The following is a 115343-nucleotide window of genomic DNA, read 5'->3' as shown; positions in this document are numbered from 1 at the left end:
ATTTATCAGCTAATTCTGTTAATATATCAACAGGTTTATACTGATTCTTTAAGTATGTAGCAAATTCTTCTCCATAATGACACTTTGACCACTCTATAAAATCAAGCTCTGCATAATATGCTGCATCATTTTCACATCTCTTAATCTCAAGACCTAATCCCTCATAGAATAACTTTTGTCTCTTATGACATATTCTATTTGTTAGCCTTCTATACTCACCTTTACTATCTAATAATGATAATAAACTAAAGAACGCCATTTGAACTTGTTGGGGAGTTGAAAGTCCTGCTGTATGATTTAAAGCAACTTGTCTACTATCAGCAACAATTCTATCTAAGAACGATACTTTTTCAATATTAGGTGTCATTTGAGCATATCTTCTTGCTATATCTTCTTTCTTCTCTTTTGGTAATTCTCTTAAAAGCTTGTCAAATATATTATTATCATGTAATGCTATAGTTCCTAATCTCCAACCTGTAACTCCAAAGTATTTTGAATAAGAATATACTCCTAAAGTATTAAAAGGTAGTTCAGACATCAATGACTTATAATCATCAACAAAAGTTCCATATACATCATCTGATATTACCATAAGGTCTTTATTATGGTTTTCAATGACTTCTATAATTTTATTAATACCTTCTTTATCTATGGCCATAGAACTTGGATTTCCTGGATTAACCATAAATAAAGCCTTTATATCATTATCTTTTAATTTTTCTAATTCACTATCTGGATATTGCCATAAACTATAACCATTAATAGAAGCTTCCTTAGCCTTTATTGGTACTATTTCAAAATCATAATTTGGAAGTAAAGGTATTTCTAAATAAGGTGTAAATACTGGAACCATAATAGCTATTTTATCTTTTTTCTCTAAAAGATGATTAGCTACTAAAGAATCAAAGACATAACACATTGCTGCTGTAGCACCCTCAACAGCAAAGACATTAAAATTTCCACCCTTCTCCTTATTATATTGTAATTCTTTCATTAAATATTGACGTACTATATCCTCAACATACACAAGCATTCTATCTGGTGATGGATAATTATCTCCAATTATTCCTTCAACTAATTCATAGATAAATTCATCGCCATCATAACCCATTACTTTAATACCGTAATTTATCATTTCTTCTAATAAATCAATGGATTTTAAGTTTTTATTATCTTCTAAGAATTTTTCAAATCTCTTATGTATTCCCTTTTTAATGGCCATTCCACCTAAATAAGAATCACTCCAAACTCTTCTTGATTCTTCCATTGCAAAATATCCAAAAGTGAAAAATGCCTCTCTTGGTGTAACTGATACCCAGTTAGGATTTCCTCTACCAGCATCTAGTATTTCATCAGATTCTTTTGAGTTTTCCTTTGCTAATTCCATAAGTATATCTTTAAATTCAAAAGGACTTACTTCTTCATATATTTTATCTATGTCTTTTTCCTTTAAGTTCATTTTTTATACCTTCCTCCTACACTACCAAAGCTCACTACTTATTCACTTCATAAGTAATCTATATATTTTTTAAATTCACGTAATGAATAATTAATTTTTTTTAAATTTATTGTTAATAAATATATATTATATACCCTTTTATCAAAAAATCCTTTTTATCCTTTTGATGAAATAATAATAAAACCTTGATTATTTAGATACTTAAATAAATAATCAAGGCTCAAAAATCTATTTTCCCATATATTAAACTGTATAAATATTATTTTTATATTTTAATTAAATTTATGCATTTTTTTTATAAAATGAAATATTAATTTCATTATTAATTAAATAGTTCTAATATTTCTTCCTCTGTCAGAGAACTTAACAATGTTCCATTCTCATAATTACTTCCCATTATGTTATCTATTATTTCCTTTTTACTTTCTTGTAACTTTAATATTTTTTCTTCTATAGTTCCCTTACCTATTAATTTAATAACCTCAACAGAATTTTTTTGCCCCATTCTATGTGCTCTATCTGTTGCTTGGTCTTCTATAGCTGGATTCCACCAGGGGTCAAAGTGCACAACTGTTGAAGCTCCTGTTAAATTCAAACCTGTTCCTCCAGCCTTTAAAGAAATTAAAAATATATTTTTTTCTTCATCTTCATTAAATTTATTAACCATTTCTATTCTAGAACTAGCCTTTGTTCCACCATCTAAATAATAATAACCTATTTCTTCTTCATCAAGCTTTCTCTTAATCACATCTAAAACTGATGTAAATTGTGAAAATAATAATATCTTTTTATTATTCTCTATTCTATCTAGTATTATCTCCATAGCAACATCTAACTTGCTATTTTCCCCATCATAATCTTCCATAACTAAAGATGGATCTAAACATATTTGTCTAAGCTTTGTTAAATAAGAAAGTATAGTTATTTTATTGTTATCTTCTTCTCCACTTGAAAGTTTATTTTTAACATCCTCTGCAAAGGCTTTATAAACCTTCTTTTGTCCTTCACTCATTTCAATAAAGAACTTTTTCTCAACTTTTTCTGGCAATTCTAACATTACATCTTTTTTCAATCTTCTTAAAATAAATGGTTTTATCATTGCTCTAAGCTTATTTATATCTCCATCTTTCCCCATAAATTTATCTTGAAACTTACTTTTATTATATAAGTATGTAGGCATTACGTAATCAAATATTGACCAAAGTTCCATTAAATTATTTTCTATAGGTGTACCAGTTAAAGCAAACTTTACTTTTGCATTTATTGCTTTTACAGCTTCACTACTTAAAGAACTGTAATTTTTTATATTTTGCCCTTCATCTATAATTGAAAAATCAAAGCTTTTATCTTTATAAAATTCAAAATCATTTTTCAAAGTACCATAAGTAGTTAAAATTACATCATAATCTTCAAAGACCTTCATTCCTTCTTCTCTTTCACTTTTATTTCCATGTAAAAGTAATACTTTCATAGAAGGTGCAAATTTTTCAAATTCATCCTTCCAATTATAAATAAGTGAAGTAGGGGTTACTATTATAGTTTTTTTATTTGGTTCTGATAATAAAAATACTATAGTTTGAATAGTCTTCCCAAGTCCCATTTCATCAGCTAATATTCCTCCAAAGGAATAGGTACTTAGATTTTTAAACCACTTAAATCCTTCTCTTTGGTAATCTCTAAGAGTTCCATTAAGTAAATCTGGTATACTATAATCTATTTCTTTGTTTTCTATTATGTCTTTAGCTAAATCTCCTAATATTTTTCTTCCTTCTATTACTGAACTATCTGTTAATTCTTTATTTAAGTATAACACTCTATTTTTATGGATTTTCATATTCCTTTTAAAAGAATTATTATCAATAGTTAAATCATCTAAAATATTCAAGAAATCAGTGACAATCCTATCCTCTAAATTTATAAAACTTCCACTTTTAAGCTTATAAAATTTCTTATTTACCTTTAAAGCTTTTAATATATTTTTTATCTCTTCATCCTTCATGTCACCTATATTAAAATTAAATTCTAAATATCCTAGATTACTTTCCTTTATTTCTGCCTTAATGGATGAACCCTTATAAAGCTTTTGACTAGCAAAACTTTCTGAATAATACACTTCACCTAAAGACTCTAATTCTTCTATACCATCCTTTAGGAAATAATATAAATCCTCATCACTTCCCTTAAAAACAAATTTATCACCTTCAATGAAGAATTTATATTCTTCTAAAAGCTCTTTTCCCTCTTCTTCTCTTAATAAATCTCTTATTATTAAGTTTTCTTTATTATATCCCTTTATATAATCAAAGCTTTCATCTCCATAAATAACCTTCATAGATAACCAAATACTGCTTCTACTTTTATCTAAATAAAACTCTAATTTTAAATCTTCCCTTACCATATTTTTTGTTATATTTGAATCTATTTTTATATTTTTTGCTCCATCCTCTATTTTAGGTACAACATATGTAAATAAATCTCCTATAGCTTCCTTTTTAAAGGCTATGCTATCTTTACTTAAAAGTTCCTTATGAAGCTTACCATAAACTGTTTTTTGTTCTCTATTTATAAGATAGATATTTCCTTCATATAAATAAACTTCTCCATAAGAATCTAATATTTTAGGTGTAGACTCCATTATATTTTTTATTTCAATATTATTTTCATTTTCTACTATCTCTAACTCTAAAGGTATATTTTCTTCTTTTATGTAATAAAGTTTTTCCTCACCATCATAATTTATATTAATTCCTCTATGAGAAATTATTTTTAGAAATCTTCTCATAGAACTAGGTAATAGTTTTAAAGTTTTTCCCTTAATTAAATCGCTACCATATCTTCTATAGCTACTACTAAACATATTATCTAAATCAATTTGTTCTCTTATAAAATTAATTAATCTTTCATCTTTTTCAGAAAAATGATGAATTTTTCCATTGAAAGAAAAGTTCTTCCCATAATCCAAGTTAAGTCCTTTATCCATTGCATTTATAAAAGCTTCTATATCTTTTAAAACATAAAGCTTATCTAAACCTACTCTAAAGCCTACTTCATAAAACTTAATACCATCATAAATATCATCAGTACTTAAAGTCATATAAGTTTCTATATTCAATATTGTCTTATTATCCTCTTTTAATTTAAGGTCTTTTAAGAATCTTTCTCCAAAATCTTCCCCATCATCAATATTCACCTTTTTAGTTAAGCCATTATTGTAATTATTAGCATCATAAATTTTATCCTTCCAAATAGAGAACTTCTCTTCATTTAGCTTTTTATTCATTTTCTCTAAATAAGCTAATCCTGTTGCAGCTAAATGCTTACAAAAATATAAAGAATGAAGATCACTATTTTTCTCAAAATCCATACAATCACAACTAGTATAAACTAAACTGTTATTATTCAAATCTATGGAAATATTAGTTGAATATTCACTAAGACTACTTTCAGAACTAACCTTACCGTATATATCTAAAGCATTAAACTCTTTATCTTCATTAACATTAATACTTTTAACAAGTCTCGAATTAAAACATCTTTTTCCCTTTTTATAATTACTAGAGCTCATATTCTTAGCTAGAATAATTTTATACTCCTCTATATTCAACTATCTCACTCCTTTAAAATATACTAAATCTTATTATATCATAAAGGTAGACTTAATTCAGATAGAGTTTTTACTCTATCTGATTGCTTAGTCTACCTTATCTAGAAGGGTTAGGCTGCTTCTCCTCTACTAGGAGTATTACAACCTCTAGCCATGATTCAATTTATAACTAAAAAGAAGCTCAGCACTAAATGTGCTGAGTGACTTCCACTTATCAAATCATAGGTTTTCCTTGTCAGCTAAGCTTATTCTTTATTTAGTTCTACCTCAAAACCACTTTTTTCCCCCTTCTTTACTTTAATAGTGTAATTCTTTAGTATAGCTACTATAGAAACGACTCCTAAAGTTATTATTAAAGTTATGGCTACAACAACCGGTACCCCTAGGGAACTCATTGTAGCTACAGCTCTAACTTTACTAAGATTTTCACATAATTCATCACATTTTTCTGCTTTTTTAAATTTCTCTAGCTTACTTACTTTTCTTGCAAGCTTTCCTCTAATAAGTATAGTTTTTTCTTTATTTTTTAAAGCATCTCTAAGCTCTTGTTTTTTATTAACTATAACCAAATTAACATCTCCAAAATATCTCTTTAATTATAATATACTTATCATAAGTTAAATTTTACATCTATTTTATTAAACTTTTATCTTGTAATTAATATCTGTAATGTTCTAATTTTCTATAATCCTAAGGTAAATATAAGTTCCTAGCTAAAATTTTTAAACTTCAAAGGAAATTTTACTTCTATGAATTAAGTCTACCTTTATCAACATCAAGATTTTATTCTCTCATCTACATTAACAATATTAAATCCTTCTGAAATCACATTATTAATATCTAAATCTTTATCTAAATGCATAGAAAAAACCTTATTTCTAAGTTCTCTAGGTACTATTTCCTTAAGCTTTTTAAAGGATAAATGAGCACTTCCCTCAAAGTCCTTACTAAAAGTATCTTGATATATAGCTTCTATTTCATTATTCTGAAGCATATGTACTATTTCCTTTTTTAATTCTTTACTATCTCCACTATAATATACCTTTCTTCCATCATATTCTATAAAAATTCCAAAGCTATTGATTTTTTTAACATGTAAAGTTTTCTTGAAATCTATTTTTAAACTTCCTAAATATTTATCTTCTATTACTTCTGAAATATCATTATGAAATTTATAAAGCTTCTTTTCAACACCTGCTATTTCAAGAAATTTTTCTATAACATTTTTATCTGGGAAAAATATACTCACCTTTCCTTTTAAGATATGATGGCAATAAAGTATTAAGTCACCTAAGCTTCCAATATGATCTAAATGAGTATGAGTTATAGCTATATAAATATTTTCAACATCTTTTAATAATCCACTCTTTTCAAGTCTACTAAATACAGTTCCACCACAATCAATAATAAATAAAGACTTCCCTTTTTTAATAAAGGCACTATTATTTCCTAATTCCCCATTAAAAGCGCCACCAATTCCACTAAAGCATAACATACAAAAAAACCTCCTATTTCATAAAAACTTTGCCTAATAATTAGTATTTGTAATAATCTATTATTCTATAAACTGAAGATAAACAATTTCAGTCCCCTCCATAACTCCCTTAAAATTTAGATAAAACCTTAATCCTATCTCAATTAATCCTCAATCTATAAAAAAAGCTACCTAGAATCTACTTCGTAAACTCTAGATAGCTCTTTAAAAATTTAAGGTTTTACAAATAATAAATGAATTCCCATAAATATAATAAACCATACTCCAAGCCATTTATGACTTTTAATTGCTTTATTAAATATTCTTCTTGTTGATGATAAAACAAGAAGAATTAAAAGTACTAAAGCAATATATCCAGCTATATATCCAACAGTAAATTTAATATTCATAGTAAATGCAATATAAACATGAATTGATATACATATAGTTCCTAATAATGCAAAAATAACATGAAGATTTTGAACTATTTTCCCTATAATTACCATTAATATTCTTAAAGCTTTAATTAAATCTCCCTCTAAAAAACTCTCATTAAAACTTTGAGATACCTTTAAATTTATTTTTCTTGCAAAACTTTCAAATCCCTTTACTGTAGTGTATTTTAAAAATACTCTAACACAAAATAAAAGACCAGAACCTGCAAATAATATAGCTCAAGCTACAGCAAAGTTCTTTCTTAACTGCCATAATTCCCTCTCAGAAAATTTATTTAAATAACCTGTATCTATTCCATATAATATAAAGCCTAAGGTTATTAATAACATTATTCCAAATATTATAGAAAAAATTCTATGCCTTCTCATTATTGGGCTTACTTTTTTCATAAATCTACTAATCCGTCCATTTCCTCTTTATTTTCCTTTTTATCTTATCCTATTTATACATTTTTTATTTTAAATTTAGTAACATTTTATTAATATTTTTTAATGTTTTTTTCTCATTTCTAAACTTAAATACATATTTTAATCCTATTATAGGCAGTAGCCTAGACTATTAGCACCTTCATCTCAAAAATTAAAATTAAAATAATTTTAATTTTTATCTAATAACTAGCGTTTGCAATATTGTAATATTTTATAAGTCTAAAATAAACAGATATAAGTTACTAAATAATTAAGACTTAACTCAGTTAGAGTAAAACTCTATCCGAATTAAGTCTTATGCAATCATTTCTTATACTGTTTTTGAAACTCCTAAGTTATACACTAACTCTTCACAATTATTTTTACATACTATCATTTCATATACATCCATATATATTAGCTTTTCACTTGTCTTTTTAACAGAACTAATATATTTATTTAATATATTATCTAAATTTTTTTTTATCTTTTTCATTATCAATTTCTTTTCTCATTTCAGCTATAATATTCATTCTTTCATAGCCATTTCTTCTTAAGTCGCTATCTAGATATTCTACTCTATTTAATACATTATGTATATCATTTAAAAGGTTTCTAGATTCATTTCTGAATTCCCTTATCATATTACTATCTAGTGCTGTATTATTTAATAAAATTTTATTTTCTATACCTTGAGCTGTAATTATTAAGTTTCTTATTTCTTCCCTTATGCCATCTTCCTTATATAATAATAAAGTTTTATCTAAAATTTCATTACAACAATTATAATACTTATTTATTAAAATCCTTGTTTCTTTTTCTAAACTATAAGGGAATATAAATTTATTTCCTAAAAGAACTACTACTATTCCTAAAGCTACAAAAAGCACTCTACTTTCTGCAAAGGCTAATATATTAGGTACATTTATAGTTACAACCCCTAAAAATAATATTGTTAACATAGATATGCTATAAGCATATTTTTTAAATGAAATCATGAAGTATACAGCTATAGCTATTATGATTATTCTAGAATGAACTGATGTAAACATATAAGATAATGGAAGATAAATTAAAACTCCCGCTACAGTCCCATATAATCTTCCCTTAGCTCTTCCTTCAACAGTATCATTATAAGGTTGTGACACAGATGTTATAGTAAATAGCATCCATTTTCCTAACTCTATATGAAAATACTGAATTACAAAATATGACAATGACACTAAAAGAGCTGTCCTAAATGCAAAAATAAATCTTACAGAGTTTCTATTGAAATCAGAAATCAATAAATTTTTTGTCTCTATAATTTCTTTCTTTCCAAATTTAATCTCTATATAATCTTTCTTTTTTACTTCTAAAAGCTTGTCCACTAATCTTTCAATTACATTTAAAGCTTCTACTCCTTCATAAACTTTTATATCTTCTATTTTTAATAATTCATATTTACTATTAATTTCATTTATTAATATTCCAAAATTATTTTCCTTTAGACCTTTTTCCAAAGAGTCTTTTAAATATCCTAAAGTTTTCTCTAAATCTGTTAGGAAATCACTATATGTATCCTTATTCTCTTCAGCCATTCTTTGAGATACTCTACTTAATTTTTCAATGGCTGCAATTAAATTTAGCTCTATGTTCTCAACATCTCTTAAATAAAAACTATTATTTCTTTTTTCTAGTATATCTCTACTCCAATAAGTGATTCTTTCTTTTAAAGCTTCCTTATTGTTTGAATTTAAATTTTCTAATTTAAAATCATCAATAGTTTTAATAAGTAAATCTATTATCTCTATTAAATCCTTGTTTTTATTAGTATTTTTAGATATTATTTTAGAAAAAATTATTTGAAATATAACAGCTATTATTCCAATAGAAACCATTCCTAATATTCTTAAATCTAAGTTCTTTCCTGAAACATTAGTTGTTAAAAGTAATGTATAACCAAATAAAAAAGGAAAGTATATGGTTTTATTTAAAGTATACACAACTAAATATATCATTATAAATACAACTAAAAAGTTTATAATCAATCCAGAATATATATTTAAATTTACTAGGTAGGGTGCAAGTGCTATAAAAGCTGTTAAAAATGATATTTTAGTTATTGCTCTTATAGGATTCCTTGAAAAGTCCTTATTTACAATAGCTATTAATAAAAACATCCCTGTAATTCCAACCATTAAATTATTACTTCCTAAATGTTCTATTGACATATAAACAAATGCTAAAGAAATAATAAATATAAGGTTATTAGCCATAAAGGCTTTTTTATTCATTTTTGTCATCTCCCTTAGGTCAAATAAATATACTTATATTATATTGTATTGTATTAATTTATCTTTAAAAACATAATGCTGCAATACTCCATCTTAATCTGGAACATTGCAGCTACTAGTCATTAGGTAAATATTTTATTATGTTATATTGTTGCCATTAAATGATCTTTAATTCTAGCACATTTATATTTTGCCACAATCATTTCATAAACATCTATATATATTAATTTTTCTGTAGTATTGTGTGCTAAATTACAATATCTATTTAATATATTTTCAGTATCTAAATTATTTACCTCAAGTTCTTTTTCAATTTCATCTCTCATAGAGTTAAGATTCTTTAATTTACCTTCCATTGATTCTTTTAAATTAATTTCACAATATTCAACTCTATTTAAAATGGTATTTACGTTATTAAGAAGTATTCTTTGGTTATTTCTAAATTCTCTTAATAAATCATTATCTAAAGCCACGTTATTTAGTAATATTTTATTTTCAAAGCCCTGTGCTTCTAATATAAGATTTATTATATCATCTTTAACATTCTTTTTCTTATATAAAAGCATTGTTTTTTCTATAATTTCATTACCTGTATTGTAGTATTTTTCAACTAAAGCTTTTGTTTCTTTCCTTAAACTATAAGGGAATATAAATCTATTAGCTAATAATACTATTATTACACCTAAAGCAACGAAGAATAATCTATCTTCAACATATGCCATTATATTTTGAACATCAATAGTAATAACACCTAAAAATAGTACTGTTAGCATTGCTGTACTGTAAGAATACTCTTTAAATAAAATCATAAGATAAGCAGCTATTCCTATTATTACTAACCTTTCATCTACTGTAGTAAACACTGATGCTAATGGTAAGTAAATAACTACCCCTATTAAAGTCCCTATGATTCTTCCTTTTGCTCTACTTCTTATAGTATCATTATATGGTTGTGATACTGATGTTATTGTGAATATCACCCATTTAGCTAATTGTATGTGGAAATACTCCATAGCAAAATATGATAAAGATACTATAAGAGCTGTTCTAAATGCAAAAATAAACCTTACAGAGTTTCTATTGAAATCAGAAACAAGTAAATTTTTAGTTTCAACAATTTCTTTCCATCCAAATTTATATCCAACATATTTTTTCGAATTAACTACTAAAAGTGCATCTGTTAATTTATCAATTACAGCTAATGCTTCTATAGCCTCATAAATGATAATATCATTTAACTTTTCATGCTTATAGGCTAAATTCATTTTATCTATAGATTTATTAAGTTCTTTTATGTCTATTTTTTTATTAATAAAATTCTTTAATGAATTTAACAAATCTTCCATATGACTCAATAGTTCTTCATATTTGTCTTCCCCAGTATTAAGTTTAACTCCTATTTTCTGAGAAAGCCTATCTAACCTTTCAATAGTAGCAATTAAGTTTAATTCTATGTTTTCATCTTCATTAAGATAGAAACTATTATTTCTCTTTTCTAGGATATCTCTGCTCCAATATGTACTTAATTCTTTTATCCTCTCTCTGGATTTTAGATTACTCTTACCTATTTTTATATCATTTATACTACTTACTAAAGCTTCTATCATTTCAGTTAAAATTTTATTTTCATTAGATTTTTCAGAAGTATATTTAGTATAAAGTATTTGAAATATAACTGCTATTATACCAACGATAATTAAGCCAATAATTCTTAAAGCTAAATTTCTTCCAGATACATCAGTAGTTAAAAATAGGGTATATCCAAAAACAAAGGGAAAATATATGGTTTTGTTTAAAGTATATACTACAATATATAAAATAAAGAATATAGCTAAAAAATTTATCACAAGTCCAGTATAAATATTTAAATTAGCTAAATATGGAACAAAGGCTATTAATCCCATTAAAAATGATATTTTTATAATACCCCTCAATGGTGTTCTTGAAAAATCTTTATTTAATATAGCTATAAATAAAAACAGCCCTGTTATTCCAACCATCAAATTATTGTTGCCTAAACATTTAATAGATATAATAATTATTATTGCCGACAGAATAAATATTAAAGTATCCCTTAGAAAGGACTTCTTATTCATTTGTTCATCTCCTATTTTCCTCATTAGTTCTAAATGTTTATATAGTCATCAAAGGTATTATATAGCCTACTTGGATTAAAGTCGATATTGTCTTTTGGTCTTTTTTCAGTGATTTTTCAATTTAATTCACTTTATATCTTATTTAATCCTTACTTTGAAATTTTTCTCACTTTTCTAAAACTTTAATACTATATATATTTTCCTAGAAACTTCCACTAAAATAATAAAATTTAAAATTATTTTAAATTCTAAAAAACTCTTTATCCATTACACTGCATAACTCTTTAAAATTGTCACATTTCCTTGCACCTTATATTGTCCTATATTAGCAGGAATTAGATAACTATCCCCTTTTTTCAGAATTTCTTTATAGTCTTCTCCAACTATAACTCCTTCCCCCTCAACTGCTGTTATTATAGCAAATCTTTCATTTTCTTCTAAGTTCACCTCATCATTTACTTTGTACTTAATTATACCGAAATATTCATTTTCACAAAGCAAAATACCCTTTGTAACATCCCCTAAATTTTCTTTTCCTCTTAAATTTTCAGCCTTTAAATTTAAATCTATAACATCTAAAGCCTTTTTAACATGAATCTCTCTTGGTCTTCCATAATCATAAACCCTATATGTTACATCACTATTTTGTTGTATTTCAGCAATAATTACACCTTCACAAATTGCATGAACTAAACCACTATTTATTAAGAAACAATCACCTCTTTTTACTTCTATTTTATTTAAATATTTTTCAACTTCATTATTTTTAATAGCATTTTTAAATTCTTCTTTTGTACAGTCATTTGTACCAACAATTAAAGTTGCACCTTCTTTTGCATCAATAACATACCAAGCTTCTGTTTTTCCACTATCCCCTTCATTAATTTCTGCATATTTATCTCCAGGGTGAACTTGAACCGATAACTTTTCCCTTGAATTTATTAATTTAACTAACAAAGGAAATTTCTCTCCCTTATTATAATTCCCCATTATTTCATCTCCATGTTTCTCAAGAAGCTCTTTAAAGGACATCCCTTTAAATTCTCCATTTTCAACAATTCCAGTCCCATTATTATGACAAGCAATATCCCAACTTTCCCCTATATTTCCTTCTGGAATATCACTTCTAAAATTCTCTAAATCACGACCTCCCCAAACTTTATCATAATATAAACTTTTAAATTTAATTGGATACATAATACTTCCCCTTTTCTATAATTACTCTAATTCTTATTCCCTTACTAGTATCTATGGTATTTCATATTATTCTATTGTTTAACATTTATATTGTACCTTTTCCTGTTAATTATATTTTATATTTGTTATTAACTATCATCAAGTATTATCTATACACCTATTTTGAAGAAAAATTTCAACAAATAAAAATCATTTCTATATTAATTTATTTTTAATTTCATTTAAATATTATTAACTTTATTAACAAAAAGTTAATAATATTTATCCTTTTGTTTTACTTTATAATAAATCATTATAAATCCCTAAATATTAAAAAATTTATAGCATTAGACAAAGATTTTTTTATATTTTATACTTAATATATAAAATAAGTAAGTAAATAAAAACATACGCTAGGAGGTTTATACTATGAAAAAATTAATTTTTGGATCACTTGTTATTGCTACAGCTATAACTACTCTTTGTGTGGCTAAAAAGAAAGGTACAGTTACAAACAAATAAAATGGTAGAAGAACAAATAAAGGGACTGTATGGAAAGAAGATAAATAAAACTATCTATTTTCCATACAGTCCCTTTTTAAATCATTAATATAAAATTAAATAATTGCTGTATAATAATTTTTAATTACTTGCAAATTGCAAAGCTTTTTCTCTTTCTTTTAATAATTCTAAGAAAAATCCACTTTTATTTATTTTATATGCCATAGTATCCTCACTAACAACTTCATCTTTAGCTTTTGGCATAACTTCCTTGAATGTATTAACAGTTTTATCATTTAAACTTTCACATTGCAAAAAATTTGCTATTACTTGCTCATCTGATAACTTAAAATAATATTTTTTCTTTTCTTTTAAATCATTATTGTTTTTTCCTATACTTTCCATCAAAATCTCGCCTCTTTTTAAATGCAATATTCAAATAATAATTTTAAAAAACCTTAGTTTAAAATACTGTTTAACCATTGTAATTATACAATATTTTTCACCCATTCTCTCGTATATAACAATAATTTATCCTTTTGTTAATAAAACTCTAATTTAATTATCATTCTATTATCATTTTATATAACACAGTAACAAGATAATAACTAAATTAGATTTGTTTTACTAAAATATTAATAATTTTCATTTGAAAATTATTATCTTTTTATATTTTAATTTTTCTTTAATTATAATTTAAATTTTCTCTCAATTATTAACAATTAAATTAAATTAAAGTAAAAATATTTCTAATCTTCTTTAAATTTATTTATATATTCATTTATTACTGCTTCAAATCCTTCCCTCACATATTTTCCAGTTATTCCAAGTTCTCTATTTCTAAACTTTTCTTCTAATATTACAGCTAAACTATGTGGGTTCATATCTAATATATCAACTTCCATTTTTATGGCTTTTAAAGCTTCTAATTTCCCCAAAATAAGATTTCTATCATAAGCTTCACTAACAGATACTTTTATAGCTTCAAGCATCTCTATTCTTTCGTTTATTTCATCTAAAATTTTCTTTTTATCCATTGTAAGTCACTTCCTTAAACTCTAAGTAATTTAGTTATTATTTTACATCATCTAGAAAATAATTTCTACTTTATTCTATTGTATTGTTTTAATAATCTAAGAATCTTCTGAGCTTTGCCAAAATTCTATCTCTCTTTTTTCTTAGAATTCCATAAGGTATATTGTCTCGTCTTGATAATTTTGATAAATTTCCACTTTTTTTAGAATAAATAAAATATATTATTTCTTTTTCTTCCTCGTTTAATAAATCAATAGCTTTTTTTAACCTTTCTAATTTTTCTTTCCTCTCATAATATGCAACTATATCAAAATTGTCCACTAAAGTATCTTCTAATGATAAAGTTCCACCATTATTATCATTAATACTTTTCTCATAATTTTCTTTTGCCATTTTTCTTATTAAAGCCTTCATATTATTATTTAATGCTCTCATTACATATGAACTGAAGTCCCCTTTCTTTTCTAAATCATATTTTTTCAATGATTCTAAAAACCACATTGATCCTACTTGAATTAAATCCTCATTCTCATAACCTTTTATATAATAATTAAAAGCAACCTTTTTTATTAAAGGTTTGTATTTTTCTAATAATATTTCTGTACTTAATCTATTTCCATTTTTACTTTCTCTTATTAAATTTTCTAAATCTCCCCTCATTTCACCCTCCAAAAAATCGAACATATGTTCTTATTTTTTAATTAAATTATAGTTATTTTTTCCTATTTTTTCAACCATTTTAACATTACATAATTTATATATTCACTTTTGGACAGTTTTTTATTTTTTAATCATATTTTAATATTTAAAATTATTAATATTTAAAGTTTATTAAATACACAAAGTTCTTATCTTTCTATACCTTTTCCTGAATCATCTAAATTTAATAATTCATAAGGATAAGGTTCTAATAAACTCTGATTTAACATATATTTATTGTTAAATCTTATAGCATAAGCCTCTATTAAAGTCATAATAACTCTGTGTGGTATTTTTCCTCTTCTAAACTCTTCTACTTTTCTTAGAAAAAAGTTTTTTTCTTCCTTAGATAATTCTTTTGAAAAGTATCCTAATATTTTATAGAATACATTTATGTATCCTCTATAACTCACACCTTTAGATAAGAGTTCATTTAAGAAAAAACTATATTTATCAAAAATATTATTCTTATCTCTATATCTTCCATTACTAACTAGTTGTCCCATTTCCTTGGTTAACTTTTGTGAGAAAACCATAAACAATAATTTATTATTTCCATGAAAATTTACTAATTCACCAAAGTTTTTACTTTCATAAACTTTTTTAAAAGCAACTAAAGTAAATATTTTAATATAAAAATTTTCTCTTATTTTAAAACTTTTTAATCTTCCATCATCTTCTATAGGCAAATAATTAAAAACATCATAAATTTTCTCTCCAAAAATCCCTTTCCCTTTCACTGATGCAGAACCCTTCTCTAAGCTTCTATAGATTTTAACATCATTTATTCCACAAGATGGAGACTTAGTTCTTAAAATAAACCCCTGTGGCTTCAAATATTCAATATCAATACATATCTCCCTTGCAAATTCACTCATAGTTTTTGTATAGTCCTTAAGAGTTTTTGGATCTATTAAAAAATGTTCTTTTTCATTTCCAACAAGCCTTATAGCATTTCTAGGAGTTCCAAGACCTATAGCTTCCTCTGGACAAATATCTATAAGCTCTGCAAATTCCTTTAGTTCTTCTAAAGCTTTACAAGTACATCCTTCGCCATTATATCTGCAATTACAATTATCTAAGCACTTACTAACAACAATTAAAGGTTTTTCCCATTTTTTCATAGACGATCCCTCTTTTCCTTTATAATAATTAGATCTCATTTTATTTTGTTTAATTAAAGACTATTTATTCAAAATAAAAAACATTAAAATTACAGGTATGATTTTCACTTTTTGCTAGATACTTAACTTTATCATTTTAAACTTTCATCTACACAAAAAAAGCTCTTCATTTCTAATAATAAGTTATTTAAAATAACTTTTATTAGAAATGAAGAGCTCTAATTACTATATTTATATATCAGATAAAAACTATCTATTTTAAGAATCCCATCCAGACTGGATTAATTCTATCTACAGGTGGCATTTTACTATCTTCATCCACAAAAGAATACATGCCTTTTATACTACTCATATTTACTGATACTTCATTAAAATTATCAATTGAACAAATATTAGTTAAAGCTATCTCAAACTTTTCTAAAACTAATTGTCCAGAATGAACATGAGTTTTTAATAACTCTCTTATACTATTTTCCTTGACATAAACATAATTTTCATCTTCTGTTAAAACTATTTTTATCATTATTATATCTTTGCTACTCAAAGTATGGACAAATACATCCTCATTTATTTTTCCTATAATCACTTCTAGCTTTTGTTAATCTATAAACTGAACTTAATTCAAATAGAATTAAAGCTTCTTCAGCACTTTAACTATTAATTTCAGATATTTTGTCAAGTAGCTTCTCCCTTCATCATTTGATTTTAATTTTTTGAAAGTTTTTATTCTTTTTTTAATTATATAATCAATTGTATGTTTTTTCAAGATAACCTTTACATTTTTTATCCTTCATGTATATGAGTTATTTTTTCTAGATTTTCTGGTAATTTAGATAATTTTTCTTTCAAAAATTTAGGATATAATTCTATATTCTTTATTTCATCAATTTTAAACCATTTATAAGTAAGTATTTTTTCTCCATCTTGCCCCTTATATTCTATATACTTTTCCTTTATTTTATCATCTACATTAACTAAATAATAAGTTCCTATTTCATGATAATTTTCACCGTTATATTTATAAAACTCCTCTACATACCAAAGTTGTCTTAAAACTTTTCCTTCTACATTAACCTCTTCCTTGAGCTCTCTAATAACGGTATCCTCTGTTTTTTCTCCAAATTCAACTCGCCCTCCTGGCAATGACCAAAAATCATCCTTATTACTTTTGTGTAATAGAATAAATCCTTCATCAATAACTATAGCAACAGACCTAAAATTAAATATAATTCCTTCCTCACCTTTAAAATTTATCATACTTTTTTTCTCCTTTATGCACAAAATACAAGCTATTTCCTCATATAATTATTTATATTTTTTATTCTTTAATTATACAAGTATATTTTTCATTAAATATGATGAATCTATTTCTGCTTCCTTAAAAGTAGCCATGTTATTCATCATAGCACAAGCAAAACCTACCACAGAAAAAGCTATGGGACATCCACTTCCTTCTCCTAGTGCCATGTCTAAATTTAACATAGGCTTTAAATTTAATTTTTCTATAGCTATCTTATAACCTCTTTCTCTTGAGCAATGTGAAGCTATAAGAAAATCCCTAATATTCTCATTTAACATAGATGCTCCTAAAGCTGCTACTACAGAAATAAAACCATCTATAATTATTGGAATTCTATAATATGCAGCCCCAATATAAGCACCAATCATAGCCCCTATATCAAAACCTCCAACCTTTGAAACAATATCTATAATATCTTCCTTATTAGGAGCATTAATCTTTAAAGCTTCATTTATAACTTTCTTTTTTCTTTGAAAACCTTCCATAGATAAGCCTGCTCCCATTCCAACAGCCTCTTCTGCTGAAACTCCTGTAATAGCCATTAAAACAGCACTACTTGTAGTAGTATTTCCTATTCCCATTTCTCCTACACCAATTATACTAAATCCTTCATTATAACAAGTTCTAACTGATTCAAATCCAATTTCTATGGCCTTTAAACATTCTTTCCTACACATAGCTTGTCCAAACCTTATATTATTTGTACCTTTTCTTATCTTTTTATCTATAACTCCATCTATCTTATAATCACTATTTATTCCAACATCAATAACCTTTAAAACTGTATTATTTTCCTTAGCTAAAGCTGCTACACCAGTTTTTCCCTTCACAAAATTAATAGTTTGGGATAAGGTTACATATTGTGGAGTTGATGCAATGCCCTCTTCTACAACTCCATTATCAGCTGAAAAAATTATAACAGCTTTTTTATCTATACTATTATTTACTTTACCAGTTATACCAGCTAACTTAACAGCTATATTTTCTAATTCTCCTAAACTTTTAGGTGGCTTTGCTAAGTCATTAACTCTATTCATTGCAGCTTTAAGTGAATTTTCATAAGCTGGTTCTATTAAATTTAAAATTTTATCTAAATCCATATATAAACTCCTTATTAAATCAATACTTAATTCTATGTATCTATAATACAAAAAATCCTAAAAAAACACTATTATCATTAACCCATGTAAATTCTATGAATATTATATATTAATAATTATTGTGAGGTGTATTGGCTTTAAGCCTTTTTATTTATGAAAAATATTAATAGAAATAAAGATAACAAAATAATCTATAATAATTATACCACTAAAAAAAACTTAATTTTTGGTCGTTCTGGTCCTTTAATTGCTATTTTTCCAGTTGTTTTATCTGACTTTACCACAACTGTAAAATGTGAATTACCTTTTAAATCTCCCATACTATCTATTAATCATATGAATAACAAGATATCTTTAAAGGCCTTTGAATTACTTCCAAATAATAATGACCTATTAATTTCAGGAGAAATTTCAAAAACAGCACTTGTTATAACTAATAAAGAAAAAATAAAAACAACCTTTATTTTACCTTTTAAATCAATCATTAAAGTAAAATATTCAACTTATCCTCAATATAATTCTAAAGAAAATAGTTTATATGAATTTAATGATTTATATAAAATTCAATGTTATATAAACTCCATAAATATAAAAGACGAGATTATAGATTTGGATTCTGAAAATAATAAAGTACTTTTAACCTCCTTAGTCTTTCATATTACCATTACACAACATCAACAAGTTTTTATCCCTGACACCTATGATGATGTAGATATAGTTGAGGAAAAGGGAAATGGAAGTAGAAACAATCCTAGAATTGTTGATATCGCTGTTGATTCTAATAAAAAATTATTAGGAAAAATATTAAAATAAGAAAATTCATATTTTTTTATTTTGTATCGTTTTTGCACCATTTAACATATTATATATTAAAAATACTTGTAGATAATATGGAGGTACACAAATGAATTGTAAATACCCAGATAATAACTTTGGTCAAGAATCTATGAACTCAAGAAGATGTGATGATGATAGTAGAAGATTTGACGATGATAGTAGAAGATTTTGTTCAGATGATAGTAGAAGGTTTGATCCAGACTGCGTTAATTGTGGTGAGTCTAGAAAATTTTGCAGAACAAATCGTAGACGTTCTTTAAGTCCTGTCCCACATCCAGTATTATTTGATGTTGCTAAAAATGATGGACCTGTTATGATAGATAGATCTTGTTTTAGACCTACAACTCTAGTAACATTAAGAAGATTTGATGTTTGCTGTTTAAAATTTCCTTTTGTAAAGCTTGATTTCAATTCATTATTACACTTTAAACTTAGAGGTTCAGATTATGAGTCTAAAACTTCTAAATTTACTATAACTTTTGATATAGTTAAAGTTTGCAATAATGTTTTCAATAATGATAGTGAAGTTATAGATACTTTTTCTGTTACCCAAGCAGCTAGATTAGACAAAGATGATTTTATTGAACTAGATATTCCAGTAACTCATACAACAATAGATATAAATACAAATAATTCTTTTGATTGCTGTAGAGCTTCTTACAGAGTTGTAGTTTCTAAAATTTCTCATCAAGGAGATGTTTGTGATATTACTTTAAGAAATAGTTCTTTAGCAGCTTTAGCAAAATCTAATTGCTAATATTATTTTATAAATATGAGGATGTATCAAATTACAGATACATCCTCTCTGCATTTTACCTAGCTATATAGGTTCATCATTTGTGACCACTCACTTACGTAAAGAAGCTCTAATATTTTTTCTACGAAACTATTGATCAAAAATAAAGAGCTTCTAGTACTAGTTCAATGGTCACAGCATTTTGTACCTATATAGCTATCTCAGCAGATGAAAAAATACATTTATAAAAGTAATATAAAATAAGGTGCTGATTTAATACAGCTCCTTATTTTCCTCCCTCTTTATGATATAATTATAATAGAAACTTAGCTTTTATAAGTTTTTATTAAATGCTATGCGTATCTTATAAAAAAGAGCATTAGCTTATAAAATAATTAAAACTAGGAGGAAACATAATGAAAGTGCAAATGTTACACACTTGTATTAGAGTTAAAGATCTTGAAGCATCATTAAAATTCTATAAAGAAGCTTTAGGTCTTATAGAAACAAGAAGAAAAGATTTTCCAGAATATAAATTTACATTAGTTTATCTTTCAAATCAAGAAGGTGGCTACGAAATTGAACTTACTTACAACTATGATCAAGAAAAACCTTATGAAATAGGAAATGGATTTAGCCATACAGCAATCGGAGTTGAAGATATTGAAGCACTAAGAGAAAAACATATAGAAATGGGTTATAAAGTAACTCCACTAAAAGGACTTCCAGGAGAACCACCAAGATACTACTTCGTAGTAGATCCAGATGGCTATCAAGTAGAAGTAATAAGAACTTTATAATTATTAAAATATATAAAAAAGGTGATGTCTCAAAGTAAATTTTGAAACATCACCTTTTATTAAGATTTTCTATTTAATTAACTTGTTCTGCAATTACTAATATATGTTTTCCTGAACCATTTGAAAGACATGTATTTAAAAGTAATACATTATTTCCATTATAATTTTCTTTAGGATACATTGATTGAGATAAAAGTCTATTTACCTCTGCTGTTCTTTCTTCTGGTGATAAATTACCTAAAGATAAATCTATGGTTGGTTCACAATAAATTGCTCCTATAGCTTTGAATTTCTCTAATTTCTTATTTAATCCATCATATATGTATATATCATGATTTCCATCAAAGAAATCCTTATTTTCAAAATTAGTTAATTGACTAAACATTATTCCATTTAACATGTTATGTCCATTTATTAATGATACATTATTAAATCCACTATTTGCATGATCTAAAAATATACTTCCGTTCCAATAAGGTTCACCTTTCCAGTTATGTGTTAAGTAATATTGATCCTCTTCCCCATGCATTATAGGATAGTTTATATTTGTACCATCTATGAAAATCCATCCTACTACTTGACTATTAATTGCATGGGCCTTATCATATTCTTCTTCTAAATTTCCCATTTTATAAATAGCTTTTGTCCAGTCTCCGCCTGTTATCATTGTGCTTAATTCACTGATAGCTCCTTGCCCTGTACTAAATGCCATTCCAGAATTCAAATATGTACCATAAGTAAAGTTTAAATATTTATAAATCGAAAATAATACTCCTATTATTATGATTATCAGTAGAACCCCTACTGCCGGTTTTTTCCTTTTCAATTGTAACACCTCAGTTTCTATAAAATAAGATTTAATTCATATAAAAACTTTTTAAAATTTCTAATGATTTTCATCTAATTTATCCATAAGCATAGTAACCACTTCCACTAAAAATAAAATATCAACAATCTTTTCTTATAATAAAAAATTAAATATTTTCAAATTAGTTTTTAGGAAAACTTATAATCCAGTAAAACAGAAAAAAGAAACAATTGCAATTAAAATAATTCCAACTATTATGTAAGTCCACTTACTTAATAATATCTGTATTAATAATGGTACTTTCACATTATTTTTTTGAATTGCAGATGTATTTTGATTTGCAGTTCCTGTATCTACGTTTGTTTTACTTGTATCTGTACTACTTCCAATAGTTAGTGGTAATGCCTTTTGAATAGATGCTACCCCTCTACTTAAACCTATAGTTACAACTTTACTTCCTTTATCATAATTGGCTATATAAAGCTTCAAGTCATTGCTTGGACCTTCTAATACATCATTTAAAGTTAGAGAATTTATATCTCCTTCTGCTTTTACATTAACAGAATTTTTAAATTGAACAGTATTGTAGATAAAAGGTGCTATAGTAATAGCTCCATTAGTTCCTATAGCTTCCACATACTTTACTCCAAAATTTGCTTCTGAAGTATTTACGTTAGGTAATATTATAGTTCCTTGTCCATTAACTATTTTAGGACTAAGAAATCCTTTTAAATCAGTTTGTCCACCAACTTCATATATATTATTAACTGCTGATACGAACAAAACTGGAGCATTCGGATTACTTAAATTCTTACATTGAAACCCATCTTGAACTCTTTCAATAGACATTTCTCCATATTTTGTATTTATAGTTGTAGACTGCATTCTTTCAAGAATTCCCCTTGGACCTACTTGTGGATTATCAAACTGTTCTGGATTTGCAGATGATATATCCGATAAATTGTTATCCTTATATTCAATGCTTTGCCCTTGAGAATTATTAGCCACCAATAATACCCTATTAGTGCTTACAGGCTTATGATTTACTACTTCTGTAGCTCCTCCCTTCAAGGCAAAAGCTGAAAGACCTAAGGACATTAATAAAATTATTCTTTTCTTCCTCACACTAATTCTCCTTTGCTAATTTTGCACTTTTATCTTTTGTTTGAAGATTTTAAGAGCAATAATTTTCACTATATTCCATAACGATTTCTGGTATTATATCCTTAAACACCATTTCTATAAAGTCATATTTTATACCTTTAATTAAATCATTATACATATTTAAACTTTCTTTATTATAAACTTGAACAGGATCTTTTTGCATATAAACTTCACTTCTTACTCTCTGTTTAAGGAGCTCCATATTATTTAAATATCTTACCCAGTTTTCATCTATTATACTTAACATAGTCCTTTTAATGTGCTCTTCAAAATTTATTATATCTAAAAATATTAATTTATTAAAGTACTCTATAAGTTCATCTGTACAAAATACTACTAATTCATCTAAAGTGCTTAATTTATTAAACTTATATTCCTTATACTGCTCTTCAAAGGAATACCTATAATGTAAATCTAACTTTTCTAGTAACTTACCCATAAATATTTTTCTATTAAAACTTGATAATTGATTTAAATTTTTTATTTTATATTCTTCCGCTAGTTCCTTAACTATTTCTGAATTTAATTCTAAAATCATTCTAGTTATGTTAACTCTTATATCTTGACCAAATAATATTAAATCTCTCTCTCTATAAATCATTTTTCTATGATTATTTATAACTTCATTATATTTAACAGTTTCTTTTCTTGTTTCGAAATTTTTACCTCCAACTACCCTTTGAGCCTTCTCTACTTCTTTCCTAATTTGAGCTATTGATGTCTTAACATCTTTTTTACTAAATTTCTTCTTACTATGATTTACTAAAAGGTCATCTTCTATAGAAATGTAAAATTGTGATGACCCATTATTCCCCTGTCTTCCAGCTCTACCAATTAACTGATTATCTATTCTTTTACTTTCAGCTCTTTCTGTTCCTATAACCCTTAACCCACCTAAATTATTTATAGCATCTGTTATTTTTATATCTGTTCCTCTTCCAGCCATATTAGTTGCTATGGTAATAGCTCCATATTCACCTGCTCTTGCTACTATTTCAGCTTCCTCAGCCTTGTTTTTAGCATTTAAAAGATTATGTTTTATTCCTCTTTTATTAAGCATTCTAGATAATATCTCTGAATTTTCTATAGAAGATGTTCCTACTAAAACAGGTCTTCCAACTTCATTAGTTGATATTATATCTCTTATTACAGCATTAAATTTTGCTTTTTTAGTTGGGTAAACCAAGTCCTTATAATCTATTCTTTTTATCTCTTTATTAGTTGGTATAACAACTACATCAAGATCATATATCTCTTTAAATTCCCATTCTTCAGTTTTTACAGTACCACTCATTCCTGATACTTTATTATATAATTTAAATAAATTTTGATAAGTTATAGTAGCTAAAGTTCTTGCTTCTTCATTTATCTCAACATTTTCCTTCGCTTCTAAACATTGATGTAACCCATCTGAGAATCTTCTTCCTTCTGATATTCTTCCAGTTCCCTCATCAATAATAACAACTTCTCCATCTCTTATTATGTAATCTTTATCTCTTTTCATAAGAAAATTTGCTCTTAAAGACTGTGCTATTATATGGTTAACCTCACTAAGTCTTACATCAGCTATGTTTTTTACATTTAGCATCTTTTCTACTTTTTCTATTCCATCTTCATTTAATAAAATAGTATTATCTTCTCTATCTATTTCATAATCAGATTTCTGAAGAGTACTTATTATTGAATTTATATATTTATAAATATCTGTTGACTCTTCTCCCACAGTACTTATAATAAGTGGGGTTCTTGCTTCATCTATTAAAATTGAGTCAATTTCGTCAATAATAACATAATTTAAAGCTCTCATAACCTTATCTTTAACTTCATAAACTATATTATCTCTTAAATAATCAAAGCCAATTTCAGTATTTGTACTATAAGTAATATCTTTTCTATATTCAACCCTTCTATTTTCTGTGCTTTCAATAACTAGCCCTACTGATAAATTTAAAAAATTAAATAACGGTTCCATTTCTTCCTTATCCCTCTCAGAAAGATAGTCATTTACAGTTATTACATGAACCCCTTTTCCTCTTAAAGCATTTAAATATGCAGGACAAAGTTCAGTAAGAGTTTTTCCCTCTCCAGTTTTCATTTCCGCAACTCTACCTTGGTGAATAACTATTCCTCCCATAAGTTGTACTTTATATTGCTTTTTTCCTAAAATTCTATAAGAAGCCTCTCTACAAACAGCAAAAGCCTCTACTAATAAATCATCTAATGTTTCTCCATTAGATAATCTTTTTTTAAATATATTTGTCATACCTGATAATTCCTTATCAGATAACATAGATATTTTTTTATCTAATGCAATAATGCTATCTGCTTTCTTTTCTAATTTTTTAATTTCTCTTTCATCATAATTATTAAACCCTAACATATGACTTCACCTTTAGACTCCTTTACTAATACTAGAATATGCAATGAACGTAGTACTCCTTAAATATCTTCTAATCAAAAATATTTTACATATAAAATATCTTTGATTAAAATACAAATTTAAATATGGGTTTCTTTGAAAAGTTGAAACCCATAAAACACTCTTAAATAATATTAACTATTTTAATTATTTTCTTTTTAATATTGTAAATAAGCTTCCCATTACACCTGCTAATCCAAGTAATCCTAAAGCTGATTCTGCTTTATTTGGAGCATTTAATCCTGTATGAGGTAATGATGCTGAGCTTGTATTTGTTTCTGAAACTTTTGGCAACATGTTATTAGCTTTTGCTGATGAAGCTGGAGCTGAATATACTTTATGGTTAACTACAGTTTGACCATTTGCATTTGAACTTACTGTTACATCATGTTTAGTTGAGTTAGAAACATTTACTTTTACAGTTTTATTGCTTGTCTCATTGCCATTAGCTGTTGCTGATGAACTTGAGTTTGCTGTTGCTGATCCTGTTCCATTAGCTTTTGCTGATGAACTTGAGTTTGCTGTTGCTGATCCTGTTCCATTAGCTTTTGCTGATGAACTTGAATTAGCTGATGCTGATCCTGTTCCATCTGCTTTTGCTGATGAACTTGAATTAGCTGATGCTGATCCTGTTCCATTAGCTTTTGCTGATGAACTTGAATTAGCTGATGCTGATCCTGTTCCATCTGCTTTTGCTGATGAACTTGAGCTAGCTGATGCTGATCCTGTTCCATTAGCTTTTGCTGATGAACTTGAATTAGCTGATGCTGATCCTGTTCCATCTACTTTTGATGATGAACTTGATTCAGTTTTTGAGCTTGTTTTATCAGTTTTTGCTGATGAACTTGAGTTTGCTGTTGCTGAACCTTTTCCATCTACTTTTGTTGATGAACTTGAATTAGATGTTGCTGAATCAGCTTTATTACCTGTTGCTGATGAACTAGCTGTTCCTGTTGCTGATCCTGTTCCATCTACTTTTGTTGATGTATTTGAGCTAGAATCTATTGTTCCTGTTGCTGTGCTCTTAGCTGATGAACTACTTGTTCCTGTTGCACTACCAGTTCCTTTAGTTTCTGCTGAAGTTTTTGAATTTGTTTCTGAAGTTGTTTTATCAGTTTTAGCTGATGAACTAGCTGTTCCTGTTGCAGTTGAATCACCTTTAGTTTCTACTGAAGTTTTTGAATCAGCTTTTGTGCTTGTTCCAGTAACTTGTGCTGATGAACTGCTTGTTCCTTTTGCACTACCAGTTCCTTTAGTTTCTGCTGAAGTTTTTGATTGTGCTGTAGCTGAACCATCTTTTGCTGATGCACTTCCATTAGCATTTGCAGTTCCATTTCCTGTAACTTTAGTTGATGAAGTTGAAGTAGTTTCTACTTTTCCTCCACTAACTTGTGATGATGAACTTGAAGAACTTGATGATGAACTTGAAGTTGATGAAGTTGTTCCTTCAGTCTTATTTGTATCGTTCTTAACATCTGTTTTCTTTGTATCATTCTTAACGTCTGTTTTCTTTGTATCGTTCTTAACGTCTGTTTTCTTTGTATCGTTCTTAACGTCTGTTTTCTTTGTATCATTCTTAACATCTGTTTTCTTTGTATCGTTCTTAACGTCTGTTTTCTTTGTATCATTCTTAACGTCTGTTTTCTTTGTATCATTCTTAACGTCTGTTTTCTTTGTATCATTCTTAACGTCTGTTTTCTTTGTATCGTTCTTAACGTCTGTTTTCTTTGTAGTTGTTCCTTCTAAAACATTTTTTAATGCAGAAGTTGAAACATTATTTAATCCTAAAGTTTTTTCTACATTCTTAACTGAAGAATCTATTTTAGTTTCTGCTTTATTAGCTGCAGCTTGATCTTTTTTAGCATCATTTTCAACTGTTTTTATTTCTTTATTTAATTTTGCTATTTCTTTATTATTTTGAGCTATTTCTTTAGCGGCTTTTTTGCCTTGAGTACTGTTAGCTCCATAATAATTTTCAGTAAGCTTTGCTTCTGCATTGTCATAATTTAATTTAGCTACTCTACCTTTTAAAGTATTTGCCCAGTCTGTATCATGTTTTGCATTTGTTGACTCTGTTTGAGCTACTTTATTTTGAGCAGTTATTTCTTTTTGTGCTTTAGCTACTGAATCTAATTTTGATTGAGCTGCCTTAGCTACTGCTTCATGAGATTTAGCTTGTGATTCATATTTATTAGCTGCTGCTGTATCTTTAGCTGCATCATTTTTAACTGTTTTTATTTCTTTATTTAATTTATTTATTTGTGATTGTAAGCTATGTGCCCATTCAGTATCCGCTTTAGCACCTTTTGCATCATGATGTTTCGCATCTCTTGCTGCATCTTTCTTAGCTTCAGCTTCTTTTTTGTTTAAAGCATTAACTTTCTTTTGAAGTGAATTAGCCCAATCTGTATCATGTTTTGCATTTGTTTTATCTGTATTTGCTAAACCTTTTAACTCATTAGCTTTTTTTGCATTTTCATTAGCTTGTTTTTCTAATGTATTTTTCTTAGCATTAAGTGCATTTTGAGCTTCTAAATTATTATTATTTTCTTGCATTGTTTTTTGATCATTAGCTATTTCTTTTTGTAATGCTGCATTTGCTTTTGCTGTATTAGCATTATCTGCTTTGATTTCATTTTCAGCATTAGCTATATCTTTAGCTGCTTTTTTATTTGGAGTTATTTCATCATATTCTTTTTGAAGTTCTTTATTTAACTTTGAAATATTTTGATCATATTTTTGAACTGAACTATTGTCGTTTTGTTCATATTTTAATGTTTTAGCAGCTTTTGTTTGTAAAGCATCAATTTGTTTTTGTAATTCTTTTACTTTTTGTTGTGCTACAGCTGCTTTAGCCTTATTTCCTATTTGACTTTCATAATTATAAGTAAGCTTATGTTGTGCTTGTTGATATTTTAGGTTATTTATATTGCTCACTAAGTGATTTTCCCATTGTGAATCTGCTTTAGCATTAGCAGCTTCTTTTTTGGCATTAGCTTGATCTTTCTTTAATTGAGCTTGTTGTTGTTCAATGTTATTTAAAAGATTTTCTGATTTTTTATTATTAGCTGTTACTTCTGAAGCTTTTTTAGCATCATTTTTAGCTGCTGCTGTATCTTTAGCTGCATCTTTTTTAATGTTAGCTATTTTATTATTTAATTCTTGAGCTTGTTTCTTTAATGAATTACCATATTCAGTATCTGATTTAGCTCCTTTTGCGTTATGATGTTGTGCATCTCTTTTAGCATCATTTTCTATTTTCTTAATTTTATTATTTAACTTTTGTGATTGTCCTTCTAATGTTTTACCCCAATCACTATCTTTTTTAGCATTTGTTGCTTCTGTTTTAGCTTGTCCCTCTAAAGCTTTTGCTTGATTTTCATTTGAAGTAACTTGTGATTTTAATGAATTAACCTTATCTTGATTAATTTGATTTTGTAATTCATTCACTTTTTTAGTATTATTAGATGTATTCTCTTTTATTTGATTTTGATCATTTTTAATTTGTTTTTGTAATGGAGCATTTTCAGGATTATTTACAACTTTTTTAGAAGTCTTTTTCACATCTGTTTTTCCTGTTGTCTTAGTTTTTATTTTATTATCCTTTTTATTGCTTGCTTTTGGAGCTTGAGTATTGCTTCCTTGTCCTACTTTTGGTGCTTGAGCATTACTTCCTTGTCCTGCTTTTGGTGCTTGAGCATTACTTCCTTGTCCTGCTTTTGGTGTTTGAGTATTACTTCTTTGTCCTGCTTTTGGTGCTTGAGTATTACTTCCTTGTCCTGCTTTTGGTGCTTGAGTATTACTTCCTTGAGCTCCAGATGTATTGTTTTGTTGTTGTGTATTTTCTCTTACATCGCCTGCTTTTGCTTGCTTATCTTTATTATTTTGATTTGCAGCCATTCTAATTTGAGCTGGTTGTTGTATACTTGAATTTTGTATCATTTGTTACACTTCCTTTATATCCTAATTATTAATCGTGTAGGTAAAATATATAACAATTTAGATATTAAGTAAAGATAAGTAAATTTTCTTTTTTTTTTTAATTATATAACTTTATAAAATTAAATTAAACAATTCTTATTTTTTACTATTTTTTTATTTGTTATTGATATTTATTTCTAAATATTAATATTCAATTAACTAAATATTAATATTTTGTGAACTACTCATTAACAATTTATTAATAAGTTGTTTTCATTTTATTCATTATTAGAAGCTCAACAAAGTTTTTATATTCATATTAAAGATTACTTCTATAAAAATTGCTATTTCCATCATTTTTTAAATAACCAATCTATTTTTTAAATTTAATTAGAGCAAAACTTTCTGTAAATTAAATCTTGGTTTATATTCTTTTTATCACTTGTTAACAATTTAATAATATATTATAATTTACAAATGTATAATTATAGCTAAATTGCTTAAATATTAAGGAATATATTAAGAAAAGGAGATTTAAAATTGAAAAAAAATAATATAAGCAAAATTATAATTGCAATTATTCTTATAATTCTTGTTGCAATTGGAATAATCGCAGCTAACAAATTTACTACGACAAAGAAAACTATAGGCGATAAAACAGTAACTATTACTATAGAAGATCAAGTAAATCATAAAACAATTATGGATAAGGAAACTTTCCAAACTAATGCCACTACATTAAAAGAATTTTTAAATGAAAATAAAGATGAGTTAAAAGTAGAAACTACTAATGAAGCTCCATATGGAACACTTCTACTTGGACTTGAGGGACTTAAAACCACTAATATGGATAAAGGACCTTGGTGGATATATTCATTTTCTTCCCCATCTGAGAAACTAGACTACAAAGTTGGCTTAGCTCCTGCTATTGATAAAATAAATCTTGGAAAACAAAATTATATGACTTTTGTTTTCACAAATACTTATTAATATGAGTGCTAAAGAACTAACTAGAGTAGCTGTTCTTGCAGCTATTCTATACTGTATTTATTTTTTAGGTTCATTTTTTATGTATGTAGAGTTAGTTGGGTTTATAATTCTTCTTTATGGAGTTTCTTTAAATAAAAGAACATCATACCTTGCGGCTTTAGTTTTTGCCTTCTTAGTTATGCTAACAAGGGGAATTGCTCCATGGAGCTTAATGTATCTAGTAGTTTTTCCACAATATACTCTTATATATTACTTCTTATCTAAACTAACTAAATCTGAATACATTTATGCAATAGCAGGATTTATACTATCCTTTATGACAGGAACTATAATAGAAATACCTTATATATTAATGACAGGAATGGCTGGTCAATCTTTAATAACATATTTAATACTTGGTTTTCAAGTTTCTCTAGGAAATGCTGCTTGCACTTTCTTAGCAACACTTTTCCTATTAAAGCCTCTAAGGTCATTACTTCAAAAGGTTAATAAATAAAAAACAGTGAGATGTACTAATTTTTTAATCATCTCACTGCTTTTACTTTATAGTTCAATTTCTATTTCAAATACTATTTTATTCTCTTCTGTTAGCATTTTATATTCCATGTTAGGATGTTTATCCAATATACTTTTTACAATATATAATCCTAAACCACTACCACCAGTTTTTCTATTTCTTGATTTCTCTAATCTATAAAAAGGATCAAATATTTTTTTAATTTCCTCTTCATTAATATTATCCCCTATATTTTCTACAACCAAAGTAGCTTTATCTTTCTTATTTAAAGCAACTATTATATCTGTATCATCTTTAGAATATTTAATAGCATTATTTATTATATTATCTAACACTCTTTTTATTAATTTTACATCTCCATATATATTAATGTTGCTTTCTATATTCTTTTTTAAATTCACTCCTCTATTCCCTAAATGAAATTTTTGATTTTCTATAGTTTTATCTAATAATATGGATAAATCAAACTTTTCCATTTCTACTTTAAAAGCATCACTTTCATATTTATTTAAAGTTAAAATTTCTTCAACTAACCCTCTCATTTCTCCTATAACATCATAGCTTTTTCTTAAATACTTATCTCTATCCTTAAAAGAACCTATATTATATATCATTCCTTCTAATTGGCCACTTACTATAGTTATAGGTGATTTTAATTCATGAGATATGGTTGCTATAAAATCTCTACGTTTCTTTTCTTCTATTCTTTCCTTTTCTATATCACTTAAAAGTTTCTTATTACTCTCTTCTAAATTTCTTATACTTTCTTCTAAACTGTCACTCATATCATTTAAACTTCTAGATAGTTCTCCAAGCTCATCTTCTCCAACTATATCTATTTTTTGTGAAAAATCTAGCTTTGCCATTGCCTTTGCAATTTCATTTATTTTTAAAAGAGGTCTTCCTATTAATCTAGAATATATGTAGAAACTTCCCATGGCCATAATTATAGTTATAATTACAACGATTGGTAAGAATAAAATAAGAACCTCTCCACTTTCCTTAACAGGCATCATAGGAATTCTTACTTCTATATTTAACTTCTCATTTAATGGTTGTGAGTAAGTTTTCATCTCAACAACTTTACCACTTAATCCAAATCTTTCTTGAACTATATTCCCATCATCTAAAAGTAATTTACTATTACCTAATTCATTAAAAAATCCATCTGTAACCATTAATATATTTCCGTTACTATTCTTAACTAATATACCTATATTATTACAAAAAGCTAATATACTTAATTCATTATTTAATGCTACCAAATTATTATTAGCTGGATTACTTACTGCATTTTCAATTGCGTCCTCACTTTTAGTTAATTTATAAAATGAGTATACCTTTGGAAAAGCTGCATATAAACAACTATATATTAATATAGTACTTATGATTATAATTGCAGATGATCCTATAAATATCTTCTTAGTTATCCCCATCTTATTCCATCGGTTTTTCAAGTACATAGCCCACTCCTTTTATAGTTTTTATGTAATTAGGGTCAATTTTTTTTCTAATATTCTTTATATGAGCATCAACCACTCTCATCTCTCCAAAATAATCATAACCCCATACTTTATCCATTAACATTTCTCTTGTTATTACTCTTGGGTAAAATTCAATAAGATTCTTTAATATATTGAATTCCTTTAAAGTTAATTCCACTTCTTCCCCATCAAAAATTGCTTTATAAGTTTCCTCATTTAATTTTAGCTTTTCAAAAACTAATTCTTTCTTACTGTCATCTTTTTCTTCAACACTTTCAGCTCTTCTAAGAACAGCTTCTACTCTTCTTATTAAAATATTAAATGAAAATGGCTTGGTTATAAAATCATCACACTCTAATTCAAAGCCTTTTATTTCATCCTGTTCTTCCCCTAAAGCTGTTAAAAATATTATAGGTGTTCTACTTATCTTTCTTACCATCTTACAAAGAGAATAACCATCCATATTAGGCATCATTACATCCATTATTATTAAATCGTAGTTTTCTTTCTTCACTTTATTGTATCCTTGAACACCATCATTTGCTGTATGTACCTCATAATCTTGCGCCTTTAAAAATTCACTTATAAGTTCTTGTATTTGTATATCATCTTCTACTACTAATATTTTTTTCATTAGTATATCCTCCAATTTTATCCTTTAGTTTCTATCTAAATTTTTAGTCTCTCTAAGAATTTATTATAAACTAAGTTAAAAGACCTATCCATAATTTACTCACCCATCTAAATTAAAAAACACTATGAAGGATATCTCCCTTATCATAGTGTCTTGTAAATTAAAGTTCAAAATCTTTGAACTTCTAACAAAAATTTATTTATTTGAATATTTTATTTGCTAAAAAAATTTTAACTAAAAACTCAGATTGAAAATTTAACTTAACTACGCCTAATTAAAAATTACTAACTCAACACAATCAAATTCACAACTAAAATTAACAACTAAACAATGGAGAATAATTAGATTTACTGTTAAATTTAAATTTTCAATCTATATATAATTTTTAGTTTTGTGCTTATTAACATTCCTTTGAGGAACCTTACAAAACTTATATTAATCTACTTAAATATAATTAAAATGAATCCATTGTGAAATTTAAATGAATATATTAATTGGCTCCCGTTTCTATTGCTTTTTTATATTTATCATAATCTCTAATTACTGTTAAAATAAAAGGCCCATACTTATTAAGCTTATTTTCCCCAAGCCCTTTTATTTTTGACAATTCTTCCTTTGTCCTTGGATAATTATTTACTATTTCTATTAAAAGATTGTCTGTAAATATTATGTAAGGCTTTACCCCCTCTCTTCTAGATAAATCCTTCCTTAAAATTCTAAACCTCTTAAATAACTCTTGATCTAAACAAAGATCTGTACTTTTTTCTTCTAACTTTATAAATACTTTTTCTCTTCCCTTTAAAACTTCTAAGGACTTTTTATTTAGTTTCATCATAGAATAGGTTTTTTCCTTTCTAGACAAATACCCTTGTTCTATAAGTTCTGAAATTATATCTCTTATTAATGTTCCAGAATACTCCTTCATTATGGCAAAAGTAGATAATTCATAATATTTTCTTTCTTCTATTTTAGGCCCTCTTATTCCTCTAAGTATATCTACTAAAACACTCTCTCCAACTTCTTCCTTAGTTCTATAAATACAGGATAAAATCTTTTGTGCTTCAATAGTCATATCTCTTACCTCTTCATTTTTAAAGCAATTACTACAACTATTACAATAATCCTTAGTATTTTTTTCTCCAAAATAATTCATAATAAAGTATTTAAAGCAACCTTCATAATCACAAAATTCTATAAAATTTTGTAGCTTCTTTAATTCTACTTCTCTCCTATTAAATTCAATAGAAGTATTTATAAGATATTCAACCGAAGCTATATCTTCTCTATTATATAAAAGATGGCAATATGCTTTTTCTCCATCTCTTCCTGCCCTTCCCACTTCCTGATAATAGCTTTCTATATTTTTTGCCATAGTAAAGTGTATAATAAAAGATATGTTAGATTTATCTATTCCCATACCAAAAGCATTAGTAGCTACTATTACCTCTATATTATCATTTAAAAATTCCTCTTGATTAAAATTTCTTTCCTCTATGGACATTTTCCCATGATATTTTCCTACATTGTAACCTCTATCCTTTAGATATCCATATAATCCATCAACTTCTTTAGTTGTTAAACAATAGATTATACCAAAGCCACTATTATTTTCTTTTATAAAGTCTGTTACAAACTCTAATTTATCCTCTTCTTTATGAATATATATTTGAAGATTTTCTCTATTTGGATTTCCTTTATATATGAAAGGTTTTTTTAAATTCAAAAGTTTTATAGAATCTTCTAAAACTTGATTTGTTGCCGTAGCAGTAAATGCTGTTATTATAGGTCTTCTTGGTAAAGTTTCTATAAATCTTCCTATATTTAAATAGCTTTTTCTAAAGTCATGTCCCCAAATTGAAACGCAATGCGCCTCATCTATAGCTATCTGGCTTATGTCTATTTTTCCTACTTTTTTTATAAAACTTTCGCTGTCCAGTCTCTCTGGGGCTATGTACAATATTTTTATTTCCCCAAAATAAGCTCTTTTTAATATTCCATCTATTTCTTCTAATGAGAGTCCTCCATGTATATATTCTGAACTAATACCTATAGTTTTTAAATCATCTACTTGATTTTTCATTAAAGATACTAGAGGACTTATAACTATAGTTAGTCCCTCAAAAAGTAGAGCTGGAATTTGATAACAAATTGATTTTCCACCACCTGTTGGTAATACACAAAAACAATCTTTCCCACTTATTATTTTAGAAATAACCTCATATTGCCCTTCTTTAAAAGAATTATATCCATAAAACTTATTAAGTAAAATAGTTTCTCTATTCAAACTCCCACCTCCACATACTTTATAATATATTATTGTAACATAATTCTAATATAATTTTTTATTCTAAAAATATAAACCTAGACTTAATTCGTGTGGAGTCTTAACTCCATCTAAATGTTTAATCGCAGTTATCTAGAATCGTGAGATTGTTTATCTCCTACTTATAAAAGATAGGAATATTACAACCTCTAGCTATCAGATAAAAAATTAAGGCTATATCAAAACCTATGAATAATTCTATCCATATTGATCTTTGATATAACCTTAATTCTAATTATAAAAATAATTTTCTAAGAGGTTTATGTACAATAGTCATATTATCTCCATTAAATAGAAAACCTACTGGTAATGCCATTATAATAAAGTGATTAATACAAACTATTGTAAATAAAACAACTCCCGCTGTATATAATATTAAAAATAAACTTTCTATTACTATAGTTATTTTATTCTTTTTTATAAAAACTTTATCTAAATAAATTTTATTCTCTCTAAATACATTTAAAATAATCACATTCTCTGAAAAAATACGATTATCATATAAAAAATCTTTAACTCCACCAAATAATAATATTAACTTTAAGTACCACTTTATTGTTATTACTTTCTTCCCTACTAAATTCTTTTCAGTTCTACATCTCGCTGTAAATGTTCTAAATGAAATATCCTTACTAATATGTACTGCCACAAGAGCCGCTACTGCTGCTAACAATATAAATAATATTGATTTATCAATACCTTCTAAATACTGAAAGCCAACTAAATTCATAATTCCGACAATAAATATTATTGTTGATGAACATTTAGATATTGCCAAAATATACTTTAGTGAATTAAAATTTTTAATCATATGTTTACTCCCTTTATTTATCCATCAATTTAAATAAATTAGCACTTTTATTAAAATAACTAACACTTATATTTATTTAAATTAAAGAACTCCCTATCCGATTAGAAATCAACCAAAAAAAATCACTCTAATTCTCAATATTTCATATCCTTTTTTTTACTACAATAATTTTATATTTTCTTAATAAAATTTACAAAGAAAAATAAATACTCTATTATCAAGATTATTATTCATATATTTAAATATTATTTCTAAAATAAATTCAAATAATTATAAATTTATAATTATAAACTTATTTGATTAATGGTTTTATAAAAATATTACATAAAATGAAACTTAATTCAAAGACAACTTTTTTTAACTAAATTTTACACCTTTAAATTTTAATTTAATTCAACTAGCTATAAAAATATAATGACTTAATAATAAATACATTATTTTTACAATTATTTGATTTGTTATTACTTTAACAATAGTGTATATTTACCTATGTTATAGAAAAATCATTATTTAAGGGGGAACTTCAATTGTTTATTACGTTACTAATTTTTTGCATTTTTTTATGTTTTTTAATATTAAAATTTAATATATTAAACTTAAAAAAATTTTCAAAACCAACATTAACTTTTTTAACTTTAACATTAACAATTACTTTACTAGTTGGTTGTGGTACTGTTAATGAATCAAAAATTAAATTAAATGAAAATATAAATAATAATATTGCTCACAATTCTATATCTGATAATAATAAAGATGACAATGCTACCACTCAAAGAACTTCAAAGAGTTCTATTCATTTTATAGACACAGGAAACAGTGATGCTATTTTAATTACTGGTGAGAAAAATGTCTTAATTGATGGAGGAGACAATGATGATGAAGACTCTTTAGTTTCTTATTTAAATAAGCAAGGAGTTAAAACTTTAGATTATATAATTGCTACCCATCCAGATGCTGACCATATAGGTGCTCTTGATGCTGTAATAAAAAATATAGATGTAAAAAATCTTTTAGTTGCCAATGGAAGCAAAGACACTAAAACTTACAGAGATTTTATAACTGCTGCTGCTAATAAAAAATTACCACCTAGTGTTCCTATTGATGGGAAAAAATTTGAACTTGGAAATAATTCTTATATGATGCTATTTAACAGTAATGGTGGCTCTGATGCTAATGAGCAATCCTTAGTTACTCTTTATGTAAATGGAAATGATAAAGCTCTATTTATGGGTGATGCTGGAGAAGAAACTGAACATGAAATACTAAATAACCTTGAAGATGTTGATTTAATAAAAATTGGCCACCATGGTTCAAGAACAAGTACTAGTGCAGAATTATTAAATAAAGTTAACCCAGAATTTGCAGTTATAACTGTTGGTGAAGGGAATTCCTATGGTCATCCACATATAGAAACTATGGATAAATTAAAATCTAAAAACTTAAAACTACATAGAACAGATCAATGTGGTACTATAGTCTTCACTTCAACTGGTAATGGATTAAAAACTAACTGTAAAGAAGGAAATTATGAATCAGGTAAAAAGAAAAACATCGAAGACACAAAAAAAGAAGAAAATTCAATAACTTCAAAGCAAAATAATACTACAAATAATTCTAATAATAATACTATAAATAGCTCTAACAACAAAGAGGTTCAATTTTCTTCTAATAACTCTAATGGTAATAAACAGGTTCAATCTTCCTCTAATAAAAATAATGAAAGTCAAAGTGCCAATAACACAAATTCTAAAACAGTATATCTTTCTGCTACAGGTAGTAAATATCACTCAAAAAACAATTGTGGCAAGATGAACCCAAATACTGCTAGAGCTGTATCATTAGAGTCCGTTATAGGAAAATACGACCCTTGTTCTAAATGTTATTAGTGATACCAGTATTATAATCACTTGGACATTTTTACTATATGTTGATATACTTATACTTGTAATATTATGTACAAATTAAACAAAAGACAAATAAGGATGGTGAATTTTATGCTTTTATCACATGGTATAAAATATATTTCCGAAAATGAGTTATTTTTAGGAATGTTTTTCTTCAGCCTATTTTGGGCATGCCTAGTTAATATAGCAGGAACAAAACTTTTAACATCAATGGGCAAAACTGAAACAAAGGGTAGCTTTGTTATAACAATAGGTTTATCAATCTGCTTCTCTTTATTCTCAGTATTCACAACATACGGAATTTTAGGAAGCTATAATTCTTGGGATTATTTATTCCCTTCAATAGTGACTATAATAGCACCTATCATATTTGAAACTTATTTTGTAGTATTAGGAGCTGTAAGAAAAAATATAGTATAAAAACAAAAAGAAACTATCTTATAATACTTTAATTTAGTGTTATAAGATGTTTCTTTTTTATTTAAATTATTTTTTAATTAATTATTATTAACTAAATTTTCACCATTGGATTCTATAACTTGCTTATACCAATAAAAACTCTTCTTTTTACTTCTAGATAAGTCTCCACTGCCATCATCATACTTATCTACATATATAAATCCGTACCTTTTAGCCATTTCACCTGTAGATGCACTTACTAAATCTATACATCCCCATGGAGTATATCCTATTAAGTCTACTCCATCTTCTAAAGCTTCTTTCATTTGTTCTATGTGAGCTTTCAAATATTCTATACGATAATCATCATTTACACTTCCATCAGCTTCCTTTTTATCGTAAGCTCCTAAACCATTTTCAACTATCATCATAGGTATTCTATATCTATCATATATTTCATTTAAAGTATATCTAAGTCCCTTAGGATCTATTTGCCATCCCCAGTCACTAGCTTTTAAATATGGATTTTTTGCTCCACCTAGTATATTACCACCTGTGCTAGCCTTTTCTGGATCACTACTTACACATATAGACATATAGTAACTAAATGTATAGAAATCTACACAACCATCCTTTAAAATTTCTAAATCTCCATCTTCCCATTTTATTTCAATGTTATTTTCCTTGAAGTATCTATTCATATATGTTGGATATTCTCCACGTACTTGAACATCTCCACAAAAATAATTCATTATTCTACTATCTCTTTGAGTTGCAACTATATCATCTGGATTACAAGTATATGGATACATTGTTGCAAATATTTGCATACATCCTACTTTGTAGTTTTTATCTATTTCATGAGCTAATTTAACAGCTTTTGCACTTGCAACAAATTGATGATGCAATCCTTGGAATCTTAATTGAGGTATATCTACTTGATTCATAAAATCTGTAGTACCTTCATTTAATATGCCTTGAGATAAATATCCACCCATAGGCATAGTAGCTGAGTTTATCTCATTAAATGTTAACCAATACTTTACTTTCCCTTTATATCTATTAAATATAGCTTCACAGTAATTCATATATAAATCTATTACTTCTCTTGAAGCCCATCCATTATATTTTTCTGTTATAGCAAATGGTACTTCATAATGAGATATTGTTATTAATGGTTCTATATTATATTTTAAACATTCATCTATTACATTTTCATAAAACTTAAGCCCAGCCTCATTTGGAGTTTCTTCCATTCCAGTTGGGAATATTCTAGTCCATGCTATAGAAAATCTAAATACTTTAAAGCCCATTTCTGCAAATAAAGCTATATCTTCTTTATATCTATGATAAAAATCTATTGCCTCATGACTTGGATAAAATGTTCCTTCTTCTATAGTTCTTGTTATTCTCTTACTTACTTTATGAGAACCTCCTGTACACATATCTGAACAAGATGGTCCTTTTCCATCTACATTCCATGCTCCTTCAAATTGGTTAGCAGCAGTTGCTCCACCCCATAAAAAATCTTTTCTAAATCCCATAACTCTACCTCCATAAATTTTTATTTAATAGTTTTCACTTATAATCTTTTTCCTAATATACTTTTAAGCTAAAACTGTTATTAATTCCTGATTACTATTTATAGACTTTGATGTATTTTCAATAACATCTATATAATCAGAGTAGTTAGTAACAAGCACTGGAGTTTCTAAACAATAACCTTCATTTGATATTTTCTCCATATCAAATGTTACTAAGGTTTGACCTTTTTTAACCTTATCTCCTTGTTTTACAAAAGATTCAAAATACTTTCCTTCTAATTGAACAGTGTCTAATCCTATGTGAACTAATAGTTCGCACCCACTATCTGATACTATTCCTATGGCATGCTTAGTTGGGAATAATGTCACTATAGTTCCATCAAATGGAGCCACTACTTTTCCTTCCTTCGGTACTATAACAACACCTTTTCCTATTACTCCAGAAGCAAAAGCATCATCCTTTATTTCTGATAAAGGTTTTACCTCACCTTTTATAGGACTATATACTATATCTTTTTTTAACTTTGTAGCAGATACTTTTCTAGATTCTTCATTCTCTGCAACACTATCACTTTTCCAGAAAAAGAATGTTAATACAAAGCCAACTCCCATAGATACTGCTATACATATAAATGCTCCTATAACACCACTTGCATCTCCTGTTGCAGTATTTATGAAGTTAGGAACACCAAATATTCCAAGTCCCCCCATTACATATGATTTAGCATTCATAATTCCCATCACAGCTCCACCAGCAGCTGAACCTATACATGCAAATATAAATGGAGTTTTTCTAGGTAATGTAATTCCATAAATCGCTGGTTCTGTAACTCCAAAGAATGCTGATATAATTGCTGGTATACATAATTCTTTTGTTGCTTTATCTTTTAATTTAAAATACATTGCAGCTACTACTGCTGTTAAAGCAAAAGATGAACCAAACATCCCTGCTAATATTGAATCGTTTCCTAATGTCATCATATTTACCATAGCTATTGGTACAAGTCCCCAATGCAATCCAAATATTACGAGAACTAGCCATAATAATCCTACTAACATTCCACCTATTACTGGTGAGAAATTAAATAATGCTACAAATCCCCCTCCAACAATATTAGAAGCAAAAGTAGCTATTGGTCCTATTACTATAAATTCAATAGGTAATGAAACTAATAAAACTAACATTGGTACAACGAATGTTTTTACTACATCTGGGATTATCTTAGTAAATGTTTTTTCAAGTTTAGCTGCTAAATAAGCAATTAATATAACTGGAACTACTGTAGAAACATAATTCATTGATATTACTGGAAGTCCTAAAAATGTCATATATACTGGTGATTCAAACATCGTCCCACTAAATAAAGTATATAAAGGCTCCCCAGCTGCACTTAAAGCACTTAATTGAATTGTTGGATAACATAAAGCTGCTCCTATAAGTAAACCAACAAAAGGTTTAGCTCCAAATTTTTTAGCTGATGTATAACCCAATATTACAGGCATAAAGTTAAAAATTGAATCTCCAATTGCATTTAACATTACATATACACCATCTGTTGCTGTATATAATCCAAATGCTACAAATAAAGCATTAAATCCTTTTATCATACCAGCAGCACATAGCACTCCTAATATTGGCTGGAAAACTCCTGATATAATATCTATGAATTTGTTGAATACCCCCTTTGGAGCCTCACCTTCAGTAGTTGATTCTTCTGTTAAACCTGCTACTTTACATACATCTGCATAAACATCAGGAACGTGATTTCCTATAACAACTTGATATTGTCCACCACTTTTCATAACAGTTACAACACCATCCATATTTTTCAATATCTCATCATTTGCTTTAGACTCATCTTTTAATTTAAAACGAAGTCTTGTTATACAATGAGTTAACCCATTGATATTTTCTTTTCCTCCAATATTTTTGACAATACTTTTTGCTAGGTGTTCATACTTCCCCATACTTAAATTCCTCCATTTTCTTTTAATTGAAATATGAAGGTTTAGCCAACTTAATGTCACCATCCAATATATAAACCTAATTTTTAGGATTTATATTCTACTTAATACTTTTACTTATTGCTCTCTCAACATGAATAGTTAAATATAACTTTTCTTCATCTGTTAACTTATAATTATATTTTTTATTTATAAATTCATCTATTTTTTCTATGCAATTATATGCATTTTTATATTTAACTTTTATTACATTTAATAAATCATCTTCATTATTATCATAGGATGTATTCTTAAGAAGTCTTTCTGCAAAGTATTTTAAATGAGTAATAAATCTATAATAATATACTGACTCTTCATCAAATGTTACGCCATAATAATACTTAATTACATTTGTAATTTCTTGCATTATTTGAGTTATTTCATATATTATTTTTATATCTTGATCCATTTGTGCATTTACTATATGCAATGCTATAAAACCAGCTTCATCATCTGGTAATCTAACTTTAAATTTTTCTTCTATATAATCTAAAGCCTCTAGCCCTATTGCAAATTCTTCTTTATAAAATCTTTTTATGTCCCAAAGCAAGGCATTCTTTACCTTTATCCCTTCTTTTGCTCTTTCTATTGCAGTATACATATGATCTGTTAAAGTAATATAAATACTATCATTTAATTTCTTACCTAATTTCTCTTTAGATTTTAAAATTATTTTATCAGATAGCTTCATATATTCTAGAGGAATATCAGCTATTAACTCTTTGAAATTATCAGACATATTAGGATCAGAAAGCTTGAATATCTTGTCTACAATCTCCTTCGGAATGTGATCTCCTATTCGCTTTTTAAAAGCTATACCCCTTCCCATAACTACTATCTCTTTATTATTTTCATCAGTTGTAATAACTACATTATTATTGAGTATTTTTTCGATAACCATTATCATTCCCCCCTTTTTAATATTAAAATTGATTGTCCCCTCTATTTATTCTATTATCTATTTTACTACATAAAAAAACCTATTTATTGCACCTTAAATAAACTCCTTTGAGTCTATAACAATAAATAGGTTTAGCTTGTACTTAAACAATCACTATCCGTTCATATTTAAAATTTACTTATTTATATAATAACAAATATTAACTTTTGTGTCAACGTTTTCTTTAGTGCTTTTTAAAATATTTTCTTTACATCTTTTCATAACTTTTAATCTTATTTTTAGCATAATCATACTTAATCTATCACTTGTTATTTATCTTTAATTATTCTTATATCTATAAACTTACTTCACCAATTTTTTATACATTTAAATCACTATTTATTTTTGTAACTATAAGCATCAAATATCTAAATACAAAAAGACTATTTCTAATATGAAATAAAATCTTTCTTTAGAAATAGTCCTTTTTTATTTTACTTATTAATTACCATGGTGAATATGTTATTCCTCCAGTGAATCCTCTGTTCTTAGAATTTACATAAAGCGCCATTGTACTTGTTGCATATGGTGCTATCCATATGAATCCAATTCCTAATGTTATTATTCCTACTATTGCCCAACCTACAAAGCTTAACCAAAGATAGGCTACACTCCAAAAGTTTCTTTTAACTATAAGTAAGGAAGTTTTTAAAGCATCTTCAAAGCTTATCCCATGATTTTGAGCTATTAAAAATCCTGCTGGAAATGCAAATATAAACACCACAAAGACTTCTATAAAAAATAATATTACGAAAATTGCTGATATAGCGATGTTTGAAGAAGTTACTTCTGCTATTTGTAATATAATAAATCCAACAACAGACATCATCATAAAATCAACTACTACAACTCCTAAAAATCTTAAATATTGTCTCCAGTGAACAATACATTCAATATAAGCTATTCTTCTTTTGCTCGTCATTAAATTAGAACAATATTTTATGAAGCATAATACAAAATATGGTTGTATTATAAATACTATAATTACTATTAACCATCTAAGTATATTTGAAGAAAAAGGCTTATAGAAATTATAGTTATCAAATATTCCAATAGCTTTCATATCTAATCCTTGTAATATCAAAAAAGGAATTACCGCAAATACTAAAGATGCTCCTATAACATTTATCCAGTTTCCCTTCAAAATCTCTAATGATTGATTTTTTAATTTCCTTATCCTCATTTCGGTTAAAGCCCCTTTTTATATAAAATTCAAAATTATTTACTTATTTTTAAAATTATCTGTACTTATCAAGTATAAAATCCCATTAAATTATTGTCAAATTAAAAATCACTAAAAAAAGTAATAAAAACGCTCTAATCTTCTCACAACTACAAGAAACTAATAATTTCAAAAATTATCTAATAAACATTTTTTAATCCTTCCACTAATTAAAACCTATTTTGTAAATCTAATTACAAAAACTAAGTCTTCCTTATTTCAGAATATTACTATGTATAAAATAACTAAATATGCATATTCTAATATTGTAACAGGGAAGTATTCTCTCTAGTTATTAAAGAAGCCTTTAATAAATTTATAAACTGACACTTCCTAAAATATTAAAGGCTTCAACTCCTCTTTATTTAACCCCTTTAAAAAATAACCCATAATATCCCAAAATTATTCTGGAATAAATTATTAAAATTTTTCCTATTTGGTTATCCATTATATATCTAAATTAGCTATTATTAAACAAATTTATATGTATAATTACTTTTTTTCAATTCTATTAATAAAATTAAAATTTATAAAAACCCTTCTATAAAAAGATTTTTATGATATAATTATTTTCTAGAAATACAAAATAAATTTAAATAGATTTAAAACAAAAGATTTAAAAATAAATTTAGGGAGGTTACTTGATGATAAAGCTTATTGTAACAGATATGGATGGAACTTTACTTAACGAAAAGGAAGAACTCAATAAAGAGTTTCTTAGTGTGTATAAAGAGTTAAGAAATAAAGATATTCTCTTTGCTGTAGCAAGTGGAAGACAAAGAAAAAATCTCGAGCTTAAATTTAATGATATAAAAGATGATTTAATAATGCTTTTTGAAAATGGTAGTTGTGGTTCCCTTAATGGAACAAATATATACAGAAGTGAGCTTGATAAAACTATTGTACATAAACTCGTAGATATTGGTAGAAAAAATTCTCATAACATGCTTCTATGTACTGAGGATATGACATATATTGAAAACGTAAATGAAGAATTTATAACTGAGTTAAGAAAATATTATGAAGATATTACATTCGTAAATGACTTAAAAGAAATAGACAAGCCCGTAGTTAAATTTACTATATTTGATCCTAAAGGTGCTAAAGAAAACTCCTTTAAAATTTATGATGGCTTAGTTGGTAAAAAAGTTAAAGTTTCTGTATCTACAATTAAGTGGCTACACATTATAAATAAAGAAGTTAGTAAAGGGTTTGGTGTCCAAGCTTTACAAAATCACTTCAATATAAGCCCAGAAGAAACAATGGTCTTTGGAGATGGAAATAACGACTTAGAAATGATTAAGTCTGCAAAATACTCATATGCTATGGAGAATGCTGTAGAAGAATTAAAAGAGTTAGCCTTCGCTATAGCTCCATCAAACAATAACAATGGTGTTTTAGAAATAATAAAAAAAGAAGTTCTTGCTGAAAAGCCTATTGTAGAAGAAGTAGCTGTAGATTCTGAAACAATCAAAGAATCTATACCTGTGAAAAAAACTATAATAGAAGCTTCTGAAGTTTCTGAACCTCAAATAATAGAAAAAGAAATTATTGAAGAAGCTCCAGTAAAGAAAAAAGCTGCAGCTCCTACAAAGAAAAAAGTTGAAAAGAAAGTTGCTGCTGAAAAGAAAGTTGCTGCTTCAGAAGAACCATCAAATGATGACTTTGATGAATTTGATGACTTTGATATATTTGAAGAAAAGCATCCATTTGATGATGAGAGCCTAGAAGAAAAACTTTTAGCAATACTTGGATAGTAAATTAAAACTTAATTCAGGTTGAGTTTTGACTCCATCTGAATGCTTAGTGACCGTTATCTAAAAGCGTGAGGCTGTTTATCTCCTGCTTATAAAAGATAGGAATATTACACCTCTAGCTATCAGATAAATGTATTTTTTCATCTGCCGAGATAGCTATATAGGTACAAAATGCTGTGACCATTGAACTAGTACTAGAAGCTCTTTATTTTTGAACAATAGTTTCGTGAAAAAATTTCCATTGTTTGAACAAAGTGAGTTTGGAAATTTTAGAAACTATTGTAGAAAAAATATTAGAGCTTCTTTACGTAGGTGAGTGGTCACAAATGATGAACCTATATAGCTAAATAAAAAGAAAGAGGATGTATCTGCAATTTGATACATCCTCTCTTTTTTATTTATTTACAACATCTGCTGTACTTTTTGTTCTTTTAACTATTTTATGATTACTCTTAGCATTACTATTTTGTTTAGGTAATGAACCTAAAACTTGTCCATTTGGACTTACATATATAGTTGATATATAGTTATTGCTATTTACTGAACCATTATACACTTGAACTGCATAGAATGTACTTCCATTGCTTTCTGTAGTGTTATTCATATCTATGTTATAAACTAAGCTTCCACTATTAACTTGTCCATTTAAATACTCACTAGCTATAGTAGATACCTCTTCTTTTACTTGTGAAGGATTTTGTTTTGCTCCTTGAGCATTATTATTGCTGAAAGCATTTCCATTTAATATAGTACCATTTGTACTTATATAATAATGTGTTGTATTAGCTTCTCCATTATCTGAGTTAGTTGTATGAACATAAACACTATAATAATTTACTCCACCTTTATTATAAGTTTGATTCATATTCATTGACATTGTACTACCTTCTGTATTAGGGTTAGTCCAGAAGTTCGCTTTAACTATATTATAAATTTCATTATATAATTGTGAATTGCTAACATTAGATTTTACACTTTCACTATTTTCATGATGTGCAGGTCCACTTAATAAAACATTATTTCCTGCAACTGTTGTTGCCTTACTACTTGCTGTAGCATTTGCCTCTGAACCACTATTTGTTGTAGCACTTGCAGTTGAATTGCTAGTTGCTGTAGCATTTCCATTTTTAACAGTACTACTTGCTTCTGCCTTACTATTTGCTTCAACTTTACTTGCAGAATTACTTGCTGTTGAAGTACTATTTGTAGCAACTGTAGCCTTAGCAGTACTATTGTCAACAGTTTTAGCTTTAACAGTACTATTAGTACTTGTTGTTTCTTTACTGTTATTGTTAGCTACTGAACTATTACTTGAAGTTGCCTTACTTACGCTATTAGCTTCTGATGCAGATTTTGCTTTATTTGTAGTAACATTATTATTTACTGTTGAATTCCCAGCATTTCCACTATTACTTACTGCATTTATTATAGATGGAGCTACATATTCTGAATAAACAAATCCAGTTACTCCATTGGCATTTATTTTATACCATTGACCTTCTTTTCCAACTATCTTAAAGCTATTTCCATTTAATAAATGACCTATAGTGTTGGAATCCATTGTTGCAGCTGCTCTTATTCTTAAGTTAGAGCTTACATTTATAACTTGTCCATTTCCTTTTAAAATTGATAATGGATCATTTACTCCACTTTCAATAAACTGAAGGTTAGCTGCATTTATATATCCTGTTTCTCCTGTTTCTTGAACTGTAACCTTATACCAATTACCATCTTGTCCATGAACAGTTAACATTTCTCCAGCTGATAAATACCCTACTAAATTACTTTTTACTGAATTAGATCCCATTAATGCTAAAGATCCATTTCCATTAATAACTACAGCTGTTCCTGTAGTTTGAGAATTTTGAGTATTGTTAGTAGTTGTAGCTTCTGTATTACTAACCTTATTTGTATTATTTCCACCATCATTTTGTGTTAATAAAACTTCATTATTGTTAGAATTATCCTTAGCTACTGTTCCTTGTGACACCATTCCTGCCCCTACTGTTGTTGCTACTGCTGTAAATGCAAATATAGATGCCAAAGTTTTTTTCTTCATCATCCTGCCTCCTAAATCTGATAGAGTTATTTCTATGCTTTTCTTATCTTGCATTATATTTCTTTGCCTTTTTTATTTCAATGTTCCTTTATTGCTATTATCATATTTTTTATCCATTTAAAATGATAAAGTATTAATAAATTAAATAATTTATTAATACTTTCCTTATCATTTCTTTCTAAATTAACCTATGATAAAATATTCAATCCTTAAAAAATTTAATAAATTTCATCCTAATTTAATGAAATTCACTATTTTTATTACTGAATTATAATATTTTTCCTATATAACTTAACCTTTTTTTACTCTCTTTCCAATTCCCTTATTTTGAAGTGAATTTTGTTCTAAATTATTGGAACTCTTTCCAATTATCCTATTATAAGTATTTATAACATTTCCATATGGGCTTACATAAATAACATCACCCTCTTCTATACTTTGTCCTCCAGGATATATTGGATTATTAGACCAAACATTAACTTGATAATATCTAACGCCATTTCTAACTATACTTTTATTTAAATTATAATTGAAAGTATACATAGAATTTCCTGTACTTTGACTCATATATTCCATTGCTATTTTACTTATAATATTTTTTCTTTCATTATAAGTTAAATTAACATTATTATTTTCTTCAAAACTATTTCCAGATAATATTTTTCCATTAGTACCTATATAGTAATGCTCTATATTTGTTTTTTCTGAACTATTTATACTATATAAATAAACACTATAATAACTATTTCCATCTTTTTTATATGTATTTCCCATATCCATAGTCATAGTTCTTTGATTATCCGTAGGAGTTGTCCATATTTTTGCTTTAACTATATCAAATATTCTGTTATATAAATTAGTTTCAGCTTCACTAAAATTATTACTTTCTTTATAATTATCAACATTTATAGGAAACTCTTTATTATTTCCTTCATTAACTTTTTCATTAAAGCTTAAAATTTCTTTATTATATGTATTTGTATTTTCACAAATGTAAGCCATATTACTTGTAGGTTCAAATAATATTAAATTCCCATTTTCAACGTAAAAAATCATTTCATTATTGCTTCCAAAGCTATTTAATCCATAAGGATTATTCTTAGCACTATTATTTCCTGCCACTACAAGCTCTGTTAAAGTATTTCCTTTAAGTCCTATTTCAGCTGGATTATAACCATAGTTTTTTTCGAAATCAGTAGCACTTTGCTTTTTTATTTCATAACTAGGATTAACTATATTATAATTCATAGAACCAGGAATATTTTCCATTGAAAACAAGTTTTTATTCATAGTAAAACTATGACCTATAGTAGCATTTTCTCTTCCCTCAGAATAACTTGGGCCTAAAATACTAGCAACACTATAATTCCCCAAATAATTTTCTGCCTCTAAAGAATTTTCGTTAACTGACAGTAATTTCTTATTATTTTTAATACTATGTTTTACTTTATTATTAAGATTATTACTACTAGAATTAGAATTATTATTACTATTAGAATTAATATTAGTCTCTATATATTCAAAATAAACAAAGCCCTTTATTCCATTACTATCTACTTCATACCATTCTCCTTGCTTTCCAATTATTTGTAGGCTAGCACCATTATGTAAAGTAGATAATACCTTAGAATTCATAGTTGCTTTTTCTCTTATTCTAACATCAGTAGTAACATTTATAATAGAACCTTTTTCTTTTAGGCTTTCTAAAGGACTATTAACACCACTTTCAATAATTTCAGCATTCTTTATATTTATATAACCAGTTGCACCAGTTTCCTGTACAACTACTTTGTAATAATCTCCAACTTTAGCTTCTATAGTTAACATTTCTCCAACAGATAAATAACTACTAATTTTATTGTTATTAGGATCACTCTTTAAAACTAAAGAATTATCTCCATTTATAACAACAGCATATTTATTACTTTCTGTTGTAGAATTAGATAATAGTACATTATTTTTAGATTTTTTTACTGCTCCTTTATAGGCAGTAGCGCTTGTTCCTATAGATGTAGCCACAGCCGCTACTGCAATCAAAGAAGCTACACTTCTTTTCTTCATAGTTTCACTCCTAGTTTTTTTCATATGTTGTCATTTTAATTCTAACATAGAAAATTATATCTAGGATAATATAATCTCAAATTCTATTAATTTCCTCCAATAATTTCTCCATTAAGCCCATCTATATAAACAAAAGCTTCCTCACCAGCATCATTTTTTAATTTTGCCACCCAAGCTGTAGTAGCATAACTAGCACTTTCATAATCATCACTTATATAATTAGTATTAGGTACTACTATTTGTTTTTCCATCTCTCCACTATAATTAAATCCTTTTAATTCCTTAAATGAAGAAATAGATTTTTCTGCTTCTTTTTTTTCTATTATTTCTTTATCTTTATCAGCAACATTAGGTAAATTATTAATAGTTATTTTGCTAATAGTTCCATCCTTCTTATTTAAAACCATATTTACAGATTCATATTTAGAATACAAATCACCATCATACTGCTTTTCCCAAACTACATTATAATAATCATCACCTAAGCTTTCATTTTTTCTTATTTCATAACTGCTTGGGCAATCCAATATATTATAATACTCACAAGCTTTATTAATAAGCTCTTCTTCTGTTAAAACTGCATCTCCATCCTTAACAGTTGTTTCAACAGCAATAGAAACTAACTCTCCTGTATTTTCATTTAATTGAACATTACCTCTACTAAAAATCAAATCATAATTATATCCATTACCAAAAGTACTCTTTTTATTAGCTATATCTATAGGTTCCCCTAAGTCTAAATCTAATTTTTCAACTATAGAAAAAGCACTTTTTTCAAGTTCTTCATCAGAAATCTGCTCTACATTTTCAGAAACTACCTCTTTATAAAAAGTAGACTTATTATTAAGATTTCTTCCAAAATTAATTTTATTGCCTCTAGTAAAATAAAATATTGCTCCACCAACCCCTAGTAATATAAGCAAAAAAATAACTATATATAATTTCTTAATTCTAATAACCAATATATAATCTCTCCTTTCATCAATTCAAACATTATATATTATGTAGTATTAGAATTAATTATTACTATAGTTATAATAATTAAGTATCCTATTAAATTATTTATTTATATTTTTATCAGCATTCCTTTCTGATATTTTCATTACCATTCTCATAGTAATATAAAAGAATATACCCCAAAATGTTCCTGCACAAATTCCTGTTATTAACGCATTTTCTATACCCTTATGCAAAGCTCCTATGGCCATAAATCCACCAAAGAAAATTGAAGCATATAAACATCTTAATCTAAAACTATTTAAATTAACTTTTTTATTTTTTACTTTATTTATCTTATCTAAATTAGTTAAAAATAATCCTCTTTTAATTGCCAGCACACAAAAACAAAATGCTGGAATCATTACTATTATGAAACTTATTAGAGTAAGCTTACTAAATTCTATTAATCCACTTACTGAATTAATATTATAAATCCCTTTAACATTAGTATAAAAAACTATAAAAAAATCTACAGACATTATTATAGCCATAGCTATGTAATAACTTTCTCTAAAAATCCTATTTCTAAATTCTAATAAAAACTCATCTTTTCCTCTAAGTGCATCAGAAAGTTTCAACTTATTATTTCTTATTTTTATTAAGATAAAACTATTACAAATTATCAAAGTTAAAAATACACCCCAAAAATCCCATAATTTAAAATTCCCCATAAATATTAGAGGAATTGATATAAGAGAGAGAACTTCCATAATTAAATAACAATAAAATAATATCTTATCAGTTTCCTTAAGTATTCTTTCATCTGCATTTTTATAATTATTTTTAAATAATCTAAATATCATACTTATTCCTCCCAAAATAATTCATCTAAAGTTTTATCTAAGGTTTTGCAAATGGCTATACAAAGTTTAATAGTTGGATTGTACTTTCCTGATTCAATCATACTAATAGTTTGCCTAGCCACATTAACAATGTTTGCAAGCTCCTCTTGAGATAAATCTTTCTCAACTCTAGCTACTTTCATTTTTATATTCTTCATTTGATTTGCCTCTCAATAATATTTCTCTATTTTAAAGTCACTTCTTATTTCCTATTTATTCAATAAATTACCTTAATTATAAATTTACAAGTCAAAATGTCAAATATACATGACATAAATTATTTATAAAATTAAATATAGAACTTCTAATTATGGATAAAAATATAGACCTTGCAATTATAAAAAAATTGCAAAGCCTATTAATTTCTTAATACTTTCTAATTTAAATTATAATTTAATTTTTTCTTAAAGTTCTTCAGCAAATACTAAATGTTAATATTGATAGAAACAACTTCCTCCAATAAACTCTCTTAATATAGAATTCTCTGGAACTTTACAAAAATCTATATCCTCAAAGAAATTTAAGAAAGCCTTTAATCTCTTTGCTTCATGATAAACTTCACTACTCTCCTCTATTTTTTCTAACTCTTTCATTGCTAAATTTTTTAATACACATAGTTCATATACTAAATTAGAGTTAAACATCACGTCTGCGTTTTCTTGAAATACGAAAATATTTCTCTTCTCTCCTTTTTTAATTGCTGGCCACATTTTTAATGTTTGCTCACAGCCATAACCTCTTGATAAATAGTCCCTTACTATCCTTCTTATTTTTCTTACATCTGTTGTTAATATTCTATTATGATTATCTAAATTAAGCTGAGTTAAGGCAGATATATATATTTTAAACTTAGATTTTTCTTCAATTTCTCTTGTTAATTCATCATTTAGACCGTGTATTCCTTCTATTATAAGCACTCCATTTTTAGGTAGTTTTAATTTATTATTCCCCCATTCCCTCATTCCTGTTTTAAAATTATAGGTTGGAATATGAGCTTCTTCTCCCCGTAAAATTGCCTTAATATTTTCATTAAATAAATTTATATCTAAAGCTGTTAAAGATTCATAATCTGGATTTCCATCCTCACCTAGTGGTGTTTTATCTCTATCTATAAAATAATCATCTAAGGATATCATAATAGGCATAAGACCATTAACCCTAAGTTGCACTGCTAATCTTTTTGTAAAAGTAGTTTTTCCTGAAGATGAAGGTCCTGCCACAAGAATTACTTTAACATCTTTTCTCTCATTTATCATATCTGCAATTTGTGCTATCTTTTTCTCATGCAAAGCTTCTGAAATTCTTATAAAATCTTCAGCTTCTCCATTCAATATCTTTTTATTTAAAGCTCCAACATCAGAAACTTCTAATATACTTAACCACCTTTGAGCTTCTTTAAATATATTAAAAAGTTTTGGACTAGGAAGAAAATCAGCTATTTTAGTTGGATTTTTATAATCAGGATATGAAAGTAAAAAACCATCATTATAATAGGAAACATCAAAATATTTTAATACCCCTGTGCTATAAGCCATAGTTCCATAGAAGTAATCATATCTATCATCTATTTTATATAAACTTATATTTTCACTTCTAAATCCCTCTAGAAGCCTAACCTTATCTTCCATGCCATAAGATCTAAAAATTTCTATACCTTCTAATCTAGATACCTTATGTTTTTCAATTCTATAATTAGCTTTTACTATCTCTTCCATTCTTCCTTTTATTATTTTTATATCATCTTCTGTTAATAGCTTTTCTTTAATTATACTTCCATAAATTCCAAATCCAATAGAATGTTCTATAATTACTTTTGCATCTTTAAAAATATCTAAAACTGCCTTTATAAAAACAAATTGCAAAGTCCTTATATATGTTGGCATTGCCTCCCTATTATCTATTCTTATAAAGTCAAAGTCTCCTTCTTCCTTTATATATGAATTAAGCTCATAATATCCCTCTCCCTGCCTTGCTAAAACTATAGGAATTTCATCATTTACATAATTTTCATCAAGTAGATATCCAAATCTAATTGATCCTTTTGAATTATTATTCTTTCCTTGTAGTTTTTTCAAAATCTCACCTTCTTTTAGATAAATATGCTTAAGCTTTAACCTTCTTATATAGTATATAGAATTTATTTAAAAAAGATAATAAAAATTCTTATTTTTTCACATTATATAAGCATAAGATTTATTTCTTTAAATTAAACCTTATTTTAACTCATATTTAAAGGATGTTTTAGTATGTTAATTCTTATAATAAGAACTATAATTTTATACTTTTTTTCTGTTTTAATAATAAGACTTATGGGGAAAAGACAAATTGGAGAATTACAACCCCATGAACTTGTTATGACTTTTATGATTTCAGATTTAGCTTCTCTTTCTATGCAAGACATGAGGTTTCCACTATTATTAGCTATTTTACCTATGGCAACTCTTCTTATTACAAAGATAGTATTAACCGAGCTAGAGCTTAGAAGTTCTTTTGTTAGAAGATTAATGGATGGAAAGCCAGATGTAATAATAAGAAACGGAAAAATAGTTCCTGAAGTTATGAAAAGACAAAAATTAAATATATATGATATTTTAGAGGAAGTCAGAGAAAAAGGAATCTTAGATTTAAATGAAATAGAATATGCTATCTTAGAGAATAATGGAGATATTTCTGTATTTACCAAAGAAGAATTTGCTCTAGTTCAAAAAAAAGATTTAGATATTAAATGCGAGAAAAAAAATCTTCCCTATATTCTTGTATTTGATAGTGAAATTCAAAAGGATTCTTTAAAATCATTAAAAAAAGATGTTCATTGGTTAATGTCAGAATTGAAGAAAAAAGATATTTCAGCCATTAATAACTTATATTTAGTTCTCTTAACCTCTAAAAATGAATTATATATCCAAGACAAATCAACGAAAAATGGAGATTAAATTTAAATGAAAAAAACAATAATTTCACTTTTTATTTTTATTTTTATTTTTTCTTTTGCAATTTACTCTCACTACTATCTTCTTAATGTTGGAAATAATATAATTTCTAAATGCTCTGAAATTGAAACAATGCTAAATAAAATTTCTTTAAAAGAAGAAAATAACATAGATAATCCTATATGGAAAGAATTAAATTCTAAATCAGTAGATTTAGAAAACTACATTTATAATAACTATAATATGTTGTCTTTATATTTAAATCATGAAAGGTTAGATATTATAATAAGTGAACTTGCAAGATTAAAACAATACACCATTAATAGTGATTTAAGAGAAAGTTTATCTACAATATCCTTTATTAAAAGTTATACTAATACTATAATTAAAGAAGAAGATATTAATTTGAGAAATATTTTTTAAATCCTGTTCATTTATGCATAATAAAATTATTTATAAGCAAAAAATACATATTATTAATTAAAATTATATTTTTACTATGGAAATTATAATGAATTTAGTTTATAATAAAGTTATAAGGGAAACAGTCCCACTGGGTACTATTAGGTCCCACATAGTAAGTTTTTCAATTTTGAAAGGTGGTATTCACGATGGCATTAGTAACTACAAAGGAAATGTTTAAGAAAGCTTATGAAGGCGGATACGCTATAGGAGCTTTCAATATAAATGATATGGAAATAATTCAAGGTATAGTTAATGGCGCAAAAGCTAAAAACTCACCAGTTATATTACAATGTTCAACAGGAGCTTTAAAATATGCTGGAGCTAAATACTTAAAAGCAATGGTTGATGCTGCTATAGAAGAAACAGGATTAGATATTGCTTTACACTTAGACCACGGTCCAAACATAGAAGCTGTTAAAGAAGTTATAGATGCTGGATTTACTTCAGTTATGTTTGATGGTTCACACTATGAATACGAAGAAAACGTAAGATTAACTAAAGAAGTTGTTGACTACGCTCACGCTAGAGGAGTTGTTGTTGAAGCTGAACTTGGAGTATTAGCTGGAGTTGAAGATGACGTTGTTGCTGATTCTCACATCTATACTGATCCAGAGCAAGCTGTTGACTTTGTTAACAGAACTGGTGTTGATTCATTAGCTATCGCTATCGGAACATCTCACGGAGCAGTTAAGTTCCCACCAGATGCTAAACCAGAATTAAAATTCGATATATTAGAAGAAATTCAAAGAAAATTACCAGGATTCCCAATAGTTCTTCACGGCGCTTCAGCTGTTGATCCTCAAACTGTTGCTACTTGTAACGAATTTGGTGGAAATATAGCTAACGCTAAAGGTATCCCAGTTGAAATGTTAAGAAAAGCATCATCAATGGCTGTTTGTAAAATAAACATGGATACAGATATAAGATTAGCTATGACTGCTGCTATAAGAAAGACTTTCGGAGAAAAACCAGAAGTATTCGATCCAAGAAACTACTTAGGAGCTGCTAGAACAGAAATCCAAAAATTAGTTGAAAGCAAAATCGATACAATCTTAGGTTCAGAAAACGGAATGAACTAATATTAAAGGACTGCATCAAGCAGTCCTTTTTTTTCATTTAAAATTATTTTCTCATGCTCTCTTTTACATCATCCATTTTTTCTCCAACTTTATTCATAGCTCTTTTAACCATGTTATCGTTGTCACCTTTGTTACCTCTGTTTGATTTAGTTTCTTTGTTTTGTATGTTCATTCTGCTCACACCTTTCCTTAAAATATATATTAAATTTTCTCTAGTGACTAGTGTCTCCAATGCTAAAGTCTCTATAATCTGAAGTCAAACAAACACACATCTCTAGATAACTACCACTAAAATTCAGCTAGAATCAAAATTCTATCTTAATTAGATTTTAGTTTATAAATTTAATACATTAATAGTATCCTCCCAACAGTAGAATATATGCTATGTATTTATTATCAACCCATACTACAAATTCATGAAAAGTAAAATAATAAAAAATAAAATTTATCTCATAGGTAGAGACTGTAATTCTTATATTTTCTATAAGCAAGAAATTAAACATTCTATAACTTATCAAAAAAATTTATAAATTTAATATATTATATATTGAAATTATTATGTTAAGTGATATAATTTACATATAATGGTAATAAATAAGGGAGGATATAAATTTGTTAACTGATAATATAAAAGTAAAAAGATACATTGGACATAACTCCTGCGAAGTTTCTCTTTCTATAAAAGATGGATTAATAACCTTTATACCAAAAGAATTTCTATGGGAATCATTAAGATTTCAATTTTTAATAAAAGATTTATCTTCTATAAAACTTTATGATGTATTCACAGTAAAATCCTATACTAAGGAATATTTATCCTCTAAAGCTTTAAACCTAAAAACAAAAACAGGAGCCCAATATATCATTGGCAATCCAAATATAGAAAGTTTGCTTACTTTCTTTAAAATGTCTTAGTAAAGCCCTTTACCAATTAAATTTTAATTTATTATAAAAAACATATAACTAAAAAATATAAACTTATAGAATTAAAAGTTAATATGAATAAAATTTTTAATTTAATGAAAAAAGAGGATGTATCAAATTATAGATACACCCTCTCTGCCTTTTATATAGCTATCTCGGCAGATAAAAAATTTAAAAGTAATATAAATTAAAATACTGATTTGATACAATCCCTTTTCCATGCATCATACCTTTATTATTTTTCTTCTGAAATATCTTTTGTTGTAGGGCTGTCTAATACTTTTCCTTCATAATCATATCTTGACCCATGACATGGACAATCCCATGTTAATTCATCCTTATTCCATTGAAGTTCACATCCCATATGTGTACAAATTGCTGATACAATAAAGGCTTTACCATCAGCATCTTTATAAACTCCAACCTTTTCTCCATCATATTCAATAATTTCAGCATCTCCATTTTTAATATGTTCTATGTCCCCACTTGGAATAGATATTTTTTTCATAATAAGATTTTTAGCTAATTTACTCATATCTTTTGTCATATTCTTTACTGATGCCGTAAAATCAAATCTCTTTGGAGAAAATATTTCTGAAAACTCATTTTCCTTTCCTAATATCATATCTGATATTATCATAGCTGCCACCATAGCACTTGTCATTCCCCACTTATTAAATCCTGTTATAGCATATACATTAGACATTTCATCTGAAGCCTTTCCTATGTAAGGTATCCCATCCACAGTCATACAATCTTGAGCAGACCAATGATACTTTTCTCTTGCTTCTGGAAATAAGTCCTTTGCAACTTTTCTTAAAGCATCATAACTTCCACCTTCTTTATTTTCTCCAGTTCTTTGCCTTATTCCACCTAATAATAGCAAATTTTTATAAGTTCTAAAGGAATATCCTTTTTTATTAGCATCTATGTACATTCCATCAATATCCCCTGCACCTTCCAAAGCTAAAACATAGGACCTTTCTTGATGCATTTGCAAGAAATGATATCCACCTTCAGTTTTTATAATTGGATAATGTGTTGCCACTACTATATGATTTACAGTTATATCACCCTTATCAGTAACTACTAAGTTTTCTTTAACTTCTAAAGCTCTAGTATTTTCATATATGGTTAAATCATCTGAAATACTCTTTAAAAGTTTAAGTGGATTAACTTGCCCTTGATTATTAAATTTAACAGCTCCCTTAACATTAAAAGGAAGATTAAGATTTTCTACAAACTCTGCATTAATTCCAAGTTTATTAGCTGCTTCTACTTCCTCTTTAAGTATATCAACCTTATCTACAGAATAAACATAGGCTTCCTTTTCTTCAAAGTCACAATCTATTTTATTTTTTTCAATAAGCTCCTTATATTTTTTTATAGCTAGTTCGTTTGCTTTGGCATACTGCCCAGCTTTTTCTTCCCCAAACTCTGATATTAATTTATGATAAATTAAATCATGTTGAGATGTTACTTTTGCTGTAGTATTTTTAGTATTTCCACCAGCTACTTCACCTTTATCAATTAAAACTACGTCTGTTCCCTGTTCTTTTAACAGATATGCTGTTACTAGTCCTGCCACTCCAGCTCCAATGACTAAAACATCAGTTTTTATATCCTTATCTAAAGATTCTCTCTTTTTTAATTCACAGCTTTCGCTCCATACTGATTTCATAAAATCACCTCAATTTTAGCATTTCATTTTTTTCACCTATTTAACCAAAATGTTACTTCATATTTTTATAAATATTTCCACACAAAATAGAATTATATCCTTCTCTAAGTAAATTCTATAAAACCACAATAAAACAACTCCCTCTTGCAATTTATTAAACATAAATTCGCCCCAAGAAGAAGTTGTTTATTTATATTATTATATAAACGTAGACTTAATTCAGATGGAGTTTTAACTCTATCCGAATCTTAGTCGAAGTTATCTAGAAGCGTGAGGCTGTTTATCTCCTGCTTATAAAAGATAGGAGTATTACAGCCTCTAGCTATCAGATAAATTAATCACTTTATTTTTACATCATCTGCTTAAGCTAAAGTTAATTGCAATATGCCCTTATTTGATCTACATCCTTATCTCCTCTTCCAGAAATATTTATTATTATAATGTCATCCTTATTAGTTTTTGGCACATACTTAGTAGCATAAGCCACAGCATGTGAACTTTCTATAGCTGGAATTATTCCCTCTAATTTTGTTAATAATTTGAACCCTTCCACTGCTTCTTTGTCTGTTATTGAATAATAATGAGCTCTTCCTATTTTACTTAAAAATGAATGTTCTGGTCCAACTCCTGGATAATCGAGACCTGCTGATATAGAATAAGCTTCTTTCACTTCCCCCTTTTCATCAACAAGACAAAGTGTATCCATACCATGGACTATAGTTTCAACTCCCTTAGTTATTGTTGCAGCATGTCTTTCTGTTTCTAATCCCTCTCCAGCTGCTTCTACTCCTATAAGCTCAACATCCTTATTTTCTATAAAAGTTGCAAAAGCTCCTATGGCGTTACTTCCACCACCAACACAAGCTATTATTGCTTTTGGCAATTTCCCTTCAGCTTTTAATATTTGTTCCTTTGCTTCTTCACTTATTATTTTTTGAAATTCCTTTACCATTGTAGGATAAGGATGTGGACCTACTGCTGAACCTAATACATAAAAAGCATCTTTAGCTTCATCTACATATGCTTTTAAAGCTGCATCTACAGCTTCCTTTAAAGTTCTTGTTCCCTCCGTAACTGGAATAACCTTAGCCCCTAAAAGCTCCATCTTAAAAACATTAAGCTCTTGTCTCTTTACATCAATTTCTCCCATATAAACTTCACATTCCATTCCCATAAGTGCTGCCACTGTTGCTGTTGCTACACCATGTTGTCCTGCTCCTGTTTCTGCTATAACTTTCTTTTTACCTAATCTTTTTGCTATAAGCATTTGTCCTATAACATTATTTATTTTATGAGCACCAGTATGGTTTAAATCTTCTCTCTTTAAATAAACCTTACCTCCTCCTAAATACTCAGTTAATCTTTTTGCATAATATAGAGGTGATGGTCTACCAACATAATTATTTAAATAATACATATATTCATTTTTAAACTCTTCATCATCCTTGTACTTATAAAATGCCTCTTCTACTTCCTTTAATGCATTTTTAATTTCCTCTGGTACATATTGTCCACCAAAACTTCCATAATAACCTTTCATATAAATCATCCTCCATTTTTAATAAAACAAATTTAGTTAAAATCTTTGGAAGAATAAGCTCATTGGTAGCAAAGTAAAAAGAATATTTGCATAAAAAAAACACTATATCCCTACCTTGGGACGATAGTGTCGTGGTGCCACCCAAATTCAACCTCTATAGATATGTATCTATAGTTGTTCTTATTCTCTCAAATACGGAGCCTTAGCTCGATATTCTACCCCTATAACCTGAGGACAGGGCTTAGGCTACTCCCTTAAAGTTTCACCCTCGCATCTCATGAACCCATTTCACCATAAGAGTTACACTGTGCATTCCACCAAACAACAGCTCGCTGTACTAACCTACTTATAGCTACTTCTTTCAATCAAAGATTTTACTATTTGTTATATTATATTACCATTTTATCACTTTTGATACATTTAAATTTATTTTATTGTTATACTTTTTCTATATATTCCTTGATCTTCCCTTTACTTATCTATTTTTAAGAGTTGAATATATTTCTTCATTATTATTCATAACTTGAACATTTCCATTAGGTCCTAAGATTATTGGCATTGATATACCAGCAGCCCAAGCTCCAGACAAACATCCTGTATATGATGGAAGATTATTGTATAAGAAATTAGACATTTTTTCTCCTGGTCCCAAAACAGCAAGAAAATCTGCATCTTCTCCAGTTAAATCTACTCCCGAATAGGATGTTCCTAATAAATCATTAGAAGTTACTTTTACAATATAATATTGTGGATTTTTAATTGTTATATTTTTATATTTAAATTCATTACTTCCAATTATTACCTTTTCACCTGTTAAATTTATAGCTTTTTCACCATAATTATTAACTCCATTAACCTGTCCAATTTTATTATTTACTGTATAAATTCCATACCATTTACTAACATTTGATGTTGGTAAGCTATTAGTAGTGTTAATCGCATTTCCTGCCCCACTTTCAAAAGAAAATACTATATTTTTATTTGGCAATTGATAAATAAATACATCTCCAATAGCATAGACATTAAAATCATTCCCTTGTAATCCAAGTGATGTTGGTGTTGCTCCAAATATTATGTAAAATTCACTTGATGTAACTTTATATATTTTTATTCTTTCTGAACTTGAATATATATTGTTTCCAGTAATATCATTATTTAAAACTACGCCCTTTGAATTTAAAGTTATTCCACTTAAGTCTTTAAGTGCATTAATTTCTCTTCCTTTAGCAAAATTATCAAAATTATAAATACCACTTATATTCTTTAGATCACTAGCAGTTGCATAAGTATATCCATAAGGATTTGGTTTTTGCTTAGCACTTATAATATTTGGCTTGTTAGAATTTTTATTTTTAACTGAATTAGTATTTGCTATATTAGAATTTACTTTTACAGAGTTTAACACTGTAGTTCCTTTGTTTTTTTCTTGAACTATTCCGCCATTATTACTATTATTGTTATTACCATTATTCTCTATATTATTTTTTTGAGTTGTCACTGTTTTTAAAACAATTGAATTTTTATTTACTATAGCTGAGTTCTTATTAAAAATAATTTTAAGACTAAAAAGCCCTATAAATACAATAATAACTATTATTATTCCAATTAATACCTTCTTCATAATAATCTCCTTTACATTTTATTCACATTTAATATTACTATTTCTTTATTACATCCACATTTATATAAAGTTACAATAATTACTCTTAATAGATAAAAAAATACTACTAAAATAATTTTTAGTAATACTTTTTATTTCTAAGATACTTTTTAATATTAAATTATATTCTAACTAATTAAATTAACTGATTTTGATATAAATATATCTTTAAGTAATAGTTCTTATACAGTAGGAGAAGTAATACTTATGTTAGATAACTATAAAAAAACTTATTATAAAAAAGAAATATAAAGATAAAAGTTCAAATAAATTTTTATGTATTTATATAAAATAAAAAAGCTATATCAAAGCCGACTTAACTCTCTTGATATAGCTCTATTATAATTATTTATTATTTAACGAAAGTAACTATCTCTTCCATAGATTGTCTTGTTTTTGCTCTTTTTGGTTCATTCTTTCTGTATCCAAAAGCAGTCATACAAGCAACTGTAAATTTACTTTTATCTAAAAGATTAGCATCAGCTAATATTTTTTCAACTGAATCTCTGTGATATCCTTCTATTGGACATGAATCTATACCTATCATAGCTGCAGAAGTCATCATGTTACCCATTGCTATGTAACATTGTTTAGAAGACCAATCTTCTATTCCTCTTTCGCTATCCAATACTTTAGCATCATTTTTTTGGAAATCTTCCATTTTTTCAATTATAGCATTTGCAACTTCTTTAGGCATATGGTGAACATTTTCAAACATATCTCTAACATATTGAGAATTATAACTAAGCTCATTTTTATTTCTTGTTAAGAAAATTACATAATGACTAGCAGTTGGAAGTTGTCCTTGAGCTCCCCAAGACACTTCTTTTAATTGTTTTCTTAAATCCTCATTTTGAACTATTAAAAATTTCCAAGGTTCAAGACCTAATGAACTTGGTGAAAGTCTTCCAGTTTCTAAAATAAAGTTAAAATCGTCATCTGATATTTTTTTAGTTGCATCAAATTCTTTACAAGCATGTCTGAAGTTAAATGCATTTAAAACTTGTTCTTTAATTGAATTTTTATCCATATAGTTTCTCCTTTAAATGTGTTTTTCCTATTATTTAAAATTTTATTTTACTAAAGAAATAATTAGCTTAAGCTAATAATTATTATTAACTTAAGCTAATTATATATTCTCAGAAAGAAAAAGAAAATACTGCACATTTTTTATATATTATGATAAAATTTATATAAGGTATATTTTTTATACTTAGTATAAAACAAGAGAATTTAATATTATAGCTTATGTAATTACATATTATATAAAATATTTATCTTTAGAACTGAAAATAAAAATAAATTAAAATTTAAACTATTAAAGGAGGATTAAACATAAAATGAATGATACATATTATCAAAAAGTTTTAAAAGAAAATACTGAATGTTCAGTGGAACTAGCTTTAAAAATAATAGGAGGAAAATGGAAAGGAGTCATAATATATAAGCTTCTAAATGGGAAAATGAGGTTTAGTGAACTTCAAAAACTCATGCCTAAAATTACTCATAGAATGTTAACTTTACAATTAAGAGAGCTCGAAAAAGACTTAATAGTTAAAAGAACAATTTATCCTGAAGTACCACCAAGAGTAGAATATGAATTAACAGAACTTGGTAATAAATTAAGTCCAGTAATAGAAAAAATGTTTGAGTGGGGAAATATATATAAAGAAACCAAAGAAAAATTAACTGAATAAGTGTCAAAATCTCTTTCAATATCCCTTTTCTTAATCCTATCTCTGATAAACAAATAATATCATTATCTTATATATATGACTTTAATCATGTATATGGTAATAGGATTTCATTACTTCTTGTATTACTTAATATAGACTACTTTCTTTTAAATATAAAATATAATTAATTCATAATAATGAATGGAAGCTTTTATTATGAATTTACAGAGTTGGATTTTAATCGTAGCTCTTTTATTACTAGCTATATTTCAACTTAAAGAAAGAAAGTTTGCTATTAGGTTAAATGTACGCTCCCATATTTATTTTTATGGATTATAAATGTTGGATTTAAAATATTTTTAGCTCAATATATAACTAAATGGAATCCTACAGCAAGTATCCAATTTATTATTAAACATCACATAAATCCTAATGTGATTTCTACTTCTTTTATATATTTTACAATAGCAATGATTGTTGTTAGATTAATTTGTATCTATATAAAACTTTATTCTTTAAATTCTAACAATAACAATTTATTAATTACATAAATAATTACTAAAGCTATACATTGATAAAATTCAAATGTATAGCTTTATTTTTTTATTAAAACTTAAATTTTTCTAATAACATATAGTTTGTTTATATCTTTTTTTTAAATTATTAATTAAATATATGTAAATTAATCCATTAAATGTATTAAATAAGATAAAATATTGTAGTATTTTTATATTTAAGGGGGAATTTTCTTGAATCTAAAAAAAAGATTACAAAAACACAAAAAACTACTACTTGGTTCTGCAATATCAATAATAACTGGTGCTATTATTGGATTTAACGGAACAATTTCTAGTGCAGACTATAATACCTTATTGTCTCACAAAAAACAAACCACTTCTAAAATTGAAAGCATTGAACAAGAATTAAATTCAAAAAAACAATCTTTAGCTAATTTAGAAATTGAGGAAAATAAAATATCAACAGAAATTACTTCTCTTATTAATGCTAGAGAAGAAAAAGAAAAATTAGCTAAGCTAGAAGCTGAAAGGCTAGAAAATGAACGAATAGAAAATGAAAAGAAAGCTGAACAAGATAGAATTACTAAGGCTGAATTAGATAACATTACTATAGAAAAAAATAAAGAATCTAATACAAACAGCAATAATAACTCTAATACTAATTCAACAGGTAATAAATCAAATGAAAATTCTTCTAGTGCTCAAAGTAGTCCTATAGGACAAATGGTTTGGAAAACAGCTACTGGGAAAAAATATCATAATAAAAGCAAATGTGGAAATTCTAAAACATCAGTCCAAGTTACTTTAGAACAAGCTAAAAATGCTGGATTAACAGCTTGTCAAACTTGCTATAAATAGGGGGATATAATGGGTTTAAACTTACAAAAAAATAATAATTCTAAGAAAAAAATAAAAAAATATATAATAAATACTTTTATTATTCTATTTATGCTTGGTTTCGGAAATCTATTTGGTGAATCTCTATCACCTGGTGTTACTGAATCCCAATACAATAGCACTAAGTATGAATATGAAAAATCATTACAAGACCTAGAGGCTAAACAATCTGAATTAAATAAAATAAATTCTCATATAACTGCTAAAACTTCTAACGTGAATAATTTAAATACTCAATTAGAACAAGAAAAAAATCAATAAAAGAGAAGCTATATCAGATTGATTAAATAATCAATCTGATAAGCTTCTTTTTTTGCTCTTAAAAAACACTATATAAAATTTAATTTTCTAACTTTTCCACTCTCATAAATTTAATGTTTTTTTCCCTTAATTTATTATTATTTATCGACATATTAACTACGTATGCTATTTTATATAAATATAGTCAATAAAACTTAACTTTAATTAGAGCGCTGTATATAACTTAATAATACTATTTTATTATTTAGATATTCTTATCATTACTATTTTTTAAAATTTGTAATAATTTTCAATAAAAATATTTTATTATAATTTTATTATTTTCTCTAATAATTTAATAATTTAATATTAATTAGGTATATTTTTTAACAATTTAATATTATCAATATTATTTTTTGACGTTTTAATAAAATTATAAATTTGTATTTTATTGGTAATTTATGTATTATAAAAAATAGATTATTAAAAATAAATTCTAAGCATTAAATTTTTATGTAGATATGTAAAATCTTAAAATAATAAATATATTAATAAGTTTTTGTATTATAAGATTATTTTTTAACAATAGTTTTACGTAATGTCAAATTATTTAAATAATAAATCTAAATAAAAAAATGATTTTTTGTAACCGTTAACTGTATAAAAATAATCAAGATATAAACATAACAAAATATAAATAGATTATTATTTAATTTAGCTAACTTTTGACATATATTATTTAAAATAATTAATTAATTTTTTTAAAAACTTCTATTACAAAGTTATAAGATAATATTCAAAAATTTTAGTTAATTAAGCTTAGAATATTTTTAATATCAAAAATATAATTATTAATCTTAATTATATTTTTTAGAACTTATTTATAAATTTTATATTACAAATAAAAATAGGAGGTATATGATGGTAGGAATTATTCTTGCAAGTCACGGAGATTTTGCTAAAGGTATTTTACAATCAGCTGCAATGATTTTTGGAGAACAAAAAAATGTACAAGCTGTTACATTGATGCCTAGTGAAGGGCCTGATGATATTAAAGTAAAAATGAAAAAAGCAATTGCATCCTTTGACAACCAAGATGAGGTTTTATTCTTAGTTGATCTTTGGGGAGGAACACCATTTAATCAAGTAGATAATTTAATCGAAGAACACAAAGATAACTGGGCCGTTATAACTGGTATGAATTTACCAATGGTCATTGAAGCTTATGCTTCACGTTTATCAATGGAATCAGCACAAGAAATTGCAGCTAGTATTATAAAAACATCTAGAGAAGGAATTAAAGTTAAGCCAACATCTTTAGAAGCAATAAATTCTAATAACTGTTCTGTAAATCCTACTCAACAATCTAATATAGGTGCGCCTGGATCTTTTGAATATGTTTTAACTCGTATTGATTCACGTTTACTTCATGGACAAGTAGCAACCGCTTGGACAAAAGCTATGAAACCAACAAGAATTATTATTGTATCAGATGATGTAGCTAAAGATGAACTTCGTAAAAAATTAATTCAACAAGCAGCTCCTCCAGGAGTTAAAGCTCATACTGTCCCAGTTAGTCAAATGATTAAGCTTGCAAAAGATGATAAACATTTTGGTGGACAACGTGCATTACTTCTTTTTGAAAACCCAGAAGATTTACTTAGAGCAGTAGAAGGGGGAGTACCTATAAAGACAGTTAATGTTGGCTCTATGGCTCATTCTCCAGGTAAGGTTCAACCAAATAAAGTCCTTGCTTTCAGTCAAAGGGATGTTGATGCCTTTAATAAACTTAAAGATATTGGATTAAATTTTGATGTCCGTAAGGTTCCAAATGATTCAAAAGGAAATATGAATGAAATTCTAAAAAAGGCACAAGAAGAATTAAACAAATTAAAATAATTTATATTATTTTAATAAAAAAGGGGGATTAAAAATAGTGGATTTAAATATATTTCAAATAATATTAGTTATCTTTGTTGCATTTTTAGCTGGAATGGGAGGAATTTTAGATGAATTCCAATTTCATCAACCTTTAGTTGCTTGTACTTTAATTGGATTAGTTACAGGAAATTTAGTACCATGTTTAATCTTAGGAGGTAGTCTTCAAATGATTGCCTTAGGTTGGGCAAATATAGGTGCTGCTGTAGCACCTGACGTAGCATTAGCATCCATTGCAGCTGCAATTATCCTAGTTCTTAGTGGCGAAGGACAAAGTGGAATTTCTTCAGCCATTGCTATAGCAATTCCACTAGCAGTTGCAGGATTATTACTAACAATTATTTGTCGTACAATTGCTACAGCATTTGTGCATTTTATGGATGCTGCCGCTAAAGAAGGAAATATAAGAAAAGTTGAAATGTGGCATATTATCGCTATTTGTATGCAAGGTATACGTATAGCACTTCCAGCTGCATTAATATTAATAATAGGTGCTGGACCTATTCGTACATTACTTACTTCAATGCCAGCTTGGTTAACAGATGGTTTAGCAATAGGTGGTGGAATGGTTGTTGCTGTTGGTTATGCAATGGTAATTAATATGATGGCAACAAAAGAAGTATGGCCATTCTTTGCAATTGGCTTTGTATTAGCAACTATTTCACAAATTACACTTATGGGATTAGGTGCAATTGGTGTAGCTTTAGCTCTCATTTACTTAACACTTAGTAAAAAAGGTGGTTCAGGTAATGATGGATCAAATATGGGAGATCCAATAGGCGATATTATTGATAGATATTAAGAAGGGAGATAAAACTAAAATGGGAAATAATATAAAATTAACAAAAAAAGATCGTTTTTCTATTTGGTGGCGTTCATTTTTTATTCAAGGATCTTGGAATTATGAAAGAATGCAAAATGGTGGTTGGGCCTTCTCTTTAATACCTGCAATAAAAAAATTATATAAGACTAAAGAAGAAAGGGCAGCTGCATTAACACGTCACTTAGAATTTTTTAATACTCATCCATATGTAGCATCACCTATTATTGGAGTAACATTAGCATTAGAAGAAGATCGTGCAAATGGAACGCCTGTAGATGATGTAACTATTCAGGGAGTTAAAGTTGGTATGATGGGACCTTTAGCTGGTATTGGAGATCCTGTTTTCTGGTTTACTGTTAGACCTATATTAGGAGCATTAGGTGCTTCACTTGCTATGAGTGGTAATATATTAGGACCAATCATATTTTTCTTAGGTTGGAATATTATTCGTATGATATTTACTTGGTATACACAAGAATTTGGCTATAAGGCAGGTTCTCGTATTACAGAAGATTTATCAGGTAGTTTATTACAAGATGTTACAAAAGGAGCATCTATACTCGGTATGTTTATCTTAGGATCATTAGTTAATCGATGGATATCTATTAACTTTACACCAGTAATCTCATCTGTTCAATTAAGTAAAGGTGCTTATATTGATTGGAGTAGTCTTCCTGCTGGAGCAAATGGTATTAAGGAAGCTTTATTACAACAAGCAGCTGGATTATCATTAACTCCTGATAAAGTTACAACTTTACAAAATAACTTGGATTCATTGATTCCAGGCCTTACAGGATTATTATTAACATTACTTTGTATGTGGCTACTTAAGAAAAAAATATCTCCTATTATTATCATTCTTTCTTTATTTATTATCGGTATAATATTCCATTTAATAGGTTTAATGTAATATTCTATTTATTATATCACTACGTAAAATAATAGATATTTAATTTGAAATTTTAAGAGGAAAATAAAAAAATTTAAGATTAAATTTAATGAGTATATCAATTATATTTATCATTTTTTTACTAATGCTTCTTGAGTTTTTTAGAAATATATAAATAAAGGTATATATTTAGCAGAAAAGAGGTAGAATGTATGATTCAATCACTTAATACAAAAGTTGATTTAGTAGTTGATGCAACATCTTTTGCAGGTCTTTCAGATTATGGTAAAATAATGATTGGTGATAAAGGATTTGAATTTTATAATTCTAATGATTATCGAAAATTTATTCAAATTCCTTGGGAAGAAATTGATTATATTATTATCTCAGTAATATTAAAAGGAAAATGGATACCACGATATGCAATTAAAACCAAAAAAAATGGTACCTATTCTTTTTCTTCTAAAGAAACCAAAAAAGTACTTCGTACCATTAGAAAATATGTTGATTCAAATCGTATGGTTAAGTCGCTAAGCTTTTTTGATGTTGTCAAACGAACAGTAAAACCTATATTTAAGAATAATTAATATAAATAAAAAGAGTAAGTACTACAACTTATGTAATACTTACTCTTTTTATTTATATAAAATTGTTTTTACACGAATCTATATAGAGTCTCTTTTATTACTAAACCATCCAATTGTTGCTTCTTCCACATCTTTCGAAAATTTCTTATTATATACTTCGTCATATAACCATGCCAAAGTTTTAGTTCTTAAATACTTTCTCATTTCATCTTCAGCTTCTAACATTACAACTTTTATGAGACAAGGACACTTTGTATATTCATCTGGCAGATTATTTTTATCTACTAATATATTATTTTGTCTAATTTCTGCACATTGAAAAAATGATTCTTTTCCTTCCACAGCTTCAATAATATCCCAGAAAGTTATTTCTTCTGCACTGCGAGCTAGTGCATAGCCCCCCTTTACACCAGGAACAGATTTTACAATTCCTGACTTACTTAATTTTGCATATACTTTTGATAAATAAGTTTCAGAAATACCTTGAAATGTTGCTAAATCTCTGATTCCCACAGGTTTATCTTCCTGTAATTTTACCATATATAATAAACAATGTATTGCATATTCTACTCCCACTGAAAATTTCATTTTTCATACTCCTTTGTTATATAGTCTATTATTAATACTATCCTATTATTTATTATCATTCAAGGTAATCATTGATTATTAAATATATCCCTTCTCTAAAACTTAGTCTTAATTGAGATATAATTAAAGCTTCATTTGAATTAAAAAAGTACTATAAACTAAAGTCTATCTCCCTCCATCTTATAGTAAATTGTAATATTACAACCACTGTTCATGAAGTGAAATATATTCTATTGACAAAAAACAAAAAAAGTCGTATTCTAATTACAGATAAGAATTATCCACGATTATAATTATCTATAATATTATTTACACGAAAGAAGGAATTTAAATGCTTACAGAAAAATTTTATGAAGTATTAGAACATGAAGGTGTTGTGTCAATAACATCATGGGGAATAAATGAACCTCATGTAACTAATACTTGGAACTCATACTTAGTTGTAAAAGATAATAAAAGAATATTAATTCCAGCTGCTGGACTTCATAGTACAGAAAAAGACGTAAATGAAAATAATAGAGTAAAAGTAACTTTAGGAAGTAAAGAAGTTTTAGGCTTTAATAATTACCAAGGAACTGGTTTCTTAATTGAAGGAACTGCAAAATTTATTGAGTCTGGTTCTGAATTTGATATGATGAAAGAAAAATTTTCATTTTTAAATAGAGTATTAGAAATAACTGTTACATCAGCTAAACAATTACTTTAAAATTAAATATTATTTAATATTCTATGTTTAAAAGTAAGTAAATCTGTCTATAATTATAATATCATTTAGTCCCACACATCCTACACATAAAGAAAAGCAGTATAGTTTTATCTACACTGCTTTTCTTACTTACTTTATTTTACTTTCATATTTTCTTTTTTCATCTCATCAATATAATGTACCTTTGGAACTGGCTTTCCAAAATAATACCCTTGAATATTATCACAATTAAAATTCCTTAAAATATTTACCTGTTTATTTTCTTCTATTCCTTCACAAATAATTCCCACATTCATGTTATGAGCCATATTTATCAAGGTTTTTACTATTTCTTGAGATTTAATATTACTTTCTATATCTATTATTAAACTTCTATCAAGCTTTATAACATCTATAGGCAACTTCTTTATATGACTAAAGGAAGAATATCCCACCCCAAAATCATCAAGATATATTTCTATACCAATATCTCTAAGTTTATCTAATAAAGCTATGGTATATTCAAAATCATCAATTATTTCATCTTCAGCTACTTCCATTTTTATATATTTACTTTCTACATTATGCTTTTCAAGTTCATCCTTTATAAATTCAATAAGATTCTCTTGCTTCAAAAATAATTTTGATGCATTTAAGGATATATAAAATTCTTCTTTGCCACAGTCTATTAATTCTCTAACCATTCTTAAAGCTTCTTTAAAAATAAAATTATCTATACCTACAATATCTCCAGTTCTTTTTGCTAATGGAATAAACTTATATGGAGCAATAACTTGATCTCCATCATACCATCTTACAAGAGCTTCATAACCTTGTATAGCATCCTTTTTTACATTATATATAGGCTGTAAATACATTTTAAATTCCTTCTTTTCAATTGCCTTTTTTAACCGCTTCTCTATCCTTAAAGGTTCTAACATTTGCTCTTCAAAAATAGTATATCTATTGCCACCATCTCTTTTACTACAGTACATAGCAATATCTGAATACTGTAGTATCTCACTGCCTTTTGTAGAATGTTCTGAATAAAAACTTATTCCCATACTAGCCTTTATTTCATACATATATGAATTAAATTCATAACACTTATTTATTTTTTTAATTACTTTAGATGCAACTCTTTTGATTTCGTCTAAATCATTTTTTCCATTCCTTACTATGATAAATTCATCTCCACCTATTCTACCAACAGTTAAATTCTTTTCCTCTTCAACTATAGAATAAAGTACCTCAGAAACTTTTACTAATAGTTTATCTCCAATATGATGACCTAAAGTATCATTTATCACTTTAAAATTATCCAAATCAATAAAAAATATAGCAAAGTCTTCTTTCTTAGTTGTTAAGCTTAAAATATACTCATTAATACTATATCTATTTTTTAATTTTGTTAAAGTATCTTGTCTACTTATAAATTCAAGATTTTCAGAATAACTTTTTAATCTTTTAAACATTGAATTTAAATCATTATTAAGTTCGCCAATTTCATCATCTTTATTATCTTCTATTAATTCCATATTAAACTTAGTATTTTCTCTAACGCTATTTATAGTGTTTTTTATCTTCAATATTCTATTAATTACACTTTTCTTTAAAATTAAATATAGTACTAAATTAGATAAAATAGTTATAACTATCATTGTTGCAACTAATAAATATATATTTTTTTCTGCATTGTTCCTAACATTTCTATCATCAGTTAAATTTATGTAATACTTATTTTCTGAATTATCTATAGCATCTAATTCAGTATATATATCTGTTTTTTCTTCCTGCCTATTACAAAAGTATTCTCTTTGTCCTAAATTAGACACTTCCATTTTTGAAATATCTTCAGAGATTTTACTACTATGAATAATATCAACAATTCTACCTGTTTCTTTAGCTAACTTTTCTATAAAATCTTCATCCATTCTTTCAATCATTATAATATATTTATCATTTTCAGATTCTATCTTCTTTCCTCCTATTATATAAGGATGACTTTTTCCACTTATTACTCCTGAAACCAGTCCTTTTCCTTCTTCAATAGAATTCTTTATTAAATCTGTTACAGTCAATTTTATAACATCTAACTCTTCCTTGCTAATATTATCCTTATCAAATATCTTATTCAATTCACTAAACCCATCTTCTAATAAAAAAATACTTGATACTGATGAAAATTCAGCAGTTTTTCCTATATCTATTATTTTATTTACGGAAACTTCTTTATAATTTGATTGTAAATTATTTTTAATATCATAATAATTAGAAAATTCTACAGCCTTTCCCGATAATTTTGTTACTTCTCCATTTATTCTTGATATAACCGAATTTGTTCTCCCTGGTCCCCGTTCAAGTTCTCCCATGCTCACTTCATCTATTATTTCTTTTCCTACTGATAAAAAAGCTATAGAAGAAATGATGGTTATACTAAAAAACATAATAACAATTTTTTTTAATAAACTCATAAATCCCCCTACCCAAGTATTCTGTTTAATTAACGTAGACTTATTTCAGCTGAAGTTTTACTCCATCTGAATACTTAGTCGCAGTTATCTAGGAGCGTGAAGCTGTTTATTTCTTGCTCGTTAAAGCTAGGAATATTACAGCATCTAGCTATCAGATTAACATAGACTTACTTCTTCAATACCTATAAAATTATCGGTTTTATAAATGAGTTCTTTAATCTAAATTAATAGAGAGTTACTAATTAGTTTTTAATCTTTTATATCCTATAATTATGGCTCCTATAATAAGAGATATTATTGATATAGGAAAGATGAATATTCCCTTATTTATAGTTAATAAATATCCTCCTAATAAGCTACTTATTATTTGTGGTATACATAAAAATATATTATTTATTCCCATGTATTCACCTAACTTCTCTTTTGGTGCTACTACTGGTATTAATGAATAAAAAACAACTTGAAATATTACAAAAGCTACTCCTGATAAAAGAGCAAAAACCCATAACATAACCAGTCCTTTTACGTCCCATCCAATAATAAATGCTATTATATAAATTAAAGTTGCAATAAGAAAAATATATTGCTTGTTCCATTTATCACACCAAAGTCCCACAACTATTGATAATATTAATCCTGTAAAAGTAAATCCTATTAAAGCTAAACTTATTTCATTGCTTGTGAACTTAAGAGCTTTTTCATAGTAAGGAATCCAGAAAGGAGTTATTAATCCATAAGCTATATAAAAGAAAAATGCACCTAAAAATACCCTCATAGCTGAAATATTTTTCAAGAAGTCAAAACTAAGTTTTGATGGCTTTCTAAAATTACTATCATCTTCTTTAACTAAAGTTGTACTTATAACTATAGGAATTAATACTGATAATAATATTAATATAAATGGGAATTCTTTATTTTTATGAAATAAAGAAACACCTAATAAGAAGAAAAGCATTCCTCCTAAAGAATAAAATAATTTTCCAAGACCATTAACTTTTCCTATTTCATTTTCTTCAACAGCTTCTGGTATCCATGCATAGTAAGAACCTTGAAAAAAGTTAAAAGAAGCATATACTCCAAAAGCAGCAATAAACATAGTGATATAGTTCTTTGACAAACCAAGTGTAATTAAAAATATAGAACCTACTATACCACCTAATAACATCCAAGGTTTTCTTTTGCCCATTTTTAAATTTGTTCTATCACTTATTACTCCTGATAAATAAGGAAAAATTATTCCTGCTACTGGTCCTGCTGCTGCCAATAATCCTAATTTAAAATTCGATGTTGTAACTGTTTTAACAAGTAAGGGTAATATTGTACTTTTCATATTCCAAGTTAATCCTAATCCAAAGCTAGGTAATGCTATTAAAATTGGTATTAAATTCTTTGTTTTTAACTTTTCCATAACTTCATATCCTTCCTTAAAGCAAGCTTTAATGCAAGTAAAATAGAGCTTCTGAATAAACTTTTAATTCCTTAATTTATATTACTTTTATAAATATATTTCTTCATCTGCCGAGATAGCTATATAGGTACAAAATGCTGTGACCATTGAACTAGTACTAGAAGCTCTTTATTTTTGAACAATAGTTGCGTGAAAAAATTTCCATTGTTTGAATAAAGTGAGTTTGGAAATTTTAGCAACTATTGCAGAAAAAATATTAGAGCTTCTTTACGTAGGTGAGTGGTCACAAATGGTGAACCTATATAGCTAGATAAAAGGCATAGAGGATGTATCTGTAATTTGATACATCCTCTAAGTTTCTTAAGTATTCAAAGTAAAGAATAAAACATCTATAAGCATTTTTGTATTTTCATCTTCACTTTCTAAAAGGTTATATAATCTTTCTATATTAACATCATTTAACAAAAGTAACTCTGTCATCTTGCTGGTTATACTTACTATTTTATATTCTTTTGTATGCATTTAACCTACTCCTTTTACCAATATAATTTATATCTTATACTATTAAATAAGCTCATCTAAAATATATGTTAACCCCTTTTCTAATAAAAAATAACCATTAACAAATTAAGCTGTTGTATTAATAGAATTTAATTATATAATTAAAGTAGGTTTTATCAGTATTTCTGCAATCAATGACTAATTTCATAGCCACCATTCTTCCAGTTAATTCTATATAATTACTATGACAGCTATGTGACTAGCATAAACTTTTTTACTTTTCTATGAAGTTTTTAACTTTCTTTATTAATATATTTACTGAACCATCACCATTTCTAACTATTTCAAATTTATCACTATCATGGTAAGCTTCGCTACTTAAATATAGGTCTATTTCTTTATCTATATTTAATCTAACTTTTTTAAATTTCTTTTCAATCCACTCTTTATCTATTTCTACATCTCGTTCAACACCTTGAGATTCCATGAAAGAATTGAAATTTGCTTGCATATCAGGCTCATCTTTAAAAATTTCTCTAGCTATTTCATTAACATTGACAGTATCTTCAACTTTCATTCTAGTTTTTATGGCATCCCTAACTTCTACAGCCTTAGCAGCATCTTCTATAATATTATTTCTTGTAAAAGTTTCAGCCGCCTTCATAAAACTTTTTGTCATATCTCTTTCATTTTGAATAACAGTACATCCTAAATAGTGATTTATAAAGTAGTTAGCTCCATAATCTTCACCATCTTTCCCCTTCTTCTGTTTATCAATAACCATTAAGTCAACAGCTTGATTTTCTCTAATAGGTTTAATGAAAGCACACTTTTGTACTTTTTGACTTGATGCTGGAAGTCCTGATGCTTGTTCAACAATTCCTATACCTATTTTATCATCAACAAAATCAACTTTATGAGTAAAGTTTTTAACATAATCCATCTTTAAAATTCCAATCATAGGACCATGATCAGTTGAAATGTAAACTGTTATTAAGTCACAACTTGGAATATTTCTATTCGCTCTCATAATGTAAAACATTTGTCTAGCAAACTCCTTAGAAACCTCAACAATATCAGTATTTATCCCTGTTAAGAATTCTTGGGAAACTTCCTTAACAACATGTCTATCTGGATTAAAAACAGCATATTTAAGTTCTTCATCTTTAAAAGCTCTCTCTATATGCTTAAACAAAAACTTATAAATATCATCACTTAAATCTAATTTATATTCATTTAAAATAGGCTCGTCTGAATTATTATCTAATATATGTATAACAGCTTCTATAATATTAATATCATTAACATACTCCATCATCTAAAATACCCTCCAAATTTTTAATAAACTCAGCTTTTATTGTAACAAAACTTAAAATCAAAAACAATAAAGTAAACTTGCTCTACAAATTTCACTTTATTATCTATTTACGATACTTCAACTTATTTAACAATTTATTAATAACTTGTTATTGACTTGTTCATTTTTTTGTTTTATAGTTATTAAGGAATAAAAACCAAGAAAAATTTAAGAATCCCCTCGGTAGGTGAGGCTACCTCAAGGATATGGATTGCTGCCGTGAAAAGGTGGAAACACTTTTAACAGGTCAACAGATTTTGCCGAACAAAGAAGGCTTAATTTAATGCAATTTCACCGCCTTGTAGAGTCAAAGCTTGAACGATGGATTGTATAATTCTGATTATACGCCCTTTCATTGTTTAAGTTTGCTACTTACACAATGAAAGGGCTTTTTTATATTTATTTTAACGGAGGTGAGAAGTTTGGAAAGTGATGGGAAACCGATGAATAGTAGTGATGACTACTTGCCCAAATGTTCTTTTAAATTTAATACTACTGTTAGTACAAGCTTCTCAGCTTGTATTGATTATCACTAAAGATGTAACTTTAATCTAAATTTAAAGCAAAATTTTTGTAAGTATAATTACTACTATTCATACCCTAAAAAAGTTTTGGAGGTATGATGTAATGAAAAATAAAAATCAAAGAAAATTCAATGAAGAAAATTATAAAAAAATTAGTAATGAATTAATAAAAAATAGCAATCTTCCAAAGGAAGATTTACTACGTAAATTCAGTAGTACTACAAATGGTTTAAGTTCCACTGAGGTTGAAAAGAGAATTGAGAAATATGGACTTAATGCAGTTAATGAAAGTAAAAAAGATTCTGTATTAATGCAATTTATAAAATCCTTTATGAACTACTTTAATTTAGTATTGGTACTAATAGCTATTATAAGTTACTTTACAGACGTAGTTTTAGTTCCACCTGGCCAAGCTAGTTGGTCACAAATTATCATAATTGTAATTCTAATTCTAGTAAGTGGTATAATCTCTTTCGCTCAAGAATTTAAATCTGGACTTGCTGCTGAAGAACTTAAAAATTTGGTCACTACTACCTGCTCTGTAAAAAGAGATGGAAAAGATTTTGAAGAAATAAATATGAAAAATCTAGTTGTTGGAGATATAGTTAAACTAGCAGCTGGTGATATGATTCCTGCTGATTTAAGAATATTAGAATGTAAAGATTTATTCATTAGTCAATCTGCACTAACTGGAGAATCTGAAGCAATTGAAAAGTTCAGCTATAATACTGATTCTAAAAACAACATTGGTGATTTAAGTAATATTTGTCTGCTTGGAACTAATGTAATTAGTGGTAGTGCCTTAGGTGTAGTTATTGGTACTGGTGAAACTACTTATTTTGGAGCAATGCAAAAGAATTTAAATACAGTAGATGGAAAAACTAGCTTTGATAAAAGTGTTGAGAAAGTATCTAAACTATTATTAAAATTCATGCTAGTTATGGTTCCTATAGTATTCATAATAAACTGGATTGATAAAGGAAGTTTCCTACAAGCTCTTTTATTTGCCGTATCAGTTGCTGTTGGTCTAACTCCTGTTATGCTACCAACTATTGTTTCAGCTAACCTAGCTAAAGGTGCTGTAAAAATGTCAAAGAAAAAGACAGTTGTAAAGAAACTTAAATCTATTCAAAACTTTGGTGCTATGGATGTTTTATGTACTGATAAAACTGGAACTTTAACAGAAGATAAAATAATTGTAGAAAAACACTTAAACTTAAATGGTGAAGAAGACCATAGAGTTTTAATGTATGGATATTTAAATAGTTCATTCCAAACTGGATTAAAAAACTTAATGGATTTAGCAATTATAGAATTTGGTGAAGCACAAGGCTTTAAAAACTTAGATGCAGTTTTTGATAAAGTAGATGAAATTCCTTTTGATTTTAATAGAAGAAGAATGTCTGTTGTATTAAAGGGAAAAGAAGAAGATCAAGGAAGAATAATAACTAAAGGTGCTTTAGAAGAAATGCTTTCAATTTCTAAGTACGTTGAATTAAATGGTCACACTTATGAATTAACAAAAGAACGTCGTGAAAAAGTTTTAAGCACAAGTAAAAAATTAAATGCTGAAGGCATGAGAGTTATCGGTGTTGCTAAAAAGGATAATATGTCTTTATCAACAGACTTTGGTGTTAAAGATGAAAGTGAAATGACTTTAATAGGATTCATAGCATTCCTAGATCCACCAAAAGAAAGTGCTAAAGCAGCTATAAAAGCTTTAAATAACTACGGTGTTGATGTTAAGATTCTAACTGGAGATAATGAAATAGTAACTAAAAAAGTATGTGCTGAAGTTGGATTAAACGTTAATAATATAGTACTTGGAAGTGATATAGATAATCTATCAGATAAAGAACTATTTAATTTATCAAAAAACACTAATGTTTTTGCAAAATTAAATCCAATGCAAAAAGCTAGAATTGTTAGAGTTTTAAAAGAAAACGGAAAAACTGTTGGTTTCATGGGAGATGGTATCAACGATGCTATTGCACTAAAAGAATCAGATGTTGGTATATCAGTTGATACTGCTGTTGATATAGCTAAAGAAGCTGCTGATATAATTCTACTTGAAAAAGATTTAATGGTTCTTGAAGAAGGAGTTATAGAAGGAAGAAAAATTTTCGCTAATATAACTAAATACTTAAAAATGACAGTAAGCTCAAACTTCGGAAATACTATAAGTGTAATGGTAGCTAGTATATTCTTACCTTTCTTACCTATGCTACCACTTGAAATACTACTTCAAACTTTAATTTACGATATAACTCAAATAGTTATACCATGGGATAAAGTTGACGAAGAATACTTAAAAGTTCCAAGAAAATGGGATGGCGCTGATATAGTTAAGTTTACAGTTATAGTTGGACCAACAAGTTCTATCTTTGACCAAACAACTTTCCTATTAATGTGGTTCGTATTTGGATGCACAACAGCTGCAAAAGTTCCAATGTTCCAAACTGCTTGGTTTATAGAAGGACTAGCTACTCAAGTTTTAGTAGTTTATATGTTAAGAACAGAAAAAGTACCATTCTTCCAAAGCAATGCTTCATGGCAAATGAACGTTGGTATAATACTATCTTTAGCAATAGGCTGGATACTTCCTTACACAGCAATAGGTTCAATTGTTGGAATGGTTCCTGTACCACTAATATACTTTGCATACATTGCCTTTGTAATAGTTGCATACTGCACACTAACACAATTCGTAAAAATGTGGTACATCAAGAGATATAAAAATTGGTTATAAAGATTTAGGGATTGCGTTAATGCAATCCCTAAATTTATATATAATGTTTTATAAACTTTAACTAAAATTCAAATAAAGTCAAGACTCTACTTAAATTAAGTCTTGGTTTATCACAATATTAGGTATTAACATCTGCCGAGATAGCTATATAGGTACAGAATGCTGTGACCATTGAACTAGTAATTAGAAGCTCTTCATTTCTGAGCAATAGTTGTGTAAAAAATTTTCACTATTTGACTGAAAGGAGTTTGAAAATTTTAGCAACTATTGTAGAAGAAATGTTAGAGCTTCTTTACGTAGGTGAGCGGTCACAAATGGTGAACTTATATAGCTAGCTAAAAGGCATAGTGGATACATCAAAGTCATTGATGTATCCACATTTATTATTACTTAACCCACTCTACTACTTCGTTCATTTCTCTTCTTGTTTTTGGAGCTGGTTCTACTTTTCTATAACCCAATGCTAACATACATGTTAAGTTATATCTATCAGTATCTATTAAATTTCTTTCTTTTAAGATTTTAGTGACAGCATCATAATCAAATCCACCTATAGCACATGTGTCTATTTCTAATAATGAAGCTACCGTCATCATATTTCCTAATGCTATAAAAGTTTGCTCTCTTGAATAATGTAACATTAAATCATCATTTGGAAGACGAGTTTCTTCTATTGATTTCATTATGTCTTTCATCATTTGAGTTACTTCTTCTGGAAACTTCTTAGTTTCTCTTAAAAGATTATCTATATATTCTGAATCATATTTTAAGTCTTGAGCTGTTCTACTAAATGCTAAGATAAAGTGACTTGCACTTGGTATTTGTTTTTTTCCACCCCAAGAAACTTTAGCTAACTCTTCTCTTATTTCTTTATTTTGTATAACCATGAACTTCCATGGTTCAATTCCCATTGAACTAGGTGATAATCTAGCAGTTTCTAATATTATATCAAAATCTTCATCTGATATTTTTTTACTTTCATCAAATTCTTTTGTTGCATGTCTGAAATTTAATGCTTTTAAAATTTCCTTTTTATCCATGAATATACCTCCAAAGTTGCTTTTATATTAATCCCTACTTTTTCAGTGGGAATTACTATAATTATACCACTTTATTAAGAAAAGAAAAAACTATATTTAACCAATTATTAAAACTATTGCTTTAAAATTCATTTCTCAAAACTCATTATTATTAGATTTCACTAACTTCTATCATATTTACGCCTCTTCCCTCTAAGGCTTTAATTACCTTTTTCAAAGTTGATTCAAACTTGTATTCCATTACTGGATATCCGTCTTCTCTTTCCTTAAATTCAACTAATGTATGCTCTACTATTGGATGATAAAATAATCCTGCAAATATAAAGTTGTCCATATTTTCTATAACCCTTACCATATTATCTCCTGTTCTATCATCAACATAATATAAAGGTGTTGGAATATAATAAGCTTCCTTATAATCATTAGCTTTAACTATATCAATTTGATTACTTAAATGCTCTTCACTTTTATAATTATTTATTATATATTTAAAATAATTTTGTAAAACCTTATTTTGTTCAAAAGTAATTACATAATGAGGCGCTTCAAAAAATTCTATCTTTACATCTAAATATTTAGCTATGTCTAGTGCTTTTTCTATTCTCTCTTTTAACTCATCAATACTTGGATAGTCTGCCCCAAATTCATTACCTATACCTGATTCTTCATCACCTCTTTGATGAGTATAACCATGTAATCCTATTATCCCTCTTCTAAAGGATAAGTAATCTAAAGTATAAATTAACTCCGCTAAAGGGAATGAATTTTTCTTTGATGGATCACCATCTATATTTTTTTTACTATCTATATATCTAGGTATCCAAGCTACATGATAAGGAACACCTCTTTTACCTAAAAAGGCTCCCATATATCTAGTGCATTCTAAATAGTTAGAATCATATTTTGTTCCACTACCTCCAATAGCAACATCCTCTAATCTTAAAAGTCCTTTTTGTTTACTATTTCTTACATAAGGAACTACTTCCTTATGGTCTATATCTTTGTATAATTTTATACACTTATTTTCACTATTCCATCTACTTTTTAAATTTAAAATATTTCCAAAATCAACTAATGAAATATATATAGTTTCCCCATCTTTTAATAAGGGTTTTTTTAATTTATTTACCTCTCTCTTAAACTTTTTATTTATCCAAGTATTATCGCTAGTATTTAAATTAAACTCTTCATCTTGAAAGTTAAGTTTAATATTGCTTCCCTTTTCTTTTATAACTCCTCCATTTACTGATATTATCTCACTAAAAGGTATATAATATCTATTTCTACAGATATATATCTTATTTTTTAATTTCAAAGTATTTCCTTCAAAATTAATAAGTATATTATCTTCCTTAGGGTTTATAGTACCTATGTCTTCTAAAATCAATTTTTTATTAAACCAAAACAAATCCTTAACCTCTTCTCTAGTAAATTCCATTGATTATCTTAAAGCAAAAAACAAGTTCACTAACTATTGATAGTTTTTAATTAATAGTTAGTGAAATTTATGAATTTTTTATTAACTCTTTCAATATACTCTATTGTATTTTATATTTTTACATATGTAAACCTCTCATAAACAAATTTATAAGCTTTCTCTACTTTTTAAAATTCTTAATCTACTTATACCTAAAAAGTTCAACTTAATCTCATTAATTTAATATTTTTCTCTTCTAAAGCATCTATTATTTTCATCAAAATTGATTTTTCCTTATAACTTACTTTGGGAACTCCATTTTCATCCTCCGTAAAATCAATATAATCAACTTCTATAAAAGGATGATAAAATAATCCAGCAAAATCACTGCTTGGAAATCTCTTAATTTTCTTTATCATATTATCTCCTGTACTATCTTCCACATAATAAAGGGGGGTTGGAATGTAATAGCTATTATTTCCTGTAGGAGACTTAATTATATTTCTTTGATTATCAAGATGAACTTCACAGTTGTAATTATTAAATATATACTTAAAATTCTTTTCAAGTTCTTCATTTTGCTTAACAGTTATTAAATAATGAGGTGCTTCAAAAAATGAAATATCTATATCTAAATAATCTGCTATTGCTAAAGCTTTTTTTACTCTTGAATTTAATTCTTCAAGCGATGGATAATTCTTTCCAAATTCTTCGCCCTCTCCTGAAACCTCATCACCTCTTTGATGGGTATATCCATGAAGACCTATATAAGCATTCTTACTACTTAGATAATCTAATGTATAAACTAATTCTGCTAAAGGAAATGAATTTTCCTTTGATGGATCTGCATCTACATTTTTCTCCTTATTAATATATCTAGGTATCCAAGCTATAAAGTAAGACATATCTCTTTCGTACAAGTTCTTTCCTATAAACCTTAAAGTTTCTAAATACTGTGATTCTTTTAAAGTTCCATTACCTTCAATAGATACATCCTCAAATCTTATAGCTCCTTCTTGCTTTCCATTTCCAGAGTATTTCTCAATACTATTATCCTTTTCAACTTTATAAAGTTTTATTGTTTTATTATCAAAACTCCATCTACTTTCTAAATCAAATATATTAGCAAAATCAAATAAAGATATATATATATCATTTTTATAATTAATTATTTTTTTCTTTAACTTAATGTTTTCATTATTTATGGTCCAATTATTTTTATCTATAACAATTTCCTTATTAAATAAATTTATAACAATAGAATTTTTACCTCTTTTAACAGTTCCACTATTAACCTTAACTATTTCATCTAATGGTATGTAATATCTATTTTCATTTAAAAATATTTTGCTATTTAATTTAAGTTCTTTACCATTTATATTTAGTTTTATATTATCTCCTTGCATATTCATTGATTCAAAACTACTCTTTTCTCCCCATGATTGCATTATTTTAGTATTATTTATTAAAAGTCCAAAAAAAATAATTGCTATTAAAGAACCTATAATCAAAAACATAAATTTTTTCATATAAAATACCCTCTTCCCATAAAATCTTAATTCTATCTCAATTTATAATTCCCAAAATTTAAGTTTTTAAAACACTTTTTCTTTTACCTAAATATATAATGTTGTTATAATTAAAGAATCTAAATTAATAAATTATCTTTTGGAGGTCTTACAATGAAAGAATTTGAAACTAGAATAATGGATATAAACATAGATGAAATAAGAAATAAAATGACTGAAATAAAAGCTGAAAATGTAAAAAAAGAAAATCAAATAAATAATATATATGACTTTCCAGACAGAAGATTACTAAGTGAAAAAGGTTATGCAAGAATAAGAACTGTAGAAGATTTAATAAACAATAAAATTGTTCATTTCATGACAACAAAGAAAATGCTATCTCAAGAAAAATTTAAGGTTATGGAAGAAAACGAAACCCTAATAGAAAATGGTGAAATGGGAAGTAAAATCTTTACTTCTTTAGGGTTAGAGCTTCAAGAAAGTATAAAAAAATATAGAGAAAGTTATAAGTATAAAAATTCCTTAATAGAAATAGATATAAATGATCCTAGTTTTTGTCCTTTCCCTTATATAGAAATAGAAACAACATCAGAAAAAGAACTTCAAGAAATTTTAAATATTCTAGGTTATACAATGGAAGATACTACATCAAAAACTATATATGAAATATTAAAGGAAAGAGGTATAGAAGGAAAGAAAAAAGGACTTTAAGTTTTAAACTTTATTGCTTTCCTCACATATAATGTTTATAATAATCATTAATAATATAAAAGAAAAGGAAGTGTAAATTTAATGTCTGAGCCCATATACGAAACTCCAAATGAAGTTCCGTCGATTCTTAATAGAGGAACTGGTATCATAAGTTATTTAATAGGTTCTCCAGTAGCAACCTATTCCAATGATTTAAATAATTTATTTCAAACTAATCAAAGCTTTGATTGTTTAATGGCTTTTACTAAAAATCATTTAATTTTAGGTAGCCTTAACAACGGAAATAATAGTACTGATGAATTAAGCATACCTTATTCTTCAATTAAACATTTCAATTATTATGAAAAATCAAGGAAATTGGAGATTGTTTCAAAGGAAAATAAAAAGTTCCTAATAAAAGTTAGTAAAGATATTTTGAATTCTAGTTTAAAAAATCTAAACTATGACTTTAAAATAAATTATAAAAAAGAAAACCATAGTATTATTGAAAAGCTAAAGCCTTCAGCAATTATATTATTGGGAACTCTCTTAACCTTGGGTTTACTTTATAAAATATTTTTATAAAAAAGTCTGGCATTACTTTTTTACTTATAAGCCAGCTTATAATTTAACAAAAACTGTAGCAGAACTTACTCAGAAAATAAAATGAGTTTAAAAACTTTAGCAAACTGTTATAGAAAAAATATTAAAGCTCCTTTACCTAGGTACGTGGTCACAAATAATGAGCCTATATACCTAGTTAAAAAACAAAGGTGCTGTATCAAATCAGCACCCTAATTTATATTACTTTTATAAACGTAGACTTAATTCAGATGGAGTTTTGACTCCATCTGAATGCATAGTGGTCGTTATCTAGAAGCGTGAGGCTGTTTATCTCCTACTTATAGAAGATAGGAGTATTACAGCCTCTAGCTATCAGATAAATGTATTTTTTCATTTGCCAAGATAGCTATATAGGTACAAAATGCTGTGATACATCCTCTTTTTTTATAAAAAGATTTCATTATTTTGTATAGTAGGCTATTCCTATACTTCCTGGTCCAACATGTAAACCTACTATTGGTCCAATATCCATTATTTTTGCATCTATTTTTAATTCTAATTTTAATCGTTTCTTTAAGTCTATAGCTTCACTCTTATTTAAAATATGATAAACAACAGCTTCAGTAATACCTTTATTCCTCATTCTATCACCTATTATTTTTATCATTTGATTAATAGCTTTCTTTTTAGTTCTTACTTTATCTAATACTTCCACTTCACCATATTTAACATGTAATATAGGGATTATTTGAAGTATTCCTCCAATTAATGCTGATGCAGCTCCTATTCTTCCACCTTTTTTTAAATGTTTTAAACCACCTGGTGAAAATAATATATCTGACTTTTCTATAATTTCTTTTGCTTCAGCTTTTATTTCTCCTAAAGTCTTACTAGTTTCCATAGCTTTTCTTGCAGCATCTACTACTGAAAATCCCATTGCCATAGTTGTATTCATAGAATCTATTATTTCAATTTCTGCATTAGGATAATTTTCTAAAATCATATCCTTAATCAAAAAAGCAGTAGAATAAGTTCCACTCATTTTTGATGACAAAAATATTCCTAATACACTATGCCCCCCCCTTAACAATTTCCTCAAAAGCATTATAAAATTCCTCTGTTGATGGCTGAGATGAAGTAGGTATTTCTGATGATAATTCCATCTTTTCATAAAATACCTCATCATTTATCTCAACTTCTCTTTCACTAATCCCATTCATTATTACATTTAAAGAAACTACCCTTATATCATATTTTTCTATATATTTCTTTGGTATATAACTTGTACTATCTGTTACCACCTTTATCCCCATAATTTTATCCCCCTATAATTAATTCATTTCTATTAATATATGACTCAATAAAGAATTTTATTTTTTATAATATATTTAAAAAAGGAACATATCCATAACTTTTGATACATTCCCTTCATTAGTTTCTGATTATTTTAAATTTTCTACTTTAAAGTTTTTCTCTTCTTTCAGTAGATTTCACAAAAAATTCTTTAAGTTCATCTACATTTTCATTCTTAATAGCTGCTTTAACTTTATTTAATTCATCTTGAAAATTTTCAATAGCCATAATTAAGTTTTCTTTATTATCTATAAACAACTCACTCCATAACTCTTCATTTATATTAGCTATTCTAGTTAAATCTCTATAACTATCCCCTATAAAAACTCCTGTTTCCATATTATAATTATCGCTATTTATTAAGGAAACAGCTATGGCATGTGGTAATTGACTAGTAAAACTTATTATTTTATCATGCTCATAGGGATTTACCATTGAAATTTTACCAAACCCCATAGTTTTAGCAATTTCTTTAATCTTTTCTATGTTTTCTTCTTTATTTATAATAATAGGTGTAATTATAAAGTTAGCCCCTATAAATACTTTTCTAGAAGCATATTCTATGCCTTTCTTTTCTCTTCCAGCCATAGGATGTGTAAATACAAAATCTACGCCCTTTGGAAGTTCACTTAAAATATTATTAATGAAATTGCCCTTTATTCCAGTTGTATCAGTTATTAAAAGTCCGTCTTTAAAAGATTTTTTATAACATTGAATAAACTCTTTAATCTTCTTTGGATACAAGCAAACAATAAGCAAATCACTTTCAGAAATAATATTATAAGATTCCTCACTTCCATAAATAGCAGACCTTCTTACAATTCCCATTTCATTTGCCTTTTTTAAAGTTTCCTCAGAAATATCAATACCATTTATCTCTGCACCATATATTTTTCCCTTTAAGGCAAGTCCATAAGAACCACCTATAACTCCTAAACCAATAATAGTTATGACCATATGAAATCCCCCCTTTTTTAATTAACCTTAATTAATAAAACACTTTTTTATTACTGGCTATTTTCAAGTGCATTTATAGCCATTATATATCCATACTCCCCAAACCCTGTTATTTGTCCAATACATGCTGCTGCTGTCACTGACTTATGTCTAAATTCTTCTCTTTTATGAACATTACTTAAATGAACTTCTACACATTTCATATTTACACTTTTTAATGCATCATATAATGCAATACTATAGTGAGTATATGCCCCTGGATTTATGATTATCCCATCATAGTTGTTTAAATAAGCATCCTGTATTGCATTGATTAATTCACCTTCTATATTACTTTGAAAAGATATTATTTCATGACCTAACTTTTTTCCTTCTTCTATAACGTACTTTTCTACCTCTTCAAAGCTTTTAGTCCCATATATTCCTTTTTCTCTTATACCCAAAAAATTCAAATTAGGTCCATTTATTAATTTTATTTTCATAATAAAACCTTCTCTCTAAATTTAGTATAATACAGCTATTTTAAAAACTATAAATATAAACTTAATTCAGATAAAATTTTAATTTCACCTGAATTCTTATCTAAAAGCTTAATGCTACTTATACAGCTTCTAAATATAAGATAAATCTACAGCCTTTATTATTTCCTCTACAACTTCATCTATAGTTCCATCATTTATAATTTCTATCTGTCCATATTTTTTATACAAATCAATTCTTTCTCTATACAAGGTTATAAGTTTTTCTTTTCCATCTTTTAAAAGAGGTCTTGCTTCTGTATCTATATCCTCAAATATTAACTCTAATGGTCTATTTATAAAGATAACTGTAAAATCTTTAAAATACTCAATATTTCCTTTTGTTTTTACAGCTCCCCCTCCAGTTGCAATTACAGCTTTATCAAGTTTTCTTAAAACCTCACAACTTTTACTTTCCCATTGTCTAAAAATATCTTCACCCTTTTGAAATAATTGTTCTATAGTTTTTTGAGAGCAAGCTTCTATAAAACTATCCATATCAACAAATTTAAAATCCATTTTCTTTGCAATTTCTCTACCTATTGTTGATTTTCCACATCCAGGCATTCCAATTAAAACAATTCCTTTTTTCATTATCAATACCACCTATTTATATTTTGTGTACTATTTATATTATCTTCCTAATTTAATTAAACTTTACTCTTAATTTATTAAAAATTTCTTCCTCTAAAGAAGTGTCTATTTTTTTATTATTCCAAATTTCTTCAGCCTTAACCCCTTGACCTACTAACATAAATAAACCACCTACAGTTTTTAATCCTTTTTCTTTTGCAATCTTTAAAAATTTAGTTTCCTCTGGATTATAAACTATATCGCAGGCTACTTTAAAGTTCTCAATTATTTTTTCATCAGCAGCACAACTATCTATATTTGGATACATTCCACAAGGTGTAGTATTAACTATAGCGTACTTATTACTTACACTTTTTAATTCCTCATAATTTATAATTTCTATATTTACACCCTTAAACTTTTCCTTAGTTTTCTCCTTATCCCTAGAAACTAAAACAACCTTTGTAGCCCCATTATCAAGTAAACAATGTATAATTGCTTTAGATGCACCACCTGCTCCTAAAACATAAAATTCATTATCCTTTATTTCAATATTATCTCTAATTAGCATTTTATAAAATCCATAGTAATCTGTATTGTAACCTATAGCTTTCCCATTTTCTATATGAACAGTGTTTACCGCACCTATTTTTTTAGCCTCTTCTGAAATAACATCCAATTGCTTCATTATTTCTTCTTTATAAGGAATAGTTACATTAACTCCTTTTATGCCTAAAACTTTAAGACTACATATTACCTTAGAAAAATCTTCTCTTTTAATAGAAAATAAATTATACTTTCCTTTAATATTTAACTTCTCAAATATTGGTTCATGTATTTCTGGAGAAAGACTATGACCTAATTTTTCTCCCAATAATCCATATAACTCCATAACTATTCCTCTCTTCTATATGCCCCTAAAAGTTTATAATCCTTACTATCTTTTTCAAATAAATCTAAAGAATTTTTCACAGCACTATCTGATATATTTCCATCTAAATCTATATAGAAGTAATAATCAAAATGTCCATTTCCCATTGGTCTTGACTCTATCTTACGTAAGTTAATATTATTATCAGAAAATACTTTAAGCTTATTATAAAGATTTCCTGCCTTATTATCTAAGGTAAATGATATAGTTATTTTATTGCATAATTCATTAGTTTCAAAATCTCTACCCACTATAATAAATCTAGTATAGTTTTCTAAAGCATTGTTAATCTGCTCCTTTAATACATCTAATCCATAAATTTCAGCAGCTCTTAAGCTTCCTATAGCAGCCTTTCTTTTATCAGAAAGTTCACTTATATATTTAGCACTTGTTGCAGTATTATGATGAGGTATTAATTGAACTTTATTTCCTAGGGAATTTAAATACTCACTACTTTGCTCAAAAGCTTGTGAATGAGAATATATCTCTTCAATATCTTTAATTTCACTACCTTTTACTCCTAATAGATTATGTTCAATTTTAACTAGAACTTCTCCTACTATATGGAATCCATATTTTTTTAATAAGTCATAGTTTTTAGTTATAGAACCCGTAGTTGAATTTTCTATAGGTAATACTCCATAATCAATGGAATCAAATTTTAGTGCTGTAAAAACATCTTCAAACTCTTCAAAAGCTTTTCCACTGTAATCTTTACCGAAATACTTTATTAAGGCTTCATCACTAAAAGAACCCGGAACTCCTTGGTAACCTATTTTAATTTCTCTTCCTTTACTTAAAGGAACTTCCCTAACACCAATATTTTCACATTGATAATCTTTACTTATATCCATAAGACTGTGAAGCATATTTTCAGCATGAACCTTTAAAGCTTCATTGTTAATTCTATTTAAATTCTTTTCAATAACTTCATCTTCTCTAACCTTATTAAAAATAGGAAGATTATTTTCTTTCTTATATCTAGCTACATCTAAAACTATAGTCATACGTTCTTCAAAAAGAGCCATTAACTTTTCATCTATTTCATCAATCCTAGCTCTACACCAAGATAAATCTTTATTCATAAAATCACTCCATTCAACTTTCAATTGCTTCAAGTATTGCAATTGCTGCAATTGCTTCAATTACTACTACTGCTCTTTGTACTATACAAGGATCATGTCTTCCTTCTATTACAAGTTTCTCATTCTCCATAGTACTTATATTAACTGTTCTTTGTTCTATGCTTATTGATGGTGTTGGCTTTATAGCTACCTTATATGTTATTGGCATTCCATTACTTATACCACCTGTTATACCACCATTATTGTTTGAATAAGCTTTTATTTCACCATTCTCAACATAATATTCATCATTGGCTTCTGCTCCTGTCATTTCTGAAATTTCAAAGCCTAAACCAAATTCTATTCCCTTTACTGCTGGAACTGAAAATGCTAAACTTGCTATTTTACTTTCTAGTGAATCAAAGAATGGTGATCCAATCCCTGCTTTAACCCCTATTATTGCACATTCAATAGTTCCACCAATTGAATTTCCTTTTAATCTTACCTTTTCTATTTCCTTTTTTACCTCTTCTATTTTTTCATCTTTTATAAGAGGTAACTCTTTTTTTAATAGGTGCTCTAATAAACTTTCAGATATATTTATTCTATTGAAACTATCATCTTTTACCTTACCAACAGAACTAATATGAGCTCCTATTTTTATTCCCTTTTCCTCTAAAAGCTGTTTAGCTAAAGCTCCAGCAAATACAAGAGGTGCTGTTATTCTTCCTGAAAAATGTCCTCCACCTCTATAATCATTAAATCCACCATATCTTCTATTTCCTGCATAATCTGCATGACCCGGTCTCATTAAATCTTTTAACTTTGAATAATCCTTTGATCTTGTATCTGAATTTTCTATAATCATAGAAATAGGTGCACCTGTTGTTTTTCCTTCAAATATCCCACTTAATATTTTAGGCTTATCGCCCTCTTTTCTTTGAGTAGACATTTTATTTCTTCCTGGTGCTCTTCTCTCCATTTCCTTTTCTATTTTATCCATATCAATTTCAAAGCCTGGCTTTATACCGTTTATAACTATTCCAATGGCTTTTCCATGAGATTCACCAAAAATAGAAAGTTCTATTTTATTTCCCCATGTTCCACTCATCAAAATCACCTCCTAAAGCTTTAAAATCATTCCAAAAACCTGGGTAAGATTTTGAAACACATTTTGGATTTGTTATAACTAACTCTTCCTTACAAAAAGTTGATGCTATGGCCATACTCATAGCTATTCTATGGTCATCATGGCTACTAACTTCCCCACCTGTAAATTCCTTAACTCCATTTATTATTAATTCATTCTCTAATTCTACTATATTAGCACCAATTTTATTCAACTCAGTTGCAATAGCATTTAATCTATCACATTCCTTTATTCTAAGTCTTTCTCCATTTATTACCCTAGTTTCTCCTTCACTTAAGGCTGCCACAACAGTTAAAACTGGAATTACATCTGGGCATTGTGAAGCATCAATTACAGTTGACTTTAACTCATTAAAAGTCATATTAATAGCATTACCTTCAATATTTAACTTTCCACCCATTCTTTCTAAAATTTCTATAACTTCTTTATCACCTTGTAAAGACTCTAAGTCTAACCCCTTTGAAAGTACCTTATTTCCTAAGGCATTAGCACATAAGAAAAATGCTCCTTGAGAGTAATCTCCTTCAACACTATAATCAAAAGCTTTATAGCTTTGATTTCCCTTTATAATAAACTCTTTATAGTCCTTATTGATTATTTCTATGCCAAATTTATTAAGCATATCTAAGGTTAAATCTAAATATCCCTTTGATTGCAATTCAGTAGTTATAATAATTCTGGAATCATCTTTTAATAAAGGTAATGCAAAAAGTAATCCTGTTATAAATTGAGAACTAACATTTCCTGCTACCTCAAAGTCATCACCTGCAAGCTCACCATTTATTTTTAAATTTAATATATTTTCCTCATAAGAATAATCAATATTTTGTTTATTAAATATTGAATAATATATATCTAAAGGTCTTTTCCCTAGATTTCCTCTTCCCACAAAAGTTATTTCATTTTCCTTTGCAATAGAAATTGGTACTAAGAATCTTAAAGTAGAACCTGATTCATTACAATCAATAACTCCACCTTTTTTAGTAAAAGTATCACTTCCATCTATAATTAAAGACTTTTCTTTAATCTCAATTTTAGCCCCTAAAGTTCTCATGGCTTCTATGGTTGCTATAATATCATCTGAAAAGTCTATATTATCTATAGTACTAATCCCCTTACTTAAAGCTGCCGCTATAACAGCTCTATGAGCCATACTCTTTGATGGTGGAATAACTACCTCACCTGAAATTTTTTTTGGATTAATAGTAACCTTTTCTTTGTTAGTAAAAAAGTTACTATGAGCTTTATATATCATTGCTTCACCTATATCCTTTATTAAGATAAGATTTAAAGTGCTATTTATATTTTTCTTATCTAACTTTATAGCTTCTATTAAAGCATTTTCATCCTTTATTTCAGCATCTATTGGTAAATCATACTTTTCTAGTAATGACTTTATTCTATTTGCAGTACCTGTCTTAGTTATTTTCATTTTTTCACTTAATAAAGTTATTTTATACATACCTATAGCTACAGCTTCTCCATGACTATAAGTTTCATAATTATATATTTTTTCTATACCATGACCAAGGGTGTGCCCAAGGTTAAGTATCATTCTTTCGCCCTTGTCTTTCTCATCATTTTCAACAACGGCTCTTTTTATATTACAACAGGTATAGATTATATGTTCCATATTCTCTTTTAGCTGATTTTTATCCTTAAAGCTTTCTAATTCCTTAAATAATTCTTTATCTCTTATAGCTCCGTACTTTATTACTTCACCTAAACCATCATTAAAGAATTTCTCTGATAAAGTTTCTAAAATTTCAACATCTATTAAAACTAGCTTTGGATGATAAAAACTTCCCACAAGATTTTTACCTTTCTCTAAATCTACAGCCACTTTTCCACCAACACTAGAATCCACTTGTGCTAATAGAGAAGTTGGTATTTGTATAAAGTTAACACCTCTTAAAAATGTAGATGCTACAAAGCCTGCTAAATCACCTACAACTCCACCACCAAAAGCAATGATTAAATCACTTCTAGTTAATTTAAAATCTAATAATTCATTATATATAGGAATTAAGCTATTAAAGCTCTTACTTTTTTCGCCTGGCTTAATTACAATAAATTTAACTGAAAAACTTTTTTCAAGATTTTTTAAAAGCTCTTTTCCATATATAGCATTTAAATTTTCATCTGTTATAACAGCTATTTTATCTCCCTTAAAAACTTTCTTAATTTCTAAATCAAATCTATGTCTTAAACCGGAATCTATTAAAATATCATAAAATAAGTCTTTTAAATCAACAGTTAATCTTCTCACTAAAAAACCTCCACTTCATAATTAAAATTTAATGCTTTTTATTCTTAAATCCTTTAGCTAAAAAAAGCTATGCTTTTTTAGTCAAAATGAAAGCATAGCTCTTGTTTATTATATTTCTTTTCCTACAGCTGCTGCTATTACCTTAAGTTCTTCTACTAACTTAGCATAACTTTCTGGCGTTATTGATTGATTTCCATCACATAAAGCATTAGCTGGATCATTATGAACTTCTATTATTAATCCATCTGCCCCTACAGCTATAGCTGCCTTTGATAGTGGATCAACCATCCATGACTTTCCTGCTGCATGACTTGGGTCTACAATTACAGGAAGATGACTTAATTTTTTTATTGCTGGTATTGCACTTAAATCCAATGTGTTTCTTGTGTAATTTTCAAAAGTTCTTATTCCTCTTTCACAAAGAATAACTCTTTCATTTCCTCCAGCCATAATATACTCTGCTGACATTAAAAGTTCTTCTATTGTTGCTGATAAACCTCTTTTAAGAAGAATTGGTTTATCAATTTTTCCAAGCTCTTTTAATAAATCAAAGTTTTGCATATTTCTAGCTCCAACTTGAATAACATCAACATCATCCACAAACTTGTCTATCATGCTTGTGCTCATTATTTCTGTTACTATAGGAAGTCCAGTTTCTTTTCTTGCTATTTTTAAAAGTTCTAAACCTTCTGCTTCTAATCCTTGGAAACTATAAGGTGAAGTTCTTGGTTTAAAAGCACCACCTCTTAAGAATCCAGCACCAACTTCTTTAACTTCTCTAGCTATTGAAGTTATTTGAGCTTCTGTTTCTACTGAACAAGGTCCAGCAATTAAAGTTATCTTCTTTCCTCCAACTTCTCTACCATTTATATTAAAAATAGAGTCATCTGGATGGAATAATCTATTAGCCTTTTTAAAAGGCTCTTGAACATTCATTACCTTTTCTACATTTTTATTTGCTTCTATTTTTGAAGGATCAACTTTGCTAGTATCACCAACAAGTCCTAATATATTACATTCTGTCCCATTTACCACTTGTACTTCTACTCCTAAACTCTTTATATTATTTATAAGTTTTTTAATTTCTTTTTCTTCTGTTTTTGGTTTTAAAATAACAACCATATTAATAGCCCTCCTTAATTATAAATTTAATACCCCAAAAATAAAAAAGATAAGACCTTAGAGCCTTACCTTATAAATATAACATAATTTTTCTAATGAAAGAATTTTATCTATGCTTAACGGCTCTTAAGAATTAATATATATTTTTGTGCATTTAAATAAACCAGTGCTAAAATAAAAGCCCCAGCTAAAATAAAAGCTATAAAATTTTGCTATATATTTATTCCTTAATAAGCTTAACATAAATTATTCTCCCTTGTTAATAATATTTTAAAATTTTATTTAATTATAACTCTTTGAAAATTGAAGTCAATAACTAAAATAATTTTATTGTTAAAATAAATTTTGTTTTATTATATGTATTTTATTATTAAATATGAACAATTTAATTAAAAAAAGCCCCGAAGGGCTTTTATATTATTGGAAGTATCTGTTTAATAATCCTGCGAAAGCTTTTCCGTGTCTAGCTTCATCTTTACACATTTCGTGAACTGTGTCATGTACTGCATCTAAGTTTAATTGTTTAGCTAATGTAGCTAAGTCTTTTTTACCTTGGCAAGCTCCGTGCTCAGCGTTTACTCTAGCTTGTAAGTTAGCTTTTGTATCAGCTTCTACAACTTCTCCTAACATTTCAGCAAATTTAGCTGCATGTTCTGCTTCTTCAAAAGCTATTCTTTTATAAGCTTCTGCTACTTCTGGGTATCCTTCTCTATCAGCTTGTCTTGACATTGCTAAGTACATACCTACTTCTGTACATTCTCCCATGAAGTTAGCTTGTAATCCTTCAATTATTCTTGGATCTACATCTTTAGCAACTCCAACTCTGTGCTCATCAGCGTATACCATATCTCCGCTTTGTTCTATAAATTTATCAGCACCTACTCCACAAACTGGACATTTAGCTGGTGCAGCTTCTCCTTCGTAAACATATCCACATACTGTACAAACAAATTTTTTCATAACAAAAAACCTCCTAAAAAATTCAATATATCAAAATCTTAAAATAGTCAATTAGTGTTTCAAGATTTTAATCTCTTCTCTATATTTATTATTATATAATAAATATTATTAATTAGCAATACTTTTTTATAAAATCTTTCTACTTTTTTATTATATTTTAGTTTTATTTCATTTTTATGGCACACACTCTCTTAAATGAGAAAATAAAAATATAATTATGCCTTTTATATTATCGTCTTCTTTTTTTAATTCTTTAATCTTTTTATAAATTGATTTTATCTTATACTAAAGGCCATAATACTTCTACCTTCTATATAAATTAATTGAGATGGAGTAAAAACTCCACCTCAATTTAATCTACATTTATTCTAATATTACCAAGGATATTTTCCTTGTTTACTATATGGTAATAATTTACCATTCATTGTTATTACCACTCTATCTCCTTTAGGATCCTTTTCTATTTCAACATCTATTCCAAAATCAATAGCACTCATAATAGCATTTCCTGATTTTTCATGTATTATTTCTTTTATTGCAGGACCATAAGTGTCTAAAGCCTCATGTAATCTATATAATATTGGATCTGTATCTGCTTTATAAGGATGTTCTCTAAGAACGTCAAAAGCTTTTGAATCTAATTCTAACTCCTTTGCTAATAATTCAATGTATTCTTCTGGAACCCATTGTTGTCCTTTAAATGCACTAGCAAGCCATACCTTATTAACATTTATTTTATTAGCTAACTCCTCATAAGTTAATCCCTTTGCTTTTCTTGCTGCTTCTATTACTTTTAATTCTTTTTCATTTGAATATCTGTTTAAATAATCTTCATTTCTCATATTTATTTCCTCCTTTGTTTATAATATCACTTCCTACTAAGTTTAATGATATTATACATTAAACTCCTATTATTAATCAAAATTTATCTTTGCACGATTTTAAAATATTTTTTATTATTTATTAATAAAAAAATAATTTCTTTAATTTTAAAAAATCTATAAAAATTTTTTCTATAAGTTTTAGAAATTTAAAGTATTAGAAGATTGATTATCACATAAAATATTGTTAAATATTTTATTCAATTAACTAACTTATCTAAGTTTATCTTAAATAAGATTAACATAATTAACTGGAGGAAATTTTATGTTTTATCCTTATAATGAAAATTTAATAAAAAAAATGAATCCCCAAAAAACTTCTTTTATTACTTACATAGTAAACGCTATATTTATAATAACTTCTATATATTATTTATTTAATAAAAATATAAAACTATTCATTGTTATGGTGTTATTTACAGTTGCTTATAACCTTCTTTTTTATTTTAATCTCTATTTAACTGCTAAACATCCTTCATACAAAATAGAAAAATACCATCATGAGTTAGAGTCTCTTAAAGCTAATGGAATTCCATTAGGAGCACAATTAAATGAAAACTACCTATTTGTTAGAGGTCTTTTATTCACTCAGATATGTAGAAATGAAGTTTATAACAATGAATATTTTATAGAAAGAAAAATATATTATAGAGATATAGAATCTATTTCTCAAACAGAATATACTTCATTTATTGAATTTCGAGATAGCAATAATCCTCAAAGAAATCTTGAAAGATTTTTTCTATCTTATTTCTTTGATGATAGCCATAAGTTACTTAGTGAACTTCATGATAAAGTCACTCATTACAAAAATTCTAATAAAATCTAAAAATAAAAACAGTATTAAATCTTAATAGTTAATACTGTTTTTTTATAAATAAATTAAATAGTTTTTTTATACTCAAAATCATATAATAGAGCTATTGCTATATCAATTAAAGGATATATAATCATTAAAGGAAAAAATACTATTAATATAGCTATTAATACATATTCAATAACTTTATAAAAAGCAACTTTTCTTTCTCTTGTTTTTTTCATCTTTAAGGATATAGAAGACATATATAAGAAAAATAAGTATAAGAAAAAAATCAATAAAATAAGCATCACTTTAGAATTATCATTTATACCATTAAATTTTTTTAAAATTGAAGAAATACAAAAAGAAGTTCCTATTGTATAAACAAAAATATTTATACTCTCTTCTCCAATAAACTTTCTCTTATTATGAATATAACTATTCATAAATCCAATTCGAACAGACATAGCCACAAACAAAACTAAAAATAAGCCCATAAATATTCCCCCTTAAATCTTCTAATTATTATTTCCTCCTTAACTTTATTAGATTACAATTTTCTTGATATTTATAATTATATTTTCTGTAATTACTTTAAATAACAATATTTATTAACACTTTCCTAAATCATTGACTTTTCTCTAGTAATTAATATATAATTCTTTATATAAGTTTTAGACTTATATTTAAGCTTTGAAATTAAGTAAATTTAATATATAACGTTGATTAGGAGTAGTACTATTTGTTTGTAGTCTTTAGAGAGCTATGGGTTGGTGAAACATAGTGTTGCATTAATAGGAACTTGCCTAGGAGTTTATGTGCTAGAAACACATAGGTCTTGCCACCTTATGGCATTAAAGTGAGAAGAATTTTTTTCTTCTAATAAGAGTGGTACCGCGAACCCCTTCGTCTCTTAAAATAGAGCTGAAGGGGCTTTTTTTAATTTGAGTTTTAAACACTTAAATAAATCTTAGAATCAAATTAGATGATATTTTGATTCTATCTTAGTACTTAATCAAATTTGTTATTCTAAAAATTTATTGATTTTAAAGCTATTATTAAATAATCCTTATACAAGGTTTTTAGAGAAAACTAGACTCTAAATTAAAAATATTTTAAATTTTGTAAAAATAATTTTTTATATATAGGAGGATTAAAAAATGGGTAATTACAATACTACCATTGATAAAAAATGGCAAGATAAATGGGCTGAAACTGAACTTTATAAATTTGACCCAAATAGTGATAAGGAAAAACTTTATGTTTTAGAAATGTTCTCTTATCCATCAGGAAGCCAACTTCATGCTGGACATTGGTTCAACTACGGACCTGTTGATTCATGGGCTAGATTAAAAAGAATGCAAGGTTATAATGTATTCCAACCAATGGGCTTTGATGCATTTGGTTTACCAGCTGAAAACTTTGCTATAAAAACAGGAATTCATCCAAAGGATTCAACTTTTAAAAATATAGCAAATATGGAAAAACAACTTAAAGCTATGGGAGCTATGTTTAACTGGGAAAATGAAGTAATAACTTGTTCAGAAGATTATTACAAGTGGACTCAATGGTTATTCTTAGAATTATATAAAAATAACCTAGCATATAGAAAAAAAGCTCCTGTTAACTGGTGTCCATCATGTCAAACAGTTCTTGCTAATGAGCAAGTTGTTGATGGTGCATGTGAAAGATGTGGAACTGAAGTTACTAAAAAGGACTTAACTCAATGGTTCTTCAAAATCACTAACTATGCTGATGAATTATTAGAAAAATTAGATGGGTTAGATTGGCCTGAAAAAACAGTTGCTATGCAAAAAAACTGGATAGGAAAATCAACTGGTGCTGAAGTTACTTTTAAAGTTAAAGATTCTGATTTAAGCTTTAATGTTTTCACAACAAGAGCTGATACTTTATACGGAGTAAGCTATGTTGTTTTAGCTCCTGAAAATCCATTAGTTGATAAATTAACTACTGCTGAGCAAAAAGAAGCTGTAGAAAACTACAAAGAAGAAGCAAAAAAACAATCTGATATAGAAAGACAATCTATTTCAAGAGAAAAAACTGGTGTATTCTCTGGAGCTTATGCTATAAATCCTATAAACGGAAAAGAAGTTCCAATTTGGATTGGTGACTATGTTCTAGCTACTTACGGCACTGGTGCAGTTATGGCTGTTCCTGCTCATGACGAAAGAGACTTTGCTTTTGCTGAGAAATTTAACCTACCAATAAATAGAGTTATTGAGCCTATGAATGGTGAAGAAGTTACTCTTCCATTTGGTGAGCATGGTAAATTAATTAATTCTGAAGAATTTAATGGTTTAACTACTGCTGAAGCTAAAGTTAAAATAATTGAAAAATTAGCCGAGAAAAATCTTGGAGCACAAAAAGTTAACTACAGATTAAGAGATTGGTTAGTTTCTAGACAAAGATACTGGGGAGCACCTATTCCTGTAATATACTGTGATGATTGTGGTACAGTTCCAGTACCTGAAAAAGATTTACCAGTTCAATTACCATACAATGTTGAATTTACACCAGATGGTAAATCACCACTTGCTAAATGCGAAGAATTTGTTAATACAACTTGTCCATGTTGTGGAAAGCCAGCTAAGAGAGAAACTGATACTCTAGATACTTTTGTATGTTCATCTTGGTACTACTTAAGATATCCAGATAATAAAAATTCAGAAAAAGCTTTTGATAAAGAAAAAGTAGATAGATTATTACCAGTTGATAAATATGTTGGTGGACCTGAACATGCTTGTATGCACCTTCTTTATGCTAGATTTATAACTAAAGCATTAAGAGATATGGGCTACTTAAACTTTGATGAACCATTTAAATCATTAACTCACCAAGGTTTAATACTTGGACCAGATGGTTTAAAAATGAGTAAATCTAAAGGAAACACTATTTCTCCTGATGATTATATCAAAGAATATGGTGCTGACGTATTTAGAATGTATCTAATGTTTGGTTTTGGATATGTTGAAGGTGGAGCTTGGAGTGATGATGGAATCAAGTCAGTTCATAAATTCGTAGAAAGAATTGAAAGAGCTTTAGACACTGCTAGAGAAGCAATTGCTAAAGGTGAAAACAATAAAACTACTATAGATAAAGCTGAAAAAGAATTAAACTTCTGGAGACATAATACTATAAAATCAGTTACTAAAGATGCTGAAATCCTTCAATTCAACACTGCTATAGCTAGAATGATGGAATTTGTAAATGCATTAACTAAGTATACTAAAGAAGCTCAAATGAATTTAGAGTTCTTAAAAGATGTACTAGATGATTATGTAAGATTACTTGCACCATTTGCTCCTCACTTCTCAGAAGAACAATGGAGCTTACTACTAGGGAATACTTATTCAGTATTTAATGAAGAGTGGCCAAAATATGATGAAAAAGCTTTAGTTAAAGATGAAGTTGAAATAGCTATTCAAATAAACGGAAAAGTTAAACATAAAATTGTTATTTCTTCTGGTCTTTCAGATGAAGAAATTAAAGCTACTGCTTTAGAAGATGAAAAAGTAAAAGAACTTACTAAAGGCAAAACTATAGTTAAAGTTATTGTTATTAAAGGAAGACTTGTTAATATAGTTGTTAAATAATTATAATTAAACTTATTTTTAAAGGGAACTTTTTTAAACTGACTAAATCAACAATTTAGGCTTTAATAAAAAAGTTCCCTTTTACTTTCTCTTATCATAAAATTTTAATAACCTCTTATCTCTTCATTATTACGCCTATCTTTCCATGAACTTTCCTTACTTTTGACTTTTTATAAAATAATCTTTGTAAAATTTAATTATATTTTTAAAAACTCTGTACTCTCACATAATGTTATAGATTATTATAAAATTAGAGAAAAAAGGAGTGTGTTAACTTTGTATAAAATCAGTGAAGTCTCTAAATTAACAGGTGTTTCAATACGGATGCTCCATCATTACGATAAAATAGGACTTTTAATTCCTTCCCAAAAAACAGAAGCAAAATATAGACTTTATAATAACGAAGATTTAAAAAGACTTTATGAAATACTCATATTAAAAGAATTAGATTTTTCCTTAAAAGAAATAAAAAATATTTTAGATTCTAATTCCTCTAATATAGAAAAGAATTTATTGAAACAAAAGGAACTTATAAAGGAAAAGAAAAAAAGATTAGAAAATATATTATGTTCTATTGATGAAACCCTAAAAGATTTAAAGGAGAATAAAAAAATGAGTAAGAAAAATTTTAAGGCACTAAGTTATGAAGAAATAAAAAAACATGAGGAAAAATATAAAGAAGAAAGTAAAAAAAGATATGGTTCTTCTAATGCCTACAAAGAATGTGAAGAAAAAACCTCAAAATACTCAAAAAAACAATGGGAAGATATAATGTCAGAGGGAAACTTAATTTATGAAGAATTAAGTTCTAACATGGATAAGTCTCCAGCTTCTCAAGAAGTACAAGAATTAGTAGAAAGATGGAGAAACCATATAAGTACTAACTTCTACAATTGTACTTTAGAAATATTCAGAGGGCTTGCTATAACCTATGTTTCAGACTCTAGATTTACTAAAAACATAGATAAATATGGAGAAGGTCTAACTAAATTTTTTAGTGATGCTATTAATATATACTGTGATATTCAAGAGAAATAATAGAAAAGGGGCAGTACCAATATTGGTACTACCCCTTTTTCATAAAATTATTAAATCTAAAGATCTTTTTTAATTAATATTAAAGCTGGAAGACCTAAGTAAGCAATAAATCCAGCAATAAAGCCAAGTATCTTTAATGTAATATCCATCTCGATTACCTCCATTTATTATAGAAGAGCTCCAAAGCTTCTTATATAAAGTTTTTTTACTCCTTGTACTAATAAACATAATATTATCATTAATATAAAGATATATAGGATGTACCAAGGTGTTATATAAACCATACCCATAGCACGACCTGCAGAAGTATAAGGAAGTATCCATCCAATTAATTGTGATCCAATTATCGCTAAATTAAATATCCATGATGGATTACTTTGTAAGAATGGTATTTTTTCTGTTCTTAATGTGTATAGAACGAAAATAGAGTTTGAAACTCCCTCAATAAACCAACCTGTTTGGAATAAAGCTGTACTATGTGCAGTAGTTCCAGTAGCATGGAAGAAGAACCACATAGTAACAAAACAAGCTATATCAAATATTGAGTTAGTAGGTCCAAATACTATTAACATCTTACTTATCTCTTTAGCATCCCATTTTCTAGGCTTAGCAATAAGTTCAGGATCAACATTATCCCAAGGGATAAATAATTGAGTAATATCATAAACTAAGTTTTGTACTAGTAATTCAAGAGGTAACATAGGTACAAATGGTAAGAAAATACTTGCCATAAGAACACTTATAGAGTTACCGTAGTTTGAACTTGCAGTAATTTTTAGATATTTTGTAGTATTAGCAAAAACTTTTCTACCTTCAACTATACCTTCTTTAAGTACCATAAGGTCTTTTTCTAATAATATAACATCTGCACTTTCTTTAGCAATTTCAACAGCAGTATCAACTGAGATTCCAACATCTGATTCTTTTAATGCTATAGCATCATTTATTCCATCTCCCATAAAAGCAACAACTTTATCTGCATTTTTTAATACTCTTACAATTCTTGCTTTTTGTAGTGGATTTAATTTAGCAAATACATTAGCTTTTAGAGCTTCTCTTGCTAATTGTTCATCTGTCATTTTTGCAATTTCAGAACCAAGTAAAATTCCTGTTATTTCAAATCCTACTTGACTACAAACTTTCTTAGTAACAAGTTCATTATCACCAGTTAAAATCTTAACATTAACACCATAGTACTCAAGAGCTTCTAATGCTTCTTTAGTTGTTTCTTTTGGTGGATCTAAGAATCCTAAGAATCCTATTAATGTCATTTCAGTCTCATCATCTAACTTAGCTGAAGTTTTATCAATCTGTCTTTTAGCAACAGCAATAACTCTCATACCTTCTAAGTTTAATTGATTTATTTTTTTTCTTAATGTAGAAATAATTTTATTATCTATTTCTAATAATTTACCGTTCATTTCTACATATTTAGAAATACTTAACATTTCTTCAAATGCACCCTTAGTTATTAATGTAGGTGTATTATTTTCTTCAACTAATACTGACATTCTACGTCTATTAAAATCAAATGCTAACTCATCAAGTTTTATAAAGCTATTATCTGCTGCTTTATCAATACTTTTTTCTTTAGCACAATCCATTATTGCAAAATCAATTACGTTTTGTAATCCATTTTGGCTTGAACTGTTAATATAAGCATATCTAAGAACTTCATCAGAAGTATTACCAGCTGTATCAATGCACTCTTCAACTCTAATATGGTCATCTGTTAATGTTCCTGTTTTATCTGTACAAAGTATCTCAATAGAACCAAAGTTTTGTATTGAGTTGATCTTTTTAACAACTGTTTTTTTCTTAGCCATTTTAACAGCACCTTTAGCAAGGTTCTCAGATATAATTGCAGGTAACATTTCAGGTGTTAATCCAACTGCTAGTGATGCAGCAAATATTAAAGATTGTAAAAAGCTTCCTGTTTGATACCAGTCTATAACAAGTACTAATGGAACCATTACAAACATGAATTTTAAAAGCATTTTAGATACTTGTCTTACACTCTTATCAAAATCTGTTTCTGGATCTGCATCTTGTAATGATGCTTGCATTGCACCAAAGTATGTATTTTTTCCTGTTCCAATAACAACTGCAGTAGCAGTACCACTTACAACACTAGTTCCTAAAAGACAAACATTTGTATAATCTCCAACTTCAGAACTATTAGAATTATTAATTGTTAACTTTTCCACCGGCTCAGATTCTCCAGTTAAAGCTGATTGACTAACAAGAAGATCTTTACATTCTAAAATTTTCAAATCAGCTGGAACTATATCACCTGTTCTTATTTTAACTATATCTCCTACTACTAAATCTTTTGTTTCTATTTGTTCAAAATCTTTAGTATTTCTTTTTACCAAACATGTATTTTTTACAAAATTCTCTAAAGCTCTTGCAGCTTTTCCTGATCTATACTCTTGAGTGAACTGAATTACTCCTCCCACTACTATTAAGAAAAGTATAATGTTAATTTGTGACCAACTTTGTTGACTAGGCGGTACAAATAGCCAACAAGCACCTGTTAAATAACTTATAATAGCGATTATTACTAATACGAATACAAAAGGATTTATGAAAGCTTTACAAAACTGTATAATTATATGCGGCTCTTTCCCAGATTTTGTATCGTTATTTCCGTAAGATGACAAATTTTTCTTAACCTGAGATTCATTTAATCCATCAAGTGAACTATTAAATTTTTTCAATAATTGCTCATTAGAAATTTCACTATTTTCGTGGATTTTTGAAGTAACACTCTTAAAATGCTCCTGATCAAATTTATTATCTTTTTTATTCCTCATTTATTATTCTCCTTGTATGATATAATTCTAAAATTCAGTAAAATTTAAATTACATCATTAAAATCAACCATATGGAAGACTAGTTTTGTTACTTAATTCTTTTTTCTTCTTTTGTGTCATAAAGTTTTAAACTCTCCTTTCTTTTTATTATCCAATAAAAAAGATATTTGGTTTAAAATTTTAATTTTTATGAAAATAAATTTCTAAATGAAACATCTTTCTCATTAGATAAGCATTTCTTACTTGAAGAACTGCATTTGTATTTTACCATGATGCAAATATTTTTTTCAACGCTATATTTTTTTTTATTGTCATAATCGAAAATCTATATTATATATTTATTTACTTTTTGTTAATATTTTATTTAAATTTTATTATTATTTTGTTAATTATATATTCACATATATACTTTTAGTATCTAAATCATAAAAAAATATTTTATTTAATAAATTAACATTAAATTAATATTATATATTCTGCAAATAAAAAAATACAGAAAGTTAATTTATTTTATAACTTTCTGTATTTACAACTACACATATTAATGATTTTATTTTTAAATCAATATTATATTTTTAGATTAGTTTTTTTTATTTTCCACTGAAATTATTATGAATCCTTTTTTATAAGAATATATGCTGGTAATAATATATAAGCGCATATTCCTACAAAATAACCTAAAATTTGCATGTCGCTAAAAAAGTTCATTGAATACCCTCCAAACTATTAACCCTTAATTATACTATAGTAATTTATCAAATCTCTTCATATATATAATTTTAGCCAATTGACTCACAATAAAGTAGAATACAATTACTAAGAATAAGAATATAAAGTAAAGTGGATTTATATATACCATTCCAACTGCTCTTCCAAAGAAAGTATAAGGAAGTGCTAATCCAACAATTAATGATAATATGATAGAAATATTAAGTTGCCATGATGGATTGCTTTGTATGAACGGAACTTTTTCTGTTCTTAACATATAAAGAACTAAAACTTGTGTTATGAAACCTTCCATAAACCATCCTGTTTGGAATAATTGTTGACTATAAGCAGTAGTACCAGTAGCATGATATCCAAACCACATTATTAAGAATGTACACATATCAAAAATTGAATTTGTAGGTCCAAATACTATCATAAATTTACCTATATCTCTAGCATTCCATTTTCTAGGTCTTAGAATTAATTCTTCATCTACATTATCCCAAGGTATAACAACTTGAGTTATATCGTAAACTAAGTTTTGTATTAATAATTCTATAGGTAACATAGGTACAAAAGGAATAAATATTCCAGCTAAAAGTACACTTATAGCATTTCCGTAGTTTGAACTTGCAGTTATTTTTAAGTATTTAGTAGTATTTGCGAAAATTTTTCTTCCTTCAATTATACCATCTTTAAGAACCATTAAGTCCTTTTCTAAAAGTATAACATCTGCTGAATCCTTTGCTATATCAACTGCTGTATCTACTGAAATACCAACATCTGATTCTTTTAAGGCTATGGCATCATTAATACCATCTCCCATAAATCCTACTATTTTATCACCATTTTTAAGAACTCTAACTATTCTTGCCTTTTGTAGTGGATTAAGTTTAGCAAAAACATTAGTTCTCATAGCTAGTTTAAATAACTCATCATCAGATAATTTTTCTATTTCTGGTCCTAAAACTATATTAGTTATTTCAAGTCCTACTTGTTCACAAACCTTTTTAGTAACTATTTCATTATCTCCAGTTAAAACCTTAACATCTACACCATAGTAATTTAAAGCTTCAATAGCAGCCTTAGCACTTTCCTTTGGTGGGTCTAAGAATCCGATAAATCCAATTAAAGTCATTTCATTTTCATCACTTACGCCAAATTTTTTATCCTTTGGTTGACTTCCTTTTCTAGAAACACCAATTACTCTCATACCTTGAGCATTTAATTTTTTAACTTCATATCTGATTTTATCTTCTAATTCTTTTGTTATTTCTACTACCCTTCCATTAACTTCAGCAAATTTAGAGACAGCTAACATTTCCTCTAAAGCCCCTTTAGTTATGATTTGAGCTAAACCTGTTTCTTCATCATCAACGATAACTGACATTCTTCTTCTATTAAAGTCAAATGCAATATCATCATAACGTGTATATTGATTTTCTAATTTATTAAACTCTTTTTCTTTTCCTTTTTCTATAATAGCATGGTCAATTACATTTTGAAGTCCACTTTGCATTGAACTATTTAAATAACCATATTTTAATACTCTATCATCATCTTTTCCATCTATATTCATATAGTGTTCAACAATGATTTTATCATCTGTTAATGTTCCTGTTTTATCAGTACAAAGAATTTCCATAGATCCTATGTTTTGAATTGCACTAATCTTTTTAACAACAGTTTTCTTTTTAGCCATCATAACAGCACCTTTTGCAAGGTTCTCTGAAACAATAGTTGGAAGCATAACTGGAGTTAATCCAATAGCTGTTGATGTTGCGAACATTAAAGAATCAAGTAAACTTCTTGTTTGATAGAAATCAAGAACAAATACTATAGGTACCATTACACACATAAATACTAATAACATTTTTGCTACATTATCAACACTTTTTTCGAAACTAGTTTTTTCTTCTGCTTCTTCAAGAGAGCTTTGCATAGCACCAAAATATGTATTTTTCCCAGTTCCAACTACAATTCCTGTAGCAACTCCACTAACTACGTTAGTTCCTAGTAAACAAAGATCTGTATATTCTCCTACTTCTGTGCTTTCACTTTTATTAACTTCACATTTTTCTACTGGTTCTGATTCACCAGTTAAAGCAGATTGACTAACAAATAAATCTTTTACTTCTATAAGTTTTATATCTGCTGGAATTACATCTCCAGTAGTTAACTTTACTATATCCCCTACAGCAAGTTCTTTCATATCTATTTGAGTAAAATCTTTACCTGCTCTTTTTACTTTACATGTTGTTTTAATCATATTATGTAGTGCAGCAGCAGCTTTTCCAGATTTATATTCTTGAACAAAAGTAATAGTACCACTTGCAAAAATAAGTACAATAATTATCCAAACACCAGACCAACTTTGTTGACTAGGTGGTACAAATAGCCAACAAGCACTTGTTAAATAAGTTACAATACCTATTAAAATAAGAACAAATACAAATGCATTGGCAAAAGCTTTAAGATATTGAACAATAATTGGTGGGTCTTTCTTTTCTGAACTTTCATTTCTACCGTATTTTTCAATATTCTTCTGCGCTTGAGCTTCAGATAATCCATCCTTTGAACTTCCAAACTTTTTATAAAGTTCTGCATTACTACTTACACTATTATCATGCAAATTTTTAACCACTTTATCAAAAATTTCTCTGTTAAATTCTTTTTTCTTTTGTGCCATAATATCTTACACTCTCCTTTCTTCACTTACATAAGTTACATAATTTAGAATATTATAATTAATGTTCTAAACTATATATCCTACTTTCCCTAAGTAAGCTGAAGAAAAATTCTAATATAAAAAATTCACATGATATTTTAATAAATTTATTAATAAATTATTAACAAAATATTATGACTCTATTAACATTTTATCAGTTTTATTTTTTAAAAGCAACTTTAATATTAAATTATATATTTATAATCTAATTAATAATCATACCGTAAATTTATAGTATTTCTACTTCTTTAACTAGTTACCCCTATTTTTGCAACTTTTCTAAACTCCATGAAAATACTTTCTTTCATTAATACCCTAATATATTTTAATATATTTATCTTACTTAATCAAAAGCTACTCTCTCACTTTTATCTTCTAAATAAATTAAGCCACAATATTTAAAATTATTTTTTATAAGAAGCTTTTGCATAGATATATTATCCTTCTGAGTATCTATTTTTATACTATTAAGATTTCTTTCAAAAGCTAATTTTTGAGCTTCTTCTATAATTCTTGTTCCTATTCCAAAGCCCTTAAAATCATTGCTTATAGCAATTCTATGAATAACGGCATAGTCATTATTACTTAGCCATGTTCCTTCATAAATTTCATTATAAGTTTTTTCTCCTCTAAAGGAAATTACTACAGTTCCTATAACTTTATTATCATTAATAACAACAAAACTCTCTTCATTTTTTATGTCACTTAATATAACTTCTTTATCAGGATAGCCATCCTGCCATTGATTTATATTATTTTCTTTAAAATACAACTTCGCTTCATTAATAATTTTCATAATTTCATCAATATCTTTTATAGCTGACTTTCTAAACTCCATAAAACTCCTCATTTCTATCAATATCCTATTATATATTTTAATTTATTTCCTTTCCTTAATCAAAAAATTATTTAGCTTATAATACTTCATGTAATTATAAAAAATAAACTCTTCTTATATATCAATCTAATTAATCTCTATATTGTAATACTTAATTAAGATTAACTAAATTTCTTTGTAATTGGTAAATAAATGAAAAATTGTATAATTACTAATGTTAATTAACTAAACATAAAAAATTTATGGAGGAATTCACTAATGAAAAAACTTGGAATCACAATTTTAATTTTATGTGCTTTAGGTTGTTGTGTTGGAGGTGGCTATTATATAACTACTCAAAAAAATAACTCACAACAAAGCTCTCAAGGAAAATTAATATCTAATAATCCAACAGAAAATACTAATTTATCAACTGGTAATACTAAGACTTCTATTTTATCTGATGATACAAATACAAGTGCAAATAACCTTGAAACAAATACTACTACTTCCCCTAATTCATCAACTAACCAAATAGGTAAGGTTCATAGCTTTACTAACCTATCACAAAAAACTAATAATACTAAAAACAATACTGCAAATAACACCACTGATACTAGTCCCTTAAATAATACTAACATTAGTAATAGTAACAATAATAATAATTTAGTAAATGCAACAACCCTTCCAAGTGATCTTTCCACAATAAATATTGCTGCTGGAGATTATTACTTTGCACTAGGTAACAAGGCTTCCCAATTAGCCAAACCAGTAAGTGAAGTTAGAGAAATGATTTATAATGCAGTAAAAAATAAAATTACTAATACAGGTTATATAAATCTAACAAAAAATGAAGAAGAAATAGTGTCTCATGGAACAAGTGCACAAAAAGAAGAATTAATGAAAAAATTAGGAGCAAATTCTTTATTAATCAATGTAACATATAATACAAATTTTCCAACTAGTAGTCCTAATGTTACTATTAGACCAGAGAACTTTACTGGAGGGCAATTTTATTATAGCTTCTTAATTTCAACGCTACAGGATATGTGTAAAAATATAAATAATTGGTCAGAATATAAAGGATTTATCTCAACAAATGGAACCTTATTAACTAATTCACAATTTAAAGAAGCTTGTACCTCTAAAAACTTTTACTATCTAAATCTTCAACAACCAGCTTATCCTGAATATTTCAAATTAAATGTATAAAATCTTTACCTAGCTACTAATTTTATACTTTTCATAAGTAAAGAAGACAACATTTTAATTTATCTGATAGCTAGAGATTATAATACTCCTATCTTACTGTAAGCTCTATCTAAGTTATCTTTATAAAAAAGAATCTCATGTAGTTATAACTCGCATAACCTTACATGAGATTCTAGATGTCTTTTATTTTATTATTCTTGAAATCTTAGTTTATATTATTTTTTTCTTCTAAATATGAATAATGCACTCATAGCTCCTATTAAAGCTGCTAAAGCTCCAAGGTCCTTAGCTTCATTTTCTTTATTCTTCACATTTAATCCTGTATTAGGTAATGTTCCTGATATACTACTATTTTCACTACCTTGATTACCTTGACCATTAAGTAAATTATTATCAGTATATGAATTATTGTTATTTAATCCATCACTAACAGAACCACTATTAAATGCCTTGTTATTTTCACTATTAGTAGGTATTGGTTCATTATTTTTCACTTGACCAATATTTCCTATATTATCAATGTTATTTCCACTTGATATTCCTTGATTATTATTTCCTAATCCAGCACTTGTATTAGAACTATTTCCTATTGATCCAATATTACCAATGCTATTACCTTGTCCATTACTATTGTTTACTTTTGAACCACTAGTTTTAGTGTTATCAGCTTTTCCATTATGGCTTTCTTGTCCACTTCCACTATTTCCTGTGTTGTGATTTACTTCTGATCCATTAGCTTTAGTATTATCAGCTTTTCCATTATGGTTTTCTTGCTCATTTCCACTATTTCCTGCATTGTGGTTTACTTCTGATCCACTATTCTTAGTATTATCAGCTTTTCCATTATGGTTTTCTTGCTCATTTCCACTATTTCCTGTATTGTGATTTACTTCTGAACCACTATTATGATTATTATTTATAACATTGTGTTTTGGAACTTCATTATTAATTGCCTCTACATGATAAACTATTAGAGTTTCACCTTTAACAATACTTGTAGGCATACCATTTAATTCATTTCCATTTACATCTGATGTTATACTTTGTAACTTATAACCTTTTGGCATTTTTAATTCATTTATTTTACTTCCAATAGGTTCATTAGAAGTACTTTCATATATTACTTTTCCATTATTTGAAACCACTTCAACTTTTAAAGTTCCATTTATAACTTTTGATGTTTTTTGTTCATTATTATCTTTACTTACATGATAAATTATTGTTGTATTTCCTTGTACAACTTTACTTGGTATCTCATTAGAACTTTCACCATTTATAGTGACTGATATATTGTCTAAGTGATATCCAGTAGGTATGTTAACTTTTTCTATTTCATTTCCAACTTTTTCATTAACATCACTATAGTAAATAACCTTACCATTTTCAGTTACTACTTCTATCTTTAAATTACCATTTTTATCCTTATTTTTATTAGTATCTTGTCCATTTGTATTGGTATTTTTTCCACTAGGACTTTCTTGCTCATTTCCACTATTTCCTGTGTCATTACTTACTTTTGTACCATTATTATGATTTTCTTTATTATCACTAGGTTTATTAGTGTCACCAGAATTTTTATTTGTTACTTGTTGTGTTGGAACATTAACATTGTAAATTATAGTTGTTGTATTGTTATTAGAATTTTCTTCTATAGTATTTGGAACTTTATTACTTTCAACTCCATTAACTGTAACAGATACTATTTTATCATTTTTAGGTATTGAAATTTCATTAAATTTGCTTCCTACATCACCTTCATGTATAGCACTCTCTATAACTTTTCCATCCTGATTAACTACCTTTACTATTACTTTTCCAGTAGCAACTGGTTTAGAATTTTGATTTTTAACAACATTTTGAGGTACATCAACATTATATATTACAGTAGTTTTATTGTTAGTTTCTTTATTAGCTTCTATTTTATTTATTACTGTATTTGTAGAAACTTCTTTACCATTTAAAGTAACACTAATTACTTTATCTTTATTTGGTATGTTTATAGGATTAAACTCAAATCCAACATCACCTACATGAGTAGCTTCCTCTATTACTTTTCCATTTTGGTTAACTACTTTAATAATCACTTCACCTTTTTCTACTGGCTTATTAGTAACATGTGATGTATTTCCTTGATCTGGCTCATTAGTGTTCTTAGTTGTTCCATTGTGGCTTTCTTGTTTGCTTCCACCATTTCCTGTTCCATTAGTTACTTTTGAACCACTATCTCCAGTGTTATTGGCTTTTCCATTATGGTTTTCTTGCTTACTTCCACTATTTCCTGTTCCATGGGTTACTTTTGAACCACTATCTCCAGTATTATTAGTTTTTCCATTATGATCTTCTTGCTTATTTCCACTATTTTCTGTTCCATTAGTTACTTTTGAACCACTATTAGCTGTAGTCTTAGTTTCTCCATTATGATTTTCACTAGCTTTTTGTTTATGTTTATCTTGTGAATTTTTACTTTGTGTTGATTTTGAATTTGCTTCAACAACATAAGTTATTGATACATCACCATTTTCTATATCCTTAGGTAATTCTTTTTCTATATTTTCAGCACTATATGTTTTACCATTAATAATTACTGCTTTTATAGTATAGCCCTCTTCAGGTTTATACACTTGAAGATTTACAGCTGTTCCAACTTCACCACTAGCTACTTCATGCTCTTTTACTATAACTTTTCCTGTATTAGTTACTACCTTTTCTAATATTTCACCTGTAGGAATTTTTGTTATGTTATATACAACCTCAATATTTTTGCCTTCATATTCTTTTGGTATATTACTTTCTGTAACATTATGTCCATTAACTGTTACGCTACTTATTACATATCCTTTAGGAATATTCGGAACTAAATTGCTTGGTTTTTCACCTACATAACCTTCAGTAGTTTTACTTTCAATAATCTTGCTACCACAAACCACTTCAACTTTATATTTACTTTCATTTTCAGCTACAACATAAGTTATCTTTTCATTTTTATTTGAAATCTCAGATGGTAAAACATAAATAACCTTATTATTTAATTCACTTGATATAGGTTCATTATTTAATAATACTTTAACTAAATGATAATTAGCTGGTATACTTAGTCTCTTTAGTTCTACTTTATCTCCATCTATTCCTTTAGCTACTATCTTACTTGGAACTATTACTTTTCCAGTAGTACTTATCATTTCTTCTGATATAGTATTCTTTTCTATAGGTGTTACTGTGTATACTATAGCTGTATTCTTATCACCTATTTTAACCTCATAATCATCAGCTACTTTAACTTCCTTACCTCCTATAGTTACCTTTTCTAACTTATAACCCTTTGGTATTGAAAGTCCCTTAATATCAATAACTTCTCCATCTTCTCCTGTTTTAACTACTTTAGTAGGCATTAACACCTTACCTGTATTAGTAATTATACTTTCAGTTATAGAATTTGTAGGTATTTTAGCTAAATGATAAACAACAACTTGTTTTTCCTTTTTATAAGTTAACTTATCTAATGAGTGTACATCTTGTCCATTTATAGTTATTGATTTAACTTCATATCCTTTAGGAACTTTAATATTGTATGTGCCTACTTCAGTATCTACTTGTCCACTCTTTACTCCTACACTTACAGGTTTTTCATTTCCAACTTGAGTTTCATAAGAAATTTCTCCTTCTATAGGAACTACGTTATAGCTAACTATTTCTCCATTAGATACTACTTTAACATCATTAATATTTGTATAAGTTTTAGTATTTGCACTCAAGCTTAATTCATTTCCTTCTTCATTATTTAAAGATACTGTTATATCTTTTAATTTATAATTTGAAGGTATTTTATCCTCTATGTTAGTAACAGAAACATTAAAAGGTAATCTATATTCATTTTCATATAAAACTTGACCTTTTTCATTTATTACTCTTTCACCAACATTCATTATTTTAGGAACTAAATTATAAATTATTGTAGTATTTTTATCGCCAAATACTTTTGGAAGGTTTTCTGCTAAAGTTTTAACTCCATTAACTGTTATATCCTTAAGTTTATAATCATTATTATCCCAAACTGGAGCAACCTCTTTATAAGTTTCCCCTTGATAACTTGTTGTTATAATTGGTTTACCTAGAACTTTTCCATTAACCATAGTTTCAACTGTTATTGTTGACTTAGCTATAGGTGATACTACATAAGTTATGTTAAGGTTATTACTTGGCATAACTGTTGGTAATTTATCAGCTGGAGTTTTAACTCCATCTACAAGAATGTAATCTAACTTATACTCTTTCTTATCCCAATTATTATCACTTATTGAAATTTTATCACCTTCAGCATAAGAAGTAACTGGCATAGTATTTAAAACTTTTCCATCTTCAGTTTTAACATCAATATTTAATTTATATTCACTATCACTAGCCATATAATAAACAATATTCATATTGTTACCTAAATAATATTTAGGTAACTGATTAATATCAGTCTTTACTCCATTAACTGTTACATAATCAATATGATAATTTTCTAAAGTTGGTATACTTTCATTTTCAATAGAATCACCAATTAATCCTGTTTCTTTATAATTATATTTATCTCCT

The 115343-nt window shown here is 27.2% G+C and carries 89 protein-coding genes, 3 pseudogenes, 1 riboswitch and 2 other annotated features (1 of these 95 running past the window's edge); of the genes and pseudogenes, 27 read left to right on the top strand and 65 right to left on the bottom strand.

Translation table 11 applies throughout. The features are described 5' to 3' along the window. From aspD to cobT, 17 genes are all read right to left on the bottom strand, one after another. Nucleotides 1–1459, bottom strand: the 5' portion of a protein-coding gene (aspD, locus tag ARA19_RS07575; protein WP_055070376.1) for an aspartate 4-decarboxylase. 167 nt of this gene lie to the left of the window's left edge; the window shows 1459 of its 1626 coding nt (coding positions 1–1459); the start codon lies at nt 1457–1459; the stop codon falls past the left edge of the window. A 322-nt stretch (nt 1460–1781) separates the two neighbouring features. Further along, complete coding sequence (locus ARA19_RS07570) at nt 1782–5063, bottom strand: DEAD/DEAH box helicase (RefSeq protein ID WP_055070375.1); 3282 nt, start codon at nt 5061–5063, stop codon at nt 1782–1784. A gap of 245 nt (nt 5064–5308) precedes the next feature. Further along, nucleotides 5309–5632: a hypothetical protein gene (locus tag ARA19_RS07565; RefSeq protein ID WP_055070374.1), complete on the bottom strand. Its 324-nt coding sequence runs from the start codon at nt 5630–5632 to the stop codon at nt 5309–5311. Nucleotides 5633–5838: 206 nt separating this feature from the next. Next, nucleotides 5839–6558, bottom strand: a complete 720-nt coding sequence (locus tag ARA19_RS07560; RefSeq protein ID WP_055070373.1) for an MBL fold metallo-hydrolase — start codon at nt 6556–6558, stop codon at nt 5839–5841. A 212-nt stretch (nt 6559–6770) separates the two neighbouring features. Then, entirely contained in the window at nt 6771–7043 is a 273-nt protein-coding gene (locus ARA19_RS07555) for a hypothetical protein (RefSeq protein ID WP_055070372.1), read from the bottom strand. A gap of 168 nt (nt 7044–7211) precedes the next feature. Then, nucleotides 7212–7382 carry a hypothetical protein gene (locus tag ARA19_RS17550; RefSeq protein ID WP_157452238.1) on the bottom strand — a complete coding sequence of 57 codons (171 nt, stop codon included), beginning with the start codon at nt 7380–7382 and terminating at the stop codon, nt 7212–7214. A 349-nt stretch (nt 7383–7731) separates the two neighbouring features. Continuing rightward, nucleotides 7732–7896 (bottom strand): hypothetical protein, encoded by a 165-nt coding sequence (locus ARA19_RS17545; RefSeq protein WP_157452237.1) that lies wholly within the window; start codon nt 7894–7896, stop codon nt 7732–7734. Further along, nucleotides 7868–9676: an FUSC family protein gene (locus ARA19_RS07550; RefSeq protein ID WP_055070371.1), complete on the bottom strand. Its 1809-nt coding sequence runs from the start codon at nt 9674–9676 to the stop codon at nt 7868–7870. Before ARA19_RS07550 ends, ARA19_RS17545 begins: the two co-directional genes overlap by 29 nt. 143 nt (nt 9677–9819) lie before the next feature. Then, nucleotides 9820–11772, bottom strand: coding sequence for an FUSC family protein (locus tag ARA19_RS07545; protein ID WP_055070370.1), 1953 nt, complete (start codon nt 11770–11772; stop codon nt 9820–9822). A gap of 267 nt (nt 11773–12039) precedes the next feature. Next, complete coding sequence (gene manA / locus ARA19_RS07540; RefSeq protein ID WP_055070369.1) at nt 12040–12969, bottom strand: mannose-6-phosphate isomerase, class I; 930 nt, start codon at nt 12967–12969, stop codon at nt 12040–12042. Nucleotides 12970–13590: 621 nt separating this feature from the next. After that, a complete protein-coding gene (locus ARA19_RS07535; RefSeq protein WP_055070368.1) occupies nt 13591–13854 on the bottom strand; it encodes a hypothetical protein in 264 nt (87 codons plus the stop codon). Between the two features lie 344 nt (nt 13855–14198). Next, nucleotides 14199–14486 carry a hypothetical protein gene (locus tag ARA19_RS07530; RefSeq protein ID WP_055070367.1) on the bottom strand — a complete coding sequence of 96 codons (288 nt, stop codon included), beginning with the start codon at nt 14484–14486 and terminating at the stop codon, nt 14199–14201. Between the two features lie 88 nt (nt 14487–14574). Further along, nucleotides 14575–15144 (bottom strand): sigma-70 family RNA polymerase sigma factor, encoded by a 570-nt coding sequence (locus ARA19_RS07525; protein ID WP_055070366.1) that lies wholly within the window; start codon nt 15142–15144, stop codon nt 14575–14577. A 188-nt stretch (nt 15145–15332) separates the two neighbouring features. Continuing rightward, entirely contained in the window at nt 15333–16307 is a 975-nt protein-coding gene (locus tag ARA19_RS07520; RefSeq protein ID WP_055070365.1) for a YbgA family protein, read from the bottom strand. Between the two features lie 253 nt (nt 16308–16560). Then, nucleotides 16561–16893, bottom strand: coding sequence for a hypothetical protein (locus tag ARA19_RS07515; protein ID WP_147574379.1), 333 nt, complete (start codon nt 16891–16893; stop codon nt 16561–16563). A 197-nt stretch (nt 16894–17090) separates the two neighbouring features. Beyond that, a complete protein-coding gene (locus ARA19_RS07510; protein ID WP_055070363.1) occupies nt 17091–17564 on the bottom strand; it encodes an NUDIX hydrolase in 474 nt (157 codons plus the stop codon). A 72-nt stretch (nt 17565–17636) separates the two neighbouring features. Then, nucleotides 17637–18707 (bottom strand): nicotinate-nucleotide--dimethylbenzimidazole phosphoribosyltransferase, encoded by a 1071-nt coding sequence (gene cobT, locus ARA19_RS07505; RefSeq protein ID WP_055070362.1) that lies wholly within the window; start codon nt 18705–18707, stop codon nt 17637–17639. 153 nt (nt 18708–18860) lie between these two features. Here cobT and ARA19_RS07500 point away from each other — a divergent pair, with 153 nt between their 5' ends. From ARA19_RS07500 to gloA, 3 genes are all read left to right on the top strand, one after another. After that, the gene (locus tag ARA19_RS07500) at nt 18861–19520 is read left to right on the top strand and encodes a hypothetical protein (protein ID WP_055070361.1); all 660 of its coding nucleotides are present in this window, start codon (nt 18861–18863) and stop codon (nt 19518–19520) included. Nucleotides 19521–19611: 91 nt separating this feature from the next. Further along, complete coding sequence (locus ARA19_RS07495) at nt 19612–20301, top strand: DUF4489 domain-containing protein (protein WP_055070360.1); 690 nt, start codon at nt 19612–19614, stop codon at nt 20299–20301. Nucleotides 20302–20696: 395 nt separating this feature from the next. Then, nucleotides 20697–21080, top strand: coding sequence for a lactoylglutathione lyase (gene gloA / locus ARA19_RS07490; RefSeq protein ID WP_055070359.1), 384 nt, complete (start codon nt 20697–20699; stop codon nt 21078–21080). A gap of 73 nt (nt 21081–21153) precedes the next feature. Here the strand turns inward: gloA and ARA19_RS07485 are convergent, their stop codons facing one another. From ARA19_RS07485 to ARA19_RS07470, 4 genes are all read right to left on the bottom strand, one after another. Then, entirely contained in the window at nt 21154–21906 is a 753-nt protein-coding gene (locus ARA19_RS07485) for a class B sortase (protein ID WP_055070358.1), read from the bottom strand. 180 nt (nt 21907–22086) lie between these two features. Next, complete coding sequence (locus ARA19_RS07480; RefSeq protein ID WP_055070357.1) at nt 22087–23013, bottom strand: hypothetical protein; 927 nt, start codon at nt 23011–23013, stop codon at nt 22087–22089. Between the two features lie 49 nt (nt 23014–23062). Beyond that, complete coding sequence (gene secA / locus ARA19_RS07475; RefSeq protein WP_055070356.1) at nt 23063–25432, bottom strand: preprotein translocase subunit SecA; 2370 nt, start codon at nt 25430–25432, stop codon at nt 23063–23065. Between the two features lie 186 nt (nt 25433–25618). After that, complete coding sequence (locus ARA19_RS07470; RefSeq protein ID WP_055070355.1) at nt 25619–29413, bottom strand: hypothetical protein; 3795 nt, start codon at nt 29411–29413, stop codon at nt 25619–25621. A 519-nt stretch (nt 29414–29932) separates the two neighbouring features. Between ARA19_RS07470 and ARA19_RS07465 the strand changes: the two genes are divergently transcribed. Then, nucleotides 29933–30382: a hypothetical protein gene (locus tag ARA19_RS07465; protein ID WP_055070354.1), complete on the top strand. Its 450-nt coding sequence runs from the start codon at nt 29933–29935 to the stop codon at nt 30380–30382. Between the two features lies 1 nt (nt 30383). Further along, nucleotides 30384–30878: a hypothetical protein gene (locus ARA19_RS07460; RefSeq protein ID WP_147574378.1), complete on the top strand. Its 495-nt coding sequence runs from the start codon at nt 30384–30386 to the stop codon at nt 30876–30878. Nucleotides 30879–30925: 47 nt separating this feature from the next. Here the strand turns inward: ARA19_RS07460 and ARA19_RS07455 are convergent, their stop codons facing one another. The 4 genes from ARA19_RS07455 to ARA19_RS07440 all read right to left on the bottom strand — a co-directional run bounded on the left by ARA19_RS07455 (nt 30926) and on the right by ARA19_RS07440 (nt 36151). After that, complete coding sequence (locus ARA19_RS07455; RefSeq protein ID WP_055072082.1) at nt 30926–32356, bottom strand: sensor histidine kinase; 1431 nt, start codon at nt 32354–32356, stop codon at nt 30926–30928. Further along, nucleotides 32337–33017: a response regulator transcription factor gene (locus tag ARA19_RS07450; protein ID WP_055070352.1), complete on the bottom strand. Its 681-nt coding sequence runs from the start codon at nt 33015–33017 to the stop codon at nt 32337–32339. Before ARA19_RS07450 ends, ARA19_RS07455 begins: the two co-directional genes overlap by 20 nt. A 490-nt stretch (nt 33018–33507) precedes the next feature. Further along, nucleotides 33508–35301, bottom strand: coding sequence for a DNA helicase RecQ (gene recQ, locus ARA19_RS07445; RefSeq protein ID WP_055070351.1), 1794 nt, complete (start codon nt 35299–35301; stop codon nt 33508–33510). Between the two features lie 274 nt (nt 35302–35575). After that, on the bottom strand, nt 35576–36151 hold the full coding sequence (locus ARA19_RS07440; protein WP_055070350.1) for a hypothetical protein: 576 nt from the start codon (nt 36149–36151) through the stop codon (nt 35576–35578). A 527-nt stretch (nt 36152–36678) separates the two neighbouring features. Between ARA19_RS07440 and ARA19_RS07435 the strand changes: the two genes are divergently transcribed. Continuing rightward, nucleotides 36679–38037 (top strand): ComEC/Rec2 family competence protein, encoded by a 1359-nt coding sequence (locus ARA19_RS07435; RefSeq protein WP_055070349.1) that lies wholly within the window; start codon nt 36679–36681, stop codon nt 38035–38037. Nucleotides 38038–38145: 108 nt separating this feature from the next. Then, on the top strand, nt 38146–38475 hold the full coding sequence (locus tag ARA19_RS07430; RefSeq protein ID WP_055070348.1) for a hypothetical protein: 330 nt from the start codon (nt 38146–38148) through the stop codon (nt 38473–38475). Nucleotides 38476–38552: 77 nt separating this feature from the next. Here ARA19_RS07430 and ARA19_RS07425 read toward each other — a convergent pair whose 3' ends face one another. The 4 genes from ARA19_RS07425 to ARA19_RS07410 all read right to left on the bottom strand — a co-directional run bounded on the left by ARA19_RS07425 (nt 38553) and on the right by ARA19_RS07410 (nt 44125). Beyond that, nucleotides 38553–39998, bottom strand: a complete 1446-nt coding sequence (locus ARA19_RS07425; protein WP_055070347.1) for a glycoside hydrolase family 1 protein — start codon at nt 39996–39998, stop codon at nt 38553–38555. Between the two features lie 63 nt (nt 39999–40061). Next, nucleotides 40062–41966: a beta-glucoside-specific PTS transporter subunit IIABC gene (locus ARA19_RS07420; protein ID WP_055070346.1), complete on the bottom strand. Its 1905-nt coding sequence runs from the start codon at nt 41964–41966 to the stop codon at nt 40062–40064. 97 nt (nt 41967–42063) lie between these two features. Then, on the bottom strand, nt 42064–42903 hold the full coding sequence (gene licT, locus ARA19_RS07415; RefSeq protein ID WP_055070345.1) for a BglG family transcription antiterminator LicT: 840 nt from the start codon (nt 42901–42903) through the stop codon (nt 42064–42066). Nucleotides 42904–43387: 484 nt separating this feature from the next. Continuing rightward, complete coding sequence (locus ARA19_RS07410; RefSeq protein ID WP_055070344.1) at nt 43388–44125, bottom strand: DUF975 family protein; 738 nt, start codon at nt 44123–44125, stop codon at nt 43388–43390. 683 nt (nt 44126–44808) lie between these two features. On the opposite strand from ARA19_RS07410, the gene ARA19_RS07405 reads away from it, so the two are divergent. After that, nucleotides 44809–45921: a Cof-type HAD-IIB family hydrolase gene (locus ARA19_RS07405; RefSeq protein ID WP_055070343.1), complete on the top strand. Its 1113-nt coding sequence runs from the start codon at nt 44809–44811 to the stop codon at nt 45919–45921. A 394-nt stretch (nt 45922–46315) separates the two neighbouring features. On the opposite strand, the gene ARA19_RS07400 is transcribed toward ARA19_RS07405, so the two are convergent. From ARA19_RS07400 to ARA19_RS07375, 6 genes are all read right to left on the bottom strand, one after another. Then, nucleotides 46316–47980 (bottom strand): SH3 domain-containing protein, encoded by a 1665-nt coding sequence (locus ARA19_RS07400; protein ID WP_055070342.1) that lies wholly within the window; start codon nt 47978–47980, stop codon nt 46316–46318. Nucleotides 47981–48271: 291 nt separating this feature from the next. After that, nucleotides 48272–50041, bottom strand: a complete 1770-nt coding sequence (locus ARA19_RS07395) for an SH3 domain-containing protein (protein ID WP_055070341.1) — start codon at nt 50039–50041, stop codon at nt 48272–48274. Between the two features lie 86 nt (nt 50042–50127). Then, complete coding sequence (locus ARA19_RS07390) at nt 50128–51003, bottom strand: hypothetical protein (RefSeq protein WP_055070340.1); 876 nt, start codon at nt 51001–51003, stop codon at nt 50128–50130. A 96-nt stretch (nt 51004–51099) separates the two neighbouring features. Beyond that, a complete protein-coding gene (locus tag ARA19_RS07385) occupies nt 51100–51843 on the bottom strand; it encodes a hypothetical protein (protein ID WP_055070339.1) in 744 nt (247 codons plus the stop codon). Between the two features lie 2 nt (nt 51844–51845). After that, nucleotides 51846–52040 carry a helix-turn-helix transcriptional regulator gene (locus tag ARA19_RS07380; protein ID WP_055070338.1) on the bottom strand — a complete coding sequence of 65 codons (195 nt, stop codon included), beginning with the start codon at nt 52038–52040 and terminating at the stop codon, nt 51846–51848. A gap of 273 nt (nt 52041–52313) precedes the next feature. After that, nucleotides 52314–53957: a nucleoside kinase gene (locus ARA19_RS07375; protein ID WP_055070337.1), complete on the bottom strand. Its 1644-nt coding sequence runs from the start codon at nt 53955–53957 to the stop codon at nt 52314–52316. A 171-nt stretch (nt 53958–54128) separates the two neighbouring features. On the opposite strand from ARA19_RS07375, the gene ARA19_RS07370 reads away from it, so the two are divergent. The 3 genes from ARA19_RS07370 to fba all read left to right on the top strand — a co-directional run bounded on the left by ARA19_RS07370 (nt 54129) and on the right by fba (nt 56356). Further along, entirely contained in the window at nt 54129–54815 is a 687-nt protein-coding gene (locus ARA19_RS07370) for a DUF421 domain-containing protein (protein WP_055070336.1), read from the top strand. Nucleotides 54816–54821: 6 nt separating this feature from the next. Next, the gene (locus ARA19_RS07365) at nt 54822–55235 is read left to right on the top strand and encodes a DUF4363 family protein (RefSeq protein WP_055070335.1); all 414 of its coding nucleotides are present in this window, start codon (nt 54822–54824) and stop codon (nt 55233–55235) included. A 188-nt stretch (nt 55236–55423) separates the two neighbouring features. Next, complete coding sequence (gene fba, locus ARA19_RS07360) at nt 55424–56356, top strand: class II fructose-1,6-bisphosphate aldolase (protein ID WP_055070334.1); 933 nt, start codon at nt 55424–55426, stop codon at nt 56354–56356. A gap of 43 nt (nt 56357–56399) precedes the next feature. Here fba and ARA19_RS18125 read toward each other — a convergent pair whose 3' ends face one another. Next, nucleotides 56400–56528 carry a hypothetical protein gene (locus ARA19_RS18125; protein ID WP_278321682.1) on the bottom strand — a complete coding sequence of 43 codons (129 nt, stop codon included), beginning with the start codon at nt 56526–56528 and terminating at the stop codon, nt 56400–56402. Nucleotides 56529–56968: 440 nt separating this feature from the next. On the opposite strand from ARA19_RS18125, the gene ARA19_RS07355 reads away from it, so the two are divergent. Next, nucleotides 56969–57271, top strand: a complete 303-nt coding sequence (locus ARA19_RS07355) for a hypothetical protein (protein ID WP_055070333.1) — start codon at nt 56969–56971, stop codon at nt 57269–57271. Between the two features lie 244 nt (nt 57272–57515). On the opposite strand, the gene ARA19_RS07350 is transcribed toward ARA19_RS07355, so the two are convergent. The 4 genes from ARA19_RS07350 to ARA19_RS07335 form a co-directional block, all read right to left on the bottom strand. Then, nucleotides 57516–58961, bottom strand: a complete 1446-nt coding sequence (locus ARA19_RS07350; protein WP_055070332.1) for an FAD-dependent oxidoreductase — start codon at nt 58959–58961, stop codon at nt 57516–57518. 373 nt (nt 58962–59334) lie between these two features. Next, nucleotides 59335–60501, bottom strand: a complete 1167-nt coding sequence (trpB, locus tag ARA19_RS07345) for a tryptophan synthase subunit beta (protein ID WP_084764344.1) — start codon at nt 60499–60501, stop codon at nt 59335–59337. A 113-nt stretch (nt 60502–60614) separates the two neighbouring features. Next, nucleotides 60615–60879 (bottom strand) — a binding site (T-box leader). 97 nt (nt 60880–60976) lie between these two features. Next, nucleotides 60977–62122, bottom strand: coding sequence for a hypothetical protein (locus ARA19_RS07340; RefSeq protein ID WP_055070330.1), 1146 nt, complete (start codon nt 62120–62122; stop codon nt 60977–60979). 391 nt (nt 62123–62513) lie between these two features. Next, a complete protein-coding gene (locus ARA19_RS07335; protein ID WP_055070329.1) occupies nt 62514–63191 on the bottom strand; it encodes an NAD(P)H-dependent oxidoreductase in 678 nt (225 codons plus the stop codon). Between the two features lie 310 nt (nt 63192–63501). Here ARA19_RS07335 and ARA19_RS07330 point away from each other — a divergent pair, with 310 nt between their 5' ends. The 7 genes from ARA19_RS07330 (at nt 63502) to ARA19_RS07300 (ending at nt 69729) form a co-directional block, all read left to right on the top strand. After that, entirely contained in the window at nt 63502–63858 is a 357-nt protein-coding gene (locus ARA19_RS07330) for a winged helix-turn-helix transcriptional regulator (protein ID WP_147574376.1), read from the top strand. 728 nt (nt 63859–64586) lie between these two features. Continuing rightward, nucleotides 64587–65213, top strand: coding sequence for a hypothetical protein (locus ARA19_RS07325; RefSeq protein ID WP_055070327.1), 627 nt, complete (start codon nt 64587–64589; stop codon nt 65211–65213). Nucleotides 65214–65222: 9 nt separating this feature from the next. Next, nucleotides 65223–65513 (top strand): hypothetical protein, encoded by a 291-nt coding sequence (locus tag ARA19_RS07320; protein WP_055070326.1) that lies wholly within the window; start codon nt 65223–65225, stop codon nt 65511–65513. Between the two features lie 900 nt (nt 65514–66413). Next, nucleotides 66414–67391: a mannose/fructose/sorbose PTS transporter subunit IIA gene (locus ARA19_RS07315; RefSeq protein ID WP_055070325.1), complete on the top strand. Its 978-nt coding sequence runs from the start codon at nt 66414–66416 to the stop codon at nt 67389–67391. A 37-nt stretch (nt 67392–67428) separates the two neighbouring features. Beyond that, nucleotides 67429–68232 carry a PTS mannose/fructose/sorbose transporter subunit IIC gene (locus ARA19_RS07310; RefSeq protein ID WP_055070324.1) on the top strand — a complete coding sequence of 268 codons (804 nt, stop codon included), beginning with the start codon at nt 67429–67431 and terminating at the stop codon, nt 68230–68232. A gap of 19 nt (nt 68233–68251) precedes the next feature. Beyond that, the gene (locus ARA19_RS07305) at nt 68252–69163 is read left to right on the top strand and encodes a PTS system mannose/fructose/sorbose family transporter subunit IID (RefSeq protein WP_055072081.1); all 912 of its coding nucleotides are present in this window, start codon (nt 68252–68254) and stop codon (nt 69161–69163) included. A gap of 191 nt (nt 69164–69354) precedes the next feature. Beyond that, complete coding sequence (locus tag ARA19_RS07300; RefSeq protein WP_055070323.1) at nt 69355–69729, top strand: DUF956 family protein; 375 nt, start codon at nt 69355–69357, stop codon at nt 69727–69729. Between the two features lie 78 nt (nt 69730–69807). On the opposite strand, the gene ARA19_RS07295 is transcribed toward ARA19_RS07300, so the two are convergent. Further along, the gene (locus ARA19_RS07295) at nt 69808–70317 is read right to left on the bottom strand and encodes an Rrf2 family transcriptional regulator (RefSeq protein ID WP_055070322.1); all 510 of its coding nucleotides are present in this window, start codon (nt 70315–70317) and stop codon (nt 69808–69810) included. Nucleotides 70318–70648: 331 nt separating this feature from the next. Between ARA19_RS07295 and ARA19_RS07290 the strand changes: the two genes are divergently transcribed. Then, nucleotides 70649–71023: a pyridoxamine 5'-phosphate oxidase family protein gene (locus ARA19_RS07290; protein WP_055070321.1), complete on the top strand. Its 375-nt coding sequence runs from the start codon at nt 70649–70651 to the stop codon at nt 71021–71023. A gap of 134 nt (nt 71024–71157) precedes the next feature. Here the strand turns inward: ARA19_RS07290 and ARA19_RS07285 are convergent, their stop codons facing one another. From ARA19_RS07285 to ARA19_RS07275, 4 genes are all read right to left on the bottom strand, one after another. After that, nucleotides 71158–73476, bottom strand: a complete 2319-nt coding sequence (locus ARA19_RS07285; RefSeq protein ID WP_055070320.1) for a putative bifunctional diguanylate cyclase/phosphodiesterase — start codon at nt 73474–73476, stop codon at nt 71158–71160. Nucleotides 73477–73714: 238 nt separating this feature from the next. Then, complete coding sequence (locus tag ARA19_RS07280) at nt 73715–74884, bottom strand: MFS transporter (RefSeq protein ID WP_055070319.1); 1170 nt, start codon at nt 74882–74884, stop codon at nt 73715–73717. 360 nt (nt 74885–75244) lie between these two features. Then, nucleotides 75245–75406 carry a hypothetical protein gene (locus tag ARA19_RS17540; protein ID WP_157452236.1) on the bottom strand — a complete coding sequence of 54 codons (162 nt, stop codon included), beginning with the start codon at nt 75404–75406 and terminating at the stop codon, nt 75245–75247. A gap of 253 nt (nt 75407–75659) precedes the next feature. Then, entirely contained in the window at nt 75660–76700 is a 1041-nt protein-coding gene (locus tag ARA19_RS07275; protein WP_055072080.1) for a nucleoid-associated protein, read from the bottom strand. A 214-nt stretch (nt 76701–76914) separates the two neighbouring features. Continuing rightward, nucleotides 76915–77076: riboswitch (M-box (ykoK) riboswitch) on the top strand. Nucleotides 77077–77369: 293 nt separating this feature from the next. Between ARA19_RS07275 and mgtA (ARA19_RS07270) the strand changes: the two genes are divergently transcribed. Further along, nucleotides 77370–80015 carry a magnesium-translocating P-type ATPase gene (gene mgtA / locus ARA19_RS07270; protein ID WP_055070318.1) on the top strand — a complete coding sequence of 882 codons (2646 nt, stop codon included), beginning with the start codon at nt 77370–77372 and terminating at the stop codon, nt 80013–80015. A 386-nt stretch (nt 80016–80401) separates the two neighbouring features. Here the strand turns inward: mgtA (ARA19_RS07270) and ARA19_RS07265 are convergent, their stop codons facing one another. The 3 genes from ARA19_RS07265 to ARA19_RS07255 form a co-directional block, all read right to left on the bottom strand. Next, nucleotides 80402–81055 (bottom strand): NAD(P)H-dependent oxidoreductase, encoded by a 654-nt coding sequence (locus tag ARA19_RS07265; RefSeq protein ID WP_055070317.1) that lies wholly within the window; start codon nt 81053–81055, stop codon nt 80402–80404. 151 nt (nt 81056–81206) lie between these two features. Further along, the gene (locus ARA19_RS07260; protein ID WP_084764340.1) at nt 81207–82493 is read right to left on the bottom strand and encodes a DUF2334 domain-containing protein; all 1287 of its coding nucleotides are present in this window, start codon (nt 82491–82493) and stop codon (nt 81207–81209) included. A 200-nt stretch (nt 82494–82693) separates the two neighbouring features. Beyond that, nucleotides 82694–84001, bottom strand: a complete 1308-nt coding sequence (locus ARA19_RS07255) for a DUF2334 domain-containing protein (protein ID WP_055070315.1) — start codon at nt 83999–84001, stop codon at nt 82694–82696. A gap of 153 nt (nt 84002–84154) precedes the next feature. On the opposite strand from ARA19_RS07255, the gene ARA19_RS07250 reads away from it, so the two are divergent. Continuing rightward, nucleotides 84155–84712, top strand: a complete 558-nt coding sequence (locus ARA19_RS07250; protein WP_055070314.1) for a class IV adenylate cyclase — start codon at nt 84155–84157, stop codon at nt 84710–84712. Nucleotides 84713–84793: 81 nt separating this feature from the next. Continuing rightward, a complete protein-coding gene (locus tag ARA19_RS07245) occupies nt 84794–85276 on the top strand; it encodes a hypothetical protein (protein ID WP_055070313.1) in 483 nt (160 codons plus the stop codon). Nucleotides 85277–85715: 439 nt separating this feature from the next. On the opposite strand, the pseudogene ARA19_RS07240 reads toward ARA19_RS07245, so the two are convergent. From ARA19_RS07240 to cynS, 12 genes and pseudogenes are all read right to left on the bottom strand, one after another. Then, nucleotides 85716–86568: pseudogene (locus ARA19_RS07240) on the bottom strand (DegV family protein). Between the two features lie 148 nt (nt 86569–86716). Further along, nucleotides 86717–87565, bottom strand: a complete 849-nt coding sequence (locus ARA19_RS07235) for a prephenate dehydrogenase (RefSeq protein ID WP_055070312.1) — start codon at nt 87563–87565, stop codon at nt 86717–86719. A gap of 50 nt (nt 87566–87615) precedes the next feature. Further along, nucleotides 87616–88047, bottom strand: coding sequence for a type II 3-dehydroquinate dehydratase (gene aroQ / locus ARA19_RS07230; protein WP_055070311.1), 432 nt, complete (start codon nt 88045–88047; stop codon nt 87616–87618). Between the two features lie 129 nt (nt 88048–88176). Then, nucleotides 88177–88680, bottom strand: a complete 504-nt coding sequence (locus ARA19_RS07225) for a shikimate kinase (RefSeq protein ID WP_147574421.1) — start codon at nt 88678–88680, stop codon at nt 88177–88179. 49 nt (nt 88681–88729) lie between these two features. After that, nucleotides 88730–89548: a shikimate dehydrogenase gene (gene aroE / locus ARA19_RS07220; RefSeq protein WP_055070309.1), complete on the bottom strand. Its 819-nt coding sequence runs from the start codon at nt 89546–89548 to the stop codon at nt 88730–88732. Nucleotides 89549–89550: 2 nt separating this feature from the next. Beyond that, nucleotides 89551–90672, bottom strand: a complete 1122-nt coding sequence (gene pheA, locus ARA19_RS07215; RefSeq protein ID WP_055070308.1) for a prephenate dehydratase — start codon at nt 90670–90672, stop codon at nt 89551–89553. A gap of 13 nt (nt 90673–90685) precedes the next feature. Beyond that, nucleotides 90686–91762, bottom strand: coding sequence for a chorismate synthase (gene aroC, locus ARA19_RS07210; protein ID WP_055070307.1), 1077 nt, complete (start codon nt 91760–91762; stop codon nt 90686–90688). Then, complete coding sequence (gene aroA / locus ARA19_RS07205; protein WP_423230613.1) at nt 91740–92990, bottom strand: 3-phosphoshikimate 1-carboxyvinyltransferase; 1251 nt, start codon at nt 92988–92990, stop codon at nt 91740–91742. The genes aroC and aroA overlap by 23 nt, the downstream gene beginning before the upstream one ends. A 33-nt stretch (nt 92991–93023) precedes the next feature. Further along, nucleotides 93024–94070, bottom strand: a pseudogene (aroB, locus tag ARA19_RS17970) (3-dehydroquinate synthase); the annotation flags it as partial. A 108-nt stretch (nt 94071–94178) separates the two neighbouring features. Next, nucleotides 94179–95192, bottom strand: coding sequence for a 3-deoxy-7-phosphoheptulonate synthase (aroF, locus tag ARA19_RS07200; protein WP_055070306.1), 1014 nt, complete (start codon nt 95190–95192; stop codon nt 94179–94181). A gap of 417 nt (nt 95193–95609) precedes the next feature. Then, nucleotides 95610–96152, bottom strand: coding sequence for an NADH peroxidase (locus ARA19_RS07195; protein WP_055070305.1), 543 nt, complete (start codon nt 96150–96152; stop codon nt 95610–95612). Between the two features lie 374 nt (nt 96153–96526). After that, entirely contained in the window at nt 96527–96994 is a 468-nt protein-coding gene (cynS, locus tag ARA19_RS07190; protein WP_055070304.1) for a cyanase, read from the bottom strand. Between the two features lie 304 nt (nt 96995–97298). On the opposite strand from cynS, the gene ARA19_RS07185 reads away from it, so the two are divergent. Further along, nucleotides 97299–97862: a hypothetical protein gene (locus tag ARA19_RS07185; RefSeq protein ID WP_055070303.1), complete on the top strand. Its 564-nt coding sequence runs from the start codon at nt 97299–97301 to the stop codon at nt 97860–97862. Nucleotides 97863–97915: 53 nt separating this feature from the next. Here the strand turns inward: ARA19_RS07185 and ARA19_RS07180 are convergent, their stop codons facing one another. Then, the gene (locus ARA19_RS07180) at nt 97916–98329 is read right to left on the bottom strand and encodes a hypothetical protein (RefSeq protein WP_055070302.1); all 414 of its coding nucleotides are present in this window, start codon (nt 98327–98329) and stop codon (nt 97916–97918) included. 216 nt (nt 98330–98545) lie between these two features. Next, nucleotides 98546–98749 (top strand) — a binding site (T-box leader). A 243-nt stretch (nt 98750–98992) separates the two neighbouring features. On the opposite strand from ARA19_RS07180, the gene leuS reads away from it, so the two are divergent. After that, nucleotides 98993–101446 carry a leucine--tRNA ligase gene (leuS, locus tag ARA19_RS07175; RefSeq protein WP_055070301.1) on the top strand — a complete coding sequence of 818 codons (2454 nt, stop codon included), beginning with the start codon at nt 98993–98995 and terminating at the stop codon, nt 101444–101446. A 276-nt stretch (nt 101447–101722) separates the two neighbouring features. Continuing rightward, nucleotides 101723–102484: a MerR family transcriptional regulator gene (locus tag ARA19_RS07170; protein ID WP_055070300.1), complete on the top strand. Its 762-nt coding sequence runs from the start codon at nt 101723–101725 to the stop codon at nt 102482–102484. A gap of 167 nt (nt 102485–102651) precedes the next feature. On the opposite strand, the gene mgtA (ARA19_RS07165) is transcribed toward ARA19_RS07170, so the two are convergent. The 3 genes from mgtA (ARA19_RS07165) to ARA19_RS07155 all read right to left on the bottom strand — a co-directional run bounded on the left by mgtA (ARA19_RS07165) (nt 102652) and on the right by ARA19_RS07155 (nt 109574). Then, nucleotides 102652–105300, bottom strand: a complete 2649-nt coding sequence (gene mgtA, locus ARA19_RS07165) for a magnesium-translocating P-type ATPase (RefSeq protein ID WP_055070299.1) — start codon at nt 105298–105300, stop codon at nt 102652–102654. 742 nt (nt 105301–106042) lie between these two features. After that, the gene (gene mgtA / locus ARA19_RS07160; protein ID WP_055070298.1) at nt 106043–108697 is read right to left on the bottom strand and encodes a magnesium-translocating P-type ATPase; all 2655 of its coding nucleotides are present in this window, start codon (nt 108695–108697) and stop codon (nt 106043–106045) included. 382 nt (nt 108698–109079) lie between these two features. Then, a complete protein-coding gene (locus tag ARA19_RS07155) occupies nt 109080–109574 on the bottom strand; it encodes a GNAT family N-acetyltransferase (protein ID WP_055070297.1) in 495 nt (164 codons plus the stop codon). Nucleotides 109575–109832: 258 nt separating this feature from the next. Between ARA19_RS07155 and ARA19_RS07150 the strand changes: the two genes are divergently transcribed. Continuing rightward, on the top strand, nt 109833–110765 hold the full coding sequence (locus tag ARA19_RS07150; RefSeq protein ID WP_055070296.1) for a hypothetical protein: 933 nt from the start codon (nt 109833–109835) through the stop codon (nt 110763–110765). A 215-nt stretch (nt 110766–110980) separates the two neighbouring features. Here the strand turns inward: ARA19_RS07150 and ARA19_RS17775 are convergent. Beyond that, nucleotides 110981–115343 (bottom strand): annotated as a pseudogene (locus ARA19_RS17775) (hypothetical protein); the annotation flags it as partial.

This window comes from Clostridium massiliamazoniense (genome assembly GCF_001403635.1).
GTDB lineage: Bacteria > Bacillota > Clostridia > Clostridiales > Clostridiaceae > Sarcina > Sarcina massiliamazoniense.
This window is presented reverse-complemented; position numbering and strand designations above follow the sequence as displayed.

What these genes read in the sequence shown, in the direction of transcription:
- ARA19_RS07365 (WP_055070335.1), top strand. Translation starts at nt 54,822, where the DNA reads ATGAAAAAAACAATAATTTCACTTTTTATTTTTATTTTTATTTTTTCT.
- ARA19_RS07295 (WP_055070322.1), bottom strand. Translation starts at nt 70,317, where the DNA reads ATGAAATTTTCAGTGGGAGTAGAATATGCAATACATTGTTTATTATAT.
- ARA19_RS07350 (WP_055070332.1), bottom strand. Translation starts at nt 58,961, where the DNA reads ATGAAATCAGTATGGAGCGAAAGCTGTGAATTAAAAAAGAGAGAATCT.
- ARA19_RS07440 (WP_055070350.1), bottom strand. Translation starts at nt 36,151, where the DNA reads ATGATTAAAAATTTTAATTCACTAAAGTATATTTTGGCAATATCTAAA.
- manA (WP_055070369.1), bottom strand. Translation starts at nt 12,969, where the DNA reads ATGTATCCAATTAAATTTAAAAGTTTATATTATGATAAAGTTTGGGGA.
- ARA19_RS07155 (WP_055070297.1), bottom strand. Translation starts at nt 109,574, where the DNA reads ATGGAGTTTAGAAAGTCAGCTATAAAAGATATTGATGAAATTATGAAA.
- ARA19_RS07235 (WP_055070312.1), bottom strand. Translation starts at nt 87,565, where the DNA reads ATGGTCATAACTATTATTGGTTTAGGAGTTATAGGTGGTTCTTATGGA.
- ARA19_RS07555 (WP_055070372.1), bottom strand. Translation starts at nt 7,043, where the DNA reads ATGGTAATTATAGGGAAAATAGTTCAAAATCTTCATGTTATTTTTGCA.
- ARA19_RS07180 (WP_055070302.1), bottom strand. Translation starts at nt 98,329, where the DNA reads ATGGGCTTATTTTTAGTTTTGTTTGTGGCTATGTCTGTTCGAATTGGA.
- ARA19_RS07280 (WP_055070319.1), bottom strand. Translation starts at nt 74,884, where the DNA reads ATGGAAAAGTTAAAAACAAAGAATTTAATACCAATTTTAATAGCATTA.
- ARA19_RS07400 (WP_055070342.1), bottom strand. Translation starts at nt 47,980, where the DNA reads ATGAAGAAAAAAACTTTGGCATCTATATTTGCATTTACAGCAGTAGCA.
- aroF (WP_055070306.1), bottom strand. Translation starts at nt 95,192, where the DNA reads ATGGTTGTTATTTTAAAACCAAAAACAGAAGAAAAAGAAATTAAAAAA.
- aroQ (WP_055070311.1), bottom strand. Translation starts at nt 88,047, where the DNA reads ATGAAAATAAAATTAATAAATGGACCTAATTTGAATTTTTTGGGTATA.
- ARA19_RS07420 (WP_055070346.1), bottom strand. Translation starts at nt 41,966, where the DNA reads ATGGGGAAGTATGAACACCTAGCAAAAAGTATTGTCAAAAATATTGGA.
- mgtA (WP_055070318.1), top strand. Translation starts at nt 77,370, where the DNA reads ATGAAAAATAAAAATCAAAGAAAATTCAATGAAGAAAATTATAAAAAA.
- ARA19_RS07335 (WP_055070329.1), bottom strand. Translation starts at nt 63,191, where the DNA reads ATGGATAAAAATTCAATTAAAGAACAAGTTTTAAATGCATTTAACTTC.
- ARA19_RS07150 (WP_055070296.1), top strand. Translation starts at nt 109,833, where the DNA reads ATGAAAAAACTTGGAATCACAATTTTAATTTTATGTGCTTTAGGTTGT.
- mgtA (WP_055070298.1), bottom strand. Translation starts at nt 108,697, where the DNA reads ATGGCACAAAAGAAAAAAGAATTTAACAGAGAAATTTTTGATAAAGTG.
- ARA19_RS07535 (WP_055070368.1), bottom strand. Translation starts at nt 13,854, where the DNA reads ATGGAAAGTATAGGAAAAAACAATAATGATTTAAAAGAAAAGAAAAAA.
- ARA19_RS07275 (WP_055072080.1), bottom strand. Translation starts at nt 76,700, where the DNA reads ATGGAGTATGTTAATGATATTAATATTATAGAAGCTGTTATACATATA.
- ARA19_RS17545 (WP_157452237.1), bottom strand. Translation starts at nt 7,896, where the DNA reads ATGAAAAAGATAAAAAAAAATTTAGATAATATATTAAATAAATATATT.
- ARA19_RS07425 (WP_055070347.1), bottom strand. Translation starts at nt 39,998, where the DNA reads ATGGGATTTAGAAAAGATTTTTTATGGGGTGGAGCAACTGCTGCTAAC.
- ARA19_RS07530 (WP_055070367.1), bottom strand. Translation starts at nt 14,486, where the DNA reads ATGGATAAAAAGAAAATTTTAGATGAAATAAACGAAAGAATAGAGATG.
- ARA19_RS07290 (WP_055070321.1), top strand. Translation starts at nt 70,649, where the DNA reads ATGCTTACAGAAAAATTTTATGAAGTATTAGAACATGAAGGTGTTGTG.
- ARA19_RS07315 (WP_055070325.1), top strand. Translation starts at nt 66,414, where the DNA reads ATGGTAGGAATTATTCTTGCAAGTCACGGAGATTTTGCTAAAGGTATT.
- secA (WP_055070356.1), bottom strand. Translation starts at nt 25,432, where the DNA reads ATGTTAGGGTTTAATAATTATGATGAAAGAGAAATTAAAAAATTAGAA.
- ARA19_RS07320 (WP_055070326.1), top strand. Translation starts at nt 65,223, where the DNA reads ATGGGTTTAAACTTACAAAAAAATAATAATTCTAAGAAAAAAATAAAA.
- ARA19_RS07450 (WP_055070352.1), bottom strand. Translation starts at nt 33,017, where the DNA reads ATGAAAAAAATATTAGTAGTAGAAGATGATATACAAATACAAGAACTT.
- cynS (WP_055070304.1), bottom strand. Translation starts at nt 96,994, where the DNA reads ATGAGAAATGAAGATTATTTAAACAGATATTCAAATGAAAAAGAATTA.
- ARA19_RS07460 (WP_147574378.1), top strand. Translation starts at nt 30,384, where the DNA reads ATGAGTGCTAAAGAACTAACTAGAGTAGCTGTTCTTGCAGCTATTCTA.
- aroC (WP_055070307.1), bottom strand. Translation starts at nt 91,762, where the DNA reads ATGAGTGGAACATGGGGAAATAAAATAGAACTTTCTATTTTTGGTGAA.
- ARA19_RS07285 (WP_055070320.1), bottom strand. Translation starts at nt 73,476, where the DNA reads ATGAGTTTATTAAAAAAAATTGTTATTATGTTTTTTAGTATAACCATC.
- ARA19_RS07380 (WP_055070338.1), bottom strand. Translation starts at nt 52,040, where the DNA reads ATGAAGAATATAAAAATGAAAGTAGCTAGAGTTGAGAAAGATTTATCT.
- ARA19_RS07545 (WP_055070370.1), bottom strand. Translation starts at nt 11,772, where the DNA reads ATGAATAAGAAGTCCTTTCTAAGGGATACTTTAATATTTATTCTGTCG.
- ARA19_RS17540 (WP_157452236.1), bottom strand. Translation starts at nt 75,406, where the DNA reads ATGCATACAAAAGAATATAAAATAGTAAGTATAACCAGCAAGATGACA.
- ARA19_RS07500 (WP_055070361.1), top strand. Translation starts at nt 18,861, where the DNA reads ATGAAAAATATTAATAGAAATAAAGATAACAAAATAATCTATAATAAT.
- ARA19_RS07265 (WP_055070317.1), bottom strand. Translation starts at nt 81,055, where the DNA reads ATGGATAAAAAGGAAATTTTAAAAGCATTAAATTTCAGACATGCAACA.
- ARA19_RS07305 (WP_055072081.1), top strand. Translation starts at nt 68,252, where the DNA reads ATGGGAAATAATATAAAATTAACAAAAAAAGATCGTTTTTCTATTTGG.
- ARA19_RS07405 (WP_055070343.1), top strand. Translation starts at nt 44,809, where the DNA reads ATGATAAAGCTTATTGTAACAGATATGGATGGAACTTTACTTAACGAA.
- licT (WP_055070345.1), bottom strand. Translation starts at nt 42,903, where the DNA reads ATGGTTATCGAAAAAATACTCAATAATAATGTAGTTATTACAACTGAT.
- ARA19_RS07495 (WP_055070360.1), top strand. Translation starts at nt 19,612, where the DNA reads ATGAATTGTAAATACCCAGATAATAACTTTGGTCAAGAATCTATGAAC.
- ARA19_RS07410 (WP_055070344.1), bottom strand. Translation starts at nt 44,125, where the DNA reads ATGAGGATAAGGAAATTAAAAAATCAATCATTAGAGATTTTGAAGGGA.
- ARA19_RS07255 (WP_055070315.1), bottom strand. Translation starts at nt 84,001, where the DNA reads ATGAAAAAATTTATGTTTTTGATTATAGGTTCTTTAATAGCAATTATT.
- ARA19_RS07185 (WP_055070303.1), top strand. Translation starts at nt 97,299, where the DNA reads ATGTTTTATCCTTATAATGAAAATTTAATAAAAAAAATGAATCCCCAA.
- ARA19_RS07250 (WP_055070314.1), top strand. Translation starts at nt 84,155, where the DNA reads ATGAAAGAATTTGAAACTAGAATAATGGATATAAACATAGATGAAATA.
- ARA19_RS07330 (WP_147574376.1), top strand. Translation starts at nt 63,502, where the DNA reads ATGAATGATACATATTATCAAAAAGTTTTAAAAGAAAATACTGAATGT.
- fba (WP_055070334.1), top strand. Translation starts at nt 55,424, where the DNA reads ATGGCATTAGTAACTACAAAGGAAATGTTTAAGAAAGCTTATGAAGGC.
- ARA19_RS07260 (WP_084764340.1), bottom strand. Translation starts at nt 82,493, where the DNA reads ATGGAATTTACTAGAGAAGAGGTTAAGGATTTGTTTTGGTTTAATAAA.
- ARA19_RS07525 (WP_055070366.1), bottom strand. Translation starts at nt 15,144, where the DNA reads ATGAGGGGAGATTTAGAAAATTTAATAAGAGAAAGTAAAAATGGAAAT.
- trpB (WP_084764344.1), bottom strand. Translation starts at nt 60,501, where the DNA reads ATGAAAGGTTATTATGGAAGTTTTGGTGGACAATATGTACCAGAGGAA.
- ARA19_RS07385 (WP_055070339.1), bottom strand. Translation starts at nt 51,843, where the DNA reads ATGATATTTAGATTATTTAAAAATAATTATAAAAATGCAGATGAAAGA.
- leuS (WP_055070301.1), top strand. Translation starts at nt 98,993, where the DNA reads ATGGGTAATTACAATACTACCATTGATAAAAAATGGCAAGATAAATGG.
- mgtA (WP_055070299.1), bottom strand. Translation starts at nt 105,300, where the DNA reads ATGAGGAATAAAAAAGATAATAAATTTGATCAGGAGCATTTTAAGAGT.
- ARA19_RS07560 (WP_055070373.1), bottom strand. Translation starts at nt 6,558, where the DNA reads ATGTTATGCTTTAGTGGAATTGGTGGCGCTTTTAATGGGGAATTAGGA.
- ARA19_RS07550 (WP_055070371.1), bottom strand. Translation starts at nt 9,676, where the DNA reads ATGAATAAAAAAGCCTTTATGGCTAATAACCTTATATTTATTATTTCT.
- ARA19_RS07245 (WP_055070313.1), top strand. Translation starts at nt 84,794, where the DNA reads ATGTCTGAGCCCATATACGAAACTCCAAATGAAGTTCCGTCGATTCTT.
- ARA19_RS07340 (WP_055070330.1), bottom strand. Translation starts at nt 62,122, where the DNA reads ATGAAGAAGGTATTAATTGGAATAATAATAGTTATTATTGTATTTATA.
- ARA19_RS07510 (WP_055070363.1), bottom strand. Translation starts at nt 17,564, where the DNA reads ATGATAAATTTTAAAGGTGAGGAAGGAATTATATTTAATTTTAGGTCT.
- gloA (WP_055070359.1), top strand. Translation starts at nt 20,697, where the DNA reads ATGAAAGTGCAAATGTTACACACTTGTATTAGAGTTAAAGATCTTGAA.
- ARA19_RS18125 (WP_278321682.1), bottom strand. Translation starts at nt 56,528, where the DNA reads ATGAACATACAAAACAAAGAAACTAAATCAAACAGAGGTAACAAAGGT.
- ARA19_RS07470 (WP_055070355.1), bottom strand. Translation starts at nt 29,413, where the DNA reads ATGATACAAAATTCAAGTATACAACAACCAGCTCAAATTAGAATGGCT.
- aroE (WP_055070309.1), bottom strand. Translation starts at nt 89,548, where the DNA reads ATGGAGTTATATGGATTATTGGGAGAAAAATTAGGTCATAGTCTTTCT.
- ARA19_RS07300 (WP_055070323.1), top strand. Translation starts at nt 69,355, where the DNA reads ATGATTCAATCACTTAATACAAAAGTTGATTTAGTAGTTGATGCAACA.
- cobT (WP_055070362.1), bottom strand. Translation starts at nt 18,707, where the DNA reads ATGGATTTAGATAAAATTTTAAATTTAATAGAACCAGCTTATGAAAAT.
- ARA19_RS07395 (WP_055070341.1), bottom strand. Translation starts at nt 50,041, where the DNA reads ATGAAGAAAAGAAGTGTAGCTTCTTTGATTGCAGTAGCGGCTGTGGCT.
- ARA19_RS07370 (WP_055070336.1), top strand. Translation starts at nt 54,129, where the DNA reads ATGTTAATTCTTATAATAAGAACTATAATTTTATACTTTTTTTCTGTT.
- ARA19_RS17550 (WP_157452238.1), bottom strand. Translation starts at nt 7,382, where the DNA reads ATGAAAAAAGTAAGCCCAATAATGAGAAGGCATAGAATTTTTTCTATA.
- ARA19_RS07520 (WP_055070365.1), bottom strand. Translation starts at nt 16,307, where the DNA reads ATGAAAAAATGGGAAAAACCTTTAATTGTTGTTAGTAAGTGCTTAGAT.
- ARA19_RS07195 (WP_055070305.1), bottom strand. Translation starts at nt 96,152, where the DNA reads ATGAAAAAATTTGTTTGTACAGTATGTGGATATGTTTACGAAGGAGAA.
- pheA (WP_055070308.1), bottom strand. Translation starts at nt 90,672, where the DNA reads ATGAATAAAGATTTATCTTGGTGTAGAGCTAGGATTGATGAAATAGAT.
- ARA19_RS07430 (WP_055070348.1), top strand. Translation starts at nt 38,146, where the DNA reads ATGCTTTTATCACATGGTATAAAATATATTTCCGAAAATGAGTTATTT.